Annotated in this window: 84 protein-coding genes, 1 tRNA gene and 2 rRNA genes; 27 read left to right on the plus strand and 60 right to left on the minus strand. The window is 66.4% G+C overall.

What is annotated here, in order from left to right:
* Positions 1–155 precede the first annotated feature (155 nt).
* Complete coding sequence (locus tag AC2IR1_RS20685; RefSeq protein WP_486473868.1) at positions 156–1,136, minus strand: LacI family DNA-binding transcriptional regulator; 981 nt, start codon at positions 1,134–1,136, stop codon at positions 156–158.
* Between the two features lie 339 nt (positions 1,137–1,475).
* On the opposite strand from AC2IR1_RS20685, the gene AC2IR1_RS20690 reads away from it, so the two are divergent.
* Positions 1,476–1,552, plus strand: a tRNA-Met gene (locus AC2IR1_RS20690).
* A 286-nt stretch (positions 1,553–1,838) separates the two neighbouring features.
* Here the strand turns inward: AC2IR1_RS20690 and AC2IR1_RS20695 are convergent.
* The 14 genes from AC2IR1_RS20695 to AC2IR1_RS20760 all read right to left on the minus strand — a co-directional run bounded on the left by AC2IR1_RS20695 (position 1,839) and on the right by AC2IR1_RS20760 (position 18,880).
* Positions 1,839–3,407: an ABC transporter substrate-binding protein gene (locus AC2IR1_RS20695; RefSeq protein WP_486473869.1), complete on the minus strand. Its 1,569-nt coding sequence runs from the start codon at positions 3,405–3,407 to the stop codon at positions 1,839–1,841.
* Between the two features lie 31 nt (positions 3,408–3,438).
* Positions 3,439–4,530, minus strand: coding sequence for an S-methyl thiohydantoin desulfurase family protein (locus tag AC2IR1_RS20700; RefSeq protein ID WP_486473870.1), 1,092 nt, complete (start codon positions 4,528–4,530; stop codon positions 3,439–3,441).
* On the minus strand, positions 4,527–5,636 hold the full coding sequence (locus AC2IR1_RS20705; RefSeq protein WP_486473871.1) for an S-methyl thiohydantoin desulfurase family protein: 1,110 nt from the start codon (positions 5,634–5,636) through the stop codon (positions 4,527–4,529). Before AC2IR1_RS20705 ends, AC2IR1_RS20700 begins: the two co-directional genes overlap by 4 nt.
* A complete protein-coding gene (locus AC2IR1_RS20710) occupies positions 5,629–7,188 on the minus strand; it encodes a hydantoinase/oxoprolinase N-terminal domain-containing protein (RefSeq protein ID WP_486473872.1) in 1,560 nt (519 codons plus the stop codon). The genes AC2IR1_RS20705 and AC2IR1_RS20710 overlap by 8 nt, the downstream gene beginning before the upstream one ends.
* A gap of 19 nt (positions 7,189–7,207) precedes the next feature.
* On the minus strand, positions 7,208–8,881 hold the full coding sequence (locus AC2IR1_RS20715) for a dipeptide ABC transporter ATP-binding protein (RefSeq protein WP_486473873.1): 1,674 nt from the start codon (positions 8,879–8,881) through the stop codon (positions 7,208–7,210).
* A 4-nt stretch (positions 8,882–8,885) separates the two neighbouring features.
* Entirely contained in the window at positions 8,886–9,758 is an 873-nt protein-coding gene (locus AC2IR1_RS20720) for an ABC transporter permease (protein WP_486473874.1), read from the minus strand.
* Positions 9,758–10,786, minus strand: a complete 1,029-nt coding sequence (locus tag AC2IR1_RS20725) for an ABC transporter permease (protein ID WP_486473875.1) — start codon at positions 10,784–10,786, stop codon at positions 9,758–9,760. The genes AC2IR1_RS20720 and AC2IR1_RS20725 overlap by 1 nt, the downstream gene beginning before the upstream one ends.
* Positions 10,787–10,883: 97 nt before the next feature.
* Complete coding sequence (locus AC2IR1_RS20730) at positions 10,884–13,157, minus strand: helix-turn-helix transcriptional regulator (RefSeq protein WP_486473876.1); 2,274 nt, start codon at positions 13,155–13,157, stop codon at positions 10,884–10,886.
* 606 nt (positions 13,158–13,763) lie between these two features.
* Positions 13,764–14,516, minus strand: coding sequence for an HpcH/HpaI aldolase family protein (locus AC2IR1_RS20735; RefSeq protein ID WP_486473877.1), 753 nt, complete (start codon positions 14,514–14,516; stop codon positions 13,764–13,766).
* An 18-nt stretch (positions 14,517–14,534) separates the two neighbouring features.
* Complete coding sequence (gene dctP, locus AC2IR1_RS20740) at positions 14,535–15,554, minus strand: TRAP transporter substrate-binding protein DctP (RefSeq protein ID WP_486473878.1); 1,020 nt, start codon at positions 15,552–15,554, stop codon at positions 14,535–14,537.
* A 28-nt stretch (positions 15,555–15,582) separates the two neighbouring features.
* Positions 15,583–16,881 (minus strand): TRAP transporter large permease, encoded by a 1,299-nt coding sequence (locus AC2IR1_RS20745; RefSeq protein WP_486473879.1) that lies wholly within the window; start codon positions 16,879–16,881, stop codon positions 15,583–15,585.
* A complete protein-coding gene (locus tag AC2IR1_RS20750) occupies positions 16,878–17,393 on the minus strand; it encodes a TRAP transporter small permease (protein WP_486473880.1) in 516 nt (171 codons plus the stop codon). The genes AC2IR1_RS20745 and AC2IR1_RS20750 overlap by 4 nt, the downstream gene beginning before the upstream one ends.
* Positions 17,390–18,073 carry an RraA family protein gene (locus tag AC2IR1_RS20755; RefSeq protein WP_486473881.1) on the minus strand — a complete coding sequence of 228 codons (684 nt, stop codon included), beginning with the start codon at positions 18,071–18,073 and terminating at the stop codon, positions 17,390–17,392. The genes AC2IR1_RS20750 and AC2IR1_RS20755 overlap by 4 nt, the downstream gene beginning before the upstream one ends.
* A gap of 12 nt (positions 18,074–18,085) precedes the next feature.
* Positions 18,086–18,880, minus strand: a complete 795-nt coding sequence (locus tag AC2IR1_RS20760; protein WP_486473882.1) for a carbon-nitrogen hydrolase family protein — start codon at positions 18,878–18,880, stop codon at positions 18,086–18,088.
* Positions 18,881–18,987: 107 nt separating this feature from the next.
* On the opposite strand from AC2IR1_RS20760, the gene AC2IR1_RS20765 reads away from it, so the two are divergent.
* Positions 18,988–19,971: a LysR family transcriptional regulator gene (locus tag AC2IR1_RS20765; protein WP_486473883.1), complete on the plus strand. Its 984-nt coding sequence runs from the start codon at positions 18,988–18,990 to the stop codon at positions 19,969–19,971.
* Positions 19,972–19,997: 26 nt separating this feature from the next.
* Here the strand turns inward: AC2IR1_RS20765 and AC2IR1_RS20770 are convergent, their stop codons facing one another.
* From AC2IR1_RS20770 to AC2IR1_RS20785, 4 genes are all read right to left on the minus strand, one after another.
* On the minus strand, positions 19,998–21,374 hold the full coding sequence (locus tag AC2IR1_RS20770) for an FAD-binding oxidoreductase (RefSeq protein ID WP_486473884.1): 1,377 nt from the start codon (positions 21,372–21,374) through the stop codon (positions 19,998–20,000).
* The gene (locus tag AC2IR1_RS20775; protein WP_486473885.1) at positions 21,371–22,660 is read right to left on the minus strand and encodes a TRAP transporter large permease; all 1,290 of its coding nucleotides are present in this window, start codon (positions 22,658–22,660) and stop codon (positions 21,371–21,373) included. Before AC2IR1_RS20775 ends, AC2IR1_RS20770 begins: the two co-directional genes overlap by 4 nt.
* Positions 22,661–22,664: 4 nt before the next feature.
* The gene (locus AC2IR1_RS20780) at positions 22,665–23,174 is read right to left on the minus strand and encodes a TRAP transporter small permease (RefSeq protein WP_486473886.1); all 510 of its coding nucleotides are present in this window, start codon (positions 23,172–23,174) and stop codon (positions 22,665–22,667) included.
* A gap of 63 nt (positions 23,175–23,237) precedes the next feature.
* A complete protein-coding gene (locus AC2IR1_RS20785; RefSeq protein WP_486473887.1) occupies positions 23,238–24,233 on the minus strand; it encodes a TRAP transporter substrate-binding protein in 996 nt (331 codons plus the stop codon).
* A gap of 182 nt (positions 24,234–24,415) precedes the next feature.
* Here AC2IR1_RS20785 and AC2IR1_RS20790 point away from each other — a divergent pair, with 182 nt between their 5' ends.
* Positions 24,416–25,309 (plus strand): LysR family transcriptional regulator, encoded by an 894-nt coding sequence (locus tag AC2IR1_RS20790; protein WP_486473888.1) that lies wholly within the window; start codon positions 24,416–24,418, stop codon positions 25,307–25,309.
* Positions 25,310–25,328: 19 nt separating this feature from the next.
* Here AC2IR1_RS20790 and AC2IR1_RS20795 read toward each other — a convergent pair whose 3' ends face one another.
* Entirely contained in the window at positions 25,329–26,261 is a 933-nt protein-coding gene (locus AC2IR1_RS20795; RefSeq protein WP_486473889.1) for an AraC family transcriptional regulator, read from the minus strand.
* Between the two features lie 233 nt (positions 26,262–26,494).
* Between AC2IR1_RS20795 and AC2IR1_RS20800 the strand changes: the two genes are divergently transcribed.
* From AC2IR1_RS20800 to AC2IR1_RS20815, 4 genes are all read left to right on the plus strand, one after another.
* Positions 26,495–27,928, plus strand: coding sequence for an APC family permease (locus AC2IR1_RS20800; RefSeq protein ID WP_486473890.1), 1,434 nt, complete (start codon positions 26,495–26,497; stop codon positions 27,926–27,928).
* 38 nt (positions 27,929–27,966) lie between these two features.
* A complete protein-coding gene (locus tag AC2IR1_RS20805) occupies positions 27,967–29,124 on the plus strand; it encodes an ornithine cyclodeaminase family protein (RefSeq protein ID WP_486473891.1) in 1,158 nt (385 codons plus the stop codon).
* Positions 29,125–29,204: 80 nt separating this feature from the next.
* The gene (locus AC2IR1_RS20810) at positions 29,205–29,627 is read left to right on the plus strand and encodes a RidA family protein (RefSeq protein ID WP_486473892.1); all 423 of its coding nucleotides are present in this window, start codon (positions 29,205–29,207) and stop codon (positions 29,625–29,627) included.
* 20 nt (positions 29,628–29,647) lie between these two features.
* Positions 29,648–30,940: an NAD(P)/FAD-dependent oxidoreductase gene (locus AC2IR1_RS20815; protein ID WP_486473893.1), complete on the plus strand. Its 1,293-nt coding sequence runs from the start codon at positions 29,648–29,650 to the stop codon at positions 30,938–30,940.
* A 247-nt stretch (positions 30,941–31,187) separates the two neighbouring features.
* Here the strand turns inward: AC2IR1_RS20815 and AC2IR1_RS20820 are convergent, their stop codons facing one another.
* From AC2IR1_RS20820 to AC2IR1_RS20855, 8 genes are all read right to left on the minus strand, one after another.
* Positions 31,188–32,810, minus strand: a complete 1,623-nt coding sequence (locus AC2IR1_RS20820) for a hypothetical protein (protein ID WP_486473894.1) — start codon at positions 32,808–32,810, stop codon at positions 31,188–31,190.
* A 196-nt stretch (positions 32,811–33,006) separates the two neighbouring features.
* Positions 33,007–34,281: an MFS transporter gene (locus AC2IR1_RS20825; RefSeq protein ID WP_486473895.1), complete on the minus strand. Its 1,275-nt coding sequence runs from the start codon at positions 34,279–34,281 to the stop codon at positions 33,007–33,009.
* Positions 34,278–35,747 carry a GH1 family beta-glucosidase gene (locus AC2IR1_RS20830; protein WP_486473896.1) on the minus strand — a complete coding sequence of 490 codons (1,470 nt, stop codon included), beginning with the start codon at positions 35,745–35,747 and terminating at the stop codon, positions 34,278–34,280. Before AC2IR1_RS20830 ends, AC2IR1_RS20825 begins: the two co-directional genes overlap by 4 nt.
* On the minus strand, positions 35,740–36,555 hold the full coding sequence (locus tag AC2IR1_RS20835; RefSeq protein WP_486473897.1) for an SDR family NAD(P)-dependent oxidoreductase: 816 nt from the start codon (positions 36,553–36,555) through the stop codon (positions 35,740–35,742). The genes AC2IR1_RS20830 and AC2IR1_RS20835 overlap by 8 nt, the downstream gene beginning before the upstream one ends.
* Before the next feature lie 50 nt (positions 36,556–36,605).
* Entirely contained in the window at positions 36,606–37,877 is a 1,272-nt protein-coding gene (locus AC2IR1_RS20840; protein ID WP_486473898.1) for an aminotransferase class III-fold pyridoxal phosphate-dependent enzyme, read from the minus strand.
* Between the two features lie 8 nt (positions 37,878–37,885).
* A complete protein-coding gene (locus tag AC2IR1_RS20845) occupies positions 37,886–38,656 on the minus strand; it encodes a hypothetical protein (RefSeq protein ID WP_486473899.1) in 771 nt (256 codons plus the stop codon).
* A 100-nt stretch (positions 38,657–38,756) separates the two neighbouring features.
* A complete protein-coding gene (locus AC2IR1_RS20850; protein ID WP_486473900.1) occupies positions 38,757–39,938 on the minus strand; it encodes an OmpP1/FadL family transporter in 1,182 nt (393 codons plus the stop codon).
* A gap of 103 nt (positions 39,939–40,041) precedes the next feature.
* Complete coding sequence (locus tag AC2IR1_RS20855) at positions 40,042–41,190, minus strand: MFS transporter (protein WP_486473901.1); 1,149 nt, start codon at positions 41,188–41,190, stop codon at positions 40,042–40,044.
* Between the two features lie 226 nt (positions 41,191–41,416).
* On the opposite strand from AC2IR1_RS20855, the gene AC2IR1_RS20860 reads away from it, so the two are divergent.
* On the plus strand, positions 41,417–42,526 hold the full coding sequence (locus tag AC2IR1_RS20860) for an AraC family transcriptional regulator (RefSeq protein ID WP_486473902.1): 1,110 nt from the start codon (positions 41,417–41,419) through the stop codon (positions 42,524–42,526).
* A 43-nt stretch (positions 42,527–42,569) separates the two neighbouring features.
* Here the strand turns inward: AC2IR1_RS20860 and AC2IR1_RS20865 are convergent, their stop codons facing one another.
* Positions 42,570–43,463, minus strand: a complete 894-nt coding sequence (locus AC2IR1_RS20865; protein ID WP_486473903.1) for a DMT family transporter — start codon at positions 43,461–43,463, stop codon at positions 42,570–42,572.
* On the minus strand, positions 43,460–43,843 hold the full coding sequence (locus AC2IR1_RS20870) for a Rid family hydrolase (protein ID WP_486473904.1): 384 nt from the start codon (positions 43,841–43,843) through the stop codon (positions 43,460–43,462). Before AC2IR1_RS20870 ends, AC2IR1_RS20865 begins: the two co-directional genes overlap by 4 nt.
* A gap of 79 nt (positions 43,844–43,922) precedes the next feature.
* Between AC2IR1_RS20870 and AC2IR1_RS20875 the strand changes: the two genes are divergently transcribed.
* A complete protein-coding gene (locus AC2IR1_RS20875; RefSeq protein WP_486473905.1) occupies positions 43,923–44,729 on the plus strand; it encodes a TrmB family transcriptional regulator in 807 nt (268 codons plus the stop codon).
* Between the two features lie 184 nt (positions 44,730–44,913).
* Here AC2IR1_RS20875 and AC2IR1_RS20880 read toward each other — a convergent pair whose 3' ends face one another.
* From AC2IR1_RS20880 to AC2IR1_RS20935, 12 genes are all read right to left on the minus strand, one after another.
* Positions 44,914–45,921, minus strand: a complete 1,008-nt coding sequence (locus AC2IR1_RS20880; RefSeq protein WP_486473906.1) for a TRAP transporter substrate-binding protein — start codon at positions 45,919–45,921, stop codon at positions 44,914–44,916.
* A 14-nt stretch (positions 45,922–45,935) separates the two neighbouring features.
* Complete coding sequence (locus tag AC2IR1_RS20885; protein WP_486473907.1) at positions 45,936–47,207, minus strand: TRAP transporter large permease; 1,272 nt, start codon at positions 47,205–47,207, stop codon at positions 45,936–45,938.
* Positions 47,204–47,752, minus strand: coding sequence for a TRAP transporter small permease (locus AC2IR1_RS20890; RefSeq protein WP_486473908.1), 549 nt, complete (start codon positions 47,750–47,752; stop codon positions 47,204–47,206). The genes AC2IR1_RS20885 and AC2IR1_RS20890 overlap by 4 nt, the downstream gene beginning before the upstream one ends.
* The gene (fhmpcd1, locus tag AC2IR1_RS20895; protein WP_486473909.1) at positions 47,752–48,798 is read right to left on the minus strand and encodes a 5-formyl-3-hydroxy-2-methylpyridine 4-carboxylate 5-dehydrogenase; all 1,047 of its coding nucleotides are present in this window, start codon (positions 48,796–48,798) and stop codon (positions 47,752–47,754) included. Before fhmpcd1 ends, AC2IR1_RS20890 begins: the two co-directional genes overlap by 1 nt.
* A complete protein-coding gene (locus tag AC2IR1_RS20900; RefSeq protein ID WP_486473910.1) occupies positions 48,719–50,758 on the minus strand; it encodes a TRAP transporter permease in 2,040 nt (679 codons plus the stop codon). Before AC2IR1_RS20900 ends, fhmpcd1 begins: the two co-directional genes overlap by 80 nt.
* 23 nt (positions 50,759–50,781) lie before the next feature.
* Complete coding sequence (locus tag AC2IR1_RS20905) at positions 50,782–51,720, minus strand: TAXI family TRAP transporter solute-binding subunit (protein WP_486473911.1); 939 nt, start codon at positions 51,718–51,720, stop codon at positions 50,782–50,784.
* Between the two features lie 78 nt (positions 51,721–51,798).
* Complete coding sequence (locus tag AC2IR1_RS20910) at positions 51,799–53,412, minus strand: GMC family oxidoreductase (RefSeq protein WP_486473912.1); 1,614 nt, start codon at positions 53,410–53,412, stop codon at positions 51,799–51,801.
* Between the two features lie 117 nt (positions 53,413–53,529).
* A complete protein-coding gene (locus AC2IR1_RS20915; RefSeq protein WP_486473913.1) occupies positions 53,530–54,252 on the minus strand; it encodes a class II aldolase/adducin family protein in 723 nt (240 codons plus the stop codon).
* A 69-nt stretch (positions 54,253–54,321) separates the two neighbouring features.
* The gene (locus tag AC2IR1_RS20920) at positions 54,322–54,777 is read right to left on the minus strand and encodes a YbhB/YbcL family Raf kinase inhibitor-like protein (RefSeq protein WP_486473914.1); all 456 of its coding nucleotides are present in this window, start codon (positions 54,775–54,777) and stop codon (positions 54,322–54,324) included.
* A gap of 27 nt (positions 54,778–54,804) precedes the next feature.
* Positions 54,805–55,395, minus strand: a complete 591-nt coding sequence (locus AC2IR1_RS20925) for an amino acid synthesis family protein (RefSeq protein WP_486473915.1) — start codon at positions 55,393–55,395, stop codon at positions 54,805–54,807.
* Positions 55,396–55,465: 70 nt separating this feature from the next.
* Complete coding sequence (locus AC2IR1_RS20930; RefSeq protein WP_486473916.1) at positions 55,466–56,605, minus strand: FAD-dependent oxidoreductase; 1,140 nt, start codon at positions 56,603–56,605, stop codon at positions 55,466–55,468.
* A 41-nt stretch (positions 56,606–56,646) separates the two neighbouring features.
* Positions 56,647–57,477, minus strand: coding sequence for an alpha/beta fold hydrolase (locus tag AC2IR1_RS20935; RefSeq protein ID WP_486473917.1), 831 nt, complete (start codon positions 57,475–57,477; stop codon positions 56,647–56,649).
* 191 nt (positions 57,478–57,668) lie between these two features.
* Here AC2IR1_RS20935 and AC2IR1_RS20940 point away from each other — a divergent pair, with 191 nt between their 5' ends.
* The 6 genes from AC2IR1_RS20940 (at position 57,669) to AC2IR1_RS20965 (ending at position 63,948) form a co-directional block, all read left to right on the plus strand.
* A complete protein-coding gene (locus AC2IR1_RS20940) occupies positions 57,669–58,340 on the plus strand; it encodes a GntR family transcriptional regulator (RefSeq protein ID WP_486473918.1) in 672 nt (223 codons plus the stop codon).
* A 408-nt stretch (positions 58,341–58,748) separates the two neighbouring features.
* Positions 58,749–59,933, plus strand: coding sequence for an ABC transporter substrate-binding protein (locus AC2IR1_RS20945; protein ID WP_486473919.1), 1,185 nt, complete (start codon positions 58,749–58,751; stop codon positions 59,931–59,933).
* Positions 59,934–60,053: 120 nt separating this feature from the next.
* Positions 60,054–60,914, plus strand: coding sequence for an ABC transporter ATP-binding protein (locus AC2IR1_RS20950; RefSeq protein WP_486473920.1), 861 nt, complete (start codon positions 60,054–60,056; stop codon positions 60,912–60,914).
* A complete protein-coding gene (locus AC2IR1_RS20955; protein ID WP_486473921.1) occupies positions 60,911–61,615 on the plus strand; it encodes an ABC transporter ATP-binding protein in 705 nt (234 codons plus the stop codon). Before AC2IR1_RS20950 ends, AC2IR1_RS20955 begins: the two co-directional genes overlap by 4 nt.
* 3 nt (positions 61,616–61,618) lie before the next feature.
* Positions 61,619–62,626 (plus strand): branched-chain amino acid ABC transporter permease, encoded by a 1,008-nt coding sequence (locus AC2IR1_RS20960; RefSeq protein ID WP_486473922.1) that lies wholly within the window; start codon positions 61,619–61,621, stop codon positions 62,624–62,626.
* A complete protein-coding gene (locus AC2IR1_RS20965; RefSeq protein ID WP_486473923.1) occupies positions 62,623–63,948 on the plus strand; it encodes a branched-chain amino acid ABC transporter permease in 1,326 nt (441 codons plus the stop codon). The genes AC2IR1_RS20960 and AC2IR1_RS20965 overlap by 4 nt, the downstream gene beginning before the upstream one ends.
* A 144-nt stretch (positions 63,949–64,092) precedes the next feature.
* Here the strand turns inward: AC2IR1_RS20965 and AC2IR1_RS20970 are convergent, their stop codons facing one another.
* The 7 genes from AC2IR1_RS20970 to acs all read right to left on the minus strand — a co-directional run bounded on the left by AC2IR1_RS20970 (position 64,093) and on the right by acs (position 72,932).
* The gene (locus tag AC2IR1_RS20970) at positions 64,093–65,517 is read right to left on the minus strand and encodes a 3'-5' exonuclease (RefSeq protein WP_486473924.1); all 1,425 of its coding nucleotides are present in this window, start codon (positions 65,515–65,517) and stop codon (positions 64,093–64,095) included.
* Positions 65,517–66,035, minus strand: coding sequence for a hypothetical protein (locus AC2IR1_RS20975; protein ID WP_486473925.1), 519 nt, complete (start codon positions 66,033–66,035; stop codon positions 65,517–65,519). The genes AC2IR1_RS20970 and AC2IR1_RS20975 overlap by 1 nt, the downstream gene beginning before the upstream one ends.
* Before the next feature lie 90 nt (positions 66,036–66,125).
* On the minus strand, positions 66,126–67,985 hold the full coding sequence (locus tag AC2IR1_RS20980; protein ID WP_486473926.1) for a DUF294 nucleotidyltransferase-like domain-containing protein: 1,860 nt from the start codon (positions 67,983–67,985) through the stop codon (positions 66,126–66,128).
* Positions 67,986–68,109: 124 nt separating this feature from the next.
* Entirely contained in the window at positions 68,110–69,891 is a 1,782-nt protein-coding gene (locus AC2IR1_RS20985; protein WP_486473927.1) for a sodium:solute symporter family protein, read from the minus strand.
* A gap of 6 nt (positions 69,892–69,897) precedes the next feature.
* Complete coding sequence (locus AC2IR1_RS20990) at positions 69,898–70,164, minus strand: DUF4212 domain-containing protein (RefSeq protein WP_486473928.1); 267 nt, start codon at positions 70,162–70,164, stop codon at positions 69,898–69,900.
* A gap of 86 nt (positions 70,165–70,250) precedes the next feature.
* Positions 70,251–70,934 carry an adenylate kinase gene (locus tag AC2IR1_RS20995; RefSeq protein ID WP_486473929.1) on the minus strand — a complete coding sequence of 228 codons (684 nt, stop codon included), beginning with the start codon at positions 70,932–70,934 and terminating at the stop codon, positions 70,251–70,253.
* 21 nt (positions 70,935–70,955) lie between these two features.
* A complete protein-coding gene (gene acs, locus AC2IR1_RS21000; RefSeq protein WP_486473930.1) occupies positions 70,956–72,932 on the minus strand; it encodes an acetate--CoA ligase in 1,977 nt (658 codons plus the stop codon).
* A 909-nt stretch (positions 72,933–73,841) separates the two neighbouring features.
* Between acs and AC2IR1_RS21005 the strand changes: the two genes are divergently transcribed.
* The gene (locus AC2IR1_RS21005) at positions 73,842–80,639 is read left to right on the plus strand and encodes a CHAT domain-containing protein (protein ID WP_486473931.1); all 6,798 of its coding nucleotides are present in this window, start codon (positions 73,842–73,844) and stop codon (positions 80,637–80,639) included.
* 94 nt (positions 80,640–80,733) lie between these two features.
* Here the strand turns inward: AC2IR1_RS21005 and AC2IR1_RS21010 are convergent, their stop codons facing one another.
* The 4 genes from AC2IR1_RS21010 to AC2IR1_RS21025 all read right to left on the minus strand — a co-directional run bounded on the left by AC2IR1_RS21010 (position 80,734) and on the right by AC2IR1_RS21025 (position 86,591).
* Complete coding sequence (locus AC2IR1_RS21010) at positions 80,734–82,131, minus strand: trypsin-like peptidase domain-containing protein (RefSeq protein WP_486473932.1); 1,398 nt, start codon at positions 82,129–82,131, stop codon at positions 80,734–80,736.
* Between the two features lie 65 nt (positions 82,132–82,196).
* Positions 82,197–84,479: a caspase family protein gene (locus tag AC2IR1_RS21015; RefSeq protein WP_486473933.1), complete on the minus strand. Its 2,283-nt coding sequence runs from the start codon at positions 84,477–84,479 to the stop codon at positions 82,197–82,199.
* Positions 84,480–84,623: 144 nt separating this feature from the next.
* Positions 84,624–85,349, minus strand: a complete 726-nt coding sequence (locus tag AC2IR1_RS21020) for a hypothetical protein (RefSeq protein WP_486473934.1) — start codon at positions 85,347–85,349, stop codon at positions 84,624–84,626.
* A gap of 339 nt (positions 85,350–85,688) precedes the next feature.
* Positions 85,689–86,591, minus strand: a complete 903-nt coding sequence (locus tag AC2IR1_RS21025; RefSeq protein WP_486473935.1) for a LysR family transcriptional regulator — start codon at positions 86,589–86,591, stop codon at positions 85,689–85,691.
* Between the two features lie 97 nt (positions 86,592–86,688).
* On the opposite strand from AC2IR1_RS21025, the gene AC2IR1_RS21030 reads away from it, so the two are divergent.
* From AC2IR1_RS21030 to AC2IR1_RS21045, 4 genes are all read left to right on the plus strand, one after another.
* Positions 86,689–87,936, plus strand: a complete 1,248-nt coding sequence (locus tag AC2IR1_RS21030) for an NAD(P)/FAD-dependent oxidoreductase (protein WP_486473936.1) — start codon at positions 86,689–86,691, stop codon at positions 87,934–87,936.
* Between the two features lie 103 nt (positions 87,937–88,039).
* Complete coding sequence (locus tag AC2IR1_RS21035) at positions 88,040–89,020, plus strand: Bug family tripartite tricarboxylate transporter substrate binding protein (protein WP_486473937.1); 981 nt, start codon at positions 88,040–88,042, stop codon at positions 89,018–89,020.
* A gap of 115 nt (positions 89,021–89,135) precedes the next feature.
* Positions 89,136–89,618 (plus strand): tripartite tricarboxylate transporter TctB family protein, encoded by a 483-nt coding sequence (locus tag AC2IR1_RS21040; RefSeq protein ID WP_486473938.1) that lies wholly within the window; start codon positions 89,136–89,138, stop codon positions 89,616–89,618.
* Complete coding sequence (locus AC2IR1_RS21045; protein WP_486473939.1) at positions 89,618–91,141, plus strand: tripartite tricarboxylate transporter permease; 1,524 nt, start codon at positions 89,618–89,620, stop codon at positions 91,139–91,141. Before AC2IR1_RS21040 ends, AC2IR1_RS21045 begins: the two co-directional genes overlap by 1 nt.
* Before the next feature lie 76 nt (positions 91,142–91,217).
* On the opposite strand, the gene AC2IR1_RS21050 is transcribed toward AC2IR1_RS21045, so the two are convergent.
* The 4 genes from AC2IR1_RS21050 to AC2IR1_RS21065 all read right to left on the minus strand — a co-directional run bounded on the left by AC2IR1_RS21050 (position 91,218) and on the right by AC2IR1_RS21065 (position 96,060).
* A complete protein-coding gene (locus tag AC2IR1_RS21050) occupies positions 91,218–92,780 on the minus strand; it encodes a hydantoinase B/oxoprolinase family protein (protein WP_486473940.1) in 1,563 nt (520 codons plus the stop codon).
* On the minus strand, positions 92,777–94,600 hold the full coding sequence (locus AC2IR1_RS21055) for a hydantoinase/oxoprolinase N-terminal domain-containing protein (RefSeq protein WP_486473941.1): 1,824 nt from the start codon (positions 94,598–94,600) through the stop codon (positions 92,777–92,779). Before AC2IR1_RS21055 ends, AC2IR1_RS21050 begins: the two co-directional genes overlap by 4 nt.
* On the minus strand, positions 94,597–95,115 hold the full coding sequence (locus AC2IR1_RS21060; RefSeq protein ID WP_486473942.1) for an ureidoglycolate lyase: 519 nt from the start codon (positions 95,113–95,115) through the stop codon (positions 94,597–94,599). The genes AC2IR1_RS21055 and AC2IR1_RS21060 overlap by 4 nt, the downstream gene beginning before the upstream one ends.
* A 165-nt stretch (positions 95,116–95,280) precedes the next feature.
* Positions 95,281–96,060: an IclR family transcriptional regulator gene (locus tag AC2IR1_RS21065; protein ID WP_486473943.1), complete on the minus strand. Its 780-nt coding sequence runs from the start codon at positions 96,058–96,060 to the stop codon at positions 95,281–95,283.
* Between the two features lie 192 nt (positions 96,061–96,252).
* On the opposite strand from AC2IR1_RS21065, the gene AC2IR1_RS21070 reads away from it, so the two are divergent.
* From AC2IR1_RS21070 to AC2IR1_RS21100, 7 genes are all read left to right on the plus strand, one after another.
* Positions 96,253–97,275, plus strand: a complete 1,023-nt coding sequence (locus AC2IR1_RS21070; protein WP_486473944.1) for a TRAP transporter substrate-binding protein — start codon at positions 96,253–96,255, stop codon at positions 97,273–97,275.
* A 66-nt stretch (positions 97,276–97,341) separates the two neighbouring features.
* On the plus strand, positions 97,342–97,857 hold the full coding sequence (locus AC2IR1_RS21075) for a TRAP transporter small permease (protein WP_486473945.1): 516 nt from the start codon (positions 97,342–97,344) through the stop codon (positions 97,855–97,857).
* Positions 97,857–99,182: a TRAP transporter large permease gene (locus AC2IR1_RS21080; protein ID WP_486473946.1), complete on the plus strand. Its 1,326-nt coding sequence runs from the start codon at positions 97,857–97,859 to the stop codon at positions 99,180–99,182. Before AC2IR1_RS21075 ends, AC2IR1_RS21080 begins: the two co-directional genes overlap by 1 nt.
* 114 nt (positions 99,183–99,296) lie before the next feature.
* The gene (locus AC2IR1_RS21085) at positions 99,297–99,617 is read left to right on the plus strand and encodes a 2Fe-2S iron-sulfur cluster-binding protein (RefSeq protein ID WP_486473947.1); all 321 of its coding nucleotides are present in this window, start codon (positions 99,297–99,299) and stop codon (positions 99,615–99,617) included.
* Complete coding sequence (locus tag AC2IR1_RS21090) at positions 99,617–100,864, plus strand: NAD(P)/FAD-dependent oxidoreductase (RefSeq protein ID WP_486473948.1); 1,248 nt, start codon at positions 99,617–99,619, stop codon at positions 100,862–100,864. Before AC2IR1_RS21085 ends, AC2IR1_RS21090 begins: the two co-directional genes overlap by 1 nt.
* Before the next feature lie 51 nt (positions 100,865–100,915).
* Entirely contained in the window at positions 100,916–102,241 is a 1,326-nt protein-coding gene (locus AC2IR1_RS21095; RefSeq protein WP_486473949.1) for a Rieske 2Fe-2S domain-containing protein, read from the plus strand.
* A 93-nt stretch (positions 102,242–102,334) separates the two neighbouring features.
* Positions 102,335–103,795, plus strand: a complete 1,461-nt coding sequence (locus tag AC2IR1_RS21100; RefSeq protein ID WP_486473950.1) for a glutamine synthetase family protein — start codon at positions 102,335–102,337, stop codon at positions 103,793–103,795.
* A 268-nt stretch (positions 103,796–104,063) separates the two neighbouring features.
* Here AC2IR1_RS21100 and AC2IR1_RS21105 read toward each other — a convergent pair whose 3' ends face one another.
* The 3 genes from AC2IR1_RS21105 to AC2IR1_RS21115 all read right to left on the minus strand — a co-directional run bounded on the left by AC2IR1_RS21105 (position 104,064) and on the right by AC2IR1_RS21115 (position 107,992).
* Positions 104,064–104,315, minus strand: coding sequence for a hypothetical protein (locus tag AC2IR1_RS21105; RefSeq protein WP_486473951.1), 252 nt, complete (start codon positions 104,313–104,315; stop codon positions 104,064–104,066).
* A gap of 654 nt (positions 104,316–104,969) precedes the next feature.
* Positions 104,970–105,084, minus strand: a 5S ribosomal RNA gene (gene rrf, locus AC2IR1_RS21110).
* A 79-nt stretch (positions 105,085–105,163) separates the two neighbouring features.
* Positions 105,164–107,992 (minus strand): 23S ribosomal RNA (locus tag AC2IR1_RS21115).
* Between the last annotated feature and the right edge of the window lie 300 nt (positions 107,993–108,292).

The raw sequence follows: 108,292 nt of genomic DNA on the forward strand, positions 1-108,292 counted from the left end.
GCCGCGACGAAGGCGGGCCAACTCTGGGTAACGATCAGATATTGAATGGGAAAAAACGCAGGCGGCGCCGTGGTGCCCGCTTGGGCGGGCACGCGGGGGGCCGGTTTCGCCACCCACGCACCGCCGAAACGCGCTGAAACGTTTTCAGCTTTTCCTCAACGCGTGGTGCCGCCCTGGATCAGCCGTCCTTCCAGCAGCAGCTTTCGCACCGCGCCGTCGGGTTCGCGAATCTGCGTCAGGAGGAGTTCCGCGGACAGCCGCGCCAGCTCTTCCAGCGGCAGGCCCACGACCGACAGCCGGGGCACCAGCATCCGGGCCACGTCGCTGCCGCCCATGGCCAGGACCGGAATGTCATCCGGCACCTTCAGACCCTCTGCCTGCAACCGGCGCAGGGCCGCCACGGCAATCGGTTCGCTGCCGCAGAAGATCGCCTGGCGGCCCGTCCCGGGGAGGTCCGTGCCGGGGTCGATCCAGTCGGCAGGGGCAAGCCCCGCGACCTGATCATCCGTGCCGGCCCGCAAGGGCACCGTCCGGGCGGAGATGCCGGCAGGCGCATCGCCGGGCTGCTGGTGCGGTTCGACAAGGCACAGCACACGGCGCACCCCCTGCCCCAGAAGATGCGACCAGCCCAGGGCCCAGCTTTGCTGCGGATCCAGCGCGGCAAGGGCGACCCCGTCCAGCATCCGGCCCGGGTTGAGCAGCACGCTGCGCACCCCTGCCCCGTTCAGCCGATGCGCCGCCGCCAGGGCGCGATCGTCATGCCCCTGCGGCGAGAGGATGACCCCGGCAACGTGGCGATCGGCAATCTGGTCGAGGTAGAAGCTCTCCCTTTCCGGATCGCCGCCGGCATTGCAGACGAAGGTCTTGTAGCCCGCTTCGAACAACACCGTTTCAGCGGCCTCCGCCATGCGGCCATCGGCAAGGGCGGGGGCGCCGAAGTGCAGGAAGGCGATCAGGTCGGACTGCCCCACCCCGGCGCCCAGCCGGTGGGAATTGGGCCGGTAGGCCAGGTCTTCGGCCACGGCCATGACCCGGGCGCGTGTCGCCCCCGAAACATGGGGATGGTCATTCATGACGCGCGATACCGTCGCCGGGGACACCCCGGCCAGCCTGGCTATGTCACGAATGTCGGTCATCCCGCCGCCTTTTCACCCGCTGCCCTTCCACCTGCCGTCCGGCACCCGGCTGATTCCGGCGCCCGGAGGTGCATTCCCTGCAAGCGGCCTACCCTGCCCGCCGCCCCCGGGTCGAGTCCCGACCGCGACCGGAGCGCGGCGCAAAACGGGCTGTCAGGCCGCAACCTACTGTCTTTGCAAGAAATAAAGTTACCCCAGCCCCACCCCAAACGCAGTTTCCCGCCCCGCACCGATGATTTTAATCTTTTTGTCAAAAAAAGCGGCATCGAGCCCTTGCACCTCCCCGGAGGAGGCGATACATCCCCCAAACCGACGGGGCGACGCCCCAACGGAGATTGGCGCGGGGTGGAGCAGCCCGGTAGCTCGTCAGGCTCATAACCTGAAGGTCGTAGGTTCAAATCCTACCCCCGCAACCAAATCAAAACGCCCCGTGGCTTCGGCCCGGGGCGTTTTGATTTGAGGCCCATCAAGTGCCGGAAGTCCGGCAAGTTCCCCGACATGCGCAGGACTGAACGCGCCACCGGCAAGTGTGCGGCGGCTCTCGGACGCCATGCTTCGTGCCCGGCTTGCAGTTTCAGGACTGCCGCCTTCACGACCCTGCCAAGACCGTCATCTTGCCTTTGATACCGGGACGAAAAAAACGCCGCCCCGGCGGGGCGGCGTTCCTTGTTGCAAAGGTGAGGGGCCTGCTGGGGGGGGGGCCTACTCGGGGCAGGACCAGCTCATCCGCGAGAAGTCGAGATCCCAGCTTTGCATCGGGATCTGCTGGTAGCCCTGCAGGCATTCATTCGCAGCAAGGCGCTTCTCCTGCGTCAGGAGCCAGATCGAACGCTGATCCTCGACCAGCTTGGAGTAGATATCCTGGTAGATCCCGTTGCGGGCCTCGGCATCGGTTTCCTGCCGCGAGGCTTCGATCATGCCGTCGATCTCATCGTCCATCACCCAGTCCATCGAGGACCAGGTGCCCGTGGCATTCGAATGGTACTGCACGAAGTAGACAGAGTCGGGCGAGGGGTAGGTCGGGCCGTAGAAGATCTGCGTCGAATCCGGGGTCGTCTCGATCGTGCTGGCGAGCTCGGTCACGCGGTTCCACGTCTCGGGCCGGATCGTCACGTCGAAACCAATGCTGTCGAGCGTCGATTTCAGCAGCAGTGCGACCTCTTCCTCAAAGGCCGTGCCCGAGAGGTAGACGTGTTCGAACGGGATCGGGCCATCGCCGTAGTATTTGCTCTTCTCCAGTTCGGCACGTGCTGCCTCCAGATCGAACACGGGCGCTTCGGCGTCGTCGGGGATCGCATCGGGGAAGACCGGGGCCAGAGGGCCGTTCAGTTCGGCGCCGGGGTAGATGACCTCGCGCACGGTGGCGTAGTCCATCGCCATGGCGATGGCGCGGCGGACGTGGACGTCGTCGGTCGGCGCCCTCTGGTTGTTCAGCTTGATGTAGAAGCCGGTCGCGGTCGGAACCGAGATGACGTGGTAATTGTCGAGCGCGTCGATACCGGCGTAGGTCTCGCTCGCCTGGTACTGCGAGGACAGGCCGAGCTCGCCGCGCTGCGCAAGCGCGCGCACCGTTGCCTCGTCCCGGGTGATGACCAGGCGCACCTCGTCCAGCGGCGTGCCACGGTCCCAGCCGCCGTGGTAACCCTCGAAGCGGGCCAGCGTCATCTGCGCACCGCGATCCCAGTTGTCGAGCTCATAGGGGCCGGCACCAACGGCGTGGTTTGCAAGGAACTCCTCGCCCCAGGCGTCGGCGTCGGTCACCTCGACCGCATCCTCGTTCACCGCGAGGAGCAGCGGGGTGATCGTGATGAAGGGCGCGTAGACCTTGTTCAGCGTGATCTTGAGCGTATGCGCATCGACCGCCTCGACCGAGTCCTCGCCGATCAGGTCGGAGAAGAGGTAGGCCGGGCCCTCGTTGATCGTGAGCAGGCGGCGGATCGAATAGGCGAAATCCGATGCCTCGACGGGCGAGCCGTCCTGGAAGGTCGCGCCGTCCTTGAGCGTGAAGGTGTAGGTCAGGTTGTCATCCGACACCTCCCAGCTTTCGGCCAGCTGCGGCACGACCGAGCCGTCGGGGTCGACGGTGGTCAACGCGTCATAAAGGTTCACCGCGGCCATGTACTCGGTGTAGTCGTTGATCTTGGCCGGGTCGATCGTGCCGATGATCTGCACCAGGTTCACCATGGTGCTGACCTTGGTGTCCTGCGCCTGTGCCGCGAGCGGAAGCGCGGTTGCAAGCGCGAGGACCGAGGCGGTTAGAAGCTGTTTCATGCCGTTTCTCCGTGTTGGTTGGATTGGTTTCTTATTGCCGCCGCAGGTCTTCGACCGGGGCGAAGGGGTGGTCGTAGCCAAAGTATCCGGGCCCGGCGAGGTCGAGCCCCGCAGCGCTGCGCCACTGCGGATCCGCAGGAAGCGCCAGCAGCCGCATTGCGAGGCCGAAGCGCATGGCCTCGGTCGTGACCGGCAGGCCGCCGTCCGCGTCGAGCGCGCAGATCAGGTCGGGCGTCAGCGCCAGCGGGCGGCCGGTTTCGTCCTCCAGGCAGAGGAACTCGTTCTGGAAGGACAGGGTGAAAGTCCGGCCCTGGTTCTCCTCCAGCCCGGTCAGCGTTGCGCGGCCGCGAGCGAAACCGCCGCTGGTCTTGCGCTCGATGTCGACGACCCGCGCCGGGCCCAGGTCGAACCCGCCGCAGCGCGCCACAAGCGCGGGCGCGGGGTGACGGTTCGCCGCCCGTTCGGCGCGGATCGTGGCGCCGATCTCCCGCACGAGGCTCAGGGTATTCCTGAGCAGCGACTGCTTCATCTGCGCACCTGTCATCGGGTAGAGCGCGACCAGCGCGGCCCCGCCCATCTCGATGGTCTGGGCGCGCGCAAGGCGTTCCGTCCAGAGGTTCGAGATCGTGTTGAGGACCGAGCTGTTGCCCTTGTCATCGGCCATGCACATGGGGCTGGCCGCGATGCCGTGCATGGTCATCGAGACCATCTGCAGCTCCGGAAAGGCGCGCCCCATGCCGTCGCCGTCGATCAGCGGCAGCCCGGTGGCCGAGGCCACGGCGAAGGGAATGGTCGAGTTCAACCCGCCCGCCTCGATGCAGACCAGGTAATCGGCCTTGCGCCCAAGGTATTCCTCCAGCGCCGAAAGCGCGGCCAGGGCCTCTTCGCCATTGGGCAGCTTCTCGACCATGACCGTCGGCGCCCCCATCATGCAGACCGGCACGCAAAGCGCGTCGTCGGGCACCTCTGTCGGATCGGCCACGCGCACCGGGCGGCCCGCGCGTTCCATGGCCGCGCGGGCCATGACCTTGCCGATGTAGGGATCGCCGCCGCCGCCGGTCCCCAGGAAGGCGCCGCCAAGCGCGATGGCCTCCATGTCGTCGGGGTTGATGTCGAAGCTCATGAGATCTCCTTCGCAGGCAGGGGGGTGTACTCGATTTCAGGGAAACCGAAGGCCGCCGGTCCGATCACTGCCAGCGCATCCTCGCTGCGCAGCAGCTCGTGGCAGGGCAGCGCCAGCACGGCGACGCGCTGGCCGTAGCGCAGAAGTTCGGTCGTGATGGGCAACCCGCTGTCGAGGTCGAGCACCACCACGAGATCCGGTACGACCACCTCGACCTCGCCGTCGCGGCGGAAGACCAGGAACTCGTTCTGGATGGTGATATGCGCCTGGGACCCGCGATAGCCGTCGAGCCCCTCGATCTCGGCCTCGCCCACATTGAAGCCGCCGCGGAAGTGGCGGTGGATGTCCTTGATCTTGCCGGAGAACACGTGCCGCCCGCCTTCGCGTTTGCAGATGGCAGTGATCGGATCCTCATGCGCCTGTCGCGCCTCCATCACGGCGCGGCCAAGGCCAATGGCCTGGGTGTAGCTGCGCGGGATGGCGAACTGCTTGAAGAAAGCACCCGTCATGGGGGCCGAGGCCAGTGTCGAGGCGCCGCCCTGGGCGATGACGCAGGCGCGCGCCATGGTCTCGTGCCACTTCTCGGTGATCGCATGGTCGAAGGTGACCACGTTGCCGTGCGGATCGCACATGACCGAGGGCGTGGAGCTGTGCCCGTAGATCGAGTAGGTCGTCATCTGCATTTCCGGAAAGGCGCGGCCCATGCCGTCGCCGTCCACCACCGGAAGACCGGCCATGGCCGCGGTGATCAGCGGTTCCATGGCGTTCTGTCCGCCGATCTCCTCGCAGGCGACCGCCGCTGCGGTAAAGCCCAACCGCCGTTCCAGCGCGCGCAGGCAGCGCAGCCCCTCGCGGCCTTCCTTGATCCGCTCGAAGGAGATCAGGGGCGCCCCGATCCCGCCGATCGAGACGACGCGATCCTCATCACCGAGCGCCTCCATGGGCAGCACGCGCATGACATGCCCGGCGCGCAGCGCCTCGCGGGCGCGCAGCTTGCCGATGTAGGGATTGCCCCCGCCCCCGGTGCCGAGGATGCCCGCGCCGATTTCCAGCGCATCGATGTCGGCCTCCGTCAGGGTCCAGGCTGCGTCCTTCGGGTCAGCCATCCTGGAAAGCCCCCATCTCGCCGACGACCTTCACGTGAATGCGGGTCGCATTGCCCGGCAGGTAGGCCAGCGGCACGTCCTCGCGTTCGATCACGGCCAGGGTCTCGCGGGTGGCACCGCTGGCCACCGCGCTCTCGCTGGCCTCCTGCTCGGCCTCGGCCAGGCACTCTTCACGGGTGCGGCCCTCCAGCGCGAAGATGCGGTCCACCTCGCCAGAGATCTGGGCGATGGCGGCACCGACGGCATTGGCCACGGCAAAGTTCTCGGGGCGCAGCACATCCAGGTCGCCGATCCGGTCGGGGGCCAGGATCGAACCGCCGCCCACGGCGATCACGGGGATCGGGTCGGGCGACACGCGGCTGCGTTCAACGGCGGCTTCAAGGATCGCTCCGATCTTCTCCTTCGCGGCAGCGATCAGCGCGGGATCGATGCCCGCGACGGCCTCTGCATTGCCCACCTCGGCCATGCCGGAGGCCACGGCGATGTCGGTGGTGGTCAGCGTATCGCCCCCGAAAACGCGCGCCTCCTTCGTCAGGCGGTAGCCTACGGATTTCGGGCCGACCTGAATGTCCTCGGGGCTGCCCTGGACCAGCGATCCACCGCCAAGGCCGACGGAGAACACGTCGGGCATGCGGAAGTTGGTGCGCACGCCGCCCACGTCGACCACGGTCGAGGCCTGCCGGGGAAAGCCGTGCTGGAGCGCGCCGACGTCGGTGGTGGTGCCGCCGATGTCGATGACGATGGCGTCCTTGACCCCGGTGAGGAAGGCCGCGCCGCGCATGGAGTTGGTCGGGCCCGAGGCGAAGGTCAGCACCGGGAAGCGCCGCACGGTATCGGCGCCCATCAGCGTGCCGTCGTTCTGGGTAACGAAGAAGGGGCAGTTAAGCCCGGCCTCGGCCAGCGCGCGGTCGAAGGCATCGACGGTCTGCGCCGACAGCGACAGCAGAGAGGCGTTCATGATCGCCGCGCTTTCGCGCTCCAGAAGGCCGATGCGGCCAATCTCCGAGGACAGGACCACGGGAAGGTCGGGGCAGACCTCGTGCAGGATCTCGCGGGCGCGTTCCTCCATCTCGCGGTTGATCGGCGAGAAGACAGAGGAGATGGCCGCGGCGCGGATGCCCTTCTCGGTGATCTCGCTGCCGATACGGCGGATCTCGGCCTCGTCCAGCGCCGCGATCTCGCGACCGTCGAACTCGAAGCCGCCGCGGACCATGTAGGCGTGACCGCCGACCTCTGTGCGCAGATCCTCTGGCCAGTCGACCATGGGCGGCAGGCAGGCGGTGGCGGGCAGGCCGAGGCGGATCGCCGCGACCGGATCCAGCGCGCGCCGTTCGATCACGGCATTGGTGAAATGCGTCGTGCCGAGCATCGTCACGTCGATCGCGTCGCGTTCGACGCCCGCCTCGGCGATGACGGCTTCAAGCGCCTCGCTGATGCCGGACATCACGTCCTCGGTCGTGGAGCGTTTCACGCCGGCCAGCACCTCGCGGTCACGCAGGATGACGGCGTCGGTGTTCGTACCCCCGACGTCGATGCCGAGTCTCAGGACCATGTCTTTCTCCTTCTCGTTCTCATGCCGCCGAGGACACGAGGAACCTTTGTTTTTCTTCTGGCGTGACCTTGGGCTTCATCGCTTCCTCGGCGTCGGTGACGACGGGGATCGCGGCGATGAGCGCCCGGGTGTAGGGATGCGTGGGGTTGGCGAAGACCTCGGACGGTCTTCCCTGTTCGACCATCTCGCCCTTGAACATGACCGAGATGCGGCTGCAGAAGTTGCGCATCAGCGAGAGGTCGTGACTGATGAAGAGGTAGGTCAGGCCCAGCTCGTCCCGCAGCTCTTCGAGCAGCGCGATGACGCGCTTCTGCACGCTGACGTCCAGCGCCGAGGTCGGCTCGTCCAGGACGATCAGGCGCGGGTCGGCGGCCAGGGCACGGGCGATGGCCACGCGCTGCTTCTGCCCGCCCGAAAGCTCGTGCGGGAAACGCGCGACAAAGCTGCGGGGCAGGTCGACCCGTTCCAGCAGTTCTTCCGTCCGCCGGTGCCGGTCCTTCGGATCCAGGCCCGCAAAGCGCAGGGGCACGTCCAGCGTCTGGCCCACGGTGCGCTTCGGGTTCAGCGAGGTGCCCGGGTTCTGGTAGACGATCTGCGCCAGACGGCGATCGGCCCGTCCGCCGGTGTCCGACAGCGGACGCCCGTCGATGAAGACGCGCCCCTCGCTGGGCTGCATGATCCCCATGACCATCCGCGCCAGCGTGGTCTTGCCCGATCCGCTTTCACCGGCAAGGCCGAAGATCTCGCCGCGGGCGATGTTCAGGTCGACACCGCGCACCGCCTGCGTCACCTCGTCCGGACGCAGCAGCCGCTTGCGGCTGAAGGTCTTGGTGACCGCCTTCAGTTCGACCAGCGGGGCGCCTTCCGAAACGTGCTGATCCTTGACCCCGGGGCCGTAAAGCGGCGGGATCGCATCCACCAGGTCGCGGGCATAGGCGGTCTTCGGGGCCTCGAAAATGCGCCGCAGGGGCCCGCTTTCCACGATCTCGCCCTTGTTCATGACATAGACATCGTCGGCCGTCGCCCGCACCACGCCCAGGTTGTGGGTGATCATCAGATGCGTCAGCCCCTCGTCGATGACCAGCTTGTTGATCAGGCGCAGGATTTCGTCCTGTGTCGTCACGTCGAGCGCGGTGCCCGGCTCGTCCGAGATCAGCAGCGCCGGGCGGTTCATCAGGGCCAGGGCGATCAGCACGCGCTGGCGCATGCCGCCCGAAAGCTCTGCCGGGTAGGCGGCAACGACGCGGGCGGGATCGGCCAGCTGCACCTTGCGCAGGATCTCCGCGATGCGGGCCGCCCGGTCCTTGCGGCCGGTCGGACGTCCGGCGCGGCGGTCGGCCCAGTAGAGCACGTCGTCGAGGTGGCGCCCGATGGTGAAGACCGGATTGAAGGAGGACAGCGGATCCTGCATGACCACGGACATCTCGATGCCCTTCAGGGCCTCGCGCTGGCCGGTGGTCTTCTTCAGCAGGTCCTCGCCCCGCCAGAGGATCTGGCCACTGTCCACGCGCGCATTGCCGGGCAGCGTGTTCAGCACCGCCTTCGAGGTCACGGACTTCCCCGATCCCGTCTCGCCGATCAGGGCGACGCGCTGGCCTTCCTCGATGGTCAGGGACAGGTTGCGCAGCGCCTGCTGCGTACGGCCGTAGGAAGTGAACGACAGGTTCAGGTTGCGGATGTCGAGCAATGCCATGGGATCAGACCTCCACGTCGAACATGTCGCGCAGGCCGTCGCCCAGCAGGTTGAAGCCAAGCGTGGCATAGAAGATCGCCAGACCGGGGAAGAGCACGCCCCACCACATCTCGGGCAGGAACTGCCGCCCGTCGGCGACCATGGTGCCAAGGTCCGGCGTGGGCGGGCGCACGCCCAGGCCGAGGAAGGACAGCGTCGCGCCGAAAAGGATGATGAAGGCCGCGTCGAGCGTCGTCTTGACCGAGATGACAGAGATGCAGTTGGGCAGGATCTCCCGCATCAGGATATGCCAGTGGCTTGCGCCTGCCAGCCGGGCGGCCTCGATGTAATCCTCGGCCGCGACGGATTTGGACACGCGGTAGACCAGCCGGGCGTGCCAGGTCCACCACAGCAGGGTGATGGCGAACATCGCGGTGACGAGGTTCGGGTTCAGCACGTTGCCCACGGCCAGCGCCATGACCAGCGGCGGGATCGCCAGCATCACGTTCGTGAACCCGGTGATCAGCGCCTCGATCCGGCCCGAGAAGTAGCCCGCGACCAGCCCCAGTGCGCCACCGACCGGCACCGCCACGATCAGCACGCCGACGACCAGCAGAAGCGAGACGCGGAAGCCGAAGATCACGCGGGTGAAGATGTCACGGCCCACCTTGTCGGCCCCGAACCAGTAGGTCGCGTCAGGTGCGTGGTGCTTGTTGCGGAAGTCGATCACGGCGCCGACGTGGTCGGGAAAGCGCGCGATGAAGGGCGCGAAGATCGCCATCACGATCACCGAGATCACCATCAGCGCGCCGATCACGGCCACGGGGTTGGCACGGAACCGCAGCCAGGCCATCCGGCGCGCGCTGAGGATTTCGGTCTGTTCCTCTATCAGGGCCATCAGCGGGACTCCTTCATGCGCAGGCGGGGGTCGATCAGGCCGATCAGCACGTCGATCAGCAGGTTGGCGACGACGAAGAAGCACCCCGAGACGAGGACCACGGCCATGACCGCGTTCAGGTCCTTCTGCAGGATCGCCTCGAGGCCGGCAGAGGCGAAGCCGCCCCAGGAAAAGATCAGCTCGACCACGAAGGCGTTGCCGATCAGCGACGCGAATTCGAGCCCCATGATCGTCAGCGGCGCGATGGCGCTGAGCTTGAACAGGTAGCGGAAGGTCACCACGCGGCCGGGCACACCGAAGGACCGCAGCGTCTGCACATGGTCGCGGCGCTGATGTTCGATCATCGCCGAACGGGTGATGCGCATGATCTGCCCGATGCCAGACATGGCCAGCGCGATCGCGGGGAAGGCAAGGTGCTGCAGCGCCGAGAGCGTCACGTCGAGCCGCCCGGTGAGCAGCCCGTCGAGCGTGTAGAGACCGGTGGGTCCGTCAAAGCCCGAAAGCGCGTTGTCCAGCCGTCCCAGGATTGGCCAGCTCACCAGGAAATAGGCGGCGAAAAGCTGCAGCAGGATGGCGAAGAGAAAGCTCGGCATCGTCACGCCAAGAAGCGACACGATGCGCAGCAGCGTATCCGCCCATGTGTTGCGATAGCGCGCGGCCAGCACCCCCAGCGGCAGCCCGAAGAGCAGCATCAGGACCAGCGTCGCCAGCACAAGTTCCAGCGTCGCGGGCAGGATCGCCGCGATATCCTGCGCGACCGGCCGCCCCGAGATCAGCGAGATGCCGAAATCGCCCTGCACCGCGTTTGCGAGGAAATGCACGAACTGCTGCGGCAGCGGGTCGTCCAGGCCCATCTCGCTGCGCAGCTGCGCGACCTGGTCTGCCGAAGCGGTCGGGCCAAGCGCGATGCGCGCCGGGTCACCGGGAACGACCCGGGCCAGGACGAATATCATCAGCGCCAGCACCAAAAGGACGCCGGCGAAGCCGACGATGCGTTTCAGCAGGAATTGCGCGAAACCTGGTCCCATTCCGATCTCCGTCTGAGAAGTTCAGGAGCAGGGTTCCATCTGGCTGCCACGATTAGAAGGCTAGCCGGGGATAGGTTTCGTACGAATAGGGATAGGTTCAGGGCGTGATCAGGTTTGCCGTCACCGCACGGTTCACGGCCTCGCGCCGGTTCGCGGCACCCAGCTTGCGGTAGAGGTTCCTGAGGTGGAATTTCACCGTAGGCAGGCTGACGTCCATCTCCCGCGCGATGTCCTTGTTCGCGCAGCCCTCTGCCAGAAGCAGCAGCGCCCGGTGTTCCTGCACAGACAGATCCCCCTCGGGCGTGCGCCGGACCCGGCGCCGGCGCAGCCCGCGCGGCAGCTCGATGTCCTTCATCGGCCCCGCCTGCATCCGGGCATCGTCCAGCAGCGGCAGAACGAAGATCCTCTCTTCGATCAGCGGCGCGTGAACCTGCCGGGCGGTGCAGCTTGCAATCGTCTCGGCCAAAAGACGTCGCGCAAGCGGAAGCTCCGAACGGCGGCGGGCGACCCAGGCCTGCCAGATCTGCACGCACTGCCGGTTCCGCCAGGACAGCGCGCGATTTTCGGACAGGGCAGCCAGCCTTTCGGGAATGTCAGGCGCGCGGGGCGTCTCGTAGCATTGCTGCCTGAGCCAGAGCAGGGCCTTGGTCACATCTTCGGGCGCTGCGAGGTAGCGGAGGTTTTCACCCGCACTGTCGATCCAGATCCGGCCGATCCGGCCTGCCATCTCCTCCAGCAGCATGCGGGCCTCGCGCCACCTTTGCGCGGTCTGAAGGACGGCGACCCGGCGCTGTTCGATCAGCACGCGGTAGCGCCTGGTCCGCCAGCCCTTTTGCCGCCAGCTTTCGAGGTAGTCGAGCGCGGCAGGCAGCCCCGAAAGCTCCAGCAGGGCGTCCGCACCATGCGCCATGGCCTGATCGGCGATATTGGGCCAGATCTCCCCATGGGAGAAATTGGCGAACTCGCGCTGCGCGAAATCGGCCATGGGATGGGGGTCGCCGTGTTCATAGGCGACGACGGCACGCAGCAGGCTGAGAAATCGGTCGTCCTGCGGTGCCTCGAAAGGCGTCTGGGCAAGGCAATCTTCCGCCGCGGCAAGGTCCGGGCGTGCCTGGTCCGCATGCCCTTCGATCACGCGCATGATCGCCCGGTGAAGGTGGATGTAGAAACACAGATAGGGGGCGCCGGCATAGCTCTCCAGCGCCTGCTCGGCCGCAACCTCGGCCTCGGCGAAGGCACCGTTGTCGATGTAGAAGGAAAGCGCGATGTTGTGGACCGCGCCCCGCATCAGGTGCGCCTCGGTCGGGAGGCGGGCGAGCAGGTCGTAGAGCTCGGCGAGGCGCGCCGCCCTGTCGGGGACATTGGCGTAGACCGCCAGCAGACCGCGCGCCACCAGCAACTCCACGGGGACTTCTTCGGCGAAGGGGACGGGACGGGAAAAATCGACCAGTCGCGGCCCACCCCATTTCGCCAGCAGATGCTGCGCGCGCGCCGTGTCCCCCTTCTTGACCGCCACCATGAAGTCGAGCGAAGCGACCAGCGGTTCGGGCCCTTCGCCGATGGCGGTGTGGATGTCGCCGGCAAGATCCGCCCCGACGAGGTGGGGAAGGTGCATCCCCCCGTAGCGTTCGAGCATGGCCAGGGCACGACGCCGGTGCCCGACCATCGCCGCCTCCCGGATCGCATGCGCCGGATCGCCGGCGCGTTCCATCAGGTCAAGGCTGGCCGGGGTCGCGGGCAGCTCCGACAGCGCCTCTCGCAGAAGGGCGGCAAGCGGATCCCGGGTGTCGGACAGCCTGTCCAGCAATGGCGCAAGTTCCGCAATTGCCGTGCCGTAGCTGGCCGGGATCTTCGCATCGGCAAGCGGGCCGGCACGGCATGCCGAGATCAGCAGGTCCAGGGCCGCGGGCGAAAGAGAGGTCGTCAGCGCCTCCTGTATCCATCCCAGCACCGAGGCCCGGGGCAGCCCGCGGTCGAGGGCATCTGCCACCATAGGCCATCCGTAGGCCGAAACCTCCGCCGGCAGAAACAAGTCGGCCGTGGTGATCAGCAGCGTGTCCCGACGCAGCACATCGGAGGCAAGGCCGCCGAGGTCGCTCGGGCGGGCGGCGATCATCAGGCGGCCGGGGGCTTCGGGCAGTCGCGCCGGCAGAGGGCCGATGCTGTCCACGATGACAGTCCCGCGAATGGGGTCCGGCATGGCGTTCGAGACTTCGATCCCCCAGAGCCGGGCGAGCTCCATCGCCAGCAATGTCTTCCCGCAGCCAGGCAGCGCGGAAACGATGACACGAGACACGCCCGACGCATCAATGCGCGCTGCCAGGGATCGGATCTCGTCAGGTAAATGCACGTCGGTTCCCGTATCAGCCATCCCCTCGCACAGTGAGGATCCGGCGCTGCCAGCTAAACGCTCCACCCGCTGAAGGACAATACGCCAGGGGCCGGTCGCATGCGCTTCTCAACATGTTCCGGCTTGGACGCCAACAGGTTGATCCAGGATTCATCTCTGCCTTCCGGGTGAAGCATTGCTCCCCAGTCCCGGATGTTTCGACAGATTTCGGGGCCATTGAAGCTGCTCACTGCTGCGCCAGGTAGGTTTCAATCCTTTTGAAACAGGACAGGGCGGGCGGCTTTACCTTGAGCAGCGCGCTCGTCATCGGCCTCGGACCATTGGCTGATAAAGCCGCGCTCCACCGGGGTCATGGTCGGGTGCGACAGCCCGCTCGGACACAGGGCATTCATACTTCCCGGCTTCCAGCGCCAAACACGCCTTCGCCCCCCGTGTCGTGGTTCCTGCATGTCGACATCTCCTGATGGCCTGATTTCTGGAGCCCGGCCGTCGTCAGATCATCGCTAACGTCACTGCAAGTTTTTGCCGGGGCGCTAACACGGCGGGGTTCCCGCAAGGCCACGAGTGATCGTCACAGGATGACGCCCGCCCCCTTTCGGGACGAGCGCCATGTCACACAAGAGCGGCTCAGAGAGTGCCGCTTTCGGCGTGCAGTTCACCGGCAAGTTGCGCGACGGCACCGCCCATGAACAACATTTCCATTCCGGAGAAGATGAAGTCCGCGCCCAGCTCTTCCATCGCGAACCTCCGTTCGGGCGCCGTCCAGGCCGGGAATGCAAGGAGCTTGCCCGCCTTCTTTGCCGCCGATGCCATCGTACGGATATCTTCCCAGTCGCCGGGCTTGGCCGTGTACATACCGCGATTCCGGCGGAGCGAAAGATCGGTCGGACCAGGATAGATGCCATCCACGGTGTCCAGGTTCGCGATCTTCTCCACGTCTCGCAGGGCACCTGCGGTTTCGATCATGGCAAAGCAGCGGATCTTTCTGTCAGTCTCGCCGAACCACTCATCGGGGCGCCCCTGGTAGCCCATGGCACGGCCACCAGCCAGGCTCCTGTCCCCGGTCGGCGGGAACTTGGTGAAGGACGTCACTTCCCTTGCATGCTCGTAAGACTGGATGTGCGGGATCATCACGCCATCAGCCCCGAAGTCGAGCACGGTCTGGATCGGGCTGCGCTCGGGCGCCAGGACCTTGACGTAAACCTCGAACCCGAGGCCCTTCAGGAAGGGAATAAAGGCGTGCAGTGTCTCATGGCCAAACGGGCCATGCTCGACATCCAGGATCGCGCGTTTGAACCCGTTCAGCGCCAGCACCTCGGCGAGCTGCCATTGCGGCGTGGTGAACCAGAAACCCATAAGGGGATCAGAAAATTCGGTCATGGTCTTCAACTTTCAGTATCACTTGTTCGCGGCGACGATCTGCTCGATCTGCGAAACGAGCTTGGCGTCGATGCGTTCTTTCCAGTCTTCGTAGACAGGCTTGATGACGCCGCGGAACGCATTCAGTTGCTCGGCAGTCGGATCGGTCAGGGTCACGCCGAATTCCCCGGCCTTGGCCTTCAGCTGATTGGTATAGTCGCGCACCTCGGCGATATTCTCTGACCCCGCCTTGATGCCGGCCTGACGAACGATTTCGCGATCTTCTTCGCTCCAGCTGTTCCAGACGCGCGGGTTCACGGCGAAGAGCAGGATCTCGTTCATATAGTTCCAGGACGTCATATGCGTCTGACCCAGCTTGTAGAGCTCGGCCATGAAGAACGTCTCGACCGAGTTCTCGCCACCGTCGACCGCGCCTGATGCCATGGCAGTCTGTGCATCAGCCCAGTTCATGGTGACCGGATTGGCCCCGAGCGCCTCGAACACGTCACCCATCATCGGGTTCGGAACGACGCGGAACTTGAGACCCGCGAAGTCATCGGGTGTCACCAGATCGCGGGTCGAGCAATGAACCTGCCGGAACCCGGTCTCGCCGATCGCGATAGGTTCGGCACCGCCGTCGCGAACCTTGTCGTAGTAAGCGGCCATGAAGTCGGCATTGCCGAGAACGGCATCGAGATCCGCCTCGCTGTCGAATTCGAAAGGCAGCGTGAAACAGCCCAGGCCGCGCACGGTCCCGGCCCAGTTGCCGGGCGCCCCGAGCAGCAGATCGATGTCGCCCTGACGCATTGCGGCGAATTCCTTCGTCTGGTCACCCTGGACCAGCGAGGCACCGGGATAAAGCTGGATATTGATGCGCCCATCCGTGCCCTCGGTGACGTAGCGGGCCCAGTTCTCGGCGGCACGTCCCCAGGCAAAGGACGGAGGCAGAACGGTGGAAAGACGGTATTCATCCCGGTACCCTGCGGCGCGCAGTACGGCCGGGCTTGCTATCAGGGCCGCAGCGGCGGTCGCAGATTTCAAAATGTCACGGCGGTTCATGTGAAGTCCTCTCTGTCTTTCTTCTTGATCAGTAGTTGAAATATTCGGGCAGCCAGAGCGCGAGGCCCGGGAAGGCGATCACCAACAGGACGGCAACGCAGAAGCTCAGCACGAACCAGAAGGACCAGTAGGCGGTCTTCTCGACGCTGATCCCCGCAATGCGGCAGGTGACGAGCAGGTTGGCAGCCATGGGCGGAGTGAAGGTGCCGATGCAGATTGCCATGGTGGCCAGGATGCCGAACCACACAGGATGCCAGTCGAAGACCGACAGCAGCGGCGCGAAGAGCGGCAGGAAGATCAGGAAGATCGACACGCCATCCACGACGATCCCGATCACCAGCAGGAATGCCATCAGCAGAAGCAGCGTTCCTATCCGTCCCAGCTCAAGACCGACGACCCAGTCGACCAGGGGGCCCGCTACGTTAAGCGTGGTCACCGCATAGGCAAAGATGCTGGCCATCGCGATCACGAACATCACGATACCCGAGGTTTCGGCTGCTTCCCGGAAAAGCTCCGGGAGATCACGCAAGCTGAGCGTACGGTAGATGAACAGTCCGACGATCAGTCCGTAGACCACCGCAATCACCGCGGCCTCCGTCGGGGTGAACAACCCCAGGCGCATGCCGCCCAGGATCAGCACCGGCGTCATGAGGCCCCAGAATGCGCGCTTGAAGCTTGGCCACAGCGGGTCCGCAGAAAGCGTCACTTCGCCCTCTCCGTAGCCGTGCCACCGGCTCAGCAGGATCGCAGGGACGACCAGAGCCAACGCCGCGAGCAAGCCGGGCAGGACCCCTGCCGCGAACATCGCAGGCACATTGGCCCCCGGAATGGTAATCGAATAGACAATCAGCGACAGCGACGGCGGAACCAGAATTTCCAAGGAGGTGGCCGCACCGATGACCGTTGCCGAAAACGCGCGTCCATAGCCTGCTTTCAGCATGGGAGCCATCATCACGCCGCCCACGGCTGCGGCGCCTGCCACTGCTGACCCAGAGATGCCCCCCATGATCACGGCGACCAGGATGGCCACGACCGGCATTGTCCCGCGACGACGTCCTAGAAGGGCCGAAGCGAATGTGACAATCCGCTCCGCGACACCGGATTTTTCGAAGATAACCCCCACCAGGATGAAAAGGGGTAGCGCGAGAAGCGGGTATTTCGCGACACCGGCGAGAGCGTTCTGCCCTCCGGCGACGAGACCGAACCAGGGCCGATCAAAACTGTCGATGCCGATGGCGACAAGACCCGCCACCCCAAGACTTGCCGCGACCGGAAGACCGATCGCCATGAAGATCGCGAAAGCGCCGGCGAGAATAAGCGTGATCATTCCGGCGCCCCCTTTTCATCATCGTCCTGCACGGACAGAAGCCCCTGCAGGGATCGAAGGGTTAGAAGGGCTGTCAGAACAGTCAGGACAGCCGTGAACGGCCAGCGCTTCATATCGACCGACGACATGAGCTCGCCCCAACGGAACTCGTCAAAGCAGATCTTGCCAAACAGCACCGTCAGCCCGAGGCCCAGCACCGCCATGGCCAGAAAGCTGCACCTTTTCAGCCATACCCGCCGGCGACCGACAGCCTTGCCATAGATAGCCTCGACCCGGATGTGCCTGTCGTCGCGCGTTACCCTGGCGATCCCCGCGAACAGCAGCACTCCCATGGCCGCCACCGTGAATTCCTCGCTCCAGCCGAACGAAAAGGTGCTGAAGTAGCGCACCAGGACGTTCGCGAAAGTGACGACCACGATGAACAGCATGCACAGCGCGGCCAGGATCTCTTCGGGGAGCCAGTTGCGCGGCGTGTCCTTCTCATCCTCTATGCCGTTCGCCGGATCCGTCACTTCACAGCCTCCCCCGCGAGACTGATCGCATCCTCGATACGGGTCGAAGCGCCTGAGAGCGTGCCGAGTTTCGTCCCCGCACGCATCTTTTCAAGCGCATCGATTTCAAACTCTTGCATGGCCAGCGCCTGACGGCCGAGCGCTTCTGCCTTCGTCGGATCCAGCACGAGAACGCCGGAGTCGTCGGCGAGGACCAGGTCCCCGGGACGAACAACCTGCCCGGCGACACTGATGGGCACGTTCATGCTGCCGTCGAGGCCAAGCTGTTTCGTCGTGATCGGCGACACGCCAGACGCCCAGGCAGGGAAGCCCGTCGCCTGGAATTCCGAAATGTCCGTCACGGGGCCATCAATGACGGCACCTGCCAGTTGCCCGAGGGCAGCGGCATTGGTCACCATCCCTCCCCAGCAGGCATGACGTGCGTCACCCAGCCTCTCGACCACGATGACATCCCCGGGGCGTGCCATGCTCACCGCATGGTGCAACATCACGGAATCCATCGCCGGAATGCTCACGGTCACCGCGCAACCGACAATATGATGGCCGGGCTGGACGGGCTTGATCTGCGGCCCCATGAAGCCGGAATGCAGGATATGCCCAATCGTCGCGGTCTCGACTTTGGAAAATAGTTCTACGAGTGCCGCAGGAAGCTCCTGCGGCATCGGTTTGACTTCGAACATCGTAAACTCCCGTTAGAGTACGTGGTGGTTCTGGACTGGGATCCGCATGCGGATCGTTTCCATGTAGCTGCGATCCAGGTCTGCCGTGACGCCACAGACGAGGTCGGACGCCTTCGCGGTAACTTGGCCCCAGGGATCGCAGATCATCGAATTGCCGTAGAGCTTGATATGACCGCCGACAGCTTCGTTGACCTGACCGGCTGCACCAAGGTAGCACCCCGTCTCGATCGCGCGCGCACGCAGAAGCGGTTCCCAATGGGCACGCCCCGTTTCGCGCATGAAGGCAGAGGGCACCATCAGCAGCTCTGCGCCCATGTCGCGGAGCTTTCGGTAGAGTTCGGGGAAACGCATGTCGTAGCAGATCGTGCAGCCAACGGTCCAACCTGCAACCTTGTACACCAGAGGTTCAGTGCCACGCGCGATGATGTCGGATTCCCGCACGCCGGAACCATCCGGCAGATCAACATCGAAAAGGTGGATCTTGCTGTAACGTGCCAGCTCGGAACCGTCCGCGCCGTGGACCACCGTGGTGTTGTAGGTCTTGCCGTCGCGCAGCTCTGCCAGAGACCCCGCGTGAATCGCGATGCCGATCTCGCGCGCCAGCTCGGACATCCAGCCGTTCACGTCGTCGAAGAAAGCCCCAGCGGCCTGCTGCTCCTTCGAGTTCTCACCCATGAAGGCGTAGTATTCCGGGGTGCCGATCAGATCCGGTTTCAGCTCTGCAGCACGCAGGATCTGTTCCCGAAGGACAGCCTTGTTGGCCTCAAGATCGTTGCGGGGATTATTCTGAATAAGGGTAAGGCGCATGGTGTTCTCCTTCGCTGTAGAGAAGTCGGGCCTTTCGAGACCCAACACAATTGAAATAAAATCTGCCTTTTGGTACGATTTTCACGAACCATCATTCCTGAGCAGACTTGATTGAAGCCTTTCCGATGAATCTGCGAGCGATAGAGACCTTTGTCTGGGCAGCCAGGCTCGGAAGCTTCAGAAAAGCGGCCGACAAGATGAACAGCACCTTGACGACAGTCTCCGCGCGCATTTCCGCGCTGGAGCAGGAATTGGGAGTCGAACTGTTCATTCGAAAGCCGCGAGGCGTCGAACTGTCCTCGAAAGGGCGGGAAGCCCTGCCCTATGCGGAGGCAGTCACCATCGCCGGCGCGACCTTCGAAAGCCGCATCGCCGACTCGGCGAAGCTTCTGGGGCATGTCAGGCTCGGCATCATCGACACGGCCACTGTCGCGATCCTGCCGAAACTTCTGGTCCAGCTGCGCAACACCTTTCCGAACCTCGACATCGACCTGCGCTCCGGCACGTCTTCGGAACTCGCAACGCTGCTGGAGCAGGGCGAACTGGACCTTGCCGTCATCATCCGGAGTATCGCGGTGCCCGGGATGAAGGACCTGCCACTGATGCGCATGGCCCTGCGATGGATCGCGCCGACTGCCCTCAGCCAGGGCCGGAAACGGATGAGCGCGGTGGAGCTTTCCCAGCACCCCATCCTGTCTTTTTCTCCGGACACGGAACAGCATCGGCGCATCGTCGGCCTGATGGCCGGCACGTCCTCCCGGCGCGGGATCTATGCAGGTCCCTCGATGGCTGCGGTCCTCCAATTGCTCGAAAACAACTTCGGGATCGCTGCCCTGCCCCCGTCCCTGGTGGTGGAACAGATTGCAAATGGCCAGCTGACGATCATCGAGTCCGAGGCCGACCTCCCCCCACTCGATACGAAGGTCGTCTGGATGGAGGGGCCGAACGGGCCGCTCATGCATAAACTCGCGGAAACAATCCGGACGGCAGCGGAATTGTCGATTGCCTTCCAGAACAAGGACTACATCACCCTCCTGCCCCTCGCCCCTGCGGGCGAGGCGGACAGAAGTGTCTGTTCGGAAGGCCCCTGAGGTCCTCGTCACAGCGCGTGCCTGGATCAGCCAGCGGTCTGAAGAAGCTTCCCGGGGTTCAGAATGCCCCTCGGGTCCAGGGAACGCTTGATACGCTGCATTGCCTCCAGCTCCCCAGATGTGCGCGACAGGGACAACCAGTCCCGCTTGTCCAGGCCAACACCATGTTCCGCAGAGATGGATCCCTCCAGGTGCCCGACCAGCCCCAGCACGTCCCGCTTGATATCGGCGTGGGGCAGCTCGGCTCCGCGACTGGCAACAGCGACGTGTAAATTGCCGTCTCCGAGGTGTCCGAAACAAAGGAAATCCGCATCCGGCACGAGCTTTCGAACAGCAATCTCACAGGCGTTGACGAAGGTCTGCATATTGTCCCGCCGCAGGCTAACGTCAAAAGCGGCCACATCCAGATAGCTGGTCGCCAGCGCCTCGTTGGCCTCGCGCAAGGCCCAGAATTCCTCGATCTGGGCTTCTGACTGCGACAGCAACGCATCCTGAAGAGTGCCGTCCTCGAAACTGGGCTCAAGCACCTCCAGCAACTGCGCCTCCAGCGCGGCCGCGTCGTCACCGACAATCTCGCCCAGCAGGATCAGGCCTTCGGCCGTATCGAAGGGCGTGGAGCCAACAACCTTGCAGGCATACTCATAGTACCCCGGCCAAAGCGCCTCGAAGGCGTGCAGCTGAAGCGCGCTGTCCGAAAGCGTCTTGAGAACATGATAAGCCTGTTCCAACCCCTCGCAGTGCATCAGCACCGCCGCGCGGGCCGGACATTTCGGAACCAGCTTCAGGACCGCAGAGGTCACGATCCCCAGCGTCCCCTCGCTTCCGACGAAAAGCTGCCGCAGGTCGTAGCCGGTGTTGTTCTTCTCCAGGCAGTTCAGCGACCGGATGATGGTGCCATCGGCCAGAACCGCTTCCAGACCCAGGACCTGTGCCCGCATCATGCCGTGATGCAACACATGGACACCGCCCGCGTTGGTGGCGATCATGCCACCGATCTGGCAGCTGCCACGCGCTCCGAAGTCCACAGGGAATTCCAGCCCCGCTTCGGCCGCCGCCTGTTGAAGGTCATGCAATGTCACCCCGGCCTGGACCGTGGCCTGCCGGGCCTCGGCGTCGATCTGCGGGGCTGCTTTCAACCGGGACATGTTGATCACGACGGCATCCCTCATGGGCCTCGCTCCGCCAACCAACCCCGTCAGCCCCCCCTGCGGCACCACGGGAACCCCGGCAGCGTTACACAGGGCAAGCGCGGTCGAAACTTCTTCGACATTGCGTGGCAGGACGACAGCCAGAGGCATGATTTCCTTGCGAGAGGTCCAGTCCCGGTGGAACCGCCGGTCGCTCTGCGGCCCCGCCACGACGACAGCTTCACCCAGAGCGTCCTGAAGAGTCTGGACAATCATTTCAAACCTCCGGTGAAGACGGCAAGCGGGCCGGTCACGATGCCGGGGAAGACCACCAGCAGGACCAGCACGACCATTTCGGCCAGAAGGAAGGGCAGCACGCCGCCCATGACACGGTCGATCCGGGTGCCCGCAACCCCGGCCACCACGTTCAGGACATTGCCGACCGGCGGGGTCAGCAGGCCCAGAGAACCTGCCATGATAAGCACGACACCGAAGTAGATCAGGTCGATCCCCGCCGCCTTGCAGAGCGGAATGACCACCGGCATCAGGATCAGCATCAGCGGGGTGAAATCCAGCACCATGCCCAGCAGCAGCGTCAACACCACCAGCAGGCCCACCATCAGGCGCGGCTGTTCCACCAGCGGCTGCGCCAGCGCCACGATCTGTGCCGGCAGGCTGGCCGTGGTCACGAGCCAGGCCGAAACGGAGGAGGCCGCGATCAGGAACAGCACCGCCGCACTGGTCATCGCCGCATCGGCCAGTGCTTCGTAAAGCTCGCGCAGCGACAGTTCGCGGTAGACGAACATCCCCACCAGCGCCGCGTAGACACAGGCGATCACCGCCGCCTCGGTCGGGGTGAAGATGCCCACCCGCATGCCGCCGATGATCACCACCGGCAGCATCAGCGCCGGGATGCCCTTCCACAGGGCCGTACGGCGCTCCGCCGGGGTGGCCTTCGGCAGGGTTTCGAAATCGCCGCCCCGGCTGGTGAAGCTCCAGGCTCCGACCAGCACCACGGCCATCAGGATGCCGGGCACGATACCCGCCAGGAACATGCCGGTGATCGAGACATTGGCGACAGATCCATAGACCACGAAGGCGATGGAGGGCGGGATGATCGGCGCGATGACACCCCCGGCCGCCAACAGGCCGACGCTGCGGCCCTCAGGGTAGCGCGCGTTGCGCATCATCGGCATCAGGATCGCCGCCAGAGCCGCGCTGTCCGCGATGGCCGAGCCCGAGAGCGAAGCGAGGATCAGCGCCGAGACGATGGCAACATAGCCCAGCCCGCCCTTGCGGTGCCCGAAATAGCCCAAGGCCACGTCGATGATCCGGCGCGACAGCCCGCCGCGGTTCATCAGCTCGCCTGCCAGGATGAAGAAGGGAATGGCCAGCAGCAGGAAGCTGTCGACGCCGAGGATCATGTTCTGCGACACGATCTGCGCGTTGAAGAAGTCGATCTGCAGCATCAGCGCCACGCCGACCAGAAGCAGCACATAGGCGATGGGAATGCCGGCCAGGATGCCCAGCAGCAGGGTCACCAGAAAAGTCGCGATAAGCATGGGATTACTCGATCTCCGACGGTTCGGCGTCAAAGCGGAACCACTCGGCCAGGGTCATCTTTCCAAGCAGAAGCCGCAGCATCCGCCAGGCGGTCACAAGGCCATAGGCAACCGCCCCCAGCAGCCCGGCCACATAGATGCTGGCCACGGGCAGGCCGGTCACCGGCAGGCTGTCGGAGAGGGAAAAGCCGATCTGCCGCCAGGCCCCGATGCCCAGCAAGGCGTCACAGAAGATCATCAGCGCGCCGCCCAGCAGGGCCAGGGCGAACTGCGCCTTGCCCGGCAGCTTCTCCACCGCCAGCGACATCGACAGGTGCCGCCCGCCATGTGCCACCGCGATGGCCGCGCCGAAGACCAGCCAGATCAGCAGCAGGCGCGACAGCTCTTCGGTCAGGACTAGACCGGAGTTGAACAGGAACCGCAGCAGGATGTTGACGAAAACCGCCACCACCAGCACGCCGAGGATGAGAGCCGCAACGCCCCGGACGACACGTTGCAAGGGGGAATAGGTCATGGTCTGCCTAGGATGTCGCTTCGATGCGGCTTCGCCCGACGCTTGCCGGGCGAAGCCGGGGGATTACTTCGCGGCGCCGGCGATGGCCGCCTGCATTTCCGCGTAGAGCGGCGCCAGGTCTTTGGTCACCGCCTTCTCGACCACCGGGGCCACGGCCGCGCGGAAGCCGTCCAGCGCCTCGGGCGAGAGCGCGGGCACCACTTCCATGCCACCCTCGGCCCCGAGGAAGTCCACCGACTCCTTGTCGAAGGCCCGCAGCGCCTTGCGCTCCTCGACGCCGAAATCCTTGGCCGCCTGGATCAAGATCGCCCGCTGGTCTTCCGGCAGCCGCGCCAGCGCCCGCTGGGACCCGACCACGATCATCGCGCCGTAGATGTGGTTCGTCGGGGTGTAGTACTTCTGCACCTCGTAGAACTTCAGCGCGGCAACACCGCCCGGAGGGTTGTCCTGCCCGTCGACCGTGCCGGTCTCCATGGCGGAGTAGAGCTCGGTGAAGGGCATCGGCACCGGGTTGGCGCCAAGCGCCGCGAAGGTGTCGATGAAGACCGGCGCGCCGATGACGCGGATCTTCAGCCCCTTCATGTCCTCGACCGAGGTCACCGGATGCTGCGAGTTGGTCAGCGCGCGGAACCCGTTTTCCCATAGCGCGAGGCCCATCAGCCCCTCGTCTTCCAGCGGTGCCATCATCTTCTCCCCGACCGGGCCGAGGGTCACGGCATCCACTTCGTCGTAGCTGGAGAAGGCAAAGGGCAGATCCAGCAGCGACAGCGCCGGATCCATGTTGGACAGGTTGGTGCTGGCGGTGATCATCAGCTCCTGCAGGCCACCCTGCAGCGCGGAAATCTCCTGCCGCTCGTTACCGAGCTGGCCACCCGGGAAGACCTTGATCTTCAGCTCGCCACCGCTCAGTTCGGCGACGTGGTCGGCAAAGGCCTGCACGGACTGGGAAAACGGATCCTGGCCGGACCCGAAATGGCCGAGCTTCAGCACCGTCTCGGCGTGAAGTCCCTGCGCCATGCAGCCAGCGGCGACGGCAAAGGCGATGAGCGTCTTTTTCATGTGAGAGTTCCCTGTTCTTCGGAGCGTGGTCATGGTTTCTTTCTTGTGACCTCCCGACTAGGCTCCGGACCATGGCGGGCCTAACGAGTTTTTTCCGTGGCAGCCCCCGGGAAAAATTCAAACCTTTGATTTTCAATCATTCCCCCCTAATCCCGAAGTGACCCAGCCAGGAGCAGGCCGCCATGAATGTCCGTTTTGTCAGCAGCTTCGTCGCCACGGCGGACCTCGGCAGCTTCAGCAAGGCGGCCGAGGCGCTGTTCTCCACCCAGGCGACGGTGGCCTCCCGGATCGCCAAGCTGGAGGAGGAGCTGGGCGCCACGCTCTTCCACCGCGAAGGCTCGCACCTGCGGCTGACGGAAGAAGGTCAGAACGCCCTCGTCGCGGCGCGCAGGCTGCTGGAAGCCACCACCGAATTCGTCAGCGCCGCCGCCGGTGGCCCCCGCGCCGAAGGCACGCTGCGCATCGCCTGGACCGACTACATCTCCTACATGATGACGCCCGCCTTCGTGGCGGAGATGGCGGAGGATCACCCCCGGCTCTCCTTCGAACTGCTGACCGCGACCAGCCTCGACGTGATCGAACTGCTGCAGGAGGGGCGCATCGACCTGGGCATCCTCGTCGGGGCCGAACCCAAGCGGAACGTGCGCTGCCGGCACCTGTTCGACCTGCCGATGCAATGGATCTCCGCGCCCGGGCTCTTCGACGGGCCACCGCCGCCGGGCATGGCAGCGCTGCACGGCAGGCCGCTCATCAGCTACCCGCGCGGCACCCTGCCCGCGCAGGACATCGAACGGCAGCTCGATGCCCATGGCACGGTGCCCAGCCGGATGCTCTGGCTCGACAACGTGCGCGCCGTCATCGGCTGCGTGACCGGCGGTCAGGGGATCGCCCTGCTGCCGCCCCGCCTCGTGACGGAGGATATCGCGGCCGGGCGCCTGATGGTCCTGGACACGCCACCCGCCGTGCCCTCGATGGCCTTCCACGCCCATTACCGACCCGACTTCAGGGAAGAGACCTCCCGGCTGGTCTGCGACCAGATCGTCCGGATGTTCAACCGGGGCGCTGCAGAGGACTGAGCCCTCAGCCCCCCCGCCCTCAGCCCTCGTCGCGGGCCTGCGTCGGGCTGCGCCCCGTCCAGCCGCGATAGGCCCGCCAGAAGGCGGTGCCATCGGCATAGCCCAGCGTGGTGGCCACCGCCTCGACCGGGGTCCGCCCGTCCCGCAGCAGTTCTTCCGCCCGCTCCTGCCGGTAGGCCTGCAGCAGGGCCTTCACGGTCGTGCCCTCCTCTGCCAGCCGCCGCTGCAGCGACCGGGCGGAGGTCTGCATCAGCCCGGCGATCATCGGCAGGGTCACCGGCCTGTCCCCGAGGTTCAGCGCGATCAGCGCCCGCACCTGATCCGCCAGCGATCGCCCCTCACCGGCATCTTCCAGCAGTCCCGCCAGGTGCCGGTCGATCAGGTCCAGCATGTCCGGGTCCTCCTCCCGCCGGATCCGCGCCGCGTCGCTCCGGTCGATCACCAGCATGTTCGACGGCTGTGAAAACAGCACCGGCGCATCGAACCAGCGCATCAGCGCCTCCGGCGCGTCGGGCGCGGGATGGGTGAAATGCACCTCCACCGGATGCCAGCGCAGGTCGTAGCCGGTGCGGATCAGCTTGCAGATCCCGGCGAGGGAGAACTCGTTGTCCTGCCGTCCCGGGCTGACCCCCTGCGAGGTGATCAGGTAGCGCAGCAGCAGGTGATCGCCGTCATCCTCCAGCGTGGCCTGCGTCCCGCTCTGCAGCGCGGCCGAGAACCGCACGAGGCTTTCCAGCCCGCTGCGGATCGTGGCGCATTGCACCGCCCGCAGCCCCATCGGCCCGAAACCGCCCGGCATCATCCGGGATCCCAGCCGCAGGCCCAGGTTCGGCTCCCCCAGGACCCGGGCCGCATCCTCGAAAAGATCCAGGTAGGAGGCCAGCGAAACCGGCGTGTAATTGTCGTCCAGCACCCGCGAATCAATGCCGTGCCGCGAAAGCAGCTTTCGCAACTCGCTCAGGTTTTCATCAAATGCCCCGAAAATCGGCCTAAGAATTACGGCCCTGACAGACAGCCCCGTGGGCAGCGGTGCGCTGGCGATCAACTATCTGCCCTCCCATCCGTTTCAAAGCGCCACTTGGCGTAGACTATCGGATTCTTGGCGCTCCCTGCAATGGCTCCCCCCGGGCAACGGCGCGCTAACAGCGACCCATTCACGACAAACGTGCAACAGGGACGCAACAGATGACCGACTTGACTACCGGCAACGGCCGACTTCAGGGCAATTCCATTGGTCTCGCCCATATCGTCTTCTTCGTGGTGGCAGCCGCCGCCCCCATGACCGCAGTGGTCGGCGCGACGCCGCCCGCCTTCGCCTTCGGCAATGGCGCCGGGGTTCCGGGCGCCTTCGTTCTGGCGGGACTGCTCTACCTGGTCTTCTCGGTGGGCTACACCGCGATGACGCCCTACATCTCCGGCGCGGGCGGCTTCTTCAGCTACATCTCCCGCGGCTTCGGCGGGGCGGCGGGCATCGGCGGGGCGCTGATGGCGTTGCTGGCCTATTTCGCGATCCAGATCGGCATCTACGCCCTCTTCGCCGTCTTCATGTCCGCCACGCTCGCGCCGCTGGGGATCAACCTGCCCTGGTGGGTCTGGTCGCTGGCCGTCCTCGCCGTCGTGGTGTTCTTCGGGCGCCGCAACATCGCCATCTCCGGCCGGATCCTCGGCGCCTGCATGGTGGCCGAACTGCTGATCCTGCTGCTGCTCGACGCGGCCATCCTGCTCAACGGCGGCGGCCCCGAAGGGCTGACCCTCTCCGGCTTCCGCCCGTCAGAGGTCTTCACCCCCGGGCTCGGCGTCAGCATGGTCTTTGTCCTCGGCGCCTATGTCGGCTTCGAGGCCACCGCCATCTTCGCCGAAGAAGCCCACAAGCCGGAACGCACCATCCCGCGCGCCACCTATGTCGCGGTGCTGCTGATCACGGTCTTCTACGCGCTCTCCACCTGGGCCATCAGCCAGTACTATGGCCCCTCCCAGGTGCGCGAAGCAGCCACGGCCTCCCTCGAAGGGTTCTACTTCGACGCGGCGGCGGACCTGCTGGGCCCCTGGTCGGTCACGGTGATGAACCTGCTGCTGCTGACCAGCCTCTTCGCCTGCCTGCTGTCCTTCCACAACACGCTGAACCGCTACTTCTACACCCTCGCCTGCGAAAGCCTGCTCTGGCGCAAGATGGCCCATGTGCATGCCGAACACGGCTCGCCGCATGTGGCGGGCGTGGTGCAGGCGGTGCTGGTGGCGCTGATCCTGGGCGCCTTCGCCCTGGGCGCGGCGGATCCCTACACAGTGGTCTTCTCCTGGATGGCCGGGCTGGCGGTGCTGGCGATCCTCGGCACGCAGATCCTCGTCTCCGCCTCGGTGATCCGCTTCTTCCGCAGGCAGAGCCATGACCGCTCCCCTCTGGTGGTTCTGGTGGCCCCTGCCCTCGCCACGCTGGGCCTGGCCGCCGCCTTCCTGCTGGTGGGCAGCAACATCTCGATGCTGACGGGCAGCGACAGCCTGATCGTGCTGGCTTTCCCGGTGCTGGTCATCGCCACGGGCGCGGTCGGCGCGCTGATCGCCCTGGGCGTGAAGGCACGCAACCCCGCGCTCTACGCGGGCCTCGGCCGCAGCCTCGACTGAACCGCACCTGAAACCTCCATTCCCGAAAGGACCTTCCGATGAAAGACCTGCCCAACCTCCCGAACCTGCCCAAGATCGACTTCCTCTACCTTTCCGAGCAGGACATGATCAAAGCTGGCGTCACCGACATGCCCGCCTGTGTCGATTGCATGGAAGAGATGTTCGCCCTGCTGCACCACGGTGACTACCGCATGGCCGGGCCGAACAGCGACAGCCATGGCGCCATGGTGACCTTCCCCGAAGAGTCGCCCTTCCCCACCATGCCGAAACCCACGGCGGACCGTCGTTTCATGGCGATGCCTGCCTACCTCGGCGGCAGCTTCTGCACCGCGGGCGTCAAATGGTACGGCTCCAACATCGCGAACAAGGACAAGGGCCTGCCCCGGTCGATCCTGATGTTCACGCTGAACGATGCCGACACCGGCGCGCCGCTGGCCTACATGTCGGCGAACCTGCTGTCGGCCTATCGCACCGGCGCGGTGCCGGGCGTCGGTGCCCGCCACCTGGCCCGCAAGGACTCGAAGGTCGTGGGCATCTTCGGCCCGGGCGTCATGGCCCGCACGGCCCTCGCCGCCTTCATCGCCGCCTGCCCCGGCATCGACACGGTCAAGGTCAAGGGCCGTGGCCAGCGCTCCCTCGACGTCTTCATCGACTGGGTGAAGGAGAACTACCCGCAGGTCACCGACATCCAGATCGTCGACGACATCGAAGCGGTTGTGCGTGACAGCGACATCGTCACCTACTGCGCCTCGGGCGAGGTCGGCAATCCCGACGACTACCCGCTGGTGAAGCGCGAATGGGTCAAGCCCGGCACCTTCCTCGCCATGCCCGCGCCCTGCAACTTCGACGCCGGGATGGAAGCTGACGATGTGCGCAAGGTGCTCGACAACACCGGCCTCTACGAGGCCTGGTACGAAGAGGTGCCCAAACCCGCGCACAACGTGATCCCGCTGGTGGGCGTGAAGTTCATGGACATGATCGCCGCCGGCACCATGAAGCCCGAAGCGCTGGAAGACCTCGGTGCCATCGTCGCCGGCGCCACCCCCGGCCGACAGAACGATGACGAGATCATCCTGATGTCCGTCGGCGGCATGCCCGTCGAAGACGTGGCCTGGGGCACCGTCCTCTACCGCAACGCGGTCGAGAAGGGCATCGGCGTCAAGCTGAACCTCTGGGACGAACCCGTCCTGCGCTGACCTCTCCCATCCCCGACTGCCCCCGGCCGGCCCCGGCCGCTCCGGGGGCGCTTTTTAAACGCTTCTCCCAGGACCTTCCGATGACGACCATCACCAAGATCAAGACAGGCTCCAAGTTCGAGGACCACGCCAGCTATTCCCGCATCGTCGCGGTCGACAACTGGATCTTCGTCTCCAACACAGCAGGCCGGAATCCCGAGACGAAGGAGATCCCCGAGGACGTGACCGAACAGACCCTTCAGGTCTTCGCCAATATCGAACGCGCCCTGGCCGCCGTGGGCAGCAGCCTGGCCGATGTCGTGGCCAGCCGGGTCTTCATCCAGGATCCCGCCGATACCGAAACCGTCATGACCACCATCGGCACCAAGTTCCGCGGCATCGACCCGACCACCACCGTCACCTGCCCGCCGCTCGGCTCCACCGTCTACAAGGTGGAAATCGAGGTGACCGCCTACCGTGGCGCCGCCGGGGCCGACATCACCTACAAGACCGTCGCGGTCTGACAACCGGAAAGGACAGCCCAATGGCCCCCAGGATCGCACCTGTCACCACCTCGACCGACCTGCCGGAGCGGAGCGAAATCGTCATCATCGGCGGCGGCATCGTCGGCCTTTCGGCGGCGCTGACGCTGGCCGAACGCGGCCTGCCGGTGACCGTCCTGGAAAAGGGCCGCATCGCCGGCGAACAAAGCTCGCGCAACCTCGGCTGGGTCCGCAAGACCTCCCGCGCGGCGGCGGATGTGCCGCTGGCGCTGGCCGCCGACAGGCTCTGGGCCGGGCTCCCGGAACGGACCGGCCATGACGTGGGTTACCGCCAGGCAGGCATCATGTTCCTGGCCCGGCAGGAGGCCGCCCTCGAAGCCCACGAGGCGTGGTTGTCCTCAGTGAAGGGCCTCGACCTCGGCGCGCGGATGCTCTCCGCCGCCGAGATCGACCGCCTCGTGCCCGGCGGCAGAGGCAAATGGGCGGGCGGCGTGACCACCCCCTCGGATGGCCGCGCGGAACCCACCCTCGCCTCCAGCGCCATCGCGGCTGCGGCCATCGCCAAGGGCGCCCGCATCATCGAGGGCTGCGCGGTACGCGCCCTGCAGACCAGCGCCGGCCAGGTGAGCAGCGTCGTCACCGAACGCGGTGAGATCGCCTGTTCGCAGGTTCTGCTGGCGGCTGGCCTCTGGTCGCGCCGTTTCCTCGGCAACCACGGCATTTCCTTCCCCACCCTGCCACTCACCTGCTCGGCCTTCCGGACCGCGCCGATGGAAGGACCCACCGACGTTGCCGTGGGCGGTCCAGACTTCTCATTTCGCAAACATTCCGACGGCGGCTTCATCATCACGCAGCGCGGCGCCCTCTCCTGCCCACTGACCCTCGACCACCTGCTGGTCGGCACCCGCTACCTGCACCTGCTCAAGGACGAACGCTCGCTCCTCCGGATTACCCTCAATCGTCAGAGCCTCGACGACCTGTTGCTGCCGCGCCGCTGGCGCAGTGACCGGACCTCCCCCTTCGAAAAGGTACGGGTCATGGACCCGCCGACACTTCCGAAGCTCAACGCCGAAGCGCTGGAGAACCTCTCCGCCGCCTGGCCCGCCTTCGCGGACGCCCGCATCGTCGAAGCCTGGGCCGGCACCATGGATATCACACCGGATTCGCAGCCGGTGATCGACTACGCCGGTCGGATCCCCGGACTGGTGCTCGCCACCGGCTTCTCGGGGCACGGCTTCGGCACGGGACCTGCCGCGGGACAACTGGCTGCCGATCTCCTGACCGGAAGCACCCCTCTGGTGGATCCGCATCCCTATCGGTTCCTGCGGTTCTAGAATTGGCCGCTTTTCATGTCGCGTCCGGACTGGGCCCTGCGACACCCATGGGTCGACCGGGCGCTGGTTCGGCGCCCTGGCGCGGTCTCTCGTCCGCGACAGCTTAATTCGGCTCGACGTGCGTGGTCACGAGGCCCCGTAACCAACTCAAGACGCCCCGCGGCTTTGGCACGGGGCGTCTTGAGTTTGCCCCCGATGCCATGGCCTGCCACCGAACGGGCCAATCCCAGGCTGCACTTCAGTCCTGCTAGAAGGACATCCGGTAGGTCAGGGACAGGCCGCCACCGGTGATACCCGGGCCCGGGGCCTCCCCCTTGTTCCAGGACCAGCGGTTGTTGCTGTAATTCTGATAGGAAAGCTGCCAGTCCTCGTTGATGCGATAGCTGACGGTATAGCTGTAGTCGGGCTGATAGGTATCCTGCGTTCCCGGCGCGTAGAAATGGGTCGTCGCCCCCAGCCTGATCTTCGGGGTAAGCGCATAGCCACAGGACAGGTTCACGCTCTGCTCCGCAGGATTGGGCAGGCCGAGGCTGGCCGTGCAGGGCAATGACTTCTCCCCCCAGAGCGGCACTGGCGGAAGCCGGTAGTTCGCCCGGATCTTCCCCTGCAGCAGACCCGCAACCGGGCTGTGCCCGCCGGAAAAGCGCGTGGAATAGTTGCTGTAGCCCAGCCCGATCCTGTCCGTGACACGATAGCTGAAGGCATAGGTATAGTCCGGGTCCCAGTCCTGCTGCTGCTCGGGCTTGAGGTACCCCACCAGGGTCAGACGGGCGGAGAGCCGTTCCGTCAGCTTGGCACCACAGCCCAGGCTGACCCTTGGCTTGGTCGTCCCGCGCCGGTCGGGTGCCGAGGTCAGCGCGCCAAGGCTGGCACTTGCGGTCACTGAACAGGTCACGGCGTAGCGATCCCAGAAACGCGGGCGATCCTCCGCTTCCGCCGCGACATCCGCGGGCGCCGGCGCATCGACCGGCAGGGCAGCTGCCGGCCGGGGCACCGCCTGCGTCGTGACTGCGGCGCGTTGCGGCGACGACAGCGCAGGCTGCGCGCAGGCATCCGGCTGGTAAGGGTCTTCTTCGGCACAGACGGCTGCAGGATCGCCCTGCGCCGTGGCGGTTGTCGTGCCCTTGGACGGAAGAGAAGCCTCCTGTTCGGGAGCAGCGCCCGCAGCGGGGCCCGCGTCCACAGCCGTGCCCGTCTCTGCAAGGGAGCCTGCCCCCGGCTGTTCAGGGCCCGCCTCGTCATCGGACGGCGTCTCATCCTGCGTTGCGGCGACCTGATCGGAGGGCGTAACCAGCGGCGCTTGCACCTCCTCCGGCGGCTCTTCCTGCTCCGGTTCCGGTTCTGGTTCGGGTGGGGGCGGAGGCGCCGTCCCGGCCAGCAACCATTCCGCAAGATAGCGCGCCACGGCCTGGAGCCCCGGTTCCTCCGGAAGCTCGGGTTGCAGCCCGGCCCCCACGGGCACATCCGCCGTCGCACCATCGGCAAAGGAAATCCGGCACGACAGGGCCGCGTGACAGCTCAGCCGGGCGGCGACGCGGGACCGGTTGTTGCCCTGCATGATCTCAGCGCTCCCATCCGGGAAGAACACGTAACGCCAGGCGCCGATCTCTCCACGCTGGGACCGCGACCAGTGCAGCGCGTTGGGAATGTCCTGCAGCACCTCCCGGGCGCCCGGCACCGCAGGGACGGAGGTATCGACGAAGGGTGTGCCGGGCCAGGGCGAGGCGGGGTCTTCGGCTGTTTCCTGGCCGACACCCGCGGGCGCCAGACATAGTGACAGCAGCGCAAGCGCAGAGGCGCGCCGGATCGCGCCGGCACCCTGCGTTCGCCCGCACCGCTGCAGGCCATGCCGATCCCTCGACTTGCCCAAACCTGTATCACCACCTCAAGGGCGCATGTTTACGCGCCGTTACCAAGAAGCTCCTGCCCCCTGCAGAGTGACAGAATCCGGCCCGGCGCGCGACCGGAAATCCCGCCCGCGGTCAGTCAGGCGCATATCGGCAAGGCCCAGGACCCGAGACGCCCCGTTTCCGGCGCAGCAGCCGTGCCGTCAGGTCCCAATGCCGTCAGGTCCCGATGGCCCCGGCGCCCTCCGGTTCGGCGGGCTCAGCGGCCAGCGGTCGGTAATAGCGGCTGGCCAGGGCCAGAAGGGCGACATGCACGAACCAGATCCCGATCGCCACGTTGATCGCCAGGTGCATCGACCCGAGCGCCGCCGCAAGCCCGCCACCGATGGCCGGGCCCAGCCCCTTTCCAATACTGTCCGACAGGAAGAAGATGGCAAAGACCGATCCGCGGCGGTCCGGCGGGTTCGCGTTCATCAGCCAGGACCGGACGTTGGTCGCCGGAGCGGAGATGCCAAGCGCACAGAGCGGCAGCCAGACCGCGACAACCGTGGCCGAAAGCGGTGCATTCAGCCCGACCAGGAAGGCGAAGATGCCGGTGAAAGAGGCCAGCGCCACCCATCTGAGCGCCCTCACCGGCTGCGCGGCGAACAGGCGGTCCCCCAGCCCCGACCAGAGCAGCACCCCGATGACGGAAACCATGGCGAAACCTTCCCAGATCGCCGTCGCCTGCGCCTGCTCCATCCCCCGTTCCGTCGTGAAGTAGGAGATCATCCAGAAGGGCAGCAGCCCCCAGGGAATGCTGCCCGGAATGCTTTGCACGAAAAGCAGAAGGTTCGCCCGCGACCCCAGGATCGCCTCGATCCCGGCGCGGTAGCTTTCCGGTGCCCGGGGCGCGTCCTCCTCCTCCGTTGCCTGCCCCCGGGCGGGCTCCCGGAAGGCCAGCGCGAAAAGCAGGGCCAGCGCGAGGTTCGGCGCCCCGGCCAGCAGGAAGGCCAGGCGCCAGCCGAAATCGGAGCCGATGGCGATACCTCCCAGCACCGGGCCCAGCAGCGTCCCCAGCAGCCAGCTCACCTCGGCCAGGGCATTGGCCTTGGCCCGGTGACGGGGCGGGAAATAGTCCGACAGCAGCGACATGGTGATCGGGTAGACGGCGCCGATGCCGATCCCGCTGAGCACGCGCCAGCCCAGAAGCGCGCCGAAGGACGGGGTGAGCGCGGGAATGCCGCTGGCCAGGCAGGGCAGCTCCCCCACGAGGACGGCCACGACCATCAGCCACTTTCGCGAATAGCGATCGGTCAGGTAGCCCGCGAACAGTCCGACGACGGCCCCGACCAGGACAAAGGCCGATCCCATGATGCCGATCATGGCCTCCGGCGTGCCGAATTCCGCCCGCAGCGGCACGACGATGGAGGCCGTGATCATCGTGTCCGCCATCAGGAACATCGACATCATCAGAAGAAGGCCCAGCCCGGTCAGTTTCTGCATCAGCGTCATGGTTTACCTCCGGCGGCGGCAGGCCGCGCTACCCCGGCGCGGTGGGACCGGATCAGTTCGGCGTACCAGCGCGCACTGCTTTTCGGGGTCCGGGCGAAGGTGTCGAAATCCACGTGCACCAGGCCGAACCGTTTCTGATTGCCCAGGGCCCATTCGAAATTGTCGAAGAGCGACCAGACGAAATACCCCCGCAGGTCCGATCCCGCCGCAAGCGCCATCCGGACCTGCGCCAGGTGGTCCCGCAGGTAGTCGATGCGCCAGGGATCCTGCACGCCCCCCTGGTCGCGCTGATCGGCCAGGGCCATGCCGTTTTCGGTGATGTAGACGGGCGGGTTGCCGTAATCCTCCCGCAGCCACCCCAGGACCCGGCCCAGCCCCTCCGGCTCGACCCGCCATCCCATGGCGGTGAAACGGTCCCCGTCCCGTTCCAGCTCTGTCTGCGGCGGGGTCTTGAAGGCTTCCTCCACCTTGATGCCGAAGGGCACCGCCAGCGGGGACCAGTGCATGCGGGTGCAGGAGTAGTAGTTGACGCCGATGAAATCGACCGGGGCAGAGATGGTGGCCATGTCGCCCGGCTCGATCCGCGGGCGCCCGAACCAGAACTTCCGCCACAGCTGCGCCGGGTAGGCCCCGCGGAACAGCGCATCGGTGGTGACGAAATTCAGCACCTCGTTCATCAGGCGGCAGGCACGGTCGTGCCGAGGGCCTTCGCGGGTGGCCACGGCCGGCGTGTAGGAGATCGTGGTGCCGACGCGGGCATCCGGATGCGCGGCCCGGATCGCCTGCATGGCCAGACCATGCCCCAGCAAGAGATGGTGGATCACCGGCAAGAAGCGCCGGATCCGCCGTTCCCCGGGCGCATGCCATCCCTCGACATAGCCGAAATAGGCATGTTCCCAGGGTTCGTTCAGGGTGATCCAGTCCTTGATCCGGTCCCCCAGCCGATCCGCCACCAGCGCCGCGTAATCGGCAAACCAGGCGGCGGTGTCGCGGCTGGCAAACCCGCCGTTGGCGGCATGGATCGCCTGGGGCAGGTCCCAGTGAAACAGCGTCGCAAACGGGGTGATGCCGCGCGCCAGAAGGCCGTCCACCAGGCGGTCGTAGAAATCCAGCCCCTTGCCGTTCGGCCTGCCGCGCCCCTCCGGCAGGACCCGCGACCAGGAGATGGAAAAGCGATAGGCCTGGTGGCCCAGCGCCTGGATCAGGTCCAGGTCCTCCTCCAGCCGGTGATAGTGATCACAGGCCATGTCGCCGGTCGTGCCATCGGCGATCTTGCCCTGTTTGTGAGAGAAGACATCCCAAATGGACGGGCCGCGGCCATCTTCCGCGACCGCCCCCTCGATCTGGTAGGCCGCCGTAGCGGAGCCGAAGGTGAAGCCCGGCGGAAAGGCCCCCGAAGGAAAAATCCCCGGAGCAGAAAACACGGGCGCGGCAGCCGCGTCATGCCCCTGGCGGCTCTCACCCATTTCGGTAGGCCCTTGCGATCAGGTGGTAGAACAGCCCCGCCCCCAGGATGGCACGCAGGGGGGGCAGCACGCGGGCAAGCCCCGTCGTGCGATAGACCGGTCGCGGGCGCCGCGACAGCCCGGCGGTCAGCATCGCGGCGACGGTGCCGTCGGGTTCCGGTGCGTCAGCGTAGCTTTTGCGCAGAAAGCGCTGCACCCCGGCCATGAGAGGTCGGTATTCCTGCGGCAGGTCCCGCTGATCCAACCCGGCAAAGGCCACCTCTTCGAACCCGGTGCGCACCGGCCCCGGTTCGATGGCGATCACCTGCACCCCAGAGGGCGCCAGTTCCATCCGCATGGTTTCGGCCAGCGCCCGCAGGGCGAACTTCGTGGCGGTGTACCAGCCGGATCCGGGGGTGGCGATGTGACTGGCAAGAGATGACGTCAGGATCAGCCGCCCCGTACCACGCGCCCGCATATGGGGAAGAACCGCGTTGTTCACCCGGGCCAGTCCAAAGATGTTCACGTCGAACTGCCGCTGCGCTTCGGCGACAGGGACGGTTTCCACCGCGCCATAGGCCCCGTAACCCGCGTTGTTGTAGACGAGGTCAATCGCCCCCGCCTCCGCCAGGATATGGGCCACCCCCTCAGCGACAGAGGCATCGTCTGTCACATCCATCGCCAGGACCCTCGCCCCGGCCTGTCCCAGGTCCGCCATCACGCCGACCCGGCGGGCCGCCGCATAGACGGTGCAGCCCCGCGCCAGCAGCGCCCGCACCAGCGCCGCGCCAAACCCGGAGGAGGCCCCGACGACCAGCGCCACGGGCATTGCGGCGGGTCCCTGTCCTGCCCCCCGCCTTGGCCCCTGCCCTGCCCCCTTCATGCCTGCAGCGCCTCGACCTGGGCGGGGCTGGCGGCACGCACGGCGCGGAACGCCTCCCGCGCGACCTCATGGGTGAAGTCGATGTCCGCCTGGCTGATCGCGGTATTGATGAAGAGGTTGTGGTGGTTGGTGAAGAAGACACCCCGGCGCACGCATTCGGCCACCCATTGCTGATGCAGCATCAGGCTGTCGTCGTTTGCGATCCGCATGTACCACATCGACGGCTCCCCCGAGATCACCAGGTCGAACCCTTCGTCCCGGGCGATGGTCTCCAGCCCTGCGGTCACCCGTCGCCCGATATCAAGGCAGGCCCGGTCCGCGCCTGTGTCCCGCAGCTTGCTCACCGATGCGATCCCCGCCGCCAGGGGCGCGCCGGACAGCCAGTAGCTGCCGGTGTACATGATGGAGGAGATCGCGTCGCGAAGGCTGTCCACCCCGCAAAGAGCAGAGAAATTGTAGCCGTTCCCAAGCGCCTTGCAGAAGCACAGCAGGTCGGCCTTGAAGCCGTAGTAATGATCGGATCCCGCCACATCCAGCCTGAAGCCCGCGCGCACGTCGTCGATGGCCAGCACGATCCCGTTGTCATCGCAAAGCTTGCGCACCTTCTGCCAGTAGTCCGGATCGGGCAGCCTGTTGTCGGTGAAGGCCGGGTGCCAGTAGGGCGTGGACATGAAGCAGGCGATCTCCCCCCTGTTCTCGGCCACGACCCGGGCCAGCCCGTCAAAATCGTTCCAGTCGACATAGAGGTTGTTGGCCACCTCCTCCGCCGCCACCCCGGGGGAGCCCATCTTCTGCGTCCATGGCGCGACGCCATGGTAGTTGCCCTTGACCAGGATCACCTTCGACCGGCCCGTCGCCGCCCGCGCCGTCATCACCGCGAGAGAGGTCACATCGCCCCCGTTCTTGGCGAAGAAGGCCCAGTCGGCCATGGCGACGGTATCCACCATCAGCTCCGCCATCTCCACCAGCCGGAGGGAGGGGATGGTGAGGCAGTCGCCTTCGCCATACTGGCGGGCGGCGGCGGCTTCGACATCGGGATCGCGGTAGCCCAGGATGTTGGGGCCGTAGGCGCACATGTAGTCGATGAAGCGATTTCCATCGAGATCCCAGAAATAGGCGCCCTCCGCGCGGGAAGCGAACTTCGGAAAGGCCGAGGGCGGGATCGCGCATCCGGCGACCGGCCCCAGGTGGCCGTAGATCCCGGTGGGGATCACCTTCAGCGCGCGCTCGAAGGCCGCGTTCGAAGCGGGGTAGGAATATGTCTGCATCTTGGCCCTCAGGTCAGGTATTGGCCGGCCCGGAACAGCAGCTTGTCCACGGTGTCCAGCATCGGAATGAACCCCGTCAGGGAAAGCCGTCCGGAGGCGATGGCGGTAAAGCTGTCGGTCTTGCCGGTCAGCAGATCGAAAGCGGCGTCGATATCGCGGAACTGCATGCGCGCCCGGGGATGCGCGGCCGGGCCGCGCTGCATCCGCAGCACCCCGCCATCCTGAACCCTGCCCTCCTGAACCAGGTGCAGGGCGGGCCCCCCGTCGATGCGCAGCTCGACCTCTCCCTCCGGCATGGCACCGGCCCATTGCGCAAGCTCCGGATCGTGCCGCGCGATCTGCACCAGCGCGCCGGCAGTGATGTGCAGGGCGACCTCGGTGAACATCGCCCGAAAGGCGGGGTCCGCAAGGGTCTGTTCATCGGCACCCATCACGGCCTCCAGCCGCTTGGTCAGCCGCTCGAACGGGCCGGTCATGAAGCCCAGCCGGGTCACACCGCGATAGGGGATCGGATTGGCCTGCCCCTCCATCATCCTGTTGAAGGCCGTGGCGGAGGGCAGGAACAGCCGGATCCGGCCATCCGCACGATCCGGCGCCATGTGGCAGGCCCCATCGGCGAAGGAAAGCGTCCCGCGACCGCCGCCGCGAATGAGAAAGCTGACCGAGGTGGCACGCGTTCCCAGGATGTCCCGCGCGTCTGCGTCGGTCCGGCACAGGTCCTCCAGCCCGGCCAATACGCCGAACAGGTTGATCTGGCTGAAAGTGTTTGGATCCAGCATTGTCTGTCCTGAAGTCTGCACGGCGCCGGTCGCCCGGGGGTCGCCGCGTTGGAGGACTGGCCCGACAACCGGGCCAGTCTGTGTCGGAAGTCGGAAGGGATCAGAAGGTGATGGAGTAGCTGAGGCCAAGGAAGGTCGCGGTTTCATCACCGACCTTCGCGTCATAGACCGCGCCAGCATCCACCGTCTGTTCACCGGCGGTCAGCAGGCTGACCCCGCAGGTCAGGCCCAGCGTGCCGAAGTCGGTCTTGTATTCAAGGCCCAGGCCCAGCGTCCAGGTGTCCGTCGCCGTGTCGGCACCGGTGCCCACGCCCTTGTCCCATTCCACCAGGGTCGCCCCGGACAGGCGATCGGTGAACTCATGCCCGACGCCCAGGCTGACGGTCCAGCCATCCTGGTAGTTGAACACCTTGCTGGAGGCACCGACGTTGTCGACCGTGTAGGTGAAGCCGGGCAGAACGCTCCAGTCCGTCCACTTCACCGTCCCGAAGACAAGCCAGGCCGGGGCGACCCCCGTCTGCGCATTCAGCGTCAGCGACTGCGGCATTGTCCCGGCACCGGTCGCATCCTGATCGGCGGAGGGCAGCCCCATGGAGACCGCCAGCGGCGTGGTTTCGAAGTAGCCGACACCTTCGTGGTCGATGGCCGAACGGTAAAGCAGCTCGATCCGCGCCGCGATCTCGGGGATCTCGTAGGCGACACCAAGCCGATAGCCCCACTTGCCCTCGTCCTTCAGGTGCACCGTGCCGATCCAGGTCGCCTCGGTGTAGTCGAAGGTCTCGTGGAAGACACCGCCCAGCAGGCGCAGGTTCCCCGTCGTCATCGGGATCATGTAGCCGCAGGTGGCCGCCGTTTCCTTGGCAATGAAGCTGGAGGTCGAGGTGGGGTTGCCATAGGGATCCCCCTTGGCGATCGCCGCCGCATATTCCGCGTTCTGTTCCTCTTCGCTGAAGGTCGCGTCGGCGCCGAAGGGTTCCGAATAGCTCAGCACGCAGGTCACCCGGTCGGAGGCCTTCATCCCCAGGGCGAACCCCGGCATGTCGAAGGAGTCGGAGAAGGGATCCCGGTCCGCCTCGACACCCATGATGCTGTCATAGCTCCGATCCGGAGAGACGAGCCCCCATTCGCCGGTCAGCTTGAAGGTCTTGCCGTCGAAATCGTCATAGATCATCACCGTGTTGGCCGTGCCGCGGCTGAAACTTTCCGCCTGCGTCTGGGTGGCCAGCCCCCCGGCGGCAATCAGGGCCGAGAGGGCGAGGGATAGTCGCGTTCTTAGCTGCATGGTGTTTTCCCGTTGGATTGGAAGACCCCGCCCCTCTTTTGTTGATCGGGAGCGGTGATCGGTTGCGAAAGCGAAGGAAGAAAGGCGCCCGTCGCGCCAGGCATCATGGCGCGGGCACCGACCCCAGCTGGGCACGGGCATGGCGGTGAAGGGGCCCGAAGACCGCCACACCACAGGCCGCAGTGAACGCCAGCATCCCCAGGAAGAGCTCTGCACAAAGCTGCGGACCGGACACCGCCAGGGCCTGCCCCCCGATCACCGTGCCCACGGCGGCGCCGACCAGCGCGATGACCAGCGTCCGGCTCAACAGGGCGCCATCCTTGTCGTGCTCCGTCAGCAGACCCGTCAGGTAGGGCGTCACGGCGTAGAACCCGATATTCAGGACGACCTGCGCCAGCAGGAAGACGGCCCCGCCCTGGTAGGTGAAGAAGACGTAGAGAGAGACAGCCATCGCCAGCAGCCCCGCGACGATCGCCGGCAACCGTTGCGTCTTGCGACGGGTCAGCGAGGGGACGATTGCGCCCGCAAAGCCCAGCACGGATGAAATCGCCAGGTAGAGCCCGACCCTGCCGGTCGAAAGCCCCGCCGCTTCGCCGATGACGCCGCAGATCGCCCACTGGCCGGCCTGCACCCCGTAGATCAGCGCCACCATCAGCAGCGACAGCACCAGCCGCAGTTTCGGCATCGCCACGATGGCGCTCGTATCCATGCGCGCGCCCGCCAGCCGGTCCGGGATCCAGGCGAAAAGCGGCAGCAGCAGCAGGACAAACAGCGCGATGATCGGGAAGATCAGCGGCTGGTGAAACTGTTCCGACAGGACCGAAACCACCAGCAGCAGCAGGCCCATGACGACCCCCCCAAGCAGATTGAGGATGCCCCAGCTCTGTTCCGCATCCGCCCGTCCCGCCAGGCGCAGCGCGACAGCGCCAAAGATCGCGCCCTCCCCCAGCCCGGCCAGGAGCCGCAGCAGGCCCAGCAGGACCGGCCCCTCGGCCCAGTGGCCCAGCAGTTCCGCCAGCAGCACGACGATCCCCGCCCCCGCCATGGCGCCCCGCCCCATCCGGTTGCCACGGCGCGCCAGGGCCAGGCCGTAGATCGCGATCCCCAGCAGTTCGGCGCTCGACACCAGTGTGGCCAGCCCCTCGTCGAAACCGGTCCGCTGGATCAGGGCCAGCACGATCACGGGCATGACCATGGTGCCGTTCAGGGCGATGGCGAAAGCGGCGCTGAGCCCTAGCATCGAGCGGTTCATCGGGTGTCCTGTCCATCTGCGCATCCGCCGCGGGATGCTCTTGTTGTCTCTGGCTTGCTGCCTCTGGCCGGCATCGGCGCCGCGACAGCTCTGCCGCAGCGTGAAGACCAGTTTAGAAACAGCGGATTGCCCAACAATCGTACGAGTGGCCAAAAAACTATCCCAAACGGCCAAGGAAATGGCCGCCTGCCCCTGCGCCCTGCTTGACCGGCCGGCGGAGGCCTTCTTGCCTGATCCCGTCGCCGGGATTTGCATCACGGCCCAGCCGGGGAAACCGATGTCCTACATGTCCACCGATCCGCTGCGCCAGGCGCAGTACCTGAAGGCCACGATCCCGGTCTTCCTGTTGCGCAGCCTTAAAAAGGCGCTCGACGATCTGGACCTGCCAACGGAACGGCTGACCCTTGGCCTGGGCTTCGACCTCGCGGATCTGACGGACCCGGCCTGCCGGATTTCCTTCCGACAGGGGCGTGAGATGATCTGCAGGGCCATCCGGGTGGCCGACGACTACGCCCTTGGACTTGAAACGGGCCACCGCGAAACCCTGACCTCCATCGGGCTCGTCGGCTTTGCCATGTCGACCTGCGCCTGCCTGGGCGAGGCGATCGCCCTTGCGGTCGAGATGCAGAACGAAACCGGCTCCATGCTGGACTTCTACCCCACGGTGGAGGGCGACCAGGTTCGCATCGTCGCCTCCGCCCGCTACCCCGATCCGGAGATCGACCAGTTTCTCTACGAGGAAGCCTTCTCCAGCTTCACCCAGATCGCACGGGATCTGCTCGGCCCCGACCAGGGGCCATGCCGGGTCGATCTGCCCTACCCCGCCCCCCGCCATCAGGAGGCCTATGAGCGGATCTTCGGCTGCGAAATCCGCTTCGATCAGACCGAGGCCTGCTTCTGCTACGATGCCAGCCTGAACGCCACGCCGCTGCAGCACGCCGATCTGCTGAACCATCGGCAGGTCATGGCCCTGCTGGAACATGGCCGCCTGGCGCAGCTCGAACAGGAAGAGATCATCGGCTCGGTCGAACGGCTGTTGCGCCCGAACCTGCACCGGGCCATCGGCCTGGTCGAAGTGGCCGGCGCCCTGTGCATGAGCGAACGATCCCTGCGCCGCAGGCTGTCGGAATGCGGCACGCCCTTCTCCTCCCTGCTGGATCGCCTGCGCAGCGAAAAGGCCCAGCAACTGCTGGCGAACCGGAACCTGACCATCGACCAGATCGCCTATGCCGTCGGCTTTTCAGAGGCGCAGAACTTCTACCGCGCCTTCCGCCGCTGGACGGGCAAGACCCCCGGGGAACTCCGCAGAGAGGTCCTGGCGGCCTGGGCCCCGTAACGGGCCGCCCTGCTGCTGCCACCCGCGCAAGGCGATGCCGAAATCAGCCGCGCCCGCCGCGCTGGCTGATCAGCAGGCCTAGGCCGATGCAGGCAAAGGCGATCCCCGTCCGAAGGCTCAGCGGTTCGCCAAGCAGCAGGTGACCGGCAAGGATGCCCACGACCGGGATCCCGAAAAGGAACTGCCCCGACAGCGGCCCGGGCAGGCGCGCGACCGCCGCGTTCCAGGCCAGCGTTGCCAGAACGGTACTGCCAAGTGCCAGCAGCGCGACGATCCCCAGATCCGCCGCCGTCAGGCCCCGCACCCCGGAAATCTGCGGCGCCGCGATCAGCAGCAGCGGACAGCAACCGATCGCTACGGTCGTCGCCGTCACCGAAAGCGCGCCGTAGCGCTGCAGCAGGGGCACCACCAGGACGCAGTAGCCCGACCAGCAGAAGGCCCCGAAAAGAACCCAGGCTAGCCCCAGCCCAAGGTGCATCCCGCCAAGCGCCGGCTGGAACAGGATCGCGATCCCTAGGGCCCCGGCCAGGGCCCCGCCGACCTCGAACCGGGTCGGGCGCTGCCGTCGCTTCAGGCACCACAGCAAGAGGATCCAGAGCGGTTCGCTGGCAATGACCAGCGCCGTGACACCCGCGCTGACCTCGACCTGCCCCAGGGCCACCGGAAGGTTGTAACCCACCACGCCCAGCACCACCGCCAGCAGGGCCAGGCGCCTGTCGCGCCCCGGCCAGCGCCAGGGCCGCGCATGCAGCAGGACCGGCGACAGGACAACCGCCGACAGGGCAAAGCGCAGCGCCACCAGCACTTCCGGCGCGATCCTGGGCGCCGCCCCATCGACCAGAAAGCGCGTTCCGACCGGCACCGCGCCCCACATCACCACGGCCAACAGGGCGGCCCCCGCCGCCGATGCCCCGGATCCGGCCTGCGCCACGCTCACCGGGACCGCTCCGCGATCAGCTCGATCTCGATCAGCATGTCGGGATCCACGAAAGGCAGCACATGCACCAGGCTCATCGCCGGGGGCGCCTCTCCAAAGGCCTCCGCATGGGCGCGCCCGGCCTCTGCCGCGCGGGTAATGTCGGTGATGTAGAGCCGGGTCTGAAGCACATGCGCCATGTCGGATCCGGCCTGCGCCAGGACGGCCGCCAGCCGCTGCAGGATCACGCGCGCCTGCCCTTCCAGGTCGCCCCGGCACAGGACGTTTCCGCCCTCGTCCGTGGCCGCGGTCGCCGAAATGCAGATGAGGTCCCGCCCCGCCACCGCACGGGCATAGCCCGACGCAGGCTCCCACGGGGATCCGGAAAAGATGCGGTTCATTTCAGCCTCCGATTCTATTAACTACTAAGGTAGTGTATTGCAGGAAGACCGTGCCTGTGAACCTTCTTGGTGAATGATGATGACTTCCGACTCCCCGCTGCTTCATGCGCTGACGGCGCTCGGCTTCACCCAGTACGAGGCAAAGGCCTACTGCGCGCTGCAGGCTCGCGGCCCGGGCAACGGGCACGAGGTGGCAAAGGCATCCGGCGTGCCCCCTTCGAAGATCTACGAAACACTGGCCCGCCTGCTGGATAAGGGCGCGATCCTAAAAGCGCAGGAGGAACCCGTGCGCTACCTCGCCCGGCCATGGTCGGAAGTGTCTTCGAACCTGCTGGCAGGCTTCGGCGGCGCAGCCCGGGAGGTGGAGCAGGAACTGGCCTCGCTGCAGCAGCCTGAGGCGCCCCGCGCGATCTGGTCCCTGCCGGACCGCACCACGGTGCTGGAAACCGCCGGCACCTTCGTGGCCGGGGCAAGGCACAGCCTCTTCGCCTCCGTCTGGGATGCCGAAATGGCGGAGCTCTCTGCCGGGTTGGAGGCCGCAGCCCGGCGCGGCGTCCAGGTGCATGTCGCCATCTACGGCGAAACCCGCCTTGCCGCCGCCCGGGGCTATGACCTGACGGCCTGCGGACGCTCCGCGATGGAGCGCCTCTCGGGCCGGCGCCTGATGACGCTCGTGGCGGATGGCCGGCAGGCCCTGGTGGCAGAGCTTCACCCCGACGGCGGAGTGGAGGCAATCCGGACCGACGCCCCGGTCATCGGCCTGCTGGTGTCCGAATACGTCAAGGCCGATGTCCTGGGCCGGCTGCTGATCGACGACATGGGCGATGCCCGTTTCGAACAGATACGACAGGATCCGGGAACCATCGACAGGTTGCTGCGCAGCTGACGCCCCGGGCCAGCGCCGCAAGGGCGATGCCCGGGTGGCCCCCTGCCCCGCTGCGCCCCCCCCCTGCGGCCCTGCCCTGCGACCACCCTGGCAGACAGTTCCCCCGGACTAGCAAACTCCGGAAATGCAAAACCCCGGGGCGCCTGGCGTCCCGGGGTCCGTTCAGGGCCGATGCGGCGCGCGCTTACTCGGCGTTGTGCGCATCCACCAGGGCCTTCAGCCGGTCATACTCGGCCTTGACCTCGGGCTGGGAAGCCAGCAGTTCCTGCGCCAGATCGCTGAAACCCTCGTCCATCTTGGCCTGGTCTTCGGGGGACAGCTCGTTGATCTTGCCGCCATTGTCCTGCCAGACCTTGTAGGTGCGTTCGACGTTCTCGACACCCCAGGGGAAGACCTTCTCCTCTGCGGCACGGCCGGCCTCGATGATCGCCTTCTGCACATCCGGGGTCTGCATCTGGAACCAGTCTTCATTGACCAGGGTCACCGACACGATTTCGGAGAAACGCATGTCGAGGATCGACTTGCCCACGTCGTAGTACTTGAACGCGGTCAGGATCGGCATGCCGACCAGCATACCGTCAAGGCCGCCGGACTGCAGCTGCGGGATGACTTCGGAGAGGGCCAGCGGCAGCGGGGTCGCGCCCAGCTGTTCCATCGGCTTGATCTGCAGCGGAGAGGCAAAGGTGCGAACCTTCAGGCCCTTCACGCCATCCAGCGTGCTGACATCGTCCATGGTGAACAGAACGGTCGGGGAGTTGTAGATCGCCCCGATGACCCGCAGCCCCTTGTCGAGGAACATCTCTTCAAGATGCTGGCGGTATTCCGGATCGTGGATCGCCGCATCGACGTCTTCGGGCGACTTGAACAGGCCCGGAACGTCGAAGGCCTGGAAGCGCGGGTCGATGTTGGTCACGAAGGACGTGGGCGTGGTGAATGCCTCGATGGTGCCCAGCAGGACCCCTTCGGACATGCGCGGGATCGAACCCAGCTGGCTGGCCGGGTAGATCTCGGTCTTGACGGCACCGGGCGCGCGCGCCTCCAGCTCTTCGGCAAAGACCTTGTCCCACTCGTGCTGCACGTCGTTGATCGTCGCGGTCGCGATCTTCATGGTGCTTTGTGCCTGTGCCCCGGCGAAGGGCGCAACGGCGATCGCCGATGTCAGTGCTACGGTTCTCAGTAGTTTGGTAAGCATGGCAGTTCCCTTTCTTACAGTGTCGATCCAAGCGCCAGAGACAGCGCCGGAACATAGGTGATGACGAGTAGTGCGAGGACGAGGACGACGACGAAGGGGGCGACGCCTCGGTAGAGGGTGTGGGCCTGCAGGCCGGTGACCTGCTGGGCGACGAAGATGTTCAGGCCGAAAGGCGGGGTGAACATCCCGATTGCCAGGTTGACCGTCATGATGATCCCGAAGTGGATCGGATCGACGCCCAGCGAGGTGGCGATCGGCACCAGCAGGGGCGCGAAGACCAGGATCGCCGAGGTCGGGTCAAGGAAGGCCCCGATCACCAGCAGCATCAGGTTCACCGCCAGCAGGAAGGTGATCGCGCTCAGGTGCATGCCCTGCACCCAGCCGACGATGGCCTGGGGCACGCCCTGGGTCGTGACGATCCAGGTGATCACGCTGGAGGCCGCGACCACGACCATGATCTGCCCCGAAAGCATCGCGGCACTGCCCGCCGCACGGACGATGTCGCGGATGCCCATCGTGCGGTACACCAGCAGGGCGATCACGATGGCGTAGGCACAGGCGAAACCGCCCGCCTCGGTCGGGGAAAAGACACCCAGGTAGATCCCGCCCAGCACGAAGACCGGCATGAGCAGCGCCCAGAAGGCATCCTTCGTCGCCTTGGCGGCCAGTTTCAGGCTGAACCCATGATCGCTGCGGATACCCCGGCGGGCCGCATCGGTAATGACGAAGGCCGACAGCATCAGCGCCATCAGCACCGCCGGCAGAACCCCGGCGACGAAGAGGCGCGGGATCGATTGCTCTGCCGCCATGCCGTAGAGGATCATCGCGATGCTCGGCGGGATGACGATGTCGATCGCCCCGGCCGAGGCCAGCAGGCCACCGGCCCGATGCTCCCCGTAGCCGGCCTTGATCAGCTTGGGATAGAGCGTCTTGCCCAGGGCCGCGACCGAAGCCACGCTGGACCCGCTGATGGCGCCAAGCGCCGTGGAGGCCCCGACGGTCGCAACGCCCAGGCTGCCCGGAACGCGCCCGACCATGGCCATGGCCCAGGCGATCAGCCGGTTCGCGATACCGCTGCCGCTCATCAGTTCGCCGGCAAAGACGAAGAACGGGATCGCCAGCAGCGCAAAGTTGTCCAGCCCGCCGAACATGACCTGCTGCACCGCAACGGGCGGCAGCGGCAGGACGAAGATCATCGTCACGGCAACGCCGGTCAGGAAGACAAGGAAGACAGGCGCACCTGCCACCAGCAACAGAAGGGGAATGATGACGAAGGTCAGGGTCATGCGGAGCCCTCCGCGAAGGGGTCGTTGCGAACAAGTTTCACGAGGTCACGCAGGAACATCACCGCGCCCGCCAGGGTCAGCCCGGCAAAGCCGCACAGCATTGCGGTGTGCGGGATCGTCATGGGGATGCCCAATCCCATGCTGGTCATCCCCAGCCGGGAAATCTTGCCGATGAACAGCCAGGACGCGTGGGTGGCATAGCCACAGGCAAAGATCGCCGCCGCGTCGTGGATCAGGTGCAGGCCGTGCCGCGCCCGTCCCTTCAGGTAGAGAGGCAGCAGGTTCACGCTGATATGGGCCCGCACGAAGAAGGTCAGGATGGCCGCGATCATGACGATCCAGATGACCATGTAGATCATCAGCTCATCCGTCCCCACCGGCGACACGCCGAACAGGTAGCGGCTTGTCGCGTTGAAGACGTTGATCGCCACCACGATCAGCAGGGCAATGCCCAGGATGGTCTGCACCAGGCTCATCAGCCCCTGGCCGATCCGTGTCAGCGCCGGCCCTTCGCCCTTTGCGGGCGTCTCGTCGATCTCCGCCATCAGCCGCGCCCTTCCAGGATGCGGCGGATCGCGACCAGCTTCTTCGCCCGGTCGCCCTGCAGCGCGGCGATCTGATCTGGGGTGTAGTCGTAGACACCGCTGCCGGTCTTCAGGCCCAGGGTGCCCGCCGCGATCTTCTCGCTGATCATGTCGGGCACGTCCTTGCGATCGGACAGCTCGGCATTCAGGAAGGAGGAGACGGAGTTGTAGATATCCAGCCCCGCCATGTCGAGCAGCGCCATCGGCCCGATGACGGCCAGCTTGTAGCCGATCCCCCAGGAAACGCAGGTGTCGATATCCTCGGGCTCGACCACGCCCTGATCCACCAGGTCGATCACCTCGCGCAGCAGGGCATAGAGGACACGGTTCTCGACGAAGCCGGGGACGTCCTTCTTCACGGTCACCGGCAGCAGGCCGAGCGAACGGATGAACTCGCGCACCGTCTGCACGGTTTCCGGCGCGGTCTGTTCCCCCGCGATGACCTCGATCATCGGGATGATGTGCGGCGGGTTGGACCAGTGCATGCCCATCATCCGGGACGGGTTGGACAGATGCGCCTGCAGCTTGGTGATCGGAATGCCCGAGGTGTCGGACGCAACGATGACATCGGCCCCGATCAGCCCGTCGATCTGGCGATAGACCTCTGCCTTGATCTCGATCTTCTCGGGCACGTTCTCGATCACCAGCTCCGCGCCGCTGACCGCTTCGGCCAGATCGGAGGTCAGCGTGACCGATCCCGCACCGCTTTCCGGCGCCGTGATCCCGAGGGTATCCAGAACGCCATAGGCGGTTGCCAGCATCGCCTCCGCGCGTTCCAGCGCTGCCGGGGCGATGTCATACGCGGTGACATCGACACCCCCGCGTGCAAGGCGGGCCGCCATGCCCGGGCCCATTGTACCCAACCCGATAATCGCAATTTTCTTCATTGTTTCCACTTTCTTACTAGATGCAGCACCATCGGTTCGGTCAGTCATGGTGTCGACCTCCGGGCAGGTGTTCCTGCCCGCCGAACGGGGATCCGCTCCCCTTGGACTGCGGTTCAGCATTTTTTTCAGGCGAGGGTTTGCGCAGCAGCAGCGCCAGCAGCACGACCGCGGCAATCGCATTGGCCACGCCCACTGCGGGCCCCAGCGTCGGCGGCAGCATCAGGCACAGCCCGACCAGCACGTAGAGGGCACGCATCAGCGGGCTCAGCAGGCTCCGCCCGTATCCGACGGCCCCCATGGAGACCGCGGCAATGCCGCCGAACGCGGTCAGCGCGGCAAGCAGGGCCCCGCCCCAGGTCCCGCCCAGCAGCAGCTCGGGCGAGAAGGCGAAGAGGAAGGGCACGAGGTAGGCCACCCAGGCTAGCTTCAGCCCCTCGAAACTGGTCCGCCACATGTTCGCGTCACCGATCTTGGCGGCGGTGATCGAGGCCAGGGCGACAGGCGGGGTCAGCATCGACATCATGCCGAAGTAGAGGATGAACAGATGCGCCTGCATCGCCCCCAGCCCGGCATCTTCCAGCGCCGGCGCCAGGATGGTCGCAAGCACCACGTAGACGGCCACGGTCGGCATCCCCATGCCAAAGATGATGGCGATCACGGCGACCATGAGCAGCAGCAGCACGGTATGCCCGCCACTGGCGGCAATCGCCTGGGCCGCGATGGAAAAGCCCAGCCCGGTCAGGCTCACCAGGCCGATGATCAGCCCCGCCGCCGCAGTGATCAGCAAGAGCGGCGCGACCGAGATCCCGGTATCCACGACAGCCCGCAGCAAGACGCGCGGCGTCAGGCGCTGGCCGCGATAGGGCCGCAGAAGGCTGACCACCAGCAGGGTGACGATGGCGGCCAGGGCCGCCAGCTGCGGCCGCGTCTGCAGGGTGAACAGCACCAGGAACAGCGCCAGGAAAGGCAGGATGAAATGCCCGCCCTCGCGCATTTCCTCCTTGAGGGAGGCCCGTTCCTGCGCCGCGACCTCGCGCACGCGGGCTTTGGCCGCGATCCTGTCCACCTGCAGGAAGATCGCCCCGAAGTAGAGCGCGGCCGGCAGGGCCGCCGCGATGATCACCTCCCGGTAGGGCACCTGGATGTAGTCGGCCATCACGAAGGCCGCAGCGCCCATCACCGGCGGCAGGAGCTGCCCGCCGGTCGATGCTGCGGCCTCGACCGCGGCGGCCGTTTCGGCCCGCAGCCCGGTCCGTTTCATCAGCGGGATCGTCATCACGCCGGTGGACACGACATTGGACACGGCATTGCCCGTGATCGTCCCGAAAAGGGCCGATGCGCCGATGGCCGCCTTTGCGCTGCCCCCACGATAGCGCCCGAACAGGGCCAGGCAGACCCGGGTCAGGTAGTCACTGCCCCCGGAGTGGCGCAGCAGCTCCCCGAAAAGGACGAAGGGAATGACGATCTCCACCGCGACGCGCAGGGGCGTGCCAAGCAACCCGTTGGGATCGACGATCATGTAGATCGCCCACCGGTCGGCCGGTGTCCCCGGAATGCCCAGGGCATCGCCGAAGATCGCCAGCAGGGAGAAGGCACCGACGATCACGACGATGGGCAAGCCGACCCAGCGCCAGACCAGGAACAGCAGCCCCGCCACCAGCGTCAGGCAGCTGGCCGTCAGCCAGAGCGGCCGGAGGCTCGCCAGGATGGTCAGCTGCGGATAGCGCCAGGCAATGCAGCTCATCAGCCCGAGGAGCAGCAGGCCCAGCACCAGCCCTGCCATCCGCCACGCCCCGCCCGCCCGGAGCCCGAGCAGGACGGAGGTAATGGCCAGCGCCAGCCCGATTGCCAGCGCCAGAGGTTGTTCATTGAAGACAGGCAGCCCAAGCAGCAGGTGCAGATCCAGGATCCAGGCCAGGGAGACGGCCACCAGGCCGAACCCCAGCACCATGGACAGCAGATCGACACGGGGGCCCTTGCCCGCCTCGCCAAGGCCCTGGCCACCGGAGCCCGCGTCAGCAGGCGCCGGACCAGAGGTCGGACCAGGGGGCAGGATCGACTTCCTCGTAAGTTCAGTCATGACGCGCCCCGCCCCCTTTCCGCTTATTGCCCGGACGCGGCAGGCGCCGCGTCATGGAAGGGAAGATCGGGATAGGCCCGGGACACCGTCTCTGGCGTCATGGCCCCCAGGATCGAGTTGGAACCGGCGACCTCCGCCGTCTTGTCGAGGATCAGGGAAGCGACGGAGGCAACCACCTCGTCGTCCAGGTCGGATCGCGCGACCAGCACGTAGTCATAGGCCATCGTCTTGAAGGCCTCCGTGGCGCCCACGATGCCCGCATCGGCGGAAACGTCGTAGATATAGGCCTCGGGCGCGATGGCCTGCATGCGCGCCACGGCTTCGGCACTGTCATCGAAGGGCAGCCACTTGATGCCGCCGGTCGCCGAATCCGCCTCGACCACCGCGCCACCGCGCAGGGCGAAGAGCGTCGCATCGACCGTCCCGTTCACCAGGGCCTGCACACCGTTGCGCACGCTGGATACCGGAACCGTCTTCACGTCCGACGCGGTCAGCCCGCCATTTGCAAGCGCGCCTTCGAAATAGGGCTGCAGGCTGGCCTGCGCCGGCACGCCCCAGGCCACCCGCTTGCCCGCCAGGTCGGCAATGCTGTCGATGCCCGCATCCGCGCGCACCAGAAGGCCGACCGGGCTGGGCAGCAGTGGCACGACGAGGGAAATGTTCTTTTGTGCAAGGCCCTTGAACGGCCCCTTGCCCCGGATCGCATCGCCCAGGTCGGGCATCACCACCGCGGCAATGTCCAGCTCCCCCGCATTCAGCAGCGGCAGGTAGGCCGTTGCGCCGCCAAAGGACTGGACGGAAACGTCCAGGTCGGTCCCGGTACCGATGGCCTGGGCCAGCGCGGCATTCACGCCATAGTTCTGCGACCCCTGCTGCCCGGCACCGAACCGCAGTGTCTGCGCCGAAGCGCTGCTGGCAAGACAGGTCATCGCGACCAGGAATCCTGCTGTGAAGTGTCTCACATTCATCTCTTTTTTCCCTGTTGGTTGTTTGCCCCGACCGGCGGTTTCCGCTTCTGTGTCGGGCGTGGGTTCAGCACGTCATGTTGCACTCGCCTTGATCATGTCCGCCGCCTTCTCCGCGATCATCAGGACCGCGGAATTGATGTTGCCGCACACCAGGTCCGGCATGACCGAGGCATCCACGACACGCAGCCCCGCCACGCCACGCACCCGAAGCTCGGGATCCACGACGGAGCCCGCATCGGCCCCCATGCGGCATGTCCCGGCAGGGTGGTGCACGGTGATGGAGGTGTTGCGGATATGCTCGTCGATCTCGTCGTCGCTCTGACAGGTCGGCCCGGGGAAGAACTCCGCCTCGATGAAGGGCTTCATCGCGGGCTGTTCGGCCAGGTCCCGCGCGATCCGGAAACCGGCCCGCAGGGATTGCCAGTCTTCCTCCGCCGCCAGGAAGTTCTGGTGGATCTTCGGTGCCGCGAAAGGATCGGCAGAGCTCAGGCTGACACTGCCGCGGCTCTTTGGCTGCACGGCCACGATCCGGGTCGCGAAGCCGTCCGCGAAGGGTTGCTTGAAAGGCTTGAAATAGGGCCAGGCCGCCAGCGGCGCTGCCGTGAACAGCAGCTGCAGATCGGGCAGGGGCCGCTCTTCGTCGGTCTTCAGGAAGGCCACGACGCCCCCCGGGACATCCCCTGCGAACCCCTTCCCGGTCAGGTAGGTGCGCATGAAATCCATGCCGATGCGGTCATAGCGCATCTTGTGCAGGAACGGGCCCGGGGTCTTGCGCCGATACATCAGGATGACAGAGACATGGTCCTGCAGGTTCTTGCCCACGGCAGGCAGGTCGACCTTGGTCTCGATCCCCTGCGCCTGCAGTTCCGCGCCATCACCGATCCCGGACAGCATCATCAGCTGCGGCGTATTGATCACCCCGCCGGACAGGAGCACCTCGCGGCGGGCGGCAACCGTGCGCTCCTGCCCGCGATGATCGAAGACCAGCCCCGTTGCGCGCCCCTCCTCGATCCGGATCGACTTCGCCATCGCGCCGGTCAGCACCGTCAGGTTGGACCGCTTCATCGCCGGACGCAGGTAGGCGTTCGAAGCAGAGGCGCGGCGCCCCTTGGAAATGGTCATCTGCAGCCGGCTGAAACCCTCCTGGGTCTCGCCGTTGTAATCCTCCGTCTGGGGATAGCCGCCTTCGACGCTGGCCTCGGCAAAGGCCTCGATCAGCTCGTCCTTGTACTTGCAGCGCTGCGTGCCCACAGGGCCGTCACCACCGCGAAACTCATCCGCGCCGCCTTCCCAGTGTTCCTGGCGCTTGAAATAGGGCAGCACCTTTTCATAGGACCAGTCGGTCAGGCCGCTTTCGGCCCAGCGATCGTAATCGCCCTTGTTGCCGCGCACATAGGCCATCGCGTTGGTGGAGGAAGACCCGCCGATCACCTTGCCGCGTGCGCATTCCACGCTGCGCCCGCCGACATTCTCTTCCGGCTCGCAGAAATACATCCAGTCATGGCGGCGTTCGTTCAGGATCATGCCCCAGCCAAGCGGGACATGGATCATCGGGTCGCGATCCCACCCGCCGGCTTCCAGCAGCAGAACCGACACCTTCGGATCAGCGCTCAGCCGGTTGGCCAGCACGCAACCGGCCGACCCGGCTCCGACGATGATGTAGTCATAGGTATCTGCGTGTGACATGGCTTGGTATCCTTGCGACCGGCGCCCTGGCCAGGGGGCCGGAAAATTCCCGGAAAATTTCTATGCGGGGACGGCGGCCCGTCCGCCGCCGCCCCCTGGGTCCGAAGACCTTCGGGCTCAGAGAAGGCCCTTGAAACGAAGGGCTTCGGTCCAGTGGTCCCAGCCACGGTTGATCTGGGCACCGACAAGCTGTCCGGCGGCCTCGATTTCCCCGGGCGTCAGGTACTTGATGTTGCCCGCCTGGCGGCCAACGGTGTGGGCCTGGGCTTCCTGTTCCAGGTAGAAGGCGCGGAAGACCGTCTGGCGGATGGAATCGCCGACGTTCACGACGCCATGGCGGGCCATGATCACCACCGGGGACTCCCCCAGGGCCTCGGCGATCTCGGCACAGACCTCGGGGCTGCCGCCAAAGAGGTCGGTGTCGTCGCCCTGCTTGTCACGGATCTCGTAGACAGGCACCTGCTCGCCCAGGAAGGCCCCCATGTGGGTGACCGGGCGCAGCGGCAGGTCGATGAAGCTGTAGGGCAGCACGGCGGGGGAGTGGGTGTGCAGCACGCACATCACGTCCGGGCGGGCCTTGTAGACTTCGCTGTGAATGTAGCGTTCCAGGTAGGACGGGCGGTTGTCGGTGGTTTCACCGTCCAGGCCGATGGTCTGGATGTCGTCCTCGGTGATGCAGTTGGGCGCCAGCTTCTGCGCCAGCAGGAACTTGCTGGAATCCTCGGGATCCCGGACGCTGATATGTCCGAAGACATCCATGATGCCCTCGTTCACCAGGATCTTCGTTGCAATCACGAGCTCTTCGATCGCGATTTCACGCGCGGATTTTGTCTCGGTCAATGGTCGTCTCCCGTTGGAAGTGGGTGCCGGCGCAGCGACATGTCCCTGCCGCGCCGGACCTTGGGTCGCTCAGTTCGAGTAGGTGCCGACGATGCGGTTCTGCTCGATGATGTTGTCGGCATAGGTGGCCAGGAACTCTTCCCGGGTCGGCGTGCCCTCGACATGGGTGTCGAGCGCGTAGACCCAGAAGTAGTAATGGTGATCACCATGGCCCGCAGGCGGCTGCGGCCCGTAGTACTGCATGGCGCCGGCGCCGTTGGGGCCCACGCGGAACTTCTCCTGCGCGTCGGACAGGTCGGTGGTCGCCGGGTCGATCGCGTAGACGGTCCAGTGGGTGAACCCCTGCGCCAGCGGCGCGTCGGGGTCGTGGCAGATCACGGCCAGTTCCTTGGCCTCGGCCGGCACGCCGCTGACGGTCAGCTTCGGCAGGACGTTGCCCTTGTCGCCCGCATGTTCATCCCGCAGCCGCGTCAGCGGTGCGAAATCCTGCGAGGTGATCTTCAGATCCTTGATGTTCAGAGCCATGGGGGTCTCCTGTCTTGTCTTGCGGCCTCAGGCCGGAACCTGGATGTCCGCGGTCGTCTTGCCGCCGACACGTTGGTGAATACGCCCGCCGGTCGCCACGGCGACGCAGATCAGGATCTCGTCCGGGCGCGGTCCGTCGGGCACGCAGAAGGTCATCGCGTCATAGTGCGACCGGATGTAGAGCTCATCCTTGTGCGCCAGCGGGATGTCGATCGACGTCCCGGCAGAAGCCACCTTGCTGGCGGAGGAAATCCAAGCGGCGCCACCGCCGACCTGCTCACGCAGGGGGTTGCCGAACTCGGTCGTGACACAGGCCACGACATGTTCCTGCTCGCCCGCGATCCCGGCGATCCCGCCCTTGCCGTAGCTTTCCACCGGGCGGCCGCCCAGCATCGCGACCGCGCGTTCACCCAGGGCATGCCCGATGGCGGCGCTCGGCTTCGTCAGCGGCGAAAGATCGGCTACGAACTTTCCTGCAAAGGGGTTGCGGATGATCACGGCGGCAGCCGCCTTGATCAGCGAACCATTGGTATCGCCACCGTCATGCAGGAGCTCCTGCATGGAGCCGTACCAGCCCCTGACTTCGTAGTCTTTTTCGACCTGACTGGAATAGTTCATCTTCATCTCCTGATGGACAGGCTCGGGGCACGCGCGCCGGTCACGACGCGCGGCCCGGCCGGACCGTGGTTTACTGCGGCCACGAATAGACGCGGCGGATGGGGTCAAAGCGGTGGGCTTCCAGGACCGTCTCGGTGAACTGGTTGCCTTTCGACATCCCGCGCGAGGCGGCGAAATCGGCCGACATCTGCTGGGTGCGGTCGGTGATCGGGCGGATCGTCTTTTCCCAGGCGGGCAGCACGTCCTCGATCGCCTCGCCGGCTTCGACGTCCTGCGCCAGGGTGAAGGCATTCACCATGCCGCAACCCGCGCCCTGGGCCAGCGCCGGGCACATCGCGTGGGCCGCATCGCCCACCAGGGCGACCTTGCCACGGGTCCAGCTGTCCAGCTTGTTGGTCTGGTAGGTGTCGTAGCGGGCGTTCTCGATCTTGGCGGCATCCGCCAGGCAGGGTTCGAGGAAGGGGAACATCTCCACCCAGACATCCAGGTCCAGCGGCACCTTGGATCCGCGCGGATCCGCAGCCGGCGCCATCAGGCCCAGGTAAAGTTCCTCGTCGTTGCAGGGGGAGTAAAGGATCCGCTGAACGCGGGGCCAGTGGTTCCACATGTCGATGGTGTTGTCCCATTCGCCATGGCCCAGCTTGTCCTTGTGACGCGGCACGATCAGGCGGATGATCCCATCGCGGGAGCCCCAGCGTTCCATCTCGAAATCAAGCGAATCCCGCACCTTGGAGGCAACGCCATCGGCGCCGACGATCAGGTCGCCTTCCAGCACCTCGCCGGTCTGCAGCGTCAGACGGCCCGCGGGATCGGCCGACACCGCCTCGGAGTTCACGCGCAGTTCGACACCGACCTCCTTGGCACGGGCCACGAGGGCGTTGTGCAGGTGGGCGCGGGTCATCACCCGCCAGGGCAGACCGTTGAAGGTCTCCTTGGACATGGACTTGTTGTGCATCCAGGTCTCGTAGGCCGGCGGGGTGAAGGAGCCGTCCAGCACCTCTTCCAGGCAGTTGAGACCTTCCAGCACGCGAAGGCCGTTGTACCAAAGGTAGATGCCGGCGCCGAAGGCACGCAGTTCGGGGCTCTTTTCATGCAGCACGACATCCCAGCCGTTCTGACGCAGCGCAATTGCGGCGGTCAGCCCTGCAAACCCGCCGCCTGCAACCTGCGCGACGCGCGTTTTACCGTTGGTTTTGTTGACGTTGGCCATACTCTAAATCCTGTTGGGCAGTGTGAATTGGTCTCGGCGCCTCAGGCGTCGATGAAGTTTTTGATCGCGCTCAGGGTGACGTCGTGGGCCACCTCGTTGACGTAGTGGTCGGCCTTGGGCACGACGACGACGGGCAGATCGGGGCGCAGCGCATGGGTCTTTTCCAGCGCGGCGGCGGACACCAGCTTGCTCTCCGCGCCGCGCATCACCATGACCGGGCGGGTCACGTCGCGGAACGCCGGCACCAGGTCGGCCCGCAGCCCTTCCGCCGTCTGCGACATGGCAGAGGCAGAGGCCAGCGGGCGCAGCCCGCCTTCGACCTTCTGGTAGCCGCTGATGGCGCGGGTCACGATCGCCGGCGCCGGGATGTTGGGGTAGCGATTGGCCAGATAGCTCACCACGGCCTCATGATCCTCGAAGACCTGGTCGCCGGAATTCACCCGCGCCGACAGCGTGTCGAAGACCTCGGTCTCGATGTAGGGGGTGAAGTCGATCGCCACGACCGACCGGATCAGCTCCGGGTAGCGCGCGGCGGCGGTGACGGAATTGCGCGATCCCAGCGAATGCCCCACCAGGATGGCAGGACCACCGCCCAGCGTCCGGATCAGCGCCGCGATGTCATCGGCGAAGTCATCTGCCGCGTAACCGCTTTCCGGCTTATCGCTCAGCCCGTGGCCGCGCTGGTCCACGGCGACCGTGGTGAAGCGATCGGTGAACGCGGACATGAGCGGACCGAAAACGGCCGAGTTCGCGGTGATGCCATGGAAGAACAGCATCAGCGGCCCGGAGCCTGCCTTGCGGACGTTGAGCGTGATGCGGCCCGTGTCGATCCGCGCCGGATCGAACATGCTGGAAGTCAGGTCTTCCGCCATAGGGAGCCTCCCCGTGATTGCAGTGTGGTTGACGATTACTGACCATGCGTCATGAAACCTGTCAACCAGATTGTCAGACATTCTTTCAATCTTTTTTTCTGACAAAAGGCGAGCTGATGCTGTCCTGAGCAACCGACTTCGTGTACAAACGCCAATTAAGTCCACATCCCTGCAACTCATGAGAGACTGCGATGACGCCAGATTTGAACCTGCGGATTTCCCCTAGAACGGTCCAGCAGGAGACCGTCGAGAAACTGAGGCTCGCCATTTTTTCCGGGGTATTCCAGCCAGGTAGCCGTCTGGTCGAAAGTCAGCTCTGCGCCCAGCTGGGGGTTAGCCGCCCCTCGCTTCGCGAAGCCCTGCGCAGCCTGCAGGCCGAACGCCTGATAGAGATCATCCCCAACCGCGGCCCCTTCGTCCCCTCCCTGTCCTGGGAAGAGGCGACGGCCATCTACGACGTGCGTGAACTGCTCGAAGTAGAAGCAGCAGGGCGCTGCGCGGCACGGATCACCCCCGAACAGCTCAAGCAGCTGGAGGACTCCCTGCACGCTTTCGAGGCAGCATCGAACAGCGATGACAGCGTCGCACGCGTCATGACGGCGGCCGATTTCTACTCCATCATCCTGTCGAACTGCGGCAACCCGATCCTGGAAGAGGTGCACCGCAGTCTCGTCGCGCGGATCAGCTTCTTCCGTGGGCGCTCCATGTCCCTTGGCGGTCGGGCGCAAAGCAGCCTGGAAGAGATGCAGGCGATCTACGAGGCCATTGCCTCCGGCGATGAAAAGGCCGCCCGCAAGGCAGCGAAGAAACACCTGCACATGGCCAAGGCCGCAGCCAAGGCCTCGATGGATACTGACAGCTGATCGCCTTTCCGTGACCTGCACAAAGTTCGTGCAGTCTCGGCAGCTTCCTCCGGCCTCCCGGCTTTCCCCGGCCTCCCGCCCCCGCATGTCGCCCCGCACACTCGCGAATCACGACATGCCGCCGATGGCACGGGCGCCCCGCCCCTCGCCGGGGGGGGCGGCCCGGCTGCGGGTCACCCCCCGCACAGGGTGCCCCTACGGCAATTCATCCACACCACCGGCCTCTCTCTTGGGCAGCGGCCTCCCCTCTTTTTTCGACCGATCGGAAAATTTCCGTGATTACCCCTGCCCCCCCTCTTGACCTCCGGGGGTGGTTGTCCCCCATTCGGTACAGGCAAGAGTCATTCTCTTTGTTCTTACAATAAAACAGAGCGGGACCGGTCCACGGATCCCACTGGGAGATCACAAATGAAGAAAATCCTCATGGCATCCGCCGCCATCGCACTTTGCGCCTCTGCCGCAAGTGCCGATGACGTGAAACTGGGCGTCCTGCTGGGCTTCACCGGCCCGCTGGAATCCCTGGCGACCCCCATGGCCCTGGGCGCCGAGATGGCGATCAAGGAAGTCTCCGATTCCGGTGCCCTGCTGGATGGCGACACCGTTTCCGCCGTGCGTGGTGACTCCACCTGCATCGACGCCGCCGCCGCGACCGCCGCCGCCGAAACCATGGTCACCGCCGATGGCGTCTCCGGCATCGTGGGCGCCATGTGCTCCGGCGCGACCAGCGCCGTGCTGCAGAACGTCGGCCTGCCCAACGGCGTCGTGATGATCTCCCCCTCCGCCACCTCCCCCGCGCTCTCCTCCATGGAAGACGGCGGCTACTTCTTCCGCACCGCGCCCTCCGATGCGCGCCAGGGCGAAGTCATGGCCGACGAGATCATGGAAAAGGGCATCTCCTCCGTCGCGGTGACCTACACCAACAACGACTACGGCAAGGGCCTGGCCGACAGCTTTGAAAAGGCCTTCGAAGCGGCCGGTGGCACCGTCACCATCTCTGCCGCCCACGAAGACGGCAAGGGCGACTACTCCGCCGAAGTCGGCTCCCTCGCCTCTGCCGGTGGCGATGCGCTGGTGCTGATCGGCTACGTCGACCAGGGCGGCTCCGGCGTGCTGCGCGGCGCGCTCGACAGCGGCGCCTTCTACACCTTCGTCTTCCCCGACGGCATGGTCAGCCAGGCGCTCGAAGACAACTTCGGCTCCGAGCTGGACGGCTCCTTCGGCCAGCTGCCCGATTCCGAAGGCGAAGGCATGACCACCTACCTCGGCATGGCCGAAGCGGCGGGCTATGACGGCTCCTCCGCCTACTCCGGCGCGGCCTACGACAGCGCGGCGCTGATCCTGCTGGCCATGCAGGCCGCCGGCTCCACCGATCCCAAGGTCTACAAGGACAAGATCATGGAGATCGCAAACGGCCCGGGTGAAAAGATCTACCCCGGTGACCTGGCCAAGGGCCTCGAACTGCTGAAAGCCGGCACCGCCATCGACTACGACGGCGCCACGGCGGTCGAACTGATCGGTGAAGGCGAAGCCGCCGGCACCTTCCGCGAGATCGAGTTCGACGGCGGCAAGATCACCACGGTCAAGTACCGCTGATCTCCACGCATTGGAGGGGACGGCCCGGGCAGGACCCGGGCCGTCTTCCTTTGCAGCACGACAATCGGCCGAGAGCGGGCGCCCCTGCCGGCGCGTGCCCGGCGGAGTCCGAGGAAACCCATGATACGGGTCGAGAACCTAGTGAAATCCTTCGGCGGCTTTCACGCCGTCGACAATGCCAGCATAGAGATCGCCACCGGGTCGATCACGGGCCTGATCGGCCCCAACGGCGCTGGCAAATCCACCCTCTTCAACGTCATTGCCGGGGTCCACGCGCCCACCGCGGGCCGCGTCACCATGGATGGCGAGGACATCACCGGCCTGACGCCGCATGAACTCTTCCACAAGGGTCTGCTGCGCACCTTCCAGATCGCCCATGAATTCCCCACCCTCACCGTGCGGGAAAACCTGATGATGGTCCCCGCGGCCCAGTCGGGCGAAACGCTCTGGAACACCTGGTTCGCGCGCGGCCGCATCCGGGCCGAGGAAAAGGCCCTGGCCGCCAAGGCCGATGACGTGCTCGATTTCCTGACGATCAGCCACCTGGCCGAGGAAAAGGCCGGCAACCTCTCCGGCGGGCAGAAGAAGCTGCTGGAACTGGGCCGCACCATGATGGTCGAGGCCAAGATCGTCTTCCTGGACGAGGTCGGCGCGGGCGTGAACCGCACCCTGCTGAACACCATCGGCGATGCCATCGTCCGGCTGAACCGCGAACGCGGCTACACCTTCTGCGTCATCGAACATGACATGGATTTCATCGGCCGCCTCTGCGACCCGGTGATCGTCATGGCCGAGGGCAAGGTGCTGGCCGAAGGCCCCGCCGAACACATCATGGAAAACGAGGCCGTGATCGAAGCCTACCTGGGCACCGGCCTGAAGAACAAGGTCGCCGCCGAGGAAACCGCCGAAGCCGCCGCGGGCGAGGACCTCGGCGCGCAGCCGGGCCTGGGCGACGAAGCCGGCAAGGGAGGCCAGGCATGAGCTATCTCGACGCATCCCGGATGACCGGCGGCTACGGCAAGGCCGACATCCTGCACGACTGCACCCTCACCGTCGACAAGGGCCAGATCGCCGTGATCGTCGGCCCCAACGGCGCGGGCAAGTCCACGGCGATGAAGGCCGTCTTCGGCATGCTGCCGCTGCGCTCCGGCTCCGTCACGCTGGACGGCACCGACATCACCGCGCTGTCGCCGCAGGACCGGGTGAAGAAGGGCATGGGCTTCGTGCCCCAGGTCAACAACGTCTTCCCCACCATGTCGGTGGAGGAAAACCTCGAAATGGGCGCCTTCATCCGCGATGACGACTTCTCCGACACGCTGGAACAGGTCTACCACCTCTTCCCGATCCTGAAGGAAAAGCGCCGCCAGAACGCGGGCGAACTTTCGGGCGGCCAGCGTCAGCAGGTCGCCGTCGGCCGCGCGCTGATGACGAAGCCCAAGCTGCTGATGCTCGACGAACCCACCGCAGGCGTCTCCCCCATCGTGATGGACGAACTCTTCGACCGCATCATCGAGGTCGCCCGTACCGGCATCTCGATCCTGATGGTGGAACAGAACGCCCGCCAGGCGCTGGAGATCGCGGACCGCGGCTATGTCCTCGTGCAGGGCGCCAACAAGTACACCGACACCGGCAAGGCCCTCCTGGCCGATCCGGAAGTCCGCCGCACCTTCCTGGGGGGCTGAGACATGGAAATCATCAATGCACTGGTGGCGCTGACGAATTACGTCATCATCCCCGCCACCTCCTACGGGGCGCAGCTGGCGCTTGGCGCGCTCGGCGTCACGCTGATCTACTCGATCCTGCGGTTTTCGAACTTCGCCCATGGCGACACCATGGCCTTCGGCACCGGGGTCGTCATCCTGGTGACCTGGGGCCTGCAGGCCATGGGGATCAGCTTCGGCCCGCTGCCCACGGCGCTGCTGGCCCTGCCCTTCGGCATCCTCGCCACGGCGGTGCTGCTTCTGGGCACCGACCGGGTGGTCTACCGCTACTACCGCCGCATCCGGGCGCAGCCGGTGGTGCTGGTCATGGTCTCGGTCGGGGTGATGTTCGTCATGAACGCCCTCACCCGCTTCCTGATCGGCGTCGACCAGATCAACTTCGCCGACGGTGAACGCTTCATCATCAGCGCCCGCACCTGGCACGAGATGACCGGCATGCGCGAACCGCTGACCCTGCGCACGACGCAACTGATCACCATGGTCACCGCCGCCATCGTCGTCGCCGCGCTCTTCTGGTTCCTGGGCCGCACCCGCACCGGCAAGTCCATGCGAGCCTTTTCCGACAACGAGGACCTGGCCCTCCTGTCGGGCATCGACCCCGACCGCGTGGTCAAGGTCACCTGGATCATCACCGCCGCGCTTACGACCATCGCCGGCACGCTCTACGGGCTCGACAAGTCGTTCAAGGCCTTCACCTACTTCCAGATCGTCCTGCCGATCTTCGCCGCCGCCATCGTCGGCGGCATCGGCAACCCGGTGGGCGCCATCGCGGGCGGCTTCATCATCTCCTTCTCCGAAGTGGGCCTGACCTACGCCTGGAAGAAGGTCGCGGGCTACCTGATCCCCGGCTGGCAGCCCGACGGGCTGATCCAGCTCCTCTCCACCGACTACAAGTTCGCGGTCAGCTTCGTGATCCTCATCCTGGTGCTGATCTTCCGACCCACCGGCATCTTCAGGGGGAAAGTGGTATGAGCACGTCCCGCCAACCCGACAGCACCTCCCGCCTGCGTGCGCCGCTGTTCTTCGCCATCCTCGCCCTGCTGATCCTGGTCGAGGGGCTGACCACCGGCTGGAACTCCGCGCTCGGCATCCTCAACATGGGGCTGATCTCGGCCATCATGGCTCTCGGCATCAACCTGCAATGGGGCACCGCCGGGCTCTTCAACGCGGGCGCCATGGGCTTCCTCGCGCTCGGCGGCATCGCCCCGGTGCTGATCTCCATGCCGCCCACCCCCGGCGCCTTTGCCGCAGGCGGACCGGGGATCATCACCGCGCTGGCCATCGCCGCCATCACCCTGCTGCTGGCCGTTCTCACCTGGCGCCGCCTGACCCGGCGACGCGGCCTCGCCGTCACGGCGATCCTGGTCCTGGGCTTCGTCCTCTACCGCGGCATCTTCGATCCGGCGGTCGAGGCGATCGAGGCGATCAACCCCTCCGCCGCAGGCAACCTCGGCGGGCTGGGCTGGCCCACGCTGATCTCCTGGCCCGTGGGCGCGGCGCTGGCCGCCGGCGCCGCCTGGCTGGTGGGCAAGACCGCCCTCGGCCTGCGCTCCGACTACCTGGCCATCGCCACGCTCGGCATCGCGGAAATCCTCGTCGCCGTGCTGAAGAACGAACAATGGCTCGACCGGGGCGTGCTGAACGTCAACGGCATCCCGCGCCCCTGGCCCGTGCCCTATGAAATCGACCTGCAGGGCAACCCCGGCTTCGTCGAAAAGGCCCAGGCCTGGGGCATGGATCCGACGCTGGCCTCCACCCTGCTGGTGAAGCTCGCCTTCCTCGCGCTCTTCACCGTGGTGCTGCTGGTGCTGATCTGGGGCGCCGAACTGGCGTTGAAATCGCCCTGGGGCCGGATGATGCACGCCATCCGCGACAACGAAACCTCGGCCGCGGCCATGGGCAAGAACATCACCCGCCGCCACCTGCAGGTCTTCGTCATCGGCTCCGCCGTGATCGGGCTCGCGGGGGCGATGATGATCTCCCTCGACGGGCAGATGACGCCCTCGGCCTATAACCCGCTGCGCTACACCTTCCTGGTGCTGGTGATGGTGATCGTCGGCGGCTCCGGCAGCAACTGGGGCTCCGTCCTGGGCGGGGTGCTGATCTGGTATCTCTGGGTCAAGGCGGGCGACTGGGGTCCCGGCATCATGCAGGCGATGGTCTCCCCCCTGCCCGATGGCGGCTTCAAGACCCACATGATCAACTCCGCCGCCCATATGCGGATGCTGCTCATGGGGGTGCTGCTGCTCCTCGTGCTGCGGTTCAGCCCGCGCGGGCTGCTGCCCGAACGCTGACCGCACCCCCAGGCCGAAAAACCGAACGCCCCGCACAGCCACGCGGGGCGTTTTCATTCCCCCCGCCGGCACCCGGGCGGAGATTCCGAACCCTGTCCCCCGACGCCAGCCCATGGGACAGCCCCGGGCCCAACCTTGCAGACATCAGTCCACGTCGGGGTTCATGTCCGGCAGCAACCTCGGGTGCCGTTTCTGCGCCCGGATCAGCTCCCGCAGGGTCGTCACGCCGCGCGCCTCGAACAGCTGGCACATCCTCAGGAAGACCCGCGCCGTCGCCTGGGCATCGCCCAGCGCGCTGTGCCGGATGTCCATGGGGAAGGGCACCTCCAGCCGGTTCGCCAGCATCTCCAGCGTCAGCGGGCGGTCCGTGCCCAGAAGCTCCGCCCCCAGCAGGACGGTATCCAGCACCGGGTGATCCAGCGTCACGCCCGTGGCGCGGGCATGGCGGTTCATGAAGGCCACGTCGAAAGGCGCGTTATGCGCCACCAGAACCGACCCTTCGGCGAAATCGAGAAAGCGCGCCCCGGCCTCCGCCATGGGCGGCGCGCCGGCCACCATGCGGTCGGTGATGCCGTGAATGGCGCTCGACCGCGCCGGGATCGCCCGGCCCGGGTTGACGAAGGTCGCGAACTGCTCCCCCGGGACCAGCTTCATCCCCAGTACCCGGATCGCGCCGATCTGCACCACCTCGTCCCGCGCGGGCAGCAGCCCCGTGGTTTCCGTGTCGAAGATCACGAAGGTCAGATCCGTCAGCTTCCGATCCAGAAGGGAGGCGCCCTCAGGTCCCGCCCCGGTACCCGCCAGCGGCGGCAGGCTGAAATCATAGGCCAGCGGGCGTTCGGCCCGCGCGGCCTGTTCCACGTCCAGCGTCAGCAGGCACCCGCTGCCGGCGGCCAGCCGCCGCAGTTCCCCGCCGTAGACGGCATGGCCGTCCACCGTCGACAGGCTCATCGTCGCGGCCTCCCCCGGGGACAGCTGCGCCAGCAGGGCGCGCGGCTCGCTCATGTCGAACCATTGCGACAGCGGCTGGCCCAGCGCGGGCGGGCGCACCGCCTCCAGCGCTGCGGCGGCCTGACCATCGTACAGAAGGATCCGCTCCGCCTCGTCCAGAACGATCACCGCCAGCGGGATCTCCGACAGCAGGGCGGTCAGCCGTTCGCGCTCCTCCCGCAGGTGCTGCGCTTCGCCCGCCAGCCCTTCGACCGCGCCCATCGTGCCCTCGCCGATGCGGCGGCTCAGGGCGCTTGCGGCCGGGCCCAGGTCGCCCAGGTAGCGCGCGGGCCCGGCTTCGACCGCGCCCAGCCCCGCATCGGCCTTCAACCGCATGTCCACCGCCAGCCGCTGGATCGGCCGGGCGATATGTTCGTCGAACAGCTGCCAGACCCCGGCGACGATCCCCGCGATGGCAAAGCCCGCGACCAGGCCCGCGGTGACAAACCCACCCCCGCCGCCCCCATCGCCCGCGTGGCGGAAGCCGACCCAGAGGCCCAGCGCCAGCGCCACCAGCGCACCGGCCCCGAGGGCCGCGAAGAACAGCCCGATCCGCAGGCGCAGGCTCAACCGTTCCATCATGCGCCCCCGCAGACCGTTGCGATGACCGGGTCATCGGCGCCCATCTGGCGGAAGGTGGCGCCGGTCACGCCCTCTGGCGTCACCTCCGCCCCGCCCGTCAGGTCGGCGCGGCGCCCGCCGGCGCAGTCGACGGCGACATGCATCGCCCGCGTCGGCTGCCAGCGCGCGAAGGCATAGACGGAGGTCACGGTGACCTCTGGATCGCCGCCCACCACCTGCCGCGCGCCCCGGTCCACCGCGATGAACCGCGTGGTGAAGGGAAAGGCCAGCGTCCAGGGCCGCCAGTAGGCGCGTTCCTCTGCCGTGACGGCCACCACCACGCCGCCGGGCAAGCCGGCGCTGGTGCGCGGGTACCAGTCGTATTCGCTCCAGATCGCCAGGGCGAGCATGGCCGCCCCCGCCGCGACCGGCATCAGCCAGCGCGGCAACCGCCCGCCCGAAAGCTTGCCCGCGATCAGGGCCAGACCGGCCCCGGCCAGGCCCGCCACGAAGACCGCGATGATTTCGAAGAACATTCTCTCTCCCTCCAGGCGCCTCCGCCTGCTCCCACTTCCGTCCCGGCGCGCCGTCTGTCCCGGCGCACCACCCGTCAGCTCACCATCTTGTCAGCTGACGGTCGCGCGGCCCTGTCCCAGGGCCGACTGCATCGTCCGCACCACCACGAAGGCATCCCGCAGGTGGCTGCGCTCGAAATCCGACAGCTCCGGCAGCGGCAGGAAGTTGTCCGCCGTGCCGCCCTCCCGGATCAGGCCCGCCTGGTGGCGCAGCCGAGTGTCGGCGATCAGGTCGTAGGCGTCCAGCAGATCCCGCGCCCCGGCGGCGGAAACGGGCCCGCCGGCGGCGGCCTCGATCCGGGCGCGGGTGTTTACCGCCCCGATCCGCCCCTGCAAGGCATAGATCCGGCCCAGGTCCACCACCGGCACCACGCCCGACATCTTCAGATCCACCGTGTCCTTGTGATCGCCCGACCGGATCCGCGCGATCGACCGGAACAGCCCCAGCGGCGGCTGATGCTTCAGCGCATTGGCCACCATATGCGCCACGAAGATCGAATTCGCCGCCGCCGCCTCCAGCCCCTCGGCCTGCAGGGCCTCGAAAAGGCGCAGCTCCCCGCCCACGCAGCGCAGGTCGAACATGACGGAGGCCAGCATCTGCGCCTCCGGCACCGGCTTGCCGATCCAGCCCGCGAAATAGCCCCGCCAGACCGACAGCGGCTGACACCAGCGCGGCGTCATCGCCATCATCTCTCCTGGGCAATGCACGTAGCCCGCCAGGTGCAGCCCGTCGCAGACGAACTTCGCCAGCGCCGCGAAATAGGCCATGTCCTGCGCCGTCGCGGCATCGTCCAGGATCAGGCAATTGTCCTGGTCGGTGACGCCCGTCTGTTCCGCCCGGCCCTGGCTGCCACAGGCGCACCAGGCATAGGGCACCGGCGGCGGGCCCAGCTGCGCCTCGGCCAGGGCCAGCAGGCGCCGCGTGGCGGCATCGGCCACGTCGGTGATCAGCCGCGTCACCACGTCGTGCCGGCTGCCCGATCCCACCAGCTGCACCAGCATCGCCGGGATCCGCGCCGTGACCGCCGCGATCTCCGCCACGTCCTGCGCCGCCGCGATCCCGGAGATCACCCAGCCCGATGTCACCGCCTGGCGCCGCATCAGGTCCGTCCGGCTGACGATGCCGCGGATCTCGCCCTCCTCGACCACCGGGATATGCCCGATCCGCCGTTCCAGCATCGCATGCAGCGCGTCAGAGCCCAGCGCGCCCGGCGGCAGGGTCAGTGGCGCCTGCGTCATCACCGCGCGCACCGGCGTGTCGGGCGGAAGCCCCGCGCCCAGGACCCGGCCAGACAGGTCGCGCATGGTCACCACCCCCTGCAGCCCACCATCGACCACCAGCAGGGAGGAAATCCCCGCCCGGTGCATCACCTGCGCCGCCTCCGCCGCAGGCGTGCAGGGCAGGCAGCTCCGCGGCGCGCGGGTCATCAGCTCTCCCAGCCGGGCGGTGGTCACATCGGCGGGCCGCGCGCTCACCCGTCGCGCCTCGCCCCGTTCGAAGAACCGCCGGAAGGCGGGCTCACGCTCCAGCAGGGCGCGGAACCCCTCCGCCTGCAGCACCAGAAGCTTGACCCCGGTCCGCGCCACCGCCGTGGTGGCCGCGATCCCGTCGCGCATCAGGCCGCGCTCGCCGAAACTGTTGCCGGTCTTCAGCCGCGACAGCTCGGCCCCCATGTCAGCGCCCGAACCAGCGCCCGAACCAGCGCCCGTACCAGTCCCCGCGCCATCACGGATCGACACCTCGCCGCCGCGAATGACGTATAGCCCCGGCGCCGGCGCGCCACGGGTATAGATCACCTCCCCCGGGGCGAGGTCCTGCACCGTGAACAGCGCCGCCACCTCTTCCAGCACCTCCGGCGGGAAGGCGGAATAGGGATGCAGCCCGGACAGGAAATTGGCGGTGTCACCCATCTGCGAACCCCTGAAGAACCATGAACATTACGCACTCACCCTCACCCGGACAGCCTAACCGGGACCACGAAATATGAAAGGGGCCGCGGCGATGCGCGGCCCCTCTTTTGCTCTGCCGCAGGGCTCAGTGATCCTGGGCCGCCCCCGCGCCACGGGGGATGCGGACGCTTTCCACCAGGGCTTCGATCTCTGCCGGGATCTTGCCGGTGGATTTCGACACCGCGAAGGCCACGGCGAAGTTCACCAGCGCGCCCACCGCCCCGAAGGAGGTCGACTTGATCCCGATCAGCAGCGGCTCCGCATCGGTGAAGCTGTTGGTGCCGGGGATGAAGAACCACCCCTTGTGCAGGAAGATGTAGAGCAGGGTGACGATCAGACCGGCCAGCATGCCGGCCACGGCGCCCTTGTTGTTCACCTTGGTGAAGATGCCCATCATCAGCACGGGGAAGATCGACGATGCTGCCAGGCCGAAGGCCAGCGCCACGGTCTGCGCCGCAAAGCCCGGCGGGTTCAGGCCCAGCCAGGTGGCCACCGCGATGGCCACGGCCATGGCGACCCGCGCGGACATCAGCTCCCCCTTCTCGCTGATGTTGGGCGTCAGCTGCCCCTTCATCAGGTCGTGCGACACGGCAGAGGAGATTGCCAGCAAAAGCCCCGCCGCCGTCGACAGCGCCGCCGCAAGGCCGCCCGCCGCGATCAGGCCGATGACCCAGCTGGGCAGGTTGGCGATTTCAGGATTGGCGAGCACCAGGATATCCCGGTTGAAGTTGTTCAGCTCGTTGCCCTGCCAGCCTTCCGCATCGGCGCGCGCCTGCATGTCGGGGTTCGCGTCGTTGTAGTACTGGATCTTGCCGTCGCCGTTCAGGTCTTCCCAGCCCAGCATGCCCGTCTGCTGCCAGGTGGCCATCCAGTCGTAGGTCGGATCGCTCTCGATCTGTTCCAGGCTGACGGCCTCGCCGCTGGTGCCGTTGGGCCAGAACTGCTGGGTGATGTTCAGCCGCGCCATGGCGCCCACGGCCGGGGCCGTCAGGTACAGCAGCGCGATGAAGACCAGCGCCCAGCCGGCGGACCAGCGGGCATCGGCCACGCGGGGCACGGTGAAGAAGCGCATGATGACATGCGGCAGCCCGGCGGTGCCGATCATCAGCGACAGGGTGAACAGCACCAGGTTCAGCGTATCCCCGTTGTGGGCGGTATATTCGTTGAAGCCCAGCTCGGTCACGATGGCGTCCAGCTTCTGCAGCAGGGGCTCTCCGCTGGCCACGTCGGTGCCGAACAGACCCAGCCCCGGGATCGGGTTGCCGGTCAGCTGCAACGAGATGAAGATCGCCGGGATCGTGTAGGCCAGGATCAGCACGACGTATTGCGCCACCTGGGTATAGGTCACGCCCTTCATGCCGCCGAAGACGGCATAGGCAAAGACGATCACGGCGCCGATCAGCAGGCCGGTGGTGTTGTCGACCTCCAGGAAGCGGCCGAAGGCCACGCCCACGCCGGTCATCTGGCCGATCACATAGGTGACGGAACAGATGATCAGGCAGATCACGGCCACAAGGCGCGCGGTCGGGCTGTAGAAGCGATCCCCGATGAACTCCGACACGGTGAACTTGCCGAACTTGCGCAGGTAGGGCGCCAGCAGCAGCGCCAGCAGGACGTATCCGCCCGTCCAGCCCATCAGGAAGGCCGAGTTGTCGTAGCCCACGAAGGCGATGAGACCCGCCATGGACAGGAAGCTTGCCGCCGACATCCAGTCGGCCGCCGTGGCCATGCCGTTGGTGATCGGGTGCACGCCCCGGCCAGCCGCATAGAATTCGGAGGTGGAGCCCGCACGGGCCCAGATCGCGATGCCGATGTAGATCGCGAAGGACGCGCCCACGAACAGCAGGTTGATGGTGAACTGATCCATGTCGTCTTACTCCTCGTCGACGCCGTATTCCTGGTCGAGCTTGTTCATGCGCCAGGCGTAGAAGAAGATGATGGCCAGGAAGACCAGGATGGAGCCCTGCTGGGCGAACCAGAACCCCAGGTCGGACCCGCCCACCTGGATGCCCCTGATCAGCGGCCGCAACAGGATGCCGAAGCCAAAGGAAACCAGCGCCCAGATGACGAGGCTGATCTTGATGATACGGACGTTGGCGGACCAGTAGCCCTTCCCGTCGCTTTCGGGTTGCGTTGACATTACCCCTCCTCCTTGGTTGTCGTTATGTGCCGGAACGCGGCCCCCTCCTCCGGCGGCCGCGCTCTCCGTTTCCGAGGCGTCCGGTCCTAGCCGGTCACGCCCTCGGCGATCCGGTTCATCCGGGCGGAGACCTCGGCGATCTCCTGCATCGCATCCACCGTGCTCAGCGCCCCGCGCCCGGCGTAATAGCCGATCAGCGGTGCGGTCTGGGCGTGGTAGGCTTCCAGCCGGGCGGCCACCGTCTCCGCGCGGTCATCGGCGCGGCGCACCATCTCCGTGCCGCCGCACTTGTCGCAGACACCTTCCACCGCGGTTGGCTTGAACCGGTCGTGATACCCCTCGCCACAGGACTTGCAGGTGAAGCGCCCGCTGATCCGCTCGACCATGGCCGCGTCATCGACTTCCAGCGAAATCGCCGCGTCGATCCGCTGGCCCCGGGCCTCCAGCAGCGCATCCAGCGCCGCCGCCTGGCCGGTGGTGCGCGGGAAGCCGTCCAGGATCACGCCCCGGGTCACGTCCGGCGCATCCAGCCGCTCTGTCAGGATGGCCAGGACGATCTCGTCCGACACCAGCCCGCCCGCATCCATCACCGCCTTGGCGGCCCTGCCCGCCTCGGTCCCCGCAGCCACGGCCCCGCGCAGCAGGTCGCCGGTCGACAGCTGCACCAGCCCGAACCGCTCTTCCAGCAGCCGCGCCTGGGTGCCCTTGCCCGCGCCCGGCGGGCCCAGCAGGATCAGCACCGGCGGCGCGCTATGACGTTGTCCGTCCATGGATCTTCTCCCTGTGGCCGCTCAGGCGCGGTTCATGCGGTTTTCGATCAGCTCATCCACCACCGACGGATCCGCCAGGGTCGAGGTATCGCCAAGGCTGCCGAAATCGTTCTCCGCGATCTTGCGCAGGATGCGGCGCATGATCTTGCCCGACCGCGTCTTGGGCAGGCCCGGCGCCCATTGCACCAGGTCGGGGCTGGCGATCGGCCCGATCTCGGTCCGGACCCAGGCGCGCAGCTCCTTGATCAGCTCGTCCGAAGGCTCCACCCCGTTCATCAGCGTGACGTAGCAGTAGATCCCCTGCCCCTTCACCGCATGCGGGTAACCAACCACGGCGGCCTCCGCGACCTTGTGGTGCGCCACCAGCGCGCTTTCGACCTCGGCCGTGCCCATGCGGTGGCCGCTGACGTTGATCACGTCATCGACGCGGCCGGTGATCCACAGGTCGCCATCCTCGTCGGCGCGGCAGCCGTCGCCGGTGAAGTAATAGCCCTTGTACTGCTGGAAATAGGTCGCCTCGAACCGCTCGTGATCGCCCCAGACGGTGCGCATCTGGCCCGGCCAACTGTCCTTCAGCGCCAGCACGCCCTCGGTCGGGCGCTCGGTGATCTCCTCGCCCGTCGTGGCATCCAGAACCACGGTCTGCACGCCGAAGAAGGGCTTCATCGCCGACCCGGGCTTGGTCGCATGGGCGCCGGGCAGCGGGGTCAGAAGATGCCCCCCCGTCTCGGTCTGCCACCAGGTGTCCACGATGGGGCAGCGCCCCTTGCCGACCTTGTCGTTGTACCAGTTCCAGGCCTCGGGGTTGATCGGCTCCCCCACCGTGCCAAGCAGCTTCAGGCTCGACAGGTCGCACTTCTCGACGAACTCGTCGCCCTGCCCCATCAGCGCCCGCAGCGCGGTCGGCGCGGTGTAGAACTGGTTCACCTTGTGCTTCTCCACCACTTCCCAGAAGCGGCTGGCATCGGGCCAGGTCGGCACGCCCTCGAACATCACCGTGGTCGCGCCATTGGCCAGCGGACCATAGACGATATAGGTATGCCCGGTGACCCAGCCGACATCGGCGGTGCACCAGTAGACATCGCCCTCGTGGTAATCGAACACCACCTCGTGGGTCAGCGCCGCATAGGTCAGATACCCGCCAGAGGTATGCACCACCCCCTTGGGTTTCCCGGTGGAGCCGGAGGTGTAGAGGATGAACAGCGGATCTTCCGCATTCATCGGGCGCGGCGGGCATTCCGGCGCGGCATGGGACATCAGGTAATTCAGGTCCCCGTCCCGCCCGTCGATCCAGCTGGTCTGATCGCCCGTGTGCTTCACCACCAGGCAGCGCACCTTGTCCGAACAGTGCAGCAGCGCCGCATCGGTGTTGGATTTCAGCGGCGTGCGCCTGCCGCCGCGCGGGGCGGTATCGGCGGTGATCACCACCTTGGCGCCGCAATCGTTGATCCGGTTGGCCAGCGCATCGGGGCTGAACCCGGCAAAGACGATGGAATGGATGGCGCCGATCCGCGCGCAGGCCAGCATGGCATAGGCCGCTTCGGGGATCATCGGCAGGTAGATCACCACCCGGTCGCCCCGCATCACGCCCTGGCTCAGCAGGACATTGGCCATGCGGTTCACCTTGTCCGACAGCTCGGCATAGGTGATGTGGCGGGCGGGTTCATTGGGGTCATCGGGTTCGAACAGGATCGCGGTCTGATCCGCCCGGGTCTTCAGGTGCCGGTCCACGCAGTTGACGGCGACGTTCAGGAAGCCGTCCTCGAACCACTTGATGTTGACGCGGCCGAAATCGAAGCAGGTGTTCTTGATCCGCGTCGGGCGGGTGATCCAGTCCAGCCGCTCCGCCTGCTCGGACCAGAACCCCTCCGGATCCTCGACCGAACGCGCATACATCGCGTCATAGGTCGCCAGGTCGACATTGGCATTGGCCACGAACTCATCGGACGGCGGCACGACAGCATTCGCGGTCCCGCCTGCGGGCATGGCTACGTTCATGGAACTCCTCCTGCGTCAGTTTCGGCACCTCCGCGCCCGGGACGGACCTCCTTCCGTCGCGGGACCCTGGCCGTGAAGCCGGTGCCATAAATTGGACAGCCCCATAGAAAAGTCCTTTCTAGTGATTTGTAAACATTAAGTTTATCTGTAAATTTATTTCCACGCGAACCTGTGAATATGAAAATTCATTCACAACCCCCGGCGAAGTCCAGCAGGCGCAGGGCCTTAAGCCCACGCTGCAGCGCGGCGTGAGCGGGACCATTCCGGCCCCCTTCCCCGCCCCCGCCCGGCGGCGCCCGGGCGCATTTCCCCCGCCGGGCGGGCCACGGCGGGGGGACCGGATCCCCGAAGCGGGCCGAATCACCTCCCGCTCCACGCCGCGCCCCGGGCCCTGCCGCTGCGGCCGGGGCGCGCCAAGGGGCGCCAAAGATACCTCCCAGATACCTGAAATCACGCCCGCTTTGTCCGGTGCCCGGCGCTCCTGCGGCACCCCGCACCTTCCGCCGAATGTCCGGCCCAATTGGTTAACGTACGCTGCCTGCGCCCGCTGCCTTAACCCCGCCGGATCGCCTCTGCCGCACCGCCGCGATACCGACGCAATACCGACGTTGTACCGACGTGCCGATTTGGCCCCGAAACCCCTGTTAACCATGGCTCCCGCCCGCCGATTCGCCGCACCGCAGTACCGACGTTCGAAACGATGCCCTAACGCCCTCGTAGGGCGGGGTTAACCCTGCCTCCCACATCGCCACCCGCACAGCCCCGCTCCAAACCGCCTCCCACCCTGCCCCCGGGCCCTCCGGCGCGCCCGATCATTCAACATGACGCATCCTTTCACTTTGCGCAGCGCAGCCCAGCGCCTAGGCTTGTCCAAACTGTTCAAGTCCTTTTGCCGCTTACGATATCGCCATGATCCTTGCCTTTCGCGCCCTTCGCCCGCTGGTCACCTCCCTCGCCCTGCTCTGTGCCGGGCCGCTGTTGGCGCAAGACGCCCTGCCCTACCAGCAGCCCCGGCTTTCCGACCTGGCAGAACCCCTTGAGGCGGCAGGGGAATTCTACTCCGATCCCCGGTTCACCGGCTGGGCGGAGATGTTCCGCGACGGCGATCTGGACGGGGTGATCGCGGCCACCCTGGCCGATCTCGGCACGGGCGATCCGCACCCCCTGGCCTCCTACGCCTGGGCCGCCGCCCACTGGGCGCGGGGCACCCTCGGCCCGGCGCAAACGCCCGCCCTGCCCGATGATCTGCCCCCGGCCCTGGCCACCCGCCTGACGCTGGCGGGCCAGGCCATCACCCTCGACCGGCAGGACCGCCGCACCGATGCCCCCGCCCTCGCCCGGGCCGCCCTGGCCCAGGCAGAGGCCGGGCAGCCGGATTACATGACCCTGCTCCTTTCGGGGCTAAGCTCCTGTTATATCGACCTTACCGACCTCTGCGCCCAGGTCGGCTGGACCATGGCCCGCACCTGGCCCACCGATTTCCGCGCCGGGCGGCTGATGGGTCAGATGGCCGGCAACCCGCAACCTGCCGCCGATCTGCAGGCCCGCATCCAGGCCGATCCGATCCTCGCCGACAGCCCCGCCGGGCACTACGCGATCTGGCTGCTGCAGACCCGCGGCCGCGACGACGCGACGGAGCTTCAGGCCCTGCACCTGTGGCAGGAAAAGGCCGCAGGCGACGGCAAGCTGCAGGAGTTCCTGGCGGACAACCTGGCCGGAAACAGTCAATTCCTTCAGGCACGTAGCCAATACGACAGCGCCCTGCAGGCCGATCCCTTCAACCGGGCGGCGGCGCAGTCCCAGGCGCAGAACCTCGTGTCCCTCTGGCAGCCGCAGGCCGCCCGCGCCGCCCTGTCGGACTGGACCACCCTGGCCTATCCCGCTGCCGACCGCCCCCTGATGACCGACCGGATGTTCACCGACGCGCTGCTCGCCGCGGGGGAATACGGCCCCGCCGAAGAGGCCGCGCGCAGCGCCCTGTCCCGCAGCCCTGGCGACCCGGTGCTGAACTGGAACCTCGCCATCGCCCTCGCCGCCCTCGACCGGGAGGAAGAGGCCCTCACCGTGATCCGCGAGGCCAATGCCGCCGCCCCCGACCACCCGCGCATCCTGGCCAAGGCGCTCTTGCTCATGGCCGACAACGGTGCCCCGCAGGAGGCCATGGAGACCTGGAAAAGCTACGAGGAAGCAGGGGGTTACTCCCCCACCCCTGTGCTGAACGCGCTGATCCACGCGGCCCTCTACGCCGATGACCGGGCAGAGCTCGACCACCTTCAGGCGCTGATCCGCGACCGCTTCCCCGACATCGCCTGGGTGCAGGCCAACGTCGGCTGGGCCCTGAAAACCATGGGCGATGCCGAGGCCGGTTTCGACCTGCTCGCCGGGCTGACCGGGGCCGATCTGACCACCTCCTGGAGCACCTCGTCCCTGGCCAGCTACGCCACCGATGCCGGGCGCACGGCACAGGCCGACAGCCTCCTCTCTGCGGCCCGTGCCCGCCATCCCGAACGCGAATACCTCTGGACCGCCTCGGCCAAGCTGGAGGGCACGGACCCGGAGGCGCTCTGGACGGAGGCCACCCGCGCCCTGCCCGACCGCGCCTTCGCCTGGTACAAGCTGGCCGTCGCACAGAAGGACGACGGCCGCATCGAAGATGCCCTGGACACGCTCGACACCGCCATGACCGGCCTGTCCGAACGCGCGGCAGATCCCCTGGAAATCGCCAAGCTGCAACGACTTAAGGCCAGCCTGATCCGTATCGGGGTCGAAGATTTCGGCCTGCAGCGCATCCGCCTGCAAGAGGCCCTGACCCTGCTGGAGGACGCCCGCGCCGCCGGGATCAGCGATCAGGACTACTACTGGACGAAGTACAACACCCTGCTTGTCCTGAACCGCAAGGAAGACGCGGCGGAGGCCCTGCTGGACTATACCACGATCACGCCCGGCTCCGCCTGGGCGACGCGGCAGGTCTTCCACCTGGATGACGGCGGTCACATCCCGCGGGGCACCAAGTTCCTGATCCTCGACCACTACCTGAAGCGGGACAATCGCGATGCGAGCTTCCTGGAAACCGCGGCCAATTACCATGCCCGCTGGGGCGGATCCGACCTGGTGGCGCTGAAGCTGCTGAAACAGGCGCGCGCCCTCGATCCCGATCTGGACACCTCCAAGCTGGAGGCAAGCGCACTCTCCAACCTCGGGGCGGAAAAGGCTTACTACAGGGACATTTACGACCGCGGCCGCTACATCAGCAACTCCGCCCGTTACGTCGAATGGTTCGAAAACGCCCGCGCCGCCGCCCGCAAGCAGGCGACCACGATCCTCGAACTCGATACCGAAAACGCCCGGATCGAACGCCTGCGCCCCGACGGGGTGGAGGAGGAGATCCAGGACGATCCGGTCACCGGCCAGCCGCTCTACCTGCGCATCGGCGCGATGGAGGCGCATTTCTCCTACAACCGCGTCGGTCTGCTCAGCGCGGTCGAACTGGGCGATGGCCAGGGCTTCCGGATCAGCTACGACGACCAGGGCGCGCCCCTCTCCATGGGAGAGGCGAACCGCTACACCCGGCCCGACGGCACCTGGATCAGCTTCACCCGCAACGCGAAGGGTGAACTGGACCGGATCGAGGATTCGGAGCTGGGGGTGATGAACGTCACCTATGACGATCAGGGCGAAATCCTTGATATGACGTATGAAAACCTCCCCGAGGCGCTACAGGAGAACGCCGAAACCGGCGTCACCTCGGATGACGCCGGGATGCAGTTCTCGATGAAGCTGGCCACCAGCATGAACGACATCCGCACGATCACCACCCTGACGCTGGATTCGCTGGCCGATCTGGACCGCTTCGACTACGGCGAGGATCCGGAGGTGACGGCGGCACGCGAAGCGGTCGCAATCGCGGATGCCGACGAAGAGGCAGAGGTGACCGTCACCCATGATGTCGACCTGGGGGAGGCCCTGCTGAGCCGCATCGGGGACCGCGCCGGATACCTGGAGGAGGCCGAACAGATCCTGACCGACTCCGCCCAGACCGTGCAGTACTGGGACGAGGAGGAGATCGCGACCGAACAGGACCTGGCGGACGGCCTGCGCGCCCTTCGCAAGCTGCATGACCTCCATGTCACGGTCCGCCCCGGCGGCCTGCCGACGGACCTGATGCAGGTCTGGGCGAGCCTCGTGACCTGGAGCGAGGGCATCGACAGCGACAGCCCGGAGGTGGTGCGCCAGCAGGATCTTCTGCGCAGTACCCTGGCGGCGGCGCCCATCGCGCTGCTCTCCGGCAATGGCTGGCTGGTACGCACCGACCTGCCGCGCCCGGGCTTCTGGGACAGCTACGGCCTGGCGGATCTCTTCCCGCGCAGCTTCGCCGACCGGTTGCAGCTGACCTCCGTCGCCTGGTGGAACGGCACGCCGGTGGTCGGCAGCAACCGGGGCCTTGCCCTGCGCGAACGCGGGCACTGGCAGTGGTACGCCTTCGATCCCGACAGCGGCGCCCTGTCGCGCAACCTGGATCCGGCCGCCGTGAACGGCATGTCCGACATCCTGGCGGTGGCCGGCGATCAGGCCGGGCGGCTCTGGATCGCGACGCGGACCGGGCTCGTGTCGGTCACCGACCCCAGGGACCCCGACAGCCTGACGCATCATTCCGGTTTCGACGGCGAAATCAGCACTCTCGCGGCCAGCGTCACCTCTGATCGCATGGGCGTCGGCACCGACAAGGGGCTCTGGGTCATCGCCCCGGAGGCGCCCCCGGGCACCGCGCCCGAACAGATCGACACCCGGCCGGTCCAGAAGCTCACCGCGCTGGTCGATGACGGCTGGATGGCGACGGGCAGCGGCTCTTCCTGGCTGTATTTCCCCGACTTCCGCGAAGACCTCAGCGGGTTCGGCACCACCGACATCGCGATCGACGACCAGCAGTCCGTGCTCTACGCCCTGCGCGGCGCGTCCCTGATGGCCCTCGACCTGACCCAGGACGCCCTGGGCGATGATGACGCCTGGACCCTTGTCCCGGGGCAGGAGGCGATATCGGCCACCGATACGCCCTACGGCCTGGCCATGGTCGGCATTACCGAGGATGATCAGGCACTTGCGGTGCTGACCGATCACGGGCTCTCGATGCTCTGGCGGCAATCCTTCGAACATTTCGACCTGCCCGGCGGTGATCGCCGGACCGCCGCGCTGCAGCTGGCGAACGAGGGGCGCCGCATGGCCGTCCTGACCCCGGCAGGCCTGAAGGTCTTCGATCCGGAGCGGCGCCAGCTGCTCACGCAGGACAGGGTCTGGGACATGGCCACCGACGCCGAACTGGGCGTGACCTATGTCGCGCTGGAAGACCGGATCGACGTCATCGACCATGAAGTCGTCGCGCGGGAGGGCCTCTCCACCCTCGGCTACAGCCGGTCCCGCGCGCTCGACATCACCCCGGACGGCGACCTGATCGCCGACGACGGGCTGGATATCATCCGCTACCACCGCGGTTCGACCAACCGGGAACTGCTCTTCACCGCCGAACAGACGCTGCCCCTGGACAGGACCGATGGCCGCGTGGCCGATATCCTGGCCGCCAGCGACGGCACGATCTGGGTCACGGCGGGGGCCAGCCTCTTCCACTGGAACTACGGCGAGCTGCGGGAATACACGATGTTCGACCCGGAATTCCCCTCCCCCTTCGATTCAGACTGGCTTGCCGGGATCTTCGAAGATGCCGAGGGGCAGATCTACGTGGTCGCCTCCAACGAGGGCCACCTCAGCTATCGCGGCGATCCGATGAACGGCGGCCTGTTCCAGCTGATGCCGGACGGCACCTTCGACCTCGTCCCCGCCGACCGCCAGGAGGGCAGCTGGTACGTCAACAGCGCCACGCGCGTGGGCCCCGATCGCGTCGTCCTTGGCACCGCCGGTGGCTTCTCCTGGATGCAGGACGGGGCGATGCATGATTTCGACCTGGCCGGAAACGACAGCTACACCGCCGCCGTCGATGCCCAGCCCGCGATGTACCTCGGCACCGAGGGCACGCAGATCGGCAAGGACCTTTGGCTCTTCGGCAGCGCCGGGGGCCTGGTGGTGCGCAACGGGGCCAGCTGGTTCATTCCCGACCGGCTCAACTGGATGCTGCCCGGGCTCGACTACGCCGATTACGGCAGCCGCGCCGTGCATGCGGTGGCCAGCGATGCCCGGGGCCGGATCTACGTCGGCACCGACTGGGGGCTCAGCATGCTCGACCCCGGCGGCGCCGGGGCAGAGGCCTTCCTCTTCTCCGAAGGGCGCGCCGCCTCCGCCTTCGCGGCGATGGAAGAGGCGCGGCAGGCACAGGTGAACGACGTCCTGCAGGACGCCCTGCCCGCCGACAGCGAAGCCGGGCGCCTTGCCGCAAGCTTCCGCCAGTCCCGCGCGCAGCTTGCGCAGCTCGAAGCGCGCCTGGCAGAGGGCATGGAGACAGAGCAGGATCGCAGCGACATCGACCGCAAGGTGACCCGCCTGCGGCAACGCAACATCTCCCTGCTCAGCCGGCTGGAAAACGACAACCCCGTCCTGTTCAACATGCTGGCCCTGAACCCGCTGGACCTGCAGGCCCTGGCCCGGGAGCTGCCGGAAAACATCGTGGTCGCCCAGTACCTGCCGACCGAAAGCACGCTCTACATCAACCTCGTCGGCCGCGACCTGTCAGAGGTCCTGACGGTGGAGATCGACCAGAAAAGCCTGGATGGCGACCTGCGCCGCGCCGTGCGCCTGCTGGCGCGACAGGCCGGTTCGGCACAGTTCGAAACCGCCCCCGGCGGGACGGACAGCGCGGCAGAGGTACGCCTTCCCGGCGGCACCAGCGCCGCCACAGGCGGGGCGCAGGCCAGCGCGGCGGGCCCCTCCGGCCGGTCCCAGGACCTGCTGCTGACCGGGCTGCTGTCCCAGCTCTACGATGATCTGCTGCGCCCGCTCGAAGGCCGCCTGCCCGAAGATGCGACCCTCGTGATTTCTCCCACCGGGGCGCTGAACTACCTGCCCTTCGCCGCCCTGGTGCGCGACACCGGCGGGGACCGGCCCAGCTATGCGGTGGAACATTTCCGCATGGCCGTGGCGCCCAACCTCATGGTGCTGGACGGCATGATCTCGGCCGCGTCGTCGCTCTCGTTCGAACACACGGTCTTCGGTGATCCAGATGGCACCCTGCCCGGCGCCCGGGACGAAGCCGCCCGCGTGGCCGAACTGCTGGAACCCGATCTGGTGGACCTCCGGATCGGCGAAGAAGCCAACTACGACGCGCTGGAACAGACCGTCGGCAATGCCCGCTTCGTGCACCTTGCGACCCATGGCAAGCTCGATCCCCAGGCGCCGGGCAACAGCTACCTGCTGCTGGCCGACGGGCGGCAGCTGACCCTGCCGGAAATCATGACCCTGCCCCTGGCGAACGCCGACCTGGTCTATCTCTCCGCCTGCGAAACCGGGCTGGGCACGGATGGGCTGGAAATCCGGTCCCTGGCGCAGGCCTTTGCCCTGGCCGGGGCGCCCGCGGTGATCGCGACCCTCTGGCCCGTCAACGATGCCGCCTCCAAGCTGCTGGCAGAGAACTTCTACGATGCCCGCGTGCTGGATGCCGGCAACGCCGAGGCGCTACAGCAGGCACAGCTGGCCGCCCTTGCGGCGGGGGGCGAAATGGCAAAACCCGGCCTCTGGGCCGGGCTGGAGGTCTTCGGTCAGCCGTGAGGCTGATGGGCTAACCGGCGCCTGATGGCCCGGATGGGCGGCCCTGTATCTGTGCGGCCCTGTATCGGCGGCCCAGTATTGGCGGCCCGGCGGCTCAACCGTCCAGCAGCATCGGGATGATCGCATTCACCCCGGGCCGGATGACCGAGGCCCGGAAGGGCCCCGTGCCCTGCTGCACCAGCCCCGCCAGATCCGCGGCAGAGGTGACGGGCGCGTCGTTCAGGCCGACGATGACATCCCCGGGCAACAGCCCCGCCCCCTGACCACCCGCGCCGGAGGCAAGGGTCGCCACCACGGCGCCGGACAGGCCCCCGGGCAGCTGATCCTCGGGCCGGGAATCGCGGAAGCTGGCCCCGAAGGCCGTCAGCGCACCGGTGTCCGCGCTGAAGGCTATCTGGGCGGCCTGCGGCGCATCCAGCGTCACGGTCAGCGAAAGCGCCTCGCTCCCCCGGCGCAGGTCCAGCACCACGTCGCGCCCGGGTTCCAAAACACCCACGACCGCCCGCAGGGTCGCCGGGGACAGGATCTCCCGCCCGTTGGCGCCCAGGATCAGATCACCGCCCTGCACCCCCGCCTGCTCCGCCGAAGAGCCCTGCGTGACCGATCGCACTATGACGCCGCGCGGTCGGTCCAGGCCGAACCCTTCCGCCAGTTCCGGCGTCATCTCCTGCATGGAAATCCCGATGCGGCCCCGGTGCACCTCCCCCGTGCGGACGATCTGGTCCGCGATGGCTAGGGCGATGCGCGCCGGGGTGACGAAGCCGATGCCCACGTTGCCGCCATCGCGGCCGCCGGGCGAATAGATCGCGGTATTGACCCCGATAAGCTCCCCCCGGCTGTTGATCAGCGGACCGCCGGAGTTGCCGAAGTTGATGGGGGCATCGGTCTGGATAAAATCCTCGATCGCATCCGCCCCGTTGGACCGTCCCAGCCCCGAAACGATCCCCATGGTCACCGTCTGCGCCAGCCCGAAGGGATAGCCGATGGCAAAGACAACGTCCCCCACCTTCAGCGCATCGCTATCGCCGGTCGGGATCTGGCTGAGCGATGCAGCCGCGATCCGCAGGACCGCCGTATCGGTCGCCTCGTCGGCGCCCAGAAGCTCCGCCTCCAGGATCCGCCCGTCTTCCAGCACGACCCGCAGGGCATCCGCCCCGCCGACCACGTGCTGGTTGGTCAGCACCAGGCCCTCGTTCCCATCTATGATCGCCCCCGACCCGGTGCCGCTGATCTGCAGCCCCTCCGCACCGGATTGCTCCAGGCTCTGGATCTGGACCACGGCCGGCAGCGCCATCTGCAGGCTGGGCGCAAAGGTCAGGACCCCGCGCTCGGGGTCCAGAACGGCCCCCACCTGCTGCGCAAGGGCCGCCGGGGCTGTTCCCGAAAGCCCCGAAAGGACAAGAAGCGGCAAAACAATCGCCAACCGGGGGGTGGCCAACCGGGTGAGGGCGATCCGAAGCGCGGCAATCCGCGGCAGCACGGTCGAGGTCATGGCAGTGTCCTTTCCTTCCGGCCAACGTCCCGCCCGGGCAGGCCAACGGTTTCTGGGGCACAGTTTCAGGGGCGCAGCGCGTCTTCCTCCGGCGCGAAGGTTTCAAGCGGGATGACAAGGGCCGCCGCACGGGCACTTTCCCGCGCTGTCGATGCGGATCGGGTGACCCCCTGCGGGAAGGCGGCATCGCTCAGCAGCGCCGACAACCCGCCGCCGCCGCTCCGGACCTCCGGCGGCATGGACCCGGCCAGGTCGCGCAGGTCGGCGGCGTAATCGCTGCCCGGCACCGCCGGCGTGGCCAGCACCACCAGGCGCATCGGCCCCGTCGCGACAAAGCTGCCGTCGGGCATCGAGGTCCACTCGGGATACTCCACCGCCCGCGTCTCTCCCACCGGGATGCGCAGGCCGAAATAGGCCCCGTCCGGGTAGCCAGTCAGGTAATAGACACTGCCCTGCGGCCCGAAATAGAACGGCGACACGTCCAGCGCGCTCCGCCCGTCATTGCGCAGCTCCAGGCGCACGTGATCGCAGTGATGCACTGCCGTCAGGGCGACCGGCCGCTGTTCGAAACTGCCCCGCGCCACGAAGGGGCCCGCCGTTTCCCCCGTGCACCCGCCATCAGCCGCCAGTACGCCCGGCGCCGTCAGAAGCCGCCCGCGCAGGCCCCCGGCCAGGGGTGTCTCGGTGAACCGCTCCGCCACGCGCAGCAGGTTGCGCGACCGGGCCAGCTGCGTCAGGGCCGCCTGAAGCTGCGCCCGGTCCAGCGCCGCCATCGGCATGGACCAGGCCCGCCGCGGTCCCTCGGTGATCAGCTCCGCCTGTTCGTTCAAAAGCCACAGCCGCCCGTCGGAAATCGCCAGCCGCACATCGGCCTCCGCCCCGGCTGCCACGGTCTCCATGCCCAGCCCGGCAGCCAGCTCGCCCGGCGCGGGCAGCAGCTCCGCCACCCGGTCCGCGCCGACCTGATCCGCCCCCGCCTGATCAGCCTCCTCTGGCAAGGCAACCCGCAGGACGAAACTGACCGGCTGCGACACCGGGCGCGCCACGAGCGCCGTCAACCGGTCCTCCAGCCACAGGTTCAGCATGCGGGGCGTGGCCTTCAGACCCTCCTTTTCCAGCTGCGCCGGAAGGGTGTCGGGATAGGTCGGGTCATCCTCTATGATCGCCACCACCGATCGCTCCATCTCCGCACGCAGGATGCGCAGGTGGAACATCGGCGCCGCATCCTCGGCCGCGTCACCGGGCGTCACGGCAAGGATCGTCCCCTCGGCCAGGCTCTCGACCTGACCACCCAGAAGGACCATCTGCCCCTCTTCCATCTTCAGGCCGAAGCTGCGGCTGCCCTCGCCCTCCACCATCGGCGCCTCACCCAGGTTGCCAACGAACATCGGCACCGGGGCGGTCGTGACTTCCCAGACAGAGGCGCCGATCCGGCGGGCCAGGTCGCCGTAGCTGCCGGCACCGCCCTTTTCCAGCGCCCGTACGAGGGAAAAGGTCATCACCCCGTGCTGGCGCCGGTCCTCGGGTTCGGCCTCCTTCGGCATCGGCTGTTCGATGGCCAGGCGATCGGGCGGCGCGGCGTAGAACCCGACGAAGCCCCCTGCATCCAGCGCGCGCGGCGTGACCGAGGGCACACGCGGGGCGGCGCTGATCGCCCGGGGCAAATCCACGCTGCGCGTATCCGGCGCCTCGTTCAGGTCGACCACACCGTCACCGCCGCGGGGCAGCGTGGTGAACCGCGCACGCACCTCTCCGGCGCTGCGTTCCATCGTGCCGGAATGGCAGGCGTCGATCACGAGCCAGACAAAGGCCCCCCGCGCGACAAGGGAATCCACCTCGGCCCCGATTTCATCGTCCCGCAGGTGATTGCGGATCGTCACCATGTCCCGGGTCTCGTCGAAACCCAATTCGAAATCGGCGGCCAGGAAAATCTCGTCCAGGCCATCGGGCTCCGCCTCGGGGCCATCGACACTGGGCGCCTGGGACCCGTGGCCGGAGAAATAGACCAGCACCTGGTCGCCCGGTTCGATATCATCGCGCAGGCTGGCAAAGGCCTCCAGGATTGCGGCGCGCGTTGCCGGCTGTGCCTCGGGCCGGGGAAAATCGTAATCCGCCTGGTCCAGGGAATCGGCCAGCACCCGGATATCCGCATCACGCCCCCAATGGCGGCTCAGGACCTCATGCAGGAGCAGGACGTCATTGCGCGGCCCCACCAGCGCGGGCACATCGCCCGAATAGGCGCTGGCCCCGATCAGCAAGGCGCGTGTTTCCGAAGCGGCCGGGCCGGCAACGGGCAGGCACAGCAGGGCGATCAGAAGGGAAAACAGGGCGCGGATCTGGGCAGGCATGGCTGGGCGGGCACGGCTTGAACTGGCGAAACAAATCTTGGCTGAACGAAGGGGGCCTTCCGGCCCCCTCCGATGGTGAACTCGCCCCGATCCAGGCGCGGGATGCGCGATCGGGGCAGGGTCAGGATGCGATCAGTTCACCCGTCAGTTCACCCGGACGACGGCATCGTTGTAGACGCTGCCGTAGTTCAGGATCTTGATGGTGAAATCCCCGGTCCAGATCGGGTTGAAGGAGCAGTACTCCGTATCGTCAAAGCTTTCGGAGCTGCAGATCAGGTTGCCGTTCTCGTCGTAGATTTCCAGGTCGAGGTCGGTATCGCCGTCGCCCACCAGGCTGACCGTGCCGGTCTCGCCGCCGTAGAAGGTCTCGTAGATGCGCTTCACGCTCTGGGAATTGACGGTGACGGAGTAGCGGCCGGGGCCGGTGACCGACCCGCGGGAGGCACTGTCGGCAATCGCGTCGGCCTGGGCCAGCAGCGCTTCGTCGCCACGGGCCAGCAGCCGGGCTTCGTCCAGCAGGGAGGCCACGGTGACCTCTTCCGGGGCGTCGCCGGCGGGTTTCTCGGTCAGGGTGCCGGCGGGCTTGGCCGCATCGGCCAGTTCCTCGTCCGCGACCTCTCCGTCGCCATCGTGTTCGGCACCGATCAGCTGCATCGCCTGGGCCGCCCCGAGAAGGACCAGCGGATCCCCCTTTTCGCTGCCGTATTCGGCCAGCGCCAGGGCTGCGTCCAGCGCATCGACGGAGGTCATCGTGGTGGCGGCTTCGGCATCCATGTTCGTCCCGTCATTGTCCGCCAGCACCGGCGCGGCCGCCGCAAGCAGGGCAACACCGGAAACGGACAGGACCGCGCGCATTTTCACTAACGTCATTTCGATCTCCTTGATCAGCAATTCCTGGGTTCCACCGGACAATGCCGGATCGATTGCCGCGGCCAGGGCAAGTCGCTTTCCAAGTCCGGCAGTCCACTGCAGCAATCGGGCGGCGCATGACATCTCCCGCGACAATGCCGCGGGGACAGGGCCGCCAACCTTTTGCATCTCCTGCAGACTTTCAATTCAGCTCGTCAGAATGGCGGTTGGCACGGCCCCACTAAGCCCGATCGAGTTTCGCAAATCAACTTACAAATCCCGTCATGTTTCGACAGATTGTCCCACCCTGACAAATGACTACGGGTCCCCTGATAGCTGCTGCCGCCCCCTTTGCATCGGTCAAGAAACCGCCTCTGCCGGGCCAGAGATCCGCGCGTGATCCAGGAAGGCTGCCGCCGCCGGCGACAGGTCGTGCCGGGTGCGTTGGTACTGCAGGAACCGCCGGCGGCTGGGCGGCCCGTCGAAGGGCAGGAAACGCAGGCCGAAGACCTCGGCGAAAAGCGCGGCATAGGCCGGCGCGACCGTCAGGTAATCCTCCTGCCCGATCATCGCCAGCGAACTCATCAGCCCCAGCACCCGCATGTCCTGCGTCCGCGCCATGCTGCGGCTGCCCAGAAGCGTGCGGTGCAACATCTCGCTGAAGTCGTCCGAGTAGCTGATCCAGCGCGACTGCTCCAGCTCCTCCAGCGCGGGCACATGCCCCTTGCGCGCCAGCGGGGAGCGCGCGGATACGACCAGTCTCATCGGGACCTCCCACAGGAAGGCCGCGGTCACGTCGTTGACCAGGGTCCGCTCCGGCCCGATGCCGATCTCCGCCTCGCCCATGGCCACCGTCTGCACCACGTCGTCCCCTGCGGTTTCCAGCACCGTGACCTCCACCCCGGGGTAAAGCGCCCGGAAACTGCGCAGCGCCCCCGGCAACCAGCAACATCCCAGCATCTGCGGCACCACGATCCGCAGGTGCCCGCGCTGCAGCGACCGCAGGTCCTCCGCCGCGTCCGAGATGTTTTGCAGATCCGACAGCACCCGGGTCACCGTAGGCCGGATCTGCACCCCGAACTCCGTCAGCTGCGCCCCACGTCCGGTCCTTGTGAACAAGGGCACGCGAAGGTCATCCTCGAACTGGCGGATCAACATGCTGACCGCCGATTGCGTCAGGTTCAGCCGCTCCGCCGCGCCAGTGAAGCTCGCCTCCTCGGCGACCGCATCGAAGGCTCTGAGCTGGCGAAGGGAGGCAGACATCAATTTTCCTTATGGGTGATTAAGTTCATTTCGTTTGTATTATTTGAGAGCTCCCCGAACAATCCCGTTCAAGACCACAGGAAAGACCGGAACGGGCATGCATATCGGAATCATCGGCACGGGGATCGTCGGGGCGGCAACGGCGGGCTGGCTGCAGCGCAGCGGGCACAGCGTGACCTTCATCGACCCCAGGGAAGCGGGGGAGGCCTGCTCCTTCGGCAATGCGGGCTCCCTCTCGCCCAGTGCCGTCCTGCCCGTCGCCATGCCCGGCATGTGGAAGCGGGTGCCGAAATGGCTGCTCGATCCCGACGGACCGCTGGTGATCCGTTCGCACTACCTGCCGACGGTGCTGCCCTGGCTGATGCGCTTCCTGCGCCACGCGAATGAGGCGGAGGTGACCAGGATCGCCACCGCCATGCGCGGCCTGCTCGCCCCCGTCTTCGACGCCTATACCCCGCTGCTGCAACGCGCGGGCGGCATGTCCCTGATGCGGCAGAACGGCTGCCTCTACGTCTATTCCTCCCGCGAGGCGGCGCAGAAATGGGCCTGGGGCGCCAACCTGCGCCGCAGCCTCGGCGTGGAGATGCAGGAACTCGACGCCGAAGCGCTCTTCGAGCTGGAGCCGGACCTGCGCGGTTCCTTCGGCTTTGGCCAGTTCGCGCCCGACAACGGCTCCACCCCCGATCCTTCGGCGCTGGTGAAGGCGATCTACGGACAGGCGATCACCGACGGGGCGGAGCACCTGCGCGCCCATGTCACCGGCTTCCGCCGCACCGGCGACCGGATCGACGCGATCCTGACCGATGCCGGGCAGGAGGTCGCGGTGGATGGTGTCGTCATCGCCGCCGGGGCCTGGTCGGGCCAGCTGACGAAGCTTCTGGGCACCAAGGTGCCGCTGGAAAGCCAGCGCGGCTACCATGTCACCGTGAACGATCCCGGCATCACCCTGAACCGCAACGTCATGGCGGTGGAACAGAACATCATGGTCAATCCCATGTCGATGGGGCTGCGGCTGGCGGGGACGGTGGAACTGGCCGGGCTTAAGGCCGCGCCGAACTACACCCGCGCCGAAAGCCTGCTGAAGGTGGGGCAGACCATGTTCCCCCGCATGCGCCCCGACCAGCACACGGTCTGGATGGGCCACCGCCCCTGCATGCCGGATTCCATGCCCGTCATCGGCCGCGCGCCCAAGGTGGAAAACGCCTGGTTCGGCTTCGGCCACGGCCATGTCGGCATGTGCGGCGGCGCCACCACGGGCCGCGAAATCGCCAGCCTGATCGACGGCCGCACGCCAGAGATAGACCTTTCCCCCTTCGCGCCGGACAGGTTCCGCCGCAGTGCATGATCCCCTGATCAAAAGGGAGGGGCCACGGGGCCCCGAAGACCGAGAGAATAACCCAGATGGCCCGGAAAGGGCCGCAAAACCCAACAGGAACGGAGGTTTCCAAATGCGTAGACACTTTCTGAAAGGCCTCGGCGCGGCCGTGCTGGCCCTGACCGCCGGTCTCGGCGCCCCCATGGCGCAGGCCGCCGACTACCCCGAAAAACCCATCACCATCGTCGTGCCCTTCCCGCCGGGCGGCTCCACCGACCTGCTGGCACGCAAGATCGGTGAATCCATCTCGGCCACCCTGGGTCAGCCGGTCGCGGTGGAAAACCGCGGCGGCGCCGGTGGCACCGTGGGCGCCAACTACGTCGCCAAGTCCGACCCCGACGGCTACACCCTGCTGATGGGCGTCACCGGCTCCAACGCCATCTCCGCCGCGCTGCGCGATGACCTGCCCTATTCCCCGACCGCCGATTTCGATCCGGTCAGCATCGTCATCTCTTCGCCGCTGGTGCTGGTGGTCAATGCCGAAAGCGACTTCAACTCCGTCCAGGACGTGATCGACTACGCCAAGGCCAATCCCGATACCTTCACCCACGGCACCCCGGGCGTCGGCACCTCCATGCACATGGCGGGTGAGCTTTTCGCGCTGCAATCCGGCACCAAGCTGCTGCACGTGCCCTACCAGGGCAGCGCCGCCGCCCTGCAGGACCTGCTGGGCGGGCGCATCGACGCGATGTTCGGCGATATCCTGGTGACCTCGGAATACATCAACTCCGGCCGCCTGCGCGCGCTCGGCGTGACCGGCACCCAGCCGCACTACCTGCTCGAAGGCGTGCCCACCATCGCCGAAGCGGGCCTGCCCGACTACGCCGCCTTCTCCTGGCAGGGTGTCTTCGCCCCCGCCGGTACCCCGCCGGAAGTGCTCGACACGCTCTATGCAGCCATCTCCGACGCGCTGAAGACGGATGAGATGCAGGCGATCTTCAAGGAACGCGGCTTCCTCGTCGAAGGCATGCCCCCGGCGGAGTCCAAGGCCTTCATCGCCTCCGAGGTCGAGAAGTGGACCGAGGTCGTGGACGCGGCCGGCCTGAAACAGTAACCGGAACCGGAACCGGACCAGACACCGGGTCAAACATCGGCACCGGCCCGCGGGATGCGCGGGCCGGTGGCAGCCCCGCCGGCCACGCCCCTGCACGCAGCCACCGGATATCATCTTGTCGAAGCATTCCCCCCTTCCCTTCCTGCCCGGCGCCGTTGTCGTCCTGACCGGCGCAGCCATGGCCATCGGCGCCGCCAGCTACCCGCTCGGCAGCCTGTTCCGCCCCGGCCCCGGGTTCTTCCCCCTCGTCGTCTCCATAGCTTTCGCCCTGATGGGCCTCGGCGTCATGGCCGAAACCTGGCGCGAGGCCCGCAACGCCGCCCCACCCGCCGAGACCCCGCCCGCCGAGGCACCGCGAGAGCCCTTCGCCTGGCGCGCGCTCCTGTGCACGATCGTCAGTGTCCTGGTCTTCGCCTTCAGCGTCGAACACATCGGCTACGTGCCCGCGGCGCTCCTGCTCATCGGCATCTCCGGCCTGGCGGAGCGGCGCAGCGACTGGCCCTCGCTGATCCTCGTCGCGCTCTTCATGACCATCTTCGGCACGCTGGTCTTCATCTGGGGCCTCGGCCTGCCCATTGCAGCTTTCGGAGCCTCCTGATGGATCTCCTGCACGGTATCGAAACCGGCATCCAGGCGGCCTTCACCTGGCATGCCCTGCTCTACTGCTTCATCGGCGTCACCGTCGGCACCTTCGTGGGCGTGCTGCCCGGCATCGGTGCGCTGGCGGCGATCTCGCTCGCGCTGCCGCTGACCTACTACCTCGACCCGACCGATGCGCTGATCATGCTGGCCGGCATCTTCTACGGCGCGCAATACGGCGGCTCCACCGCTTCCATCCTGCTCAACCTGCCCGGCACGGCGACGGCGGCCATCACCTGCCTCGACGGCTACCCCCTGGCGCAGCAGGGCAAGGCGCCGCTGGCGATCTTCGTCACCGCGATCAACAGCTTCATCGGCTCCTCCTTCGCCATCATCCTCGTGATGGGCTTCGCGCCCCTGATCGCGGAATTCGCCCTGGAATTCGGCGCCGAGGACTACTTCTCCGTCATCCTGCTGGGCCTCGTCGCGGCCTCCACCATGACACTGGGCTCGCCGTTCAAGGCGCTGGCCATGGTGGTCTTCGGCCTGATGCTGGGCACCGTGGGCACCGACGTGAACACCGGCCAGTTCCGCTTCACCTTCGGCATGTTCGAACTGGCCGACGGCTTCTCCATCGTGGCGCTGGCCATGGGCCTCTTCGGCGTGGCGGAGATCATCGCCAACATCGGCCAGCCCTCCGGCGTGATGCACCAGGTCGGCCGCATCCGCTTCCGCGACATGCTGCCCACCCGCGCCGAATGGAAACGCATCACCTGGCCCACCCTGCGCGGCTCCGTCATCGGCTCCTTCGTCGGCGCCCTGCCGGGCACCGGGCCGGGCATCGCCTCGCTCATGGCCTATGCCACCGAAAAACGGCTCTCGAAAACGCCGGAGCAGTTCGGCAAGGGCGCGCTCGAAGGCATCTCTTCGCCCGAGGCCGCCAACAACGCCTCCGTCCAGGCCGCCTTCATCCCCACCCTCAGCCTCGGCATCCCGGGCGACGCGGTCGTGGCGGTGCTGATGGGCGCGATGATCCTGCACGGCATCACCCCAGGCCCGAACCTGATCAATGACCACCCCCAGATGTTCTGGGGCCTGATCATGAGCTTCTGGGTCGGCAACCTGCTGCTCCTCGTGCTCAACATCCCACTGATCGGCATGTGGGTGAAGCTGCTGTCGATCCCCTATCACCTGCTCTACCCCGGCATCCTGATCTTCATCTGCCTGGGCGTCTACTCGGCCGACAACAACGTCTTCGACATCTTCGTCGTGCTGGGCTTCGGGGTGGTGGGCTACATCATGCGGCGCACCGGCTTCCCGGCCACGCCGGTCCTGCTGGGCTTCATCCTCGGGCCAATGCTCGAAGAAAACTTCCGCCGGGCCATGCTGCTGTCCAAGGGCAACCTGATGACCTTCTTCGAACGCCCGCTCTCGGCCACCTTCATGGTGCTCTCCCTGCTCTTCCTCGCCTCGGCCTTCCTGCCGGGCCTGCGGGCACGGCTGGCCAAACGCGGTGCGAAGATCAGCGAAGACGACGACTGATCCCGGCATCCACCGGACATGAAAAGGCCCCCGCCGATCCCTCGGCGGGGGCCTTTTTCCATGCACAGCCAGATGCTTACAGGGGCGTGCCGTAGCCCGCCCCGCCAGAGCTTTCGATGATCAGCCGGTCGCCACGGTTCAGCGTCACCGCCGACCGCGCCGTCAACTCCTCCCGCGCGCCCGACAGGCGCAGCACCGTGGCGGCCGATCCCTTGGGCGATCCGCCGCCCCGCGCGCCCCTGGCCACGTTGGAAAACCGCTCGCCCCGGATCGAGGCGGCGATGCCATCGGTCAGGGCCTCGTAGACCCGCCGCGCACCGTCGCCGCCCCGGAACCGGCCCGCGCCGCCCGACCCGCGCCGGATCTCTGCCGTGACCAGCCGCATCGGGCACATGCTTTCCAGCGACTCGGCGCTGATGTTCATCGCATTGCCCACATCGGTGGAAATCGCGGGCGCCCCGTCCGCATGGGGGCCGCCCCCCGCGCCACCGGCGACGATCTCGGTCGAAAGGAAGGGCTCCCCCGCCGCATCCTTGCCGGAAAAGGCGATGACATAGGACATGCCGGAATTGGCGGCGGGCATGCGGTCTCCATCCGCCTCGGCCAGCGCCTGCAGCACGGCAGAGGTGATGCAACGCACCATGTTCATCCGCGCGTTCACCGCCGCGGGCAGGCTGGCGTTCACCACGCTCGCCTCCGGCAACCGCAGCTCGATCAGCCGCAGGATGCCGCCGTTGCGCAGCGCCTCGTCGCCCAGCAGGGTCAGCACCCCGTAGAAGACCGCCGACAGCGGGCCGGAACGGACGCAGTTCACCGGCGCCTTCACCTGCGGCGAGGATCCCTCGAAATCCGCGATCAGCCGGCCATGCTCGAAGGTGATCGCCACCTTCGCCGCGCAGGGGCCAAGCTCTGCCACCGGGTCCAGCTCGTCTGCGCCCAGGAAGGGACCCGCGGCGAAGGTTTCCAGCCGCGCCCGCGCCTCTTCCTCGGACCGGTCGAGCAGGGCATCGGTGGCCGACAGGAAGCCCGAGGTGCCGAAATCCTCCGCCAGCCGCCGGATGCCGCCCGCGGCGGAATGGCCCGCCGCCAGCTGGGTTTCCAGGTCGCCCAGCACCACCTCCGGCGCGCGGGAGGCAAAGCGGACGAGGTTGGCGAACTCCCGGTCGAAGGCACCGTCGCGCCCGGCGCGCATCGGCGGCAGGCGCAGGCCCTCGTGGTAGATCTCCGTGGCGTCAGGCGGCACCGATCCCGGCCGCGTGCTGCCGATGTCCTGGTGGTGCAGCAGGCTGGCCGTCATGGCGATCAGCGTCTCGCCCTCGAAAACCGGCTGTACCACCGCGATGTCCGGCAGGTGCGTCCCGCCGGAGAAGGGATCGTTGGTCACGAAGATGTCGCCCGGGGCCATCTCCCCCGCCGGGTATTCCCGCAGGATCGCGCCCACGGCGCCGGGCAGGGCGCCCAGCAACAACGGGATCGCCTCCGCCAGCGCCATCAGCTCCCCATGGGCGGAAAACAGCGCGCAGGAGGTATCGGCCCCCTCCCGCACCACGGGCGAGACGGCGCAGCGCAGCAGGGTCTGCTGCATGGTTTCCGCCAGCCCGTCGAGGCGGAGTTGCAGGATGGACAGGCTGTCGCTCATGCGGGGGTCCTCTTCAGCAGGTAGCAGGCGTCCCCATGGCTCAGGGTCCAGCCCTCCGGCACGCGGATGGCGCCGGCTTCGGTGGCAAACAGGGCAGGGCCTGCAACGGGGAAAGGCCCCGCGTCGCCGGCCAGGGGGGGCAGCGCCTCTGCCCGGTCGCGATGGACCGCGACCGCGAAAAGGTGCCCCTCGCCCGGCGGGGTGATCCCGTAGGCCGCGCGGTAGGCCCGCGCGAACATCTCCTTCAGCGCCGCGACGGAGCCGGGACGCTCTGCCAGGACCAACGGCATCGGGTGCATCTGGCGCAGCGCCGCCAGGGTAAAGGTATAGACCGCCGCGCCCCCACCCTCTGTCTCTGCCTCCAGCTGCGTCAGCAACGTGTCCAGCGTGGCATCCTCCAGCGTGGCAAGGTCGCGGTCGCACTGGCGGCCCGCCTCGCTCCGCTCCGGCGCCATGGCAAGGCCCAGGGCCCCCGCCGCGCCCGGCGCCCGGGGCAGGGCCACCGACGACAGCCCCATGGCCGCCCCGATCTCCGCCGCCAGAAGGGCGCCGCCGCCCCCCATCACCAGCAATTGCGCCCGCGACGGATCGACGTTGCGGCGGGTCGCGTAGCGGGTCAGCTCCATCGCCGCCAGCTCCGCCGCGGCGGAGACGATCCGCCGGGCCATGCCTTCTGCCGCCACGCCCTCTGCCGCCTCTGCCGAAAACGCCTCCAGCCGCGCCACGGCGCCCGGTCGCGCCTCCGGCAACCAGCCCAGCACCGCCATCGCGTCATCCAGGCTCGGCCCGGCTTTCTCCCCCCCGAAGACCAGCCCGCGCGGCCCCTCGGCCACGGTCTGCGCCCCGCCCAGGGGCAGGCTGCTCATGTCCAGGGTCGGCACCCGCAGCGGCACGCCCGCGATCCGGCCCTGTTCCGTCGCCACCGGCGCCCTTTCGCGCAGCATCGACATGTCGGCGCTGTACGACCCGATGTCGACCGCCAGCACCACCGGCGCATCCTCCAGCGCGGAACCGACCCGCGCCGCCGCAGCCGGCGCCCCGCTCAGCAGCACCGATCGCTGCAGGTCGAAGGCATCGTCGGACACCAGCACGCCCCGCCCCTCGCCCAGCAGCAGGCCCCCGGCAAAGCCGCGCTCCGCCAGGGCCCGCCGCAGGGCCGCCACCGGCCCCGCCGTCTTTGCCGCAAGCCAGGCGTCCAGCAGCACGGAGACCGTGCGCTCATACTCGCGCGGGCCGGGATCGACCTGGTGGGACAGGCTGATGCGCAGATCCGGCAGGGCCGCCCGGATCGCCCGGGCCGCCTGCAGCTCATGATCGGGCGACAGATGCGCAAAGAGGAAACAGATCGCCACCGCCTCGACATCTGCCTCCCCCAGGGCGGTGATCACCCGCGCCAGCCCGGCCTCGTCCAGCGGCGTCACCTCTTCGCCATCGGCGCCCAGGCGCCCCGCCACCTCGAACACCCGGTCCGGCTCCACCAGGAAGGCCGGCGCGGGCGAGCGCGCCACCGGATCGTAAAGCGCGGCCCTGTTCTGCCGCCCCAGGCGCAGCGTGTCGCCAAACCCCTGCGTCGTCAGCAGGGCCACCGGTGCCGGCGCCCGCGCAAGCAGGGCATTCAGCGGCGCGGTCGTCACCAGCCGCAGCTCATCCAGCGTCTCGGGCTGCAGCGAAAGCCGGTCCAGCCCGGCCCCGACCACCTCTGCCAGCGACCCTTCGGCGGGGATCTTCGCCACCGATAGCGCCCCGTCGGACCAGAAGACGAAATCCGCGAACCGCGCCCCGATGTCGATGGCCAGCCGACCACGCCCCGCGGCGGTCATCGGGCGTCCCACCCGATGACAACGGGCTGATCCAGCGGCAGAAATTCCGCATCGCCGACCCGGTCGGCCGCCTTCCACATGAGGGAGGCAAAGCAGGCCGGCTCATCAAGGGCCGCGATCCCGTGGTGCCACAGGCCCGGCGCATAGGTCACCACGTCCTCCGGCCCGGCGACGAAGGCCAGCGGCGCGCCCTCCGGCCCGTCGGGCCAGATCACGACCAGCCAGCGACCAGCCCGCATGGGGCAGAAAAGCTGCGACGACTTCTCGTGCCGCTCGATGGTCGAGGCGATCAGAACCTCCCCCTCCGGCTGCACCTCGTAGAAGTCGATTGTGGCGTCGGGCGCGGAACCAAGGTGTTCGAACACCGTCGCGCTCTTGCTCAGCCGGACATTGCCGTCGCGGATCATCTTCACATCGCCGGCCCCGGGGCGGGCAACATGGCCGTAGGGGGCAAAGGCCTCGGGCGTCAGTGGAACCGCACGGACAGCCGCGGGCGTATCGGGGGAAAGGGTCACGAGAACCTCCATGATCGTGCCAGCCCGCCCGGGGCAGGCGCCGGCACAGACCGGCAAGCCCAGGCGGCAGGATGAATTTCCGGATCGGGCGACATGCACCCTGCACGCCCTCCGGGGCGTGCACACCGCGCGAACCGCGGGCCCATCATCGGTGCAGAACCGTCATCAGTGCAGGACCGCCGCGATCTGGCCCGCGTAGCGATGCAGCACCTCGATCAGCGCCTGGTGACGCTCCGGCGGGACAACGCTCTGCGGCTCCGACAGGCCAAGCGCGGCCTGGGAATGGCCCAGGCGGCCGACGGGCACGGCAAGCCCGGTGGCCCCGGCCTCGAATTCCCCGCTCACCACGCTGGCCCCGCTTTCGCGTATCTCCATGACCAGGGCCGCAACCCGGTCCCGGTCCATCTCCGTCTCTGCGGTGAAACGCTCCAGCGGCAGGGTCTGCAGCATCTCGTCGGCCCATTGCGCATCGCCCCAGGCCAGCAGCATGCGGCCCATGGCGGTCGACAACAGCGGCAGTCGGCTGCCCACGGTGAACCCGAAGGTATAGCGCGTGTTCTGCTGCGCGCTCTGCGCCACGTAGACCGCGCCGTTGCCGTCCCGCATTGCCAGACCCACGCTGTAGCCAAGCTCCCGCGCGCACATCTCGATCAGCGGCTGTACCAGCCGCCCGAACTGGTTGCCCCGCAGGAACCCGCTGCCCAGCATCAGCACGTGGGGCGTCAGGGAATACTTGTTCTCCTCCTTCCGGACATAGCCCAGGTGGACCAGCGTCAGCACCAGCCGCCGCACCACCGCGCGTTCGATCCCCGTCAGCCGGGAGATCTCCGCCAGGGTCAGCCGCGAATGATCCTCGTCGAAGGCACGCAGGACGGTCATCCCCTTCAGAAAGGTGAGGGAGATGTCCTTGGTCGGGATGTCGGTTGTCACTGGGGGGCCTTTCATTCGTCATCCGTACCATGACGTCCAGAATATGAGCAGTCGATGCAGATTTCGGGGCGATTACCGCCCGACCGCTAAGTTTTATTTGACGTGCATAATATTTTTGCACGAGTTGGTACATTATCGCACAAAGGATTCATAAGCCGAGTGAATCGGCAGCCCACACAGCCAATCCAACGGGAGTACCGGATAGCAATGCTTCAGAAAATCGCCCTCACCAGCGCAATGGCCCTCGGGCTCGTGTCGCCTGCCTTCGCCAAGGATACGCTGCGCTACGCCCACTTCATGTCGGCGGCCAGCTGGCAGAACCAGGAAATCTTCGAAGACTGGGCGACCGCGGTCGAAGAGGAAGCCGGCACCGACAACGTCGATGTGCAGATCTTCCCCTCGCAGACCCTGGGCAAGGCCGTCGCGGGCTACGACAACGCAAAGACCGGCATCGCCGACATCGCCTGGACCGTGCCAGGCTACACCGCCGGACGCTTCCCGCTGGCGCAGATCGTCGAACTGCCGGGCCTGTTCGAAACCGGCGCCGTGGGCTCCTGCGCCTTCCAGATGCTCTATGATTCCGGCGCGCTGGACGATGAATTCGCCGATACCCACGTCCTGTTCGTGCACACCCACGACGCGGGCCACCTGCACACCGGCAAGATCCCGGTCGAAACGCTGGAAGACCTCAAGGGTCTGAAGATCCGCCGCCCCACGCAGGTCGTCGGCAACCTGCTGACCGAACTGGGTGCGGAACCCGTCGGCATGCCGGCGCCCAACACCTACGAATCCCTGCAGCGCGGCGCCATCGACGGCTACATGCTGCCCTGGGAATCGGTCGACAGCTTCCGCCTGGACGAGCTGACCGAATATCACACCATCTTCGGCTTCTACGCCCTGGCCTTCGTCACCACGATGAACAAGGCCAAGTACGACGCCCTCTCCCCCGAGGTGAAGAAGGCCGTGGATGACAACTCCGGCATGAAGTGGGCCGTGACCGCCGGTGCGGGCTACGACAAGGCCGGCGCCGCCACCCTGGCGCGGCTGGAAAAGGAAAGCACCGTCATCACCCTCAGCGACGAGGAACGCGCCAGGTGGGATGCGGCGGCCCAGAAAGCCTCCGACGCCTATATCGCGGAACTCAACGACCAGGGCCTGCCGGGCACCGAAACCTACGAAGCGGTCAAGGGCTACGTCGCCCAGTGCTCCGCCGATCTGGGCCTGAAGTAACGACGCCACCACCGGCGGAGGGCCCCCCGGCCCTCCGTCACCGACAGGAAACACCGGGATAGCCATATGCCATTCTCAGCGCTCCGGCACCTTGCCGACTGGATCGAAAAGGCCTGCATTGCCCTTGCCATGGCGGCGTTGCTCTACATGGTCTGCGTCGTCGGCTTCAATGTCCTGGCCCGGATCGTCTTCGACGCCACCGACACGGCGGTGAACTTCATGATCCCCGGCGCCATCGAACAGGTTTCCTACCTGCTGGGCATCATCGCCCTGGCCGCGCTTGCCGCTTCCATGAAGGGCGGCATGATCGCCGTCGACATCCTGGTGAACCGCTTCCCCGAGGTCCTGCGCATCACCATCGCGCGCATCTGGTTCGTCGGCATCGTCATCTTCGCCATCGTCCTGTGCAAGCTCTTCTGGGAAGAAACCCACGCCACCCTCTCCCGGCAGGAGGAAACCCAGGACCTGCGCATCCCCATGTTCCTCATCTACGGGCTCTACACCCTCGAATGTGCCGCCCTCGCCGTCGTCGCCCTGCGCGAAGCGCTGACCAGCCGCGGCCAACATGGGGAGCTCAGCTGATGACACCCCTCCTGATCGGCACCATCTGCATCATCGTGATGTTCGTCATCGTCCTGCTGGGCGCCCCCATCGGCCTGGCCATGGTCGGCGTGGGCTTTGCCGGTTTCGCCGCCATCATCGGCGTCGCCCCGGCGATGAGCGTGCTGAAGACCGCGACCTTCGAAACCGTCACCTCCTATTCCTTCACCCTGATCCCGCTCTTCCTGCTGATGGGCAACCTGATCTCCCGCTCCGGCGTGGCCGCCGACCTCTTCCGCGGCTCGCTGAAACTGACGCGGGGCTGGTCGGGGGGCCTCGCCGCCGCGGGCGTCACCGCAAGCGCGATCTTCTCCACCGTCTCGGGCTCCTCGCTGGCCACCGCCTCCACCATGACCCGCGTCGCCCTGCCGGAGATGAAATCCCACGGCTACGACCTGCGCCTGGCCACCGGCTCGCTGGCGGCGGGCGGCACGCTCGGCATCCTGATCCCGCCGTCGATCGCCCTGATGCTCTACGCGCTGATCACCGAACAATCGGTGGGTGACATGTTCCTGGCCGGCATCCTGCCCGGCGTGCTGGCCTATGCGCTCTACATCGTCACCATCTTCATCATGGCGGGCATCTGGAAACCCGATCCCGGCCTGGCCCCCACCCCCCTGGAAGCCGCCGCTCCGGAAGCCACCCCCGGCACCCCCCGCCGCTTCGAAACCCTGCGCCTTTTCGCGCCCTCCCTCGTGCTCTTCGGGCTGGTGATGGGCGGGCTCTACGGCAACCTCTTCACGCCCACCGAAGCAGGCGGCGTCGGCGCGGCGCTGGCGCTGGTCTTCGCGCTCTGGCGCCGCATCCCGCGCGCGGAACTCGTCGCCGCCTTCGTCGAAACCATCGCTGCCACCGGCACCATCTTCCTGATCCTCATCGGGGCAGAGGTCTTCGGCTTCGTCCTGACCACCTCGCAGCTCTCCTCCGCCCTCGTCGGCTACCTGACCGACAGCGGCTTCACCGCCTGGCAGGTGCTCTTCGGGATCCTCATCTTCTACGTCATCCTGGGCTGCTTCATGGAAAGCCTGGCGATGATCCTGCTGACCGTGCCGATCTTCTTCCCCATCATCATGGCCAATGGCTTCGACCCGATCTGGTTCGGCGTCATCGCCGTGGTCACGGTGGAACTGGGCCTGATCACCCCGCCGGTCGGCATGAACCTCTTCATGGTGAAAAGCGCCTCACGCGGGACGCCGCTGGAAAAGATCATGGTGGGCGTGCTGCCCTTCGTGCTTTCCGACATTGTCCGGCTCGGCATCCTGCTCGCCTTCCCCGCCATATCCCTTCTCCTGACGGGGCGCCTCTAAGGTGCCCCGGCTTGCCCCCTTTCAGGTTTTCGCACGTCCAATGGAAAAATCGACCACACGTGCGATAATCGACCAAACTTTCCGCCCTGCGGATGAACAGCGAAGGAGCCAATCTTGAGCAACCCCGTAACCCTTATCTTCCGCGAAGCGGACGGCACCGAGATGAAAGTCGCGGCCACGCCCGGAACCTCCGTCATGGAAAGCGCCGTCATGGCCAATGTCCCCGGCATCGAAGGCGAATGCGGCGGCAGCCTGTCCTGCGCCACCTGCCATGTCTATGCCCCCGAAGCCCTGGCCGGCGTGGCCGAGGATGACGAAGACGCCATGCTGGACGAGGCAGAGGCCACCCGCCGCCCCGAAAGCCGCCTGTGCTGCCAGATCACCGTCACCGCCGACCTCGACGGCGCCGTCTTTACCGTACCGGAGGTGGCGTGATGTCCGCAGCTGATCCCAAGGGCCGGGTGGCCATCATCGGCGCCTCCCACGCGGGCGTTCAGGCCGCCCAGGCGCTGCGCGCCGGTGGCTGGCAGGGCCCGATCGACCTCTTCTCGGCCGAAGCCGGGCTGCCCTACCAGCGGCCCGACCTGTCCAAGGGCTTCCTGCTGGAAGACCGCCCCGATCCCATGGTGCTGAAAGGCGAGGTCTTCTTCCGCTCGTCGGAAATCACCCTGCACGGGGAAACCCCGGTCGACGCCATAGACCCTGCCGCGAAGACCCTGACGGCAAAGGGCGAAACCCATGGCTGGGATCACCTGGTCCTGGCCACCGGGGCCCGCACCCGCACCCTGCCCTGGCGGGCTTCCAACATCGCGACCCTGCGCGACATCGCCGACGCGCGCCAGATCCGCGAGGCCCTGAAGCCCGGGATGCATATCGCCGTCATCGGCGGTGGTTTCATCGGGCTGGAAGTCGCGGCAGCGGCCCGTGAACATGGCGCCGACGTGACCCTGATCGAAGCCGCCCCGCGTTGCCTGGCGCGCGCCCTGCCCAGCCGGATGACCGAAGCGGTGCTGGCCCGTCACCGGGCGGCGGGCGTGGATCTGCGCATCGGCGTCGGGGTCGATACCCCCGTGATCGAGAAGGGCAAGATCACCGCACTTGTGCTGGCGGATGGCACGCGGCTGGACTGCGACATGGTCGTCGCCGGCATCGGCTGCCTTGCCAACATCGAACTGGCAGAGGCCGCGGGCCTCGCGATCGAGGCCGGGGGCATCTCCGTCAACGGGCAGCTGCAGACCTCCGATCCGGCGATCTTCGCCATTGGTGACTGTGCCAGCTTCTCTTCGGCGCTGGTGCCCGGCCCGGTGCGGATCGAATCGATCCAGAACGCCACCGACCAGGCCCGCCACCTTGCGGCGGTGCTTATGGGGGCAGAGGAAGATTACCTCGCCGTGCCGTGGTTCTGGTCCCACCAGTATGAGCTGAAGATCCAGATGGCGGGCTTCCCCGCGCCGGATGCACAACTTCTGGTGCGCGGCGATCCCGAAGCCGGCGCCTTTTCCCTGCTCCAGCTGGACGCCGACGGGCGGCTTCTGGCCGCCTATTCCCTGAATTCCGTGACCGATCATGTTGCTGCGCGCAAACTGATCGGCAGCGATACCCTGCTCGACCCTGCCCGCGCCATCGATACAGGCATCCGCCTGCGTGACGCGATCCGAGAACCCGCCGGCCAGGACGCCTGACGCGCCCGCCGGACCATCCGACAAGCAAGAAAGCCAGAGGAGACAACCACCATGATGAGCCAAGAACTGAACGACAGCCTCACCCGCGTCGGGCGCGGTACCGACACCGGCGAAGTGCTGCGCCGCTACTGGCAGCCAGCCGCGCTCAGCGTCGAGCTGGAACAGAAGCGCCCCGTCGTCCCCGTGCGCCTGCTGGGCGAAGACCTCGTGCTGTTCCGCGACGAGGAAGGCAACCTGGGCCTGATCCAGCGCCAGTGCCCCCACCGCGGCGCCGACATGTGCTTCGGCCGGCTCGAAGACAACGGCCTGCGCTGCCCCTTCCACGGCTGGCACTTCGACCGCACCGGCCAGTGCGTCGAACAACCGGCGGAGCCCGAAGGCTCCCGCATGCACGAAAAGATCAAGGCCCGCGCCTATCCGGTCGTCGAACGCGCCGGCATCGTCTGGGCCTACATGGGCCCCGGTGAAGCCCCCGCCTTCCCCGCGCTCGACTGCTTCGCTGCGCCCGACACCCACGTCTTCGCCTTCAAGGGCCTGTGGGAATGCAACTGGCTGCAGGCGATGGAAGTGGGCATCGACCCGGCCCACGCCTCCTTCCTGCACCGCTTCCTGCAGGACGAAGACCCCGAGGACAGCTACGGCAAGCAGTTCCGCGACAAGGCCGCCAATACCGAGATCCCGATGACCAAGCTGCTGCGCGACTACCCGCGGCCCGACGTCACCGCGGATCAGACCGACTACGGCCTGAAGATCACCGCCCTGCGCCACATGGAAGACGGCCGCACCCACGTCCGCATCACCAACCAGATCTTCCCCGAGGCGATCTGCATCCCGATGTCGCGTGAAATGACCATCACCCAGTGGCACGTCCCCGTCGATGACGGCACCTGCTACTGGTATTCCATCTTCACCAGCTTCGACAAACCCGTCGACAAGAAGCTGATGATGGAACAGCGCCTGAAGGAACACACCCTTCCCGACTACGCGCCGAAGAAGAACAAGTCCAACATGTACGGCTACAACCCCGATGAGCAGGAAACGCTCACCTACACGGGCATGGGCCTCGACATCAACGTCCACGACCAGTGGGCGGTCGAAAGCATGGGCGCGATCCAGGACCGGACCGACGAACATCTGGGCAAATCCGACGCCGCGATCATCCGCTACCGCCGCATGCTGCGCGCCGCGATTGCAGCGGTCAAGGAAGGGCGCGACGCTGAACTGCTGATGCAGGCGGATGACCTGGAACACGTGAAGGGCCCGATCTCCATCGACGCCATCGCGCAGGACGGCGACGTCAACGCCGCCTACGTGAACGAGGATCTGGCCCGCCGCCGCGCCTGCGGCTGGGACGCCCTGAACCAGGCCGCGGAATAACCCGCGCGCACATGCCATTGCGGCGGGCCGCCGGTTGAACCCGACGGCCCGCCGCACGTCCGCCAGGAAACGAGCCACGAAGGAAAAGGCACTATGACTTCCGAATATCTCGATCGCATCGGCAGCGGGCAGCTCGCCCGGGACGGGCTGCTCAGCCCCCAGGCGGTACAGCAGGCCGCCGACTTGCTCACGCGGCTCGAGGCGGACCCGATCGAGACGGTCCGCGTGGTCTTCGCCGATCAGCACGGCCTCCTGCGCGGCAAGACGGTCGCCGCCGGCGCGCTCGCCTCGGTCTTCCGCTCCGGCGTGAACCTGCCCGGCACCCTGCTGCTGAAAGATACCTCCAACCGCACCGTCTTCCCGATCTGGGACGGCGCCGGGTCCGGCACGCCCGCCAGCATGGCCGGGGCCGCCGACATGCTCCTGGTGCCCGATCCCACGACCTTCCGCGTCCTGCCATGGAGCCCGCATTCCGCCTGGATCTTCTGTGATCCCGTCGCCAAGGACGGCACGCCCATCCCCTTCGCCCCGCGCCCCATGCTCCGCAGCGCCATCGACCGGCTCGCCGGGCACGGCTATGCCCTCACCGTCGGGCTGGAGGTCGAATTCCACGTCTTCGACCGGGTCACGGAATCCCTGGCGCACCATGAAACCGGCATGCCCGGCACTGTCCCGCAGACCCGCCTGCTCGACCAGGGCTACCAGTACCTTTCGGAAGCCAACTACGACCGCCTCGAACCGGTGATGGACATGCTCCGCCGCCAGGCCCAGGCGCTCGGCCTGCCCGTCCGCTCGACAGAGGTTGAAATGGGCCCCTCACAGTTCGAATTCACCTTCGAACCGGCCGATCCCCTGACCCATGCGGACAACATGATCATGTTCCGCACCATGGTGAAGGAGGTCTGCGCCCGCGAAGGCATGCACGCCACCTTCATGTGCCGCCCCCGTGTGGAAAACAGCGCCTCCTCCGGCTGGCACCTGCACCAGTCCCTGACCGATGCAGAGGGCCGCAACCTCTTCATCCCCGAAGAGGACGGCGCGCTGCCGGATCTGGCCGGCAACTGGATCGCGGGCCTGCTGGCCTTCGCCAAGGAAAGCTGCCTTCTGACCACGCCCACGGTGAACGGCTACAAGCGCTACCAGCCGTTCCAGCTGGCGCCCGATCGCATCGAATGGGGCGAAGACAACCGGGGCGCCATGGTCCGTTCCCTCATCCGTGCGGGCGATGCCGCCAGCCGGGTGGAAAACCGCGTGGCCGACCCGACGGCGAACCCCTACTTCTACTTCGCCTCCCAGCTGCTGTCGGGCACCCTGGGCATCGAACGCAACCTGCAGGCCCCCGCGCCGGTCGAGGTGCCCTATTCCAGCGATGCCCCCGCCTTGCCGCCCAGCCTCATCGCCGCGATCGAGGCCTTCGAAGAGGGCACGCTCTACCGCGAAACCCTCGGCGAAGGCTTCGTCGACTACATGTCGGTCCTCAAGCGGGCGGAATGGAAGCGCTATCTCTCCACCGTCTCCGAATGGGAACAGCGGGAATACTTCGGCATCTTCTGATCCCCGATTTCTGATCCGCGGCACCTGATCCCCGAGGCAGCTTCCAACTGGGCCGCCTCCAAGCCCCGTCCGGTCCCTTTCGGGCGGGGCTTTCCTGCGGCTCACCCAACGCCCATCCAACCCGGCCGCCACCCGTGCCGCCCCCGCCACCTCGTCAGCGCCCAAGGGCAGATGGCAACGGGGCAGCGATTGGCATAAGCACCGGCGCGCCACGGAACACCTTCACGGCCCACAGTTTCGGCTTACGCCCGTCGGGGCGGGCGCTGTCTCAGAAGCGGATGGTGAACCGACAGCCAAAGGCGGTGGCAGCCATGTCGGAAAACTCGACATTCCCCCGTCCGCCCCGGTCCCAGGCTTCCTTGGCAAGCCCCGCGCCGAGGCTCAGCAGGCAGGTTTCGATCGGGTCCAGCCGCATTTCCTGCGCCGCGACGGTGATCGCCGTCCCGGCCAGCAAATGAAGCTGCTTGTCGTAATCGGCAACAGAGAGCATGCCCACCGACAGGAGGGTTAAGGGATCCATGACAGGCTCCACACAAGTTTAACGAGATATGACCTGTGTAGCCCTGGCCCTTTTCCCCATCCACAAGAGTCTTGAAAACTCCTTAACGCCTCTCAGCTCTCTCCTCGGCGCGCAGCCCTCCGCCACCGTCGTCAGCCTCCCACGCAGGGACCAAACCTCTGCCTCTGCGGTGCGCTCCCTTTGCCCAGCCCCTGGCGCCTGGGGTCTGCCCGTGCCTCCGTCGCGAACACACCTCGCCACTGTCTTGCCGCTCTCCCTTACACGGGCAACTCCCGGTCCCGCTGCGACCTGCTCCTCTCTTCCCACGGATGCCAAACCCACCCCGTTTCCCTGCCTGCGGCGGGTCTGTACGTGTGGCCTAGTCCTCTTCTTCGGAGTGCGATTTCGGACAGTCGTGATACCGCTGTGATACCGACGTAATACCGACGTTTAGATCGGGGGATATCAGGGGGTTGGGCAAAGAACTGCGTATTGTGATCGGGGGCGTTTTCGGGGCGATCCGCGGACGGATTTCGGGCCGTTTCGGGCGGCGTTCCGAGGCTGCCGGGAGGCTGCACGCCGGACGTCTTGCCCAGGGCTCTGGCGCAAAGCAAAAACCCCCCACTGCGATCTGCAGCGAGGGGTTTTTGTTACATCGTGATGGATTTTTTCTAGGTCTGGCGGCGACTTACTCTCCCACGACTTAAGTCGCAGTACCATCAGCGCGACGGCACTTAACTTCCGGGTTCGGGATGGGACCGGGTGTTTTGCTCGTGCTATGACCACCAGACCGAGGAAAAATCCACATGAGAGATATCAATCTGTTGTCTTAGTGACTTCTGAGCAGAAGTGATTGACTTCTACTGGATCGTATCAAGCCTATCGGGCCATTAGTACCGGTCAACTGAATGCATTGCTGCACTTACATCTCCGGCCTATCGACGTGGTGGTCTACCACGGCCCTCAGGGATACCTTGTTTTGAGGGGGGCTTCCCGCTTAGATGCCTTCAGCGGTTATCCTGTCCGATCATAGCTACCCAGCACTGCCATTGGCATGACAACTGGTCCACCAGTGGATCGTTCACCCCGGTCCTCTCGTACTAGGGGCAACTCCTCTCAAGTATCCTACACCCACGGCAGATAGGGACCGAACTGTCTCACGACGTTCTAAACCCAGCTCACGTACCTCTTTAAACGGCGAACAGCCGTACCCTTGGGACCTGCTCCAGCCCCAGGATGAGATGAGCCGACATCGAGGTGCCAAACACTGCCGTCGATATGGACTCTTGGGCAGTATCAGCCTGTTATCCCCGGCGTACCTTTTATCCGTTGAGCGATGGCCCTCCCACTTGGGACCACCGGATCACTATGGCCGTCTTTCGACTCTGCTCGACTTGTCAGTCTCGCAGTCAGGCTGGCTTCTGCCATTGCACTCAACGAGCGATTTCCGACCGCTCTGAGCCAACCTTCGCGCGCCTCCGTTACGCTTTGGGAGGCGACCGCCCCAGTCAAACTACCCGCCACACAGGGTCCCGGAACCCGATAAGGGATCGCGGTTAGACATCAAGCAGAACAAGGGTGGTATCTCAAGGATGACTCCACAGACACTGGCGTGTCTGCTTCAAAGTCTACCACCTATCCTGCACATGTTGTGCCTGATGCCAGTGTGAAGCTGTAGTAAAGGTGCACGGGGTCTTTCCGTCTAACCGCGGGAAGCCTGCATCTTGACAGGCAATTCAATTTCGCTGAGTCGATGTTGGAGACAGCGGGGAAGTCGTTACGCCATTCGTGCAGGTCGGAACTTACCCGACAAGGAATTTCGCTACCTTAGGACCGTTATAGTTACGGCCGCCGTTTACCTGGGCTTCAATTCGGAGCTCTCACCCCTCCTTTTAACCTTCAGGCACCGGGCAGGCGTCAGACCCTATACGTCGTCTTGCGACTTCGCAGAGCCCTGTGTTTTTAGTAAACAGTCGCCACCCCCTGGTTTGTGCCCCCGGATCCAAGTTGCCTTGAACCCGGGCTCCCTTCTCGCGAACTTACGGGAGTATTTTGCCGAGTTCCTTCAACATCGTTCTCTCAAGCGCCTTGGTATTCTCTACCAGTCCACCTGTGTCGGTTTAGGGTACGGTCTTAAAGCGGGGCTATTTCCAGGAACCTCTAAGCAGCCCATTCAATCCGATAAGGATGAACTACCTTCGAGATCCGTCACCACCGCACGGCTCAGGAATATTAACCTGATTCCCATCGTCTACGCATTTCTGCCTCGACTTAGGGGCCGGCTTACCCTGCTCAGATTAGCTTTAAGCAGGAACCCTTGGACTTTCGGCGAGAGTGTCTCTCACACTCTTTGTCGCTACTCATGTCATCATTCTCGCTAGTGATCTCTCCACCGGATCCCTCACAGGCCGGCTTCACAGAAAGCTCCTTGCGTCCAATCTTCCCGAAGGAAGTAAGGACGCATGGAGCTATGTCACACTACGCTCCGCTACCATATGCTATGCATATCCTCAGCTTCGGCTCATGGCTTGAGCCCCGTTACATCTTCGCCGCAGGACGTCTTGATTAGACCAGTGAGCTGTTACGCTATCTTTAAAGGATGGCTGCTTCTAAGCCAACCTCCTGGTTGTTATGGACATCCCACCTGCTTTCCCACTTAGCCATGAATTGGGGGCCTTAGCTGGAGGTCAGGGTTGTTTCCCTCTCCACTACGGGCGTTAGCACCCGCAGTGTGTCTGCCATCTAGTACTCCCGGGTATTCGGAGTTTGGTTAGGATCAGTAAGCCTGTGGGGCCCCATTACCCATCCAGTGCTCTACCCCCCGGGGTATTCGGATGACGCTCTACCTAAATAGATTTCGCGGAGAACCAGCTATCTCCGAGTTTGATTGGCCTTTCACCCCTAGGCACAACTCATCCCGACCTTTTTCAACAGGTGTGGGTTCGGACCTCCAGTACGTGTTACCGTACCTTCATCCTGGTCATGCCTAGATCACTCGGTTTCGGGTCTGATCCAACGAACTCAACGCCCTATTAAGACTCGCTTTCGCTACGCCTACACCTATCGGCTTAAGCTTGCTCGTTAGACCAAGTCGATGACCCATTATACAAAAGGTACGCTGTCAGGCCGCAAGGGCCCTCCAACTGATTGTAGGCGTTCGGTTTCAGGTACTGTTTCACTCCCCTCGTCGGGGTGCTTTTCACCTTTCCCTCACGGTACTGGTTCGCTATCGGTCAGCAAGGAGTACTTAGCCTTCGAAGGTGGTCCTCCGATCTTCAGACAGGATTTCACGTGTCCCGCCCTACTTAATACGTCCTATCATGCTTCATATACGGGACTGTCACCCACTATGGTTGGCCATTCCAGACCATTCTATTCACACTCAAGGCTCGGCTGGTCCCCGTTCGCTCGCCGCTACTAGGGGAGTATCAATTGATTTCCTTTCCTCCGGGTACTTAGATGTTTCAGTTCCCCGGGTTTGCTCTTCAAACCCTATGTGTTCAGGTAAGAAGTACCTGGTTCAGCTCAATATAGGCCACCTTGCGGTGATTATATCAAACTGTCAGGTGGGTTGCCCCATTCGGAGATCCAGGGATCAAAGCCTATTCTCGGCTCCCCCTAGCTTATCGCAGAGTATCACGTCCTTCATCGCCTCTTGCTGCCAAGGCATCCACCAAACGCCCTTCTCGCGCTTGATCCGATCCAGAAGAAGACAGTCACCTGTCGCGTGCTCCGCGGGCTGGTTCGTCCGCTACACTCTGTTCTGGATCAGAAGTCATACATTTCCCGCCTGGACTACGTCCAGACTATGAGCAACCGCAGTTGCTCGGGTTAGTGTACTTGACTTGGACAACACTCATTCTTTTCGAAGAAGCACACGGGCGGAAGGCTTGGCGTCCTTCTCATCCGCTCGGCCCGAAGGCCACTCCAACGTCCCGGTCCGCTTACGCGCGGCGGGAGATGAGGTTGATTGATATCTCTCTTTACGATGTCAAATC

It is taken from the genome of Pseudooceanicola sp. NS-SX8, assembly GCF_057380755.1.

Bases quoted from the DNA above. Each gene is read 5' to 3' on its own strand.
- AC2IR1_RS20770 (WP_486473884.1), bottom strand. From the start codon at position 21,374: ATGATTGTCCAGACTCTTCAGGACGCTCTGGGTGAAGCTGTCGTCGTG.
- AC2IR1_RS21100 (WP_486473950.1), top strand. From the start codon at position 102,335: ATGACTTCCGAATATCTCGATCGCATCGGCAGCGGGCAGCTCGCCCGG.
- AC2IR1_RS21035 (WP_486473937.1), top strand. From the start codon at position 88,040: ATGCGTAGACACTTTCTGAAAGGCCTCGGCGCGGCCGTGCTGGCCCTG.
- AC2IR1_RS21070 (WP_486473944.1), top strand. From the start codon at position 96,253: ATGCTTCAGAAAATCGCCCTCACCAGCGCAATGGCCCTCGGGCTCGTG.
- AC2IR1_RS21080 (WP_486473946.1), top strand. From the start codon at position 97,857: ATGACACCCCTCCTGATCGGCACCATCTGCATCATCGTGATGTTCGTC.
- AC2IR1_RS20870 (WP_486473904.1), bottom strand. From the start codon at position 43,843: ATGAACCGCATCTTTTCCGGATCCCCGTGGGAGCCTGCGTCGGGCTAT.
- AC2IR1_RS20850 (WP_486473900.1), bottom strand. From the start codon at position 39,938: ATGCAGCTAAGAACGCGACTATCCCTCGCCCTCTCGGCCCTGATTGCC.
- AC2IR1_RS20685 (WP_486473868.1), bottom strand. From the start codon at position 1,136: ATGACCGACATTCGTGACATAGCCAGGCTGGCCGGGGTGTCCCCGGCG.
- AC2IR1_RS21095 (WP_486473949.1), top strand. From the start codon at position 100,916: ATGATGAGCCAAGAACTGAACGACAGCCTCACCCGCGTCGGGCGCGGT.
- AC2IR1_RS20695 (WP_486473869.1), bottom strand. From the start codon at position 3,407: ATGAAACAGCTTCTAACCGCCTCGGTCCTCGCGCTTGCAACCGCGCTT.
- AC2IR1_RS20940 (WP_486473918.1), top strand. From the start codon at position 57,669: ATGACGCCAGATTTGAACCTGCGGATTTCCCCTAGAACGGTCCAGCAG.
- AC2IR1_RS20720 (WP_486473874.1), bottom strand. From the start codon at position 9,758: ATGGCCCTGATAGAGGAACAGACCGAAATCCTCAGCGCGCGCCGGATG.
- AC2IR1_RS20980 (WP_486473926.1), bottom strand. From the start codon at position 67,985: ATGGGTGACACCGCCAATTTCCTGTCCGGGCTGCATCCCTATTCCGCC.
- AC2IR1_RS20995 (WP_486473929.1), bottom strand. From the start codon at position 70,934: ATGGACGGACAACGTCATAGCGCGCCGCCGGTGCTGATCCTGCTGGGC.
- AC2IR1_RS20710 (WP_486473872.1), bottom strand. From the start codon at position 7,188: ATGGTCCTGAGACTCGGCATCGACGTCGGGGGTACGAACACCGACGCC.
- AC2IR1_RS20715 (WP_486473873.1), bottom strand. From the start codon at position 8,881: ATGGCATTGCTCGACATCCGCAACCTGAACCTGTCGTTCACTTCCTAC.
- AC2IR1_RS20875 (WP_486473905.1), top strand. From the start codon at position 43,923: ATGACTTCCGACTCCCCGCTGCTTCATGCGCTGACGGCGCTCGGCTTC.
- AC2IR1_RS20880 (WP_486473906.1), bottom strand. From the start codon at position 45,921: ATGCTTACCAAACTACTGAGAACCGTAGCACTGACATCGGCGATCGCC.
- AC2IR1_RS20835 (WP_486473897.1), bottom strand. From the start codon at position 36,555: ATGCCCGTGGCGCTGGTCGTCGGGGCCTCCTCCGGGTTTGGCGCGGCG.
- AC2IR1_RS20780 (WP_486473886.1), bottom strand. From the start codon at position 23,174: ATGACCTATTCCCCCTTGCAACGTGTCGTCCGGGGCGTTGCGGCTCTC.
- AC2IR1_RS21025 (WP_486473935.1), bottom strand. From the start codon at position 86,591: ATGTCTGCCTCCCTTCGCCAGCTCAGAGCCTTCGATGCGGTCGCCGAG.
- AC2IR1_RS20805 (WP_486473891.1), top strand. From the start codon at position 27,967: ATGAAAGACCTGCCCAACCTCCCGAACCTGCCCAAGATCGACTTCCTC.
- AC2IR1_RS20985 (WP_486473927.1), bottom strand. From the start codon at position 69,891: ATGGATCAGTTCACCATCAACCTGCTGTTCGTGGGCGCGTCCTTCGCG.
- AC2IR1_RS20950 (WP_486473920.1), top strand. From the start codon at position 60,054: ATGATACGGGTCGAGAACCTAGTGAAATCCTTCGGCGGCTTTCACGCC.
- AC2IR1_RS21020 (WP_486473934.1), bottom strand. From the start codon at position 85,349: ATGACGTTAGTGAAAATGCGCGCGGTCCTGTCCGTTTCCGGTGTTGCC.
- AC2IR1_RS21065 (WP_486473943.1), bottom strand. From the start codon at position 96,060: ATGAAAGGCCCCCCAGTGACAACCGACATCCCGACCAAGGACATCTCC.
- AC2IR1_RS21030 (WP_486473936.1), top strand. From the start codon at position 86,689: ATGCATATCGGAATCATCGGCACGGGGATCGTCGGGGCGGCAACGGCG.
- acs (WP_486473930.1), bottom strand. From the start codon at position 72,932: ATGAACGTAGCCATGCCCGCAGGCGGGACCGCGAATGCTGTCGTGCCG.
- dctP (WP_486473878.1), bottom strand. From the start codon at position 15,554: ATGAACCGCCGTGACATTTTGAAATCTGCGACCGCCGCTGCGGCCCTG.
- AC2IR1_RS20810 (WP_486473892.1), top strand. From the start codon at position 29,205: ATGACGACCATCACCAAGATCAAGACAGGCTCCAAGTTCGAGGACCAC.
- AC2IR1_RS21045 (WP_486473939.1), top strand. From the start codon at position 89,618: ATGGATCTCCTGCACGGTATCGAAACCGGCATCCAGGCGGCCTTCACC.
- AC2IR1_RS21090 (WP_486473948.1), top strand. From the start codon at position 99,617: ATGTCCGCAGCTGATCCCAAGGGCCGGGTGGCCATCATCGGCGCCTCC.
- AC2IR1_RS20965 (WP_486473923.1), top strand. From the start codon at position 62,623: ATGAGCACGTCCCGCCAACCCGACAGCACCTCCCGCCTGCGTGCGCCG.
- AC2IR1_RS20920 (WP_486473914.1), bottom strand. From the start codon at position 54,777: ATGGCTCTGAACATCAAGGATCTGAAGATCACCTCGCAGGATTTCGCA.
- AC2IR1_RS20845 (WP_486473899.1), bottom strand. From the start codon at position 38,656: ATGCTGGATCCAAACACTTTCAGCCAGATCAACCTGTTCGGCGTATTG.
- AC2IR1_RS21005 (WP_486473931.1), top strand. From the start codon at position 73,842: ATGATCCTTGCCTTTCGCGCCCTTCGCCCGCTGGTCACCTCCCTCGCC.
- AC2IR1_RS20800 (WP_486473890.1), top strand. From the start codon at position 26,495: ATGACCGACTTGACTACCGGCAACGGCCGACTTCAGGGCAATTCCATT.
- AC2IR1_RS20910 (WP_486473912.1), bottom strand. From the start codon at position 53,412: ATGTCACACGCAGATACCTATGACTACATCATCGTCGGAGCCGGGTCG.
- AC2IR1_RS20785 (WP_486473887.1), bottom strand. From the start codon at position 24,233: ATGAAAAAGACGCTCATCGCCTTTGCCGTCGCCGCTGGCTGCATGGCG.
- AC2IR1_RS21055 (WP_486473941.1), bottom strand. From the start codon at position 94,600: ATGACCGCCGCGGGGCGTGGTCGGCTGGCCATCGACATCGGGGCGCGG.
- AC2IR1_RS20970 (WP_486473924.1), bottom strand. From the start codon at position 65,517: ATGGAACGGTTGAGCCTGCGCCTGCGGATCGGGCTGTTCTTCGCGGCC.
- AC2IR1_RS20935 (WP_486473917.1), bottom strand. From the start codon at position 57,477: ATGGCGGAAGACCTGACTTCCAGCATGTTCGATCCGGCGCGGATCGAC.
- AC2IR1_RS21105 (WP_486473951.1), bottom strand. From the start codon at position 104,315: ATGGATCCCTTAACCCTCCTGTCGGTGGGCATGCTCTCTGTTGCCGAT.
- AC2IR1_RS20745 (WP_486473879.1), bottom strand. From the start codon at position 16,881: ATGATCACGCTTATTCTCGCCGGCGCTTTCGCGATCTTCATGGCGATC.
- AC2IR1_RS20890 (WP_486473908.1), bottom strand. From the start codon at position 47,752: ATGGCGGAGATCGACGAGACGCCCGCAAAGGGCGAAGGGCCGGCGCTG.
- AC2IR1_RS20790 (WP_486473888.1), top strand. From the start codon at position 24,416: ATGAATGTCCGTTTTGTCAGCAGCTTCGTCGCCACGGCGGACCTCGGC.
- AC2IR1_RS20735 (WP_486473877.1), bottom strand. From the start codon at position 14,516: ATGACCGAATTTTCTGATCCCCTTATGGGTTTCTGGTTCACCACGCCG.
- AC2IR1_RS20975 (WP_486473925.1), bottom strand. From the start codon at position 66,035: ATGTTCTTCGAAATCATCGCGGTCTTCGTGGCGGGCCTGGCCGGGGCC.
- AC2IR1_RS20825 (WP_486473895.1), bottom strand. From the start codon at position 34,281: ATGACGCTGATGCAGAAACTGACCGGGCTGGGCCTTCTTCTGATGATG.
- AC2IR1_RS21015 (WP_486473933.1), bottom strand. From the start codon at position 84,479: ATGCCTGCCCAGATCCGCGCCCTGTTTTCCCTTCTGATCGCCCTGCTG.
- AC2IR1_RS20925 (WP_486473915.1), bottom strand. From the start codon at position 55,395: ATGAACTATTCCAGTCAGGTCGAAAAAGACTACGAAGTCAGGGGCTGG.
- AC2IR1_RS20955 (WP_486473921.1), top strand. From the start codon at position 60,911: ATGAGCTATCTCGACGCATCCCGGATGACCGGCGGCTACGGCAAGGCC.
- AC2IR1_RS20700 (WP_486473870.1), bottom strand. From the start codon at position 4,530: ATGAGCTTCGACATCAACCCCGACGACATGGAGGCCATCGCGCTTGGC.
- AC2IR1_RS20775 (WP_486473885.1), bottom strand. From the start codon at position 22,660: ATGCTTATCGCGACTTTTCTGGTGACCCTGCTGCTGGGCATCCTGGCC.
- AC2IR1_RS21010 (WP_486473932.1), bottom strand. From the start codon at position 82,131: ATGACCTCGACCGTGCTGCCGCGGATTGCCGCGCTTCGGATCGCCCTC.
- AC2IR1_RS20885 (WP_486473907.1), bottom strand. From the start codon at position 47,207: ATGACCCTGACCTTCGTCATCATTCCCCTTCTGTTGCTGGTGGCAGGT.
- AC2IR1_RS20815 (WP_486473893.1), top strand. From the start codon at position 29,648: ATGGCCCCCAGGATCGCACCTGTCACCACCTCGACCGACCTGCCGGAG.
- AC2IR1_RS20855 (WP_486473901.1), bottom strand. From the start codon at position 41,190: ATGAACCGCTCGATGCTAGGGCTCAGCGCCGCTTTCGCCATCGCCCTG.
- AC2IR1_RS20760 (WP_486473882.1), bottom strand. From the start codon at position 18,880: ATGCGCCTTACCCTTATTCAGAATAATCCCCGCAACGATCTTGAGGCC.
- AC2IR1_RS20930 (WP_486473916.1), bottom strand. From the start codon at position 56,605: ATGGCCAACGTCAACAAAACCAACGGTAAAACGCGCGTCGCGCAGGTT.
- fhmpcd1 (WP_486473909.1), bottom strand. From the start codon at position 48,798: ATGCTGAACCGCAGTCCAAGGGGAGCGGATCCCCGTTCGGCGGGCAGG.
- AC2IR1_RS20945 (WP_486473919.1), top strand. From the start codon at position 58,749: ATGAAGAAAATCCTCATGGCATCCGCCGCCATCGCACTTTGCGCCTCT.
- AC2IR1_RS20900 (WP_486473910.1), bottom strand. From the start codon at position 50,758: ATGACTGAACTTACGAGGAAGTCGATCCTGCCCCCTGGTCCGACCTCT.
- AC2IR1_RS20730 (WP_486473876.1), bottom strand. From the start codon at position 13,157: ATGGCTGATACGGGAACCGACGTGCATTTACCTGACGAGATCCGATCC.
- AC2IR1_RS21075 (WP_486473945.1), top strand. From the start codon at position 97,342: ATGCCATTCTCAGCGCTCCGGCACCTTGCCGACTGGATCGAAAAGGCC.
- AC2IR1_RS20990 (WP_486473928.1), bottom strand. From the start codon at position 70,164: ATGTCAACGCAACCCGAAAGCGACGGGAAGGGCTACTGGTCCGCCAAC.
- AC2IR1_RS20840 (WP_486473898.1), bottom strand. From the start codon at position 37,877: ATGCAGACATATTCCTACCCCGCTTCGAACGCGGCCTTCGAGCGCGCG.
- AC2IR1_RS20960 (WP_486473922.1), top strand. From the start codon at position 61,619: ATGGAAATCATCAATGCACTGGTGGCGCTGACGAATTACGTCATCATC.
- AC2IR1_RS21050 (WP_486473940.1), bottom strand. From the start codon at position 92,780: ATGAGCGACAGCCTGTCCATCCTGCAACTCCGCCTCGACGGGCTGGCG.
- AC2IR1_RS20725 (WP_486473875.1), bottom strand. From the start codon at position 10,786: ATGGGACCAGGTTTCGCGCAATTCCTGCTGAAACGCATCGTCGGCTTC.
- AC2IR1_RS20755 (WP_486473881.1), bottom strand. From the start codon at position 18,073: ATGTTCGAAGTCAAACCGATGCCGCAGGAGCTTCCTGCGGCACTCGTA.
- AC2IR1_RS20830 (WP_486473896.1), bottom strand. From the start codon at position 35,747: ATGGGTGAGAGCCGCCAGGGGCATGACGCGGCTGCCGCGCCCGTGTTT.
- AC2IR1_RS20705 (WP_486473871.1), bottom strand. From the start codon at position 5,636: ATGGCTGACCCGAAGGACGCAGCCTGGACCCTGACGGAGGCCGACATC.